The following is a 112,278-nucleotide window of genomic DNA, read 5'->3' as shown; positions in this document are numbered from 1 at the left end:
CCACCAGCAGTTCCTCCAGCCCCCGGATGACGTACCCGGGGCGCCACTTCGGCTCGCGGACCAGCCGCAGGCCGGGGGCGCGGCGGAGCAGGGCTCCGTAGGACTCGGCGAGTTCCATCCTGGCGAGCGGGGCGCCGAGGCAGAAGTGGATTCCGGCGCCGAAGGTGATGTGCGGGTTGTCGGCGCGGGCCAGATCGAGCCGGTCGGGGGCGGTGAAGCGGGCCGGGTCGTGGTTGGCGGAGCCGAAGAGGAGGGCGATCTCGGCGCCGCGCGGCACGGTGACGCCGCCGATCTCGATGTCGTCCAGCACCCAGCGCTCGAACATCTGGAGCGGAGTGTCGTAGCGCATCAGCTCCTCCACGGCGGTGGGCAGGAGTTCGTCCACCGAGGCGCGCAGCAGGGCGAGTTGGCCGGGGTTGCGGAAGAGCGCCCACCAGCCGTTGCCGGTGGTGCCGACCGTCGCCTCATGGCCCGCGTTGAGCAGCAGGACGCAGGTGGAGACCATCTCCTGCTCGGTGAGCGCGTCGGCGCCGTCGGCCGCCGTGACCAGGCCGCTGATCAGGTCGTCGCCGGGGGCGGCCCGCCGTTCGCGGATGAGTGCCCGCAGGTAGTCGGAGAACTCGGCGCTCGCCGTGACGGCCCGCCGGGCGGTCTCCGCCGACGGGTTCAGCTCGAACATCCCGGTGATGGCGGCCGACCAGGGCCGCAGCAGCCCCCGGTCGACCTCGGGCACGCCGAGCAGCTCGGCGATCACCGCGACGGGCAGCGGCTCGGCGACGGCGGCGATCAGGTCGCCGCCGCCCGCCGCGAGCAGCCCGTCGACGAGCTCCCCCGCCAGCCGGGCGACGGTCGGCCGCAGCGCCTCGACGGTGCGCGGGGTGAACGCCTTGGAGACCAGCCGCCGGATGCGGGTGTGGTCGGGCGCCTCCAGGTCGAGCAGCCCGTGGTCGTTGAGCGTGTGGAACGGCTCGTGGGCGGGGTCGGGCGCCGGGCGGCCGAACTCCTCGTGCGTGTAGCGGTGGGTGTACGTCCGCCCGAGCCGCCGGTCCCGCAGCAGCGCGCTGACGTCCTCGTGCCGGGAGACCAGCCACTGCCCGGTCGGCTCGTACCGCACCACGGGCGCGTGCTCCCGCAGCGCGGCGTACGCCTCGTACGGGTGCGCGACGAACGACGCCGACCACGGGTCGAAGCCCAGCAAGAGGATCACTCCCAACCACTCGGGGCCCGCCATCGTACGCGCGGGCCCCGCCCGGCTCACTCCCCGCTCACTCCCCGCTCACTCCCCCGCGATGATCCGCCGGACCAGCGCGGGCAGCGCGGTGCCGATCGGCTCCCGGACGACCTCCTCGGCGAGCGCGTCGTACGGCGTCGGGGAGGCGTTGACGACGACCAGGCGGGCGCCGCCCGCGACGGCGATGTCGACCAACCCGGCTGCGGGGTGCACCTGGAGGGTCGAGCCGACCGCGACGAACAGGTCGCAGGCGACCGCGACGGCCCTGGCCCGGTCGAGCACCACCGGGTCGAGCAGCTCGCCGAACATCACCGTGGCGGGCTTGAGCACGCCCCCGCAGACCAGGCAGGCGGGGTCAGGCTCGCCGGCGGCGACCCGGTCGAGGGCCTCCGCCATGCCGCTGCGCGCGTGGCAGCGCAGGTACTCCACCTGCTGTGCGGTGCCGTGGAGTTCGAACACCTTGCGCTCGGGCAGCCCGGCCTTCTGGTGCAGCCCGTCGACGTTCTGGGTGAGCACCCGCACGGGCAGCCCGCTGCGCTCCAGCTCGACCAGCGCCAGGTGCCCGGAGTTCGGCTCGGCACGCAGCGCCCCGGCATCGCGCCGCATCAGCCAGGCCCGGCGGCGGATCTCGGGTTCGGCCACGTAGTACTCGTAGGTGACCAGCTTCTGGGCCTCCGGATCGCGCTCCCAAAGGCCCTGCGGGCCACGGTAGTCGGAGATGCCCGAATCGGTGGAGATCCCGGCTCCGGTGAGGACGGCGATCAGGGGGCGGTGGCTGGTGGTACGGCTCATGCTCGCCGACGGTACGGGCCGGGCGGCGGGGAAGCGATCGGTTTGTCGCGCGTGGCGGGTTACGGTGGACGGGTGAACAGCGTGGATGCCCTGACTGCCTGGCTGATGACCCGTACCGCCGCACAGTTGACGGAGCTGCTGGAGCAGCGGCGGCTGCCGTACTCCGGCGGCCCCGGGCTGGAGCGGCCGGCGCGGCTGGCCGAGCAGTTGCTGAGTTCGGGTTCGGTGCTCGTCGGGATGGCTGCGCTGAATGTCGCCGAGCTCCAAGTACTCACCGCTGTCGCGCAGTTGGCGGAGCGGCTGCACGGGCCACTGCCGCTCGCGGCGGCGCGGTCGGGCCCGGCGGGGTTCGCCGGGGCGAGGGCCGCGTACCGGCAGGGGGAGCTCGCGGTGCGGGCGCCCGAGCCGGCCGGGCGGGCAGTGCCCCGGGCGGTGCTGCTGGCCGAGTTGGGCGCGGCGGCTGGGCTGGTGCTGGAGCGGTTGGAGCTGCGCGCGCTGCTGCTGCCACCGCACGGCGAGCTGCTGACGGTGCCTGCCGTGCTGCACCAACAGGCCGCCGAGATGCAGGGGTTGGGGCATCCGGTGGCGCTGCTGCTGTCGGCGGCGTACAAGTCCGCCGAGGTACGGCTGGTCGCCGGGACGCTGGGGCTGCCGAAGCTGGGGACGCGGGAGGAGACACAGGAGGCGGTCGTCGAGCGGCTGACGGACGCCGACGCGGTACGGCGGATGGTGGCGGACGCACCGCCGGAGGCCGTCGAGTTGCTGGCCGCGCTGGTGCCGGGCCCGCCGCTGCTGCGGACGCACTGCTTCGTGCCGGACACCGGCGCGTACTACGTCGGGGCGCACAGCAAGTTCCACTTCCGCCAGGGCGGTTCGGGCGATCCTGGCACGGACTGGCTGGCGGCGCGCGGCCTGCTCGTCCCCATCGGCCTCGATCTGGTGGAGCTGCCGCAGGAGGTCGGCGCCGCGCTGCGCGACCCGGACGGCACGCTGCCGTTCACGCCCGAGCCGCCGCCGGTCGGCGTACGGCCGCTGACCGCGCGGGCGGCGGGTGAGGCGCAGGCCGCCGCCACCATCGCCGCGACCCGGGTCGAGCTGCTGCTGCGCGCGACGGCCGCTGCGCCGCCGTCCGTCCGCAAGGCGGGCGGGCTGGCCGTCCGGGACACCCGGGCGCTGGCCAAGGCGGTCGGCGCGAGCGAGCCGCAGACCCGGCTCTGGGTGGACCTCGCGGCCAACGCCGGTCTGCTCGCCCCACTCCAGGGCCCCACCCGGACGGAGCTGGTGCCGACCACCCGTTACGACCGCTGGCTGGCCGCGACGCCCGCCGACCGGCTGGTGCCGCTGCTCGCTGCCTGGGCCGTCACCCCGGAGGTGTTCAGCCATTGGCCCGACCCGGAGCAGCCGCCCGTCGCCCTCGTCACCCCGCAGGACGCCGAGGCCGTGCCGCTGCGGCTCGCCGTGCTGGCGGTGCTGGCCGGTCTGCCCGCCGGGCAGGGCATCGGCCCGGCGGCGGCCCTCACCGAGGAACAGGTCGAGGAGCTGGCCGACGCCGTCGAGTGGCACGAGCCGACGCTCCAGGCCCTGGACCACGACATGGGGTACCTCACCGCGACGCTCGCCGAGGCTGAGCTGCTCGGGGTCGTCGCCGAGGGGGCGCTCACGCCCGCCGGGCGGGCGGTGCTGGCGCTCCTGCGAGCCGGCGCGGCGCGGTACTTCCCCGCCGTGCCGGGCGCCGGGCCCAGGCTGACCGGCCACCCCGAGCTGGCCGAGGCCGTCGCCGGGCTGCGGGCGGCCCTCGCCGAGCTGGTGCCCGCGCCGCTGACCACCGCCCGCTTCCAGGCCGACCTCACCGTCGTTGTCCCCGGCACACCGGCCCCCGAACTCGCCACCCTGATCGGCTCGTTGGCTGATCGCGAGTCGGACGGCCATGCCGTGGTCTGGCGGATCGGCCCGGCCTCCGTCCGCCGCGCGCTGGACGCGGGGGCGGACGCCGCCGAGCTGCTGGAGCGCCTCGCGGAGATCGCCCAGGGCGGGCTGCCGCAGACCCTGGAGTACCTCGTCAGGGACACCGCCCGCACGCACGGGCAGGTCCGGGTGGTGCGCTCCTCCTGCTGCCTGCGCTCGGACGACGAGGCGCTCGTCCTGGAGCTCTCCAAGGCCCGCGCCCTCACCAAGCTGGGCCTGCGCCGGATCGCCCCCACCGTGCTGATCAGCACCGCCTCCCCCGCCGACACCCTCGCCGCCCTCCGGCGGGCCGGCTACGCCCCCGTCCTGGAGGCCGAGACCGGCACCACCGTGGTCGAACGCGCTCCCGAGCAGCGCGCCCCCGCCACCATGCCCGCCCTCGACGCGGCCCGCCAGCACTACGGCCGCGGCCCCCGCACGGCGGCAGCCCTCGCCGAGGCGGTACTCGGCAACGCCGAGTGAGCCGAGACAGTCGGCCGAGCCGCAGCCGGTTCACAGCAGGCGCTTGATCTCCCCCCGCGCCCGGTAGAAGCCGCCGCGCTCCGAGGCGTGCAGCTCGGCGACGAGGTAGCGGGCACCGGGCACCCGGATGTCCTTGGGGAACTGCACGTGCCAGCCCGCGTCGTAGCCGGAAGAGACGACCCGGATCCGCGTCCGGCCGCCCTCCTGCACGCACTCCACCTCGATGCCGCCGAGCCTCCCGGCCCGCGCGGCGGCCACGCTGACGGTCTCCAACGCGGCCCCGGGTGCGACCCGCTCCCAGCCCGCCGCCTTGACGTCGGTGGTCTGCGGCAGCCGGCCGCCCTCGGCCTCCCGGACGGCCGTCTCGCTCGCGTCCAGGCAGGCCAGCGAGCCGTCGGTGGTGACGAGGTAGAGCCGCCCGTCCCGGTACTGCATGCTGTACGCCGACCCGCAGCCGGTGCCGAGCTTCCACAGCCGGGTGCCGTCGGCGGCGAAGCAGTAGACGGACGAGGAGTTGTCGCCCGCGAAGACGTACTTGCCGTCCGGCGAGGCCGCGCAGGAGAAGACGGCGGCGTCACAGCGGTACCGGGCCAGCGCGGCGCCGTCCGCCTTGGCCAGCCGGTACACCCATCCCCTGGCCGTCCCCGCGAAGACCTCCTCGCGCTCCTGCCAGCCGAAGAGCACCGCGCCCTCCGTCCGGGTGTGCCACAGCTCGTCGCCACTGCGCGCGCCGTACCGGGCGATACCGCCGGAGTGGCCGTGGTAGACGCCGTCCGCGTCGCAGCGCACCATCCAGCCGGAGCTGCCGGAGCCGGAGCGGCGCCACTGGAACTCGTCCTCGTGGTCGACGGTGGTGATACCGCCCTTGGCGTCCGAGACGCCGAGCACACCGTCGTGGATGTCCAGCCAGTAGATGTCGACGTCGGCGGCGATCTCGTACGCCACCCGGGGCACCTTGCCGCCGAGGTCGTACACCCGGCCGTCGTCGCACCCGGCGTAGATCCAGCAGTCGTCGGCGACGATGCACTTGACGCCGTCCGGCAGCCCGAACCGGCCGGTGACCTCACCGTCGTGGGTGAGCGTGAAGACGTCACCGGCCTCGTTGCCGACCCAGGCGTGCTCCTCCCCCACGAAGATCCCGAAGGCCGCCGCCCCCGACCGGAACCGCCACAGCACCGGCGCCTGACGGGCCGTCGAACGGGTGCTGACGATCTCCCGGCGCGTCACCGCCCGGCGCTGCCGCACCCCGCGCCGGGCCGGTGCGTACCCCTTGCGGACCTTCTCGCCGACCTTCTTCGCCGCCGCGGCGGCGGCCTTCTCCGCCGACGGGTAGGTCGTCGCCTTCGCCTGCCCGGCCTCGCCGATCCTGCCGTACGTGACGGTCAACTCCAGCCCGGTGAGCCGCACTTCGTAGAACTTGTGGGCGCTGCCCTGGTCCTCGGAAAGCTCGAGGTAGGTGATCTGGTCAGCAGACATCGCGGGCCCCTCCCGGGCATAGGGCGACATCGGGCGCTCACCGTTCAGCACCCGTCGACCCGCTCAAACTATCGACCCGCACTGACAGTGAAGCGTCCTCGCCGCCACCCCGTCACTGCTCCCCCGCGACGACCGCCCCGGCCTCGTACGCGAAGACCACCGCGTGCACCCTGTCCCGCAGGTGGAGCTTGCTCAGCACGTTGCTGACGTGCGTCTTCACGGTGTGCTCACTGACCGTCAGCTCGGCCGCGATCTCCGCGTTCGACAGGCCCCGGGCGAGCAGCCGCAGGGTCTCCTGCTCGCGGACGGTCAGCTGCTCCAACAGCCGGGAGGGCGCCCGCATCGCGGCCGACGGCCCGTTCGGGCGCCGGGCCGCGAACTCGCTGATCAGACGGCGCGTCACCGAGGGCGCCAGCAGCGCCTCGCCGGAGGCGACCATCCGGACGCCGTGCACCAGGTCGTCCCGGCGGACGTCCTTGAGCAGGAAGCCGCTGGCCCCCGCGTACAGCGCGTCGTAGACGTAGTCGTCGATGTCGAAGGTGGTCAGCATGATCACCTTCGTGTCGGGGTACGCCGCACAGACCTGCCGGGCCGCCTCCAGCCCGTCCATCACCGGCATCCGGACGTCCAGCAGCAGCACGTCCGGCCGGTGCTCGGCCACCGCCGCGAGGGCCTGCTCGCCGTCCGCCGCCTCGGCGACCACCTCGATGTCCGGCTGCGCCTCCAGGATCATGCCGAACCCGGCCCGCACCAGCTCCTGGTCGTCCGCGACCACCACCCGAATCGGCACCCGCCGCCCCCGCTCTCCGAAGAATCCCGTCACCCCAACGGCAGCCGGGCACTCACCAGGAAGCCCACGCCGTCCTCGCGCGGGCCCGCCCAGGCCCGGCCTCCGCAGGCGGCCGCCCGCTCCCGGATGCCGACCAGGCCGCGCCCGCCGGACCAGCCTTCGGCCCGCACCACGTCCGAGCCGCGCCCGTCGTCCGACACCGCGACCTCCAGCGCATCCCCCGTGAGAGCGAGCCGCACCACCGCCCGACCTGCGCCCGAGTGCTTCACCGTGTTGGTGAGCGCCTCCTGCACGATCCGGTACGCCGCCGTCTCCACGTCCGGTGGCATCGTACGCTGCCCCGGCAGCGCCGGGCCGGGCAGCTCCAGCCGCACCGCGATGCCCGCTCCGCGCACCCGCTCGACCACGGCCGCCAGCTCCGCCAGCTTCGGCTGCGGCGCCAGCACCGGGCCCGCGCCGTCCTCCTTCAGCACCCCGAGCACCCGGCGCAGCTGCACCATCGCGTCCCGCCCCGAGTCCGCGATGGTGTCGAAGGCGCGGATCGCCCGCTCCGGGTCGCTGCGCACCACCACCGGCCCGGCCTCCGCCTGGATGACCATCAGCGAGACGGCGTGCGCCAGGATGTCGTGCATCTCCCGGGCGATCCTGCTCCGCTCCTCGGCGACCGCGCGGGCCGCCTCACTGGCCGCCCGCAGGCCCAGGTCGTGGGCCCGCTCCCGCTCCAGCGCTGCCAGGCGCCGGCTCTGCCGTACCAGTGAGCCGAAGACGAAGCTGCCGACGGACATCATCACGCTGAAGAGCATGCCGTTGATCGAGTACGTGCCCAGGACGTTCGCCAGCACCAGGAAGACCAGCATCGACCAGCGCTGCCAGTCCCGGCCCCGGTCGGCGAGGGTGTAGATGCAGAGCACCATGTACACCTCGACCTGCGGCTGCGCCGAGTGCGCCACGACGGAGAGCACGGCCGCCGACAGCGAGCAGAGCAGCATCACCGTTCCGGGGCGGCGGCGCCGCCAGGGCAGCGGGAGGGCCGTGCTCACGGCGAGCAGGTAGACCCAGAGCGGCCAGCCCGGCTGGTCGTCGTGGTAGACGCCCCAGACCGAGACCGCCGCCGAGAACACCGCGAGCAGGCTGTCCGCCAGGTAGGGGTTCACCCGGCCCAGCCCGGCCCTCCCCCGCCCCGCGATCTCCCGCTGCCACCGCGCCACCCGTTCCACGTCCATCCCTCCCGGGCCGCGCGGCATGCCCGCCCCCGGGAGGAGATCCTGCCGTACGCCCGGTGCGGGCAGCGTCTCAGGCGCCGTCGACGGTGACATCACCGGTCTCCGTCGTCGCGGTGATGCTCCGTCCGGCGCCCGCCTGCTGACGGACCCCCACGTTCACGTTGCCGGTCTGCGCCTTCGCGTGCACCTCGTACGCGGCCGCGCCCTGCACGTGCAGCCGGACGTCGCCGGTCTGCGAGCCCGCGCGCACGTCGCTCGGGTCACCGGTGAAGGTCGCCTCGACCGATCCCGTCTCGGCCGTCAGCTGCGCCGTCGACGAGGCCAGCCCCGTCGCCCTGACCGAGCCCGTGCCGGTCTTCGCGCTCACCTCGGCGGCCAGCCCCTTGAGCTGCACCGAGCCGGTGTCCGTGACCACCCGGACGACCGTCCCGGCCGGGACCTGCACGTCGTACCCGATCGAGCAGCTGTGGTCCGGGCAGCGGTAGCCGAGCGTCAGCGTGCCGTCGGCGGCGGTGGCGTGGGTGGCCTCCGGCCGCTGGTCCTGGTACGAGCGGTGCTCGGTGACCTGCACCGCCGTGCCCCCGCCCGTCACTCTGATGTCACCGGTGTCGCTGTGCACCACCAGCGTCTTCACCGTCTCCCCGACGCCGTAGCTGACGTCCTCGGTCTGCTGGTCGAAACTGCCGAAACTGCCGAAGCAGCCGGACATCCCGAACATCACGGCGGCGGTGATGGCAGTGGCACCGAGCACCCGGTTCAGCTGGCGGTTCATGGTCGTCCCCCTCGTGCGGCGTCCGGTACTCCCCGGACCGACACCACAGATCCTGCCCGCCGACCCCCTCCTCCCGACTCCCCCTCCCGAGCGGTCTCCCCGGCTCCCCCGCAAGGGGGAGAGCAGTGCCCACACATGCAGAAGGCCCGGTAGACGATGTCTGCCGGGCCTTCTGTGCTACCTGAGTAGCGGGGACAGGATTTGAACCTGCGACCTCTGGGTTATGAGCCCAGCGAGCTACCGAGCTGCTCCACCCCGCGTCGGTAGACCTGACACTACGCGACATCCGCCGCAGGACCTAATGGGTTCCATCACCGCGCCGGAACGCCGCAGGGCGGCCACCCCGTGTGGGGTGACCGCCCTGCGGATCAGGCGGGGACTCAGCCGGTGTAGGGGCCGTAGTCGTAGTCGTCCAGCGGGACGGCCTGGCCGGAGCCGGTGCCGAAGGGCGACAGGTCGTAGTCGTCGTAGCCGACGGCCGAGTACATCGCGGCCTTGGCCTCCTCGGTCGGCTCGACCCGGATGTTGCGGTAGCGGGGCAGACCCGTACCGGCCGGGATGAGCTTACCGAGGATGACGTTCTCCTTGAGGCCAAGGAGCGGGTCGGACTTGGCGTGGATGGCCGCGTCCGTCAGCACTCGGGTCGTCTCCTGGAAGGAGGCGGCCGACAGCCAGGACTCGGTCGCCAGCGAGGCCTTGGTGATACCCATCAGCTGCGGACGGCCGGAGGCGGGGTGACCGCCCTCGGAGACCACGCGACGGTTCTCGGTCTCGAAGCGGCCGCGCTCGACGAGCTCGCCCGGGAGCAGCTCGGCGTCGCCCGACTCGATGATCGTCACGCGGCGGAGCATCTGCCGGATGATGATCTCGATGTGCTTGTCGTGGATCGACACACCCTGCGAGTTGTAGACCTTCTGGACTTCGGCCACCAGGTGGATCTGGACGGCACGCTGGCCCATGATGCGCAGGACGTCGTGCGGGTTGGTCGCACCCATGGTCAGCTTCTGGCCGACCTCGACCGCCTCGCCCTCGCTGACGAGCACCTTGATGCGCTTCGAGATCGGGTAGGCGATCTCGTCGGTGCCGTCGTCGGGGACGACGACCAGCTTGCGGGTCTTCTCGGTGTCGTCGATGCGAACGCGACCCTGGGCCTCCGAGATCGGGGCCACACCCTTGGGGGTACGGGCCTCGAAGAGCTCGACGACACGGGGCAGACCCTGCGTGATGTCGTCACCGGCCACACCACCGGTGTGGAAGGTACGCATGGTCAGCTGGGTACCGGGCTCACCGATGGACTGGGCGGCGATGATGCCGACCGCCTCACCGATGTCGACCAGCTTGCCGGTGGCCAGCGAGCGCCCGTAGCACATGGCGCAGGTGCCGACGGCCGACTCACAGGTCAGGATCGAGCGGGTCTTGACGGCGCTGATGCCGTGGCGGATCAGCTCGTCGATCAGCACGTCACCGAGGTCGGTGTTGGCGGTGGCAAGGAGCTTGCCGTCCACCGTGATGTCCTCGGCGAGCATGCGGGCGTAGACGCTGGTCTCGACGTCGTCCGTCTTGCGCAGGACGCCGTTCTCGACCGTGCCGATCGCCAGCTTCAGGCCGCGCTCGGTGCCGCAGTCCTCCTCGCGGATGATGACGTCCTGGGAGACGTCGACCAGACGACGGGTGAGGTAGCCGGAGTCCGCGGTACGAAGCGCGGTGTCGGCCAGACCCTTACGGGCACCGTGGGTGGAGATGAAGTACTCGAGGACGGTGAGGCCCTCACGGAACGACGCCTTGATGGGACGGGGAATCGTCTCGTTCTTGGCGTTGGACACCAGACCACGCATACCGGCGATCTGACGCATCTGCATCATGTTTCCGCGAGCACCGGAGTCGACCATCATGAAGATGGGGTTCGTCTTCGGGAAGTTCGCGTTCATGGCCTCGGCGACCTCGTTGGTCGCCTGGGTCCAGATGCCGATGAGCTCCTGCTTGCGCTCGTCGTTGGTGATCAGGCCGCGCTCGTACTGACGCTGGACCTTCTCCGCCTTCGCCTCGTAGCCCTCGAGGATCTGGGGCTTGCTCGGCGGGACGACGACGTCGGAGATCGAGACGGTGACGCCCGAGCGGGTCGCCCAGTGGAAACCGGACGCCTTCAGGTTGTCCAGGGTCGCCGCGACGACGACCTTGGGGTACCGCTCGGCCAGGTCGTTGACGATCGCGGAGAGCTGCTTCTTGCCCACCTCGTAGTCGACGAACGGGTAGTCCTCGGGCAGCAGCTCGTTGAAGAGCGCGCGGCCCAGGGTGGTCTTCAGGCGGAAGGACTCGCCCTCGAACCAAGCCGGCGTGCCGTCCTCGTCGACCGGCGGGGTCCAGCCACGGGGCGGGACGGTGCCGATCGGCAGGCGGACGTCGATGACGGCCTGGACGTCCAGCTCGCGGGCGTCGAAGGCCATGATCGCCTCGGCGGTGGAGGAGAAGGAACGGCCACCGCCCTTCACCTCCTCGCGGTCCGAGGTGAGGAAGAACAGACCGAGCACCATGTCCTGGGTCGGCATGGTGACGGGGCGACCGTCGGCCGGCTTCAGGATGTTGTTCGAGGACAGCATCAGGATGCGGGCCTCGGCCTGCGCCTCCGCGGAGAGCGGCAGGTGGACGGCCATCTGGTCACCGTCGAAGTCCGCGTTGAACGCGGTGCAGACGAGCGGGTGGATCTGGATGGCCTTGCCCTCGACCAGCTGGGGCTCGAAGGCCTGGATGCCGAGGCGGTGCAGGGTGGGCGCACGGTTCAGGAGAACCGGGTGCTCGGCGATGACCTCTTCGAGGACGTCCCACACGACCGGGCGGGCGCGCTCGACCATGCGCTTGGCCGACTTGATGTTCTGCGCGTGGTTCAGGTCGACCAGGCGCTTCATCACGAACGGCTTGAAGAGCTCCAGCGCCATGGCCTTCGGCAGACCGCACTGGTGCAGCTTGAGCTGCGGGCCGACGACGATGACCGAACGGGCCGAGTAGTCGACTCGCTTGCCGAGCAGGTTCTGACGGAAACGACCCTGCTTGCCCTTCAGCATGTCGCTGAGGGACTTCAGCGGGCGGTTACCCGGGCCGGTGACCGGACGGCCACGACGGCCGTTGTCGAACAGCGCGTCGACGGCCTCCTGGAGCATGCGCTTCTCGTTGTTCACGATGATCTCGGGGGCACCGAGGTCGAGAAGGCGCTTCAGGCGGTTGTTGCGGTTGATCACACGGCGGTACAGGTCGTTCAGGTCGGAGGTCGCGAAGCGGCCACCGTCCAGCTGCACCATCGGGCGGAGGTCCGGCGGGATGACCGGGACGCAGTCCAGCACCATGCCGTTGGGCTTGTTGGTGGTCTGCAGGAAGGCGGAGACGACCTTGAGGCGCTTGAGCGCGCGGGTCTTCTTCTGGCCCTTGCCGCTGCGGATGATCTCGCGCAGCCGCTCGGACTCCTCGGCCAGGTCGAACGTCTCCAGGCGGTCCTTGAGCGCCGCGGCGCCCATCGAGCCGGAGAAGTACGTGCCGAAGCGGTCGCGCAGCTCGCGGTAGAGCAGCTCGTCGCCCTCGAGGTCCTGGACCTTGAGGTTCTTGAAGCGGGCCCAGACCTCGTCCAGACGGTCCAGCTCGCGCTGCGCACGGTCGCGCAGCTGCTTCATCTCACGCTCGGCACCCTCGCGCACCTTGCGGCGCACGTCGGCCTTGGCGCCCTCGGCCTCGAGCTCGGCCAGGTCGGTCTCGGCCTTCTTGGCACGGGCCTCGAGGTCGGAGTCGCGGCGGTTCTCGATCTGCTGACGCTCGACCGAGACGTGCGCCTCAAGGGACGGGAGGTCGCGTGCGCGACGCTCGTCGTCCACCCAGGTGATCATGTAGGCGGCGAAGTAGATGACCTTCTCGAGGTCCTTCGGCGCCAGGTCGAGCAGGTAGCCGAGGCGGCTGGGGACACCCTTGAAGTACCAGATGTGGGTGACCGGCGCGGCCAGCTCGATGTGGCCCATCCGCTCACGACGCACCTTGGCGCGAGTGACCTCGACGCCGCAGCGCTCACAGATGATGCCCTTGAAGCGGACGCGCTTGTACTTGCCGCAGTAGCACTCCCAGTCCCGGGTCGGACCGAAGATCTTCTCGCAGAAGAGTCCGTCCTTTTCGGGCTTCAGGGTGCGGTAGTTGATGGTCTCCGGCTTCTTGACCTCGCCGTGGGACCACTGGCGGATGTCGTCGGCGGTCGCGAGGCCGATGCGGAGCTCGTCGAAGAAGTTGACGTCAAGCACTGGTCGTCAAGCCCTCTTTCGTAAGTCGAAAGGTGTTCATCTGGTCTGAGGGGGCCTGGGGGCGGGCCGGCTGCACCTTGGGGCAGCCGGCCCAACCTCCGTCAGACCTCTTCGACGCTGCTCGGCTCGCGCCGGGACAGGTCAATGCCGAGCTCCTCGGCGGCGCGGAAGACGTCCTCGTCGGAATCCCGCATCTCGATGGACGAGCCGTCCGAGGACAGCACCTCCACGTTGAGGCAGAGCGACTGCATTTCCTTGATGAGGACCTTGAAGGACTCAGGAATGCCGGGCTCGGGGATGTTCTCGCCCTTGACGATGGCCTCGTAGACCTTCACGCGGCCGAGCACGTCGTCGGACTTGATGGTGAGCAGCTCCTGGAGGGCGTAGGCAGCGCCGTACGCCTCGAGGGCCCACACCTCCATCTCACCGAATCGCTGACCACCGAACTGCGCCTTACCACCGAGCGGCTGCTGGGTGATCATCGAGTACGGACCGGTCGAACGGGCGTGGAGCTTGTCGTCGACCAGGTGGTGCAGCTTGAGGATGTACATGTAGCCGACCGAGACCGGCATCGGGAACGGCTCACCGGAGCGGCCGTCGAACAGCCGGGCCTTGCCGGTGGAGTTCACCAGGCGCTCACCGTCACGGGTGAGGGTGGTGTGGTCCAGCAGGCCCGTGATCTCGTCCTCGCGGGCGCCGTCGAAGACGGGGGTGGCGAGGTTGGTGCCACCCTCGACCGTGTCGGCGCCGATGACCTGCAGGCGCTTGGCCCACTCGTCGGCGAGACCGGAGACGTCCCAGCCCTGCTTGGCGAGCCACCCGAGGTGGATCTCCAGGACCTGTCCCGGGTTCATTCGGGACGGGACACCCAGCGGGTTCAGGATGATGTCGACCGGGGTGCCGTCCTCGAGGAACGGCATGTCCTCGACGGGGAGGATCTTGGAGATGACACCCTTGTTGCCGTGACGGCCGGCCAGCTTGTCACCGTTGGTGATCTTGCGCTTCTGGGCCACGTAGACCCGGACCAGCTGGTTGACGCCCGGCGGCAGCTCGTCGCCCTCTTCGCGGTCGAAGACGCGGACACCGATGATCTTGCCGGACTCACCGTGCGGCACCTTCAGCGAGGTGTCGCGGACCTCACGGGCCTTCTCACCGAAGATGGCGCGCAGCAGGCGCTCCTCCGGGGTCAGCTCGGTCTCGCCCTTGGGCGTGACCTTGCCGACCAGGATGTCACCGGTGGTGACATCGGCGCCGATGCGGATGATGCCGCGCTCGTCGAGGTCCGCGAGGACCTCCTCGGAGACGTTCGGGATGTCCCGGGTGATCTCCTCCGGGCCCAGCTTGGTGTCACGGGCGTCGACCTCGTGCTCCTCGATGTGGATCGAGGAGAGGACGTCGTCCTGCACGAGGCGCTGCGACAGGATGATCGCGTCCTCGTAGTTGTGACCCTCCCAGGACATGAACGCCACGAGGAGGTTCTTGCCGAGGGCCATCTCGCCCTCGTCGGTGCAGGGGCCGTCGGCGAGGACCTGGTGGACCTCGACCCGGGCGCCCTCGTCCACGAGCACCTTCTGGTTGAAGGCGGTGCCCTGGTTGGAGCGGGTGAACTTGGCGGCGCGGTACGTGGTGTACGTGCCGTCGTCGTTCGCCACGGTGACGTAGTCGGCGGAGACCTCCTGCACGACACCGGCCTTCTCGGCCACGATCACGTCGGCGGCGTCGACCGCACAGCGGTACTCCATGCCGGTGCCGACCAGCGGGGCCTCGCTCTTCAGCAGCGGCACCGCCTGACGCATCATGTTGGAGCCCATGAGCGCGCGGTTGGCGTCGTCGTGCTCCAGGAAGGGGATCATCGCGGTGGCGACGGACACCATCTGGCGCGGCGAGACGTCCATGTAGTCGATCTCGGTGCCGGGGATGTAGTCGATCTCCCCGCCACGGCGACGGACCAGGACACGCGGCTCGGCGAAGGTCAGCTCGTCGGTCAGCGGGGCGTTGGCCTGCGCGATGACGAAGCGGTCCTCCTCGTCGGCGGTGAGGTAGTCGACCTGCTCGGTCACGACACCGTCGACGACCTTGCGGTACGGGGTCTCGATGAAGCCGAAGGCGTTCACCCGGCCGTACGAGGCCAGCGAGCCGATCAGACCGATGTTCGGGCCTTCAGGGGTCTCGATGGGGCACATGCGGCCGTAGTGCGACGGGTGGACGTCACGGACCTCGAAGCCGGCGCGCTCGCGGGACAGACCACCGGGGCCCAGCGCGGACAGACGACGCTTGTGGGTCAGGCCCGACAGCGGGTTCGTCTGGTCCATGAACTGGGACAGCTGGCTGGTGCCGAAGAACTCCTTGATGGAGGCGACGACCGGCCGGATGTTGATCAGGGTCTGCGGCGTGATCGCCTCGACGTCCTGGGTGGTCATGCGCTCGCGCACGACGCGCTCCATGCGGGCGAGACCCGTACGGACCTGGTTCTGGATCAGCTCGCCGACGTTGCGCAGGCGACGGTTGCCGAAGTGGTCGATGTCATCGACCTCGACGACGATGTCGCGCTGCTCGTCGCGCCACTCGGTCTCGCCCGCGTGCAGCTTCACCAGGTACTTGATCGCACCGATGATGTCGGGCTCGGTGAGCACGCCGGAGTCCAGCGACTCGCCGTTGCCGAGCTTGCGGTTGACCTTGTAACGGCCGACCTTCGCGAGGTCGTAGCGCTTCGGGTTGAAGTAGAGGTTCTCCAACAGCGTCTGCGCGGCCTCGCGGGTCGGCGGCTCGCCAGGGCGCAGCTTGCGGTAGATGTCGAGCAGCGCGTCGTCCTGGCCCTGGGTGTGGTCCTTCTCCAGGGTGGCCCGCATCGACTCGTACTCGCCGAACTCCTCGAGAATCATCTCGTTGGTCCAGCCGAGGGCCTTGAGCAGCACGGTGACCGACTGCTTGCGCTTGCGGTCGATGCGGACACCGACCATGTCGCGCTTGTCGATCTCCATCTCCAGCCAGGCACCACGCGAGGGGATGACCTTGCAGGAGAAGATGTCCTTGTCGGACACCTTGTCCAGGGAGGAGTCGAAGTAGACACCGGGGGAACGGACGAGCTGCGAGACGACGACACGCTCGGTGCCGTTGATCACGAACGTGCCCTTGTGGGTCATGAGCGGGAAGTCGCCCATGAAGACCGTCTGAGACTTGATCTCACCGGTCTCGTTGTTGGTGAACTCGGCAGTGACGAAGAGCGGGGCCGCGAACGTGAAGTCGCGGTCCTTGCACTCGTCAATGGAATTCTTCGGCGGCTCGAAACGGTGGTCGCGGAAGGTCAGCGACATCGACCCGCTGAAGTCCTCGATCGGGGAGATCTCTTCGAAGATCTCCTCCAGACCGGACTTCGTGGGGACGTCCTGACCACTCTCCAGGGCCGCCTCGACCCGGGACTTCCAGGCCGCATTGCCGAGCAGCCAGTCAAAGCTCTCGGTCTGCAGGGCCAGGAGGTTCGGGACCTCGAGGGGCTCCTTGATCTTCGCGAAGGAGACGCGGAGCGGGGCGGTGGAATTAGCGTTGTTCGAGGCGTTGCGCGGCGCGGCCAAGAGGGGGGTCCTTCCGAGGGCTCGGAGCTCACTGCGCGCATACCGGCCGGCTCTTGTCGGGTTCGGTGCCACCCTCTGCTCGGTGGGTCTCAGCCGGGATGATCTCCCAGGTCAGAGCCGCTTCGCGGAGGTGGTGCCAGACCCCGTCAGGGCAACGCAGACTCCGGGCGACGAGTCACGGAGCAGCTAACAGGCAGCGCAAAGGGACAGTGTAGCCAAAAGGCACACTGCTGTCCAGTCCTGATTCGGAGACCGAATCGGACACTCCCTCCGGTAGCCACCCGGGCGGCCCGGCCCCTTGTCAAGAGCCGCTCCGCAGGGGTGGTCCCTGCCTTCGCACAACCATCGACCCGGGGAGCCCCGGGCCGCCGTACCTCACGTGGTGTCACTTCCCACCGGGGCCGCTGAATATGCATCCAGGGCCGCCTCGGTCGGCAGTGCAGTCCGCTGTGGGGCGCGCCTTGAGAATCGCGCGCCCCGTGCCGTTCGTCAAGGCCCTCGCCGGAGCGTGGACCTCGCACTGCCTATCGCCGCAGGCCCCCCGGGCGTTACAGAACCCATGGTGGGAGGCCTTCCGGCAACAGCGATCACCATACCCGGCAGCACCGACAGTGGCCGAGTGCACAATCGGCCAGACTGACGAAGTCCGGCCCCCGCACCCCTCGTCCGGGTACGCAAAAAGGCCGGGCCGACCACCCGCAGGGGTGATCGGCCCGGCCCAGCGCCCCCTCAGAGGGGGCAGCAAGTCACTTGACGGTGACCTTGGCGCCAGCGGCCTCGAGCGTGGCCTTGGCCTTCTCGGCAACGTCCTTGGCAACCTTCTCCAGAACCTTGGCACCAGCGGTGTCAACGAGGTCCTTGGCCTCCTTCAGGCCGAGGGAGGTCAGGGCGCGCACCTCCTTGATGACCTGGATCTTCTTGTCGCCCGCGCCATCGAGGATGACGTCGAACTCGTCCTGCTCCTCGACGGCCTCGGCGGCGGCGGCCGGACCGGCCGGGCCGGCGGCGACGGCGACGGCGGCGGTGACGTCGAACTTCTCCTCGAAGGCCTTCACGAACTCAGAGAGCTCGATGAGGGTCATCTCCTCGAACTGCGCGAGCAGGTCGTCCTGGGACAGCTTCGCCATGATGGCGTCCTTCCACTAAATCGGCAGGTGGTGCCGGATGTACGGATTGGCGGGCGTACGGGCCCGCAGCGAGGGCGTGATGCCCACCGACTACTCGGCGGCAGCGTCCTCGGCGGCGGGAGCCGGCGTACCGGCACCGCCCTGCTCGACCTTGTCGCGAAGCGCGTCCACGGTGCGGACGAGCTTCGAGGGCAGGGCCTGGAAGACCGCGGCAGCCTGCGAGGGCTTGGCCTTCAGGGCACCCGCCAGCTTGGCGAGCAGCACCTCGCGGGACTCGAGGTCCGCGAGCTTCTTGATGTCATCGGCGGACAGCGCCTTACCATCAAGGACACCGCCCTTGATGATCAGTGCGGGGTTCTCCTTGGCGAAGTCACGCAGAGCCTTCGCCGACTCCACCGGGTCACCGGTGACGAAGGCAACAGCCGTCGGACCCGCGAACAGGTCGTCCAGCTGGTTGATCCCGGCCTCGTTGGCCGCAATCTTGGTCAGCGTGTTCTTCACCACGGCGTAATCGGCGTTGTCACCGAGCGAGCGGCGAAGCGTCTTGAGCTGCTTCACCGTCAGACCGCGGTACTCGGTCAGCACGGCCGCGTTGGACGAACGGAACATCTCCGTCATCTCCGCGACAGCTGCAGCCTTGTCGGGCCTAGCCATAGGCGTACGCCTCCTTCCGTGATGTAGAAGTCGGGCCGACCGCGAGTGTCGACCATTCCCACCTCGGACGCGCCGGTCGAAGGAAGCCCCTGCAGAAACAGTGAGAGCCCCAGTGCGCAGGCGCACGGGGCTCTGAATGACCTCGACAGTCACACGGCGGACCGTGCGGACCGGAAGTCCAAGCTCCAAACACTCCTGCGCGGGCCATCTGCGACAAATCGCAGATCCTTCGGCCGCCCCGCACCCTCTCAGGCGTGGAACGACAACCAGCGGTCTTTGGCAGCCTTCACCGTACTCGACCCGGGGCGCTCCGGCCAAATCGTCCCCGGCACGAGGTTTGAGCCGGGCCTCAGCCGGTGACCTCGGGCAGGCTCCCCCGCCCGGCGTCGAAGGTGTCCGTCTCCCCCGGCGCCTGGACGGAGAGCGAGCTCCCCTCGACGTCGCTGTAGCGGACGGTGTCGTCCAGCTTGGCCGTGCCCGAGCCGCCGGTGCGGCGGAGCTGGACGAGCTCGTCCTTGTCCCCCAGCCAGAGGTCCAGCGTCAGCGTCGTCCGGCCGCCCTGCGCGAGGGCCGCGTGCAGTGCGTCCCGGCGCGGTCGGCTGAGCTGGGTCTGCGCGGCGACGTACGCGTCCACCGTGGTGACGACCCGGTAGTGCCGGCAGGTGGTGTCGCCGAGCTTCTCCTCCCCCACCAGCACCGGGCTGTCCGACGCGGCGGCGGCGGTCAGCGCCACCACCGGGTTGAGCCGGTCCACCAGCGCCGCGTACGGCACCTCACCGGTCGCCGTGACGTACTTCTCCCAGTGCCGGCCGCCGAGCCGGGCCGCCGTCGCCTGGTCGCCCCCCACGTACGCGGTGGTGTCAAGCACCATCAGCTGGTTGGTGGCGCCCGTCCGCTGGAGCTGGAGCACCGTCTTGGGCGCCCAGAAGAGCATCCCCGTCGCGCTGCTGCCGTCCAGCAGGTAGCTGAATCTGGCCCGCCGGGCGGTGTGCATCGCCAGCTGCCCCGAGAGCAGCACACCGTGCGGCGAGCGGTCGGTCGGGGTCGCCAGCGCCGAGGGCGAGGCGGAGGCCGACGGCGAGGGTGCGGGCGCCGGGGCCTGGGCGCTCGCGCAGGCCGTCGCCGCGAGCAGCAGCAGCCCGGCCGACGCCACGGCCCTGGGCCACCCTCGTACCACCGCCATCGACTTCCTCCTGCTGCTCGGCGCGGCCTCCCACCATGCCACGCCCCGCCCGCCCGTCAGCCGTCGGTGCCGGACTTGAGCATGTCGGCGAAGTCCATCACGTCCGAGGCGGCCGGGGCCTGCACCGAGCCCGCCGAGCCGAGCTTGCCGTAGCCGATCGTCACCGGCTCCTTGTTGCCGTTGCCGACGTTGCTGCTCTGCTGCTGGACGAGCTCGCCCCGGCCGTTGATCCAGAAGTCGGTGCTGACGGACGGGTTGTTCTTCTTCAGGGTGTCGGTGACCTGCTTGCGGAGCACGTCGCTCAGCCCCGGCATCGCGTTCACCAGGGCCTCGACCGGCAGCTCGCTGTGGAAGCGCACCGCGTCGGCCCCGCCGACCTGCTCGGTGCCGACCTTGCCGAGCTTCCCGGCCGCCGCGTTCGCGGCCAGCTGCACCGCCGGGTTGAGCGTCTGCAGCATGGTGGCCATCGACCCGGCGTCCTCGCTGCCCGGCGCGGCCTTGCCCTGCCCGGCGGCCACCGCCTTCGGGTCGATCCGCAGCCAGTGCTTGCCGCCGAAGCCCGCAGCCGTCTCCTCGTCCACCCCGATGTACATCGTGTCAGCGGTGACGAGCAGCTTCCCCGGGCCGTCGCCCGAGGCCATCGTCAGCTCGAAGGCGGCGGGCGCCTTCCAGCTGTACACGCCCGTGCCGTTGGCACCGGCACCGACGCCGCTCATCGTGAGCTGGGCGCTGCCCGCCTTCTCCATCACGGCGGCCGCGGCCAGCAGCGCGTCCTTCGGCGCGAGAGCGGCCACCTGCGCCGTCCCCCCGGCCGGGGCGGCGGCCCCCGCCGAGGAGGCCGCCGGCGCTCCCGTACCGGTGGCCGGAGCCGCCCCCGCGGCCGAACCCGAGGCCGTGGCCGTGCCCGACGGCGCCACCGGAGCGGCTCCCGGAGCCGAGCCCTTACCGCCGCTGCCGCAGGCCGTCAGGCCCCCCAGCAGCAGAGCCGAAGCGGCCACGGCCGACGCGATACGCACAGTACGCACAGCAAACCCCCCACGTTCTCTCATCGAGCTCCAGCGGACTCTAACCGAAACGACGGCGGGCCCGTACCCCCCGAAGTAGGGGGTACGGGCCCGCCGTGCGGACTGAGCTGCGCCCAGGACGCGGCTACCCGATCAGAGCTGTGAGGCTCAGAGGGAGGCCGGGTCCTCCTCGGTGAGGAGGTTGCGGGTGCGGTTCGGGTCGACCTGGATGCCGGGGCCGATCGTGGTGGAGATCGCGGTCTTCTTGATGTAGCGGCCCTTGGCGGCGGACGGCTTGGCCCGGAGGACCTCGTCCAGCGCGGCGGCGTAGTTCTCGACCAGCTGCTCGTCGGTGAAGGAGGCCTTACCGATGATGAAGTGCAGGTTCGAGTGCTTGTCGACGCGGAACTCGATCTTGCCGCCCTTGATCTCGTTCACTGCCTTGGCAGTGTCCGGGGTCACGGTGCCGGTCTTCGGGTTCGGCATCAGGCCACGGGGACCGAGCACGCGGCCCAGGCGGCCGACCTTGCCCATGAGGTCCGGGGTGGCGACGACGGCGTCGAAGTCGAGGCGGCCCTTGGCAACCTCGTCGATGAGCTCGTCCGAGCCGACGATGTCGGCGCCCGCAGCACGCGCGGCCTCGGCACGCTCGCCGGTCGCGAAGACCAGGACCCGAGCGGTCTTACCGGTGCCGTGCGGAAGGATCACGGTGCTGCGGACCATCTGGTCGGCCTTGCGCGGGTCGACGCCCAGACGCATGGCAACCTCGACGGTGCCGTCGAACTTGGAGGTGGAGGTCTCCTTCGCGAGGCGGATGGCCTCGAGGGGAGCGTAGAGACGGCTGCGGTCGACCTTGACGTCCGCGGCCTTCAGAGCCTTGCTGCGCTTCACTGCTTCTCCTGAAGGTGAATGGAGGAGTCGTGGTGTCTACGGGCCGCGCTGGGCCCTACCACGGAGATGACTGGGGGCTGTCAGCCCTCGACGGTGATGCCCATCGACCGAGCGGTGCCGGAGATGATCTTCTCCGCAGCCTCGATGTCGTTGGCGTTCAGGTCGGGCATCTTCAGCGTGGCGATCTCACGGACCTGAGCGGCGCTGAGCTTGGCCACCTTGGTCTTGTGCGGCTCCGGGGAGCCCTTCTCCACGCCGGCGGCCTTCAGGATGAGGCGCGCGGCCGGCGGCGTCTTCGTGATGAAGGTGAAGGAGCGGTCGTCGTAGACCGTGATCTCCACCGGCACGATCATGCCGCGCTGCGACTCGGTCGCAGCGTTGTAGGCCTTGCAGAACTCCATGATGTTGACGCCGTGCTGACCGAGCGCGGGGCCGACCGGCGGGGCGGGGTTGGCCGCGCCAGCCTTGATCTGGAGCTTGATAAGCCCAGTGATCTTCTTCTTCTTGGGAGGCATTTCTCTCCGGGTCCTTCTGAGAGGGGACTGTCGATGCGTGTACCGGCCGGAGCGACACCCGGCCGGGGGTACACACATCGGACCAGGCTAACGCGGATGCGCCGCTGGACCAAAACGAGTTGAGGGGGGCGAGGGCCGAAGCCCCGCCCCCCTCAGCCCGAAGGCTGATGGATCAGTTCTTCTGGATCTGGTCGAAGGAGAGCTCGACCGGGGTCTCGCGGCCGAAGATCTCGACCAGGCCCTTGACCTTCTTCGAGTCCGGGTTGATCTCGTTGATGGTCGCCTGCAGCGTCGCGAACGGACCGTCGGTGACGGTGACGGAGTCGCCGACCTCGAAGTCGAGCACCTGGATCTCGCTGGGCTTGACCGGCGAGGGCCGGCCCGCGTCCTTGGCCGCCTGGCGCTCCACGTCGGGGGCGAGCATCTTGACGACCTCGTCCAGCGTCAGCGGGTACGGGTCGTACGCGTTGCCGACGAAGCCGGTGACACCGGGGGTGTTGCGGACGACGCCCCAGGACTCCGGCGTGAGGTCCATGCGCACCAGGACGTAGCCGGGGAGCTTGTTCTGGCGGATGGTCTTGCGGTCGCCGTTCTTGATCTGGACGACCTCCTCCTGCGGCACCTCGGACTGGAAGATGTAGTCCTCGACGTTCAGGGAGACCGAGCGCTGCTCCAGGTTCTGCTTCACCCGGTTCTCGTAGCCCGCGTAGGTGTGGATGACGTACCACTCGCCCGGGGCGGTGCGGAGCTCCTCGCGGAACTTGGCGACCGGGTCGACCTCGACCTCGTCTTCTGCCTCGGCCTCGACCTCGGCCTCGACCTCGTCGGCCTGCTCCTCGGCGGTCTCGGCGTCGGCGGCAGCCTCGTCGTCGAGCTCGTCGGCCTCGCCGGCCTCGACGGTCTCGTCGCCGTCCAGCTCGTCCTCGGTCACCTCGTGCAGGGCCGCCGACTCGGCCGGCTCACCCGCCTCTGCCTCGTCCGCAGCCTCGACCTCGTCGAGGTCGGCGTCGGCCGCATCGAGGATCTGCTCCGCAGCCTCGGCGTCAGCAGCCTCAGCCGCGTCCAGCTCGGCGGCGACATCCGCCTCGCGGACGGTCTCGTCGGCGTCGTACAGGGGGGACTCAGACACTGTGGCTGCTTCTTTCCTGGGATGTAGATGGAACGGCTCCGAGGCACCCGAGGCCCTCACGGGCCCGCGTGGGCGCGACTCGGATGACTCAACAGTACCGAGTCAACGGTACTGGGCTCATCCGGACCGCGCAGACGGCTCGACCCGGGCTGCGCCAGAGGAGATCTGGGGCAACCCGGGTCGGGGGTGGTGCGAAGCTCTGTGCGAGAGGTCAGCCGAAGATCCACAGGCTGAGCTTGGAGAGGCCGTAGTCCATGCCGGCCACGACGCCCATGATCACGACGACGAAGACCACCACGACACTGGTGTACTGCAGGAGCTCGTTGCGCGTCGGCCAGACGACCTTGCGCAGCTCTGCGATGATCTGCCGGTAGAACAGCGCGGCTCGGGCGAAGATGCTCTTCTTCGCGCGCTTGCCGCCCTTCTTCTCACCGTCGCCACCGGCGGCCTTGTTCGCCCGCTTCCGGTCGCGTCGCGAGAGCGTCTCCTCGCCGTCGACGGGCGGGACCGCGTCGGCCACGCCGTCGGGGTTGCCGCTCTCAGGCGTTGCGGTGGAGCCCGTGGCTTCCGTCACTCGTCCTCACCTGAATCCGGGTCCTGCCGAGCGTCGCCTACGTGCCTGGTGGAGCACGAGCGATCCGGCGAAAGCAGTGCTTGGTTTTGGGCCCTCTCCGCATCAAGCCCGCTCGCTCTGTGGAGCGAACGGGCTAGGTACGGATCAAGCAGCAGGGCAAGAGGGACTTGAACCCCCAACCGCCGGTTTTGGAGACCGGTGCTCTACCAATTGAGCTATTGCCCTACGGTGCCTCGCGGCTCCGGAGATGACCACCAACCTACCGCATCCCGGCCTCGGCGTGATGTACGCGTCGGACGGAACCGCACTTCGGGAGCCATCGAGCAGTGAGTGTACGGGTTCTTGCGCGTTTGGTCGAACCCCATTCACCAAAGGCCCACCTGAAGGGGGTTGGGGGTACTGCCAAACGCACGCATCGTGGACCGACCGGTACATATGTTGAAACAGCCGTGCTCGGGCCGCGCCGGTTCTGCGACGATGCAGGTATGAGCGCTCCCACCCCCGCCCCCCGTCCCGCCGACCGCCGCGTCTCGGCCCGGATCGGCGCGATCGCCGAATCCGCGACCCTCGCCGTGGACGCCAAGGCCAAGGCCCTCAAGGCGGCCGGCCGTCCCGTGATCGGCTTCGGCGCGGGCGAGCCCGACTTCCCGACGCCGGGTTACATCGTCGAGGCCGCCGTCGCCGCCTGCCAGGACCCGAAGTACCACCGCTACACCCCGGCGGGCGGCCTGCCCGAGCTGAAGGCCGCGATCGCCGCCAAGACGCTGCGCGACTCCGGCTACCAGGTGGACGCCTCGCAGGTGCTCGTCACCAACGGCGGCAAGCAGGCCATCTACAACGCCTTCGCCGCGATCCTCGACCCGGGCGACGAGGTCATCGTCCCGGCGCCGTACTGGACCACCTACCCGGAGTCGATCCAGCTCGCGGGCGGTGTGCCGGTCGAGGTGATCTCCGACGAGACCACCGGTTACAAGGTCTCGGTGGAGCAGCTGGAGGCCGCGCGGACCGAGAACACCAAGGTCGTGCTCTTCGTCTCGCCCTCCAACCCGACCGGCGCGGTCTACACCGAGGCCGAGGCCGAGGCGATCGGCCGCTGGGCGCTGGAGCACGGCCTCTGGGTGCTCACGGACGAGATCTACGAGCACCTGGTCTACGGCGACGCGAAGTTCACCTCGCTGCCCGCGCTGCTGCCCGAGCTGGCCGACAAGTGCATCGTCGTCAACGGCGTGGCCAAGACCTACGCCATGACCGGCTGGCGGGTGGGCTGGATGATCGGTCCCAAGGACGTGGTGGCCGCCGCCGCGAACCTCCAGTCGCACGCGACCTCGAACGTCTCCAACATCGCGCAGGTCGCCGCGCTGGCCGCCGTCTCCGGTGACCTCTCGGCCGTCCACGAGATGCGGACCGCCTTCGACCGCCGCCGCAAGACCATCGTGCGGCTGCTCAACGAGATCGAGGGCGTCTTCTGCCCCGAGCCGCAGGGCGCGTTCTACGCCTACCCGTCCGTCAAGGGCCTGCTGGGCAAGGAGATCCGCGGCAAGCGCCCGCAGACCTCCGCCGAGCTGGCCGCGCTGATCCTGGACGAGGCCGAGGTCGCCGTCGTCCCCGGTGAGGCCTTCGGCACCCCCGGCTACCTGCGCCTGTCTTACGCGCTCGGCGACGCCGACCTGGCCGAGGGCGTCGGCCGGATGCAGAAGCTGCTCGGCGAGGCCCGCGCCTGACGGTCCTCCGACCGACGGCCTCCTGACCGACAGCCCGTGCCCCGGAACCGCCCTCGTCACCCTCACTCGAAAGAGGGACTTGATGGGGGCGGTTCTCTTTTGCGGCCCGGATGCGGCAGTATCGATAAATGGATCTCCCACGCGACGTCCGCGCCCTTCCGAAGGCCCATCTGCACCTGCACTTCACCGGCTCGATGCGGCCCGCAACGCTGCTGGAGCTGGCCGACAAGCACCGCGTCCGGCTCCCCGAGGCGCTCGCCTCCGGGCAGCCGCAGCAGCTCGACGCGACGGACGAACGCGGCTGGTTCCGCTTCCAGCGGCTCTACGACACCGCCCGCTCGGTGCTGCGGGACGAGTCCGACATCCGCCGCCTGGTGCAGGAGACCGCCGAGGACGAGCGCACCGACGGCTCCCGCTGGCTGGAGATCCAGGTCGACCCGACCTCGTACGCGCCCCGGCTCGGCGGGCTGATCCCCGCGCTGGAGCTCATCCTGGACGCTGTCCGGGAGGCCTCGGCGGCCACCGGGGTCGGGATGCGGGTGCTGGTCGCCGCGAACCGGATGAAGTCCGAGATGGACGCCCGGACGCTGGCCCGGCTCGCCGTCCGCTACACCGACCAGGGCGTGATCGGCTTCGGGCTATCCAACGACGAACGGCGGGGCCTGGCACGGGAGTTCGACCGGGCCTTCGCGATCGCCCGCAAGGGTGACCTGCTGGCCGCCCCGCACGGCGGGGAGCTGGCCGGGCCCGACTCCGTCCGGGCCTGCCTGGACGACCTGGGCGCCGGGCGGATCGGGCACGGCGTGCGAGCGGCGGAGGACCCGCGCCTGATGCAGCGGCTCGCGGACCGGCAGATCACCTGTGAGGTGTGCCCCGCCTCCAACGTCTCGCTCGGCGTCTACGAGAGCGCCGAGCAGGTCCCGCTGCGGACGCTCTTCGAGGCCGGGGTCCCGCTCGCGCTGGGCGCCGACGACCCCCTGCTCTTCGGCTCCCGGCTGGCCGAGCAGTACCACCTCGCCCGCGAGGTGCACGGCTTCACCGACGCCGAACTCGCCGAGCTGGCCCGGCAGTCCGTCCGCGCCACCCGCGCCCCGGAGGACGTCCAGAAGCAGCTGCTCGCCGACATCGACGCCTGGCTGTCCCCTACAGGCTGACGCCCACCGTCACCGGTTCGTTGACCAGCTCCACGCCGAAGGCGGCCCGCACGCCGTCCCGGATCTCCCGGGCCAGCGCCAGCAGGTCGGCCGTGGTGGCGGCGCCGCGGTTGGTGAGGGCGAGGGTGTGCTTGGTGGAGAGCGTCGCCGGGCCGGTGCCGTAGCCCTTGGTGAAGCCCGCCTGGTCGATCAGCCAGGCCGCCGAGGTCTTGGTGCAGCCGTCGGGGGCGGGGTAGGCGGGGGCGGTGCGGCCGTCCAGGCGGGTCCGGAAGGCGGCGTACTCGTCGGGGGTCAGCACGGGGTTGGTGAAGAACGAGCCGGCGGACCAGGTGTCGTGGTCGGCCGGGTCGAGGACCATGCCCTTGCCCGCCCGCAGCCGCAGCACGGTCTCGTACGCCTGCCGCAGGGCGACCCGCTCGCCCGCCTCGACGCCGAGCGTGCGGGCGACCTCGGCGTACCGGACCGGGGAGGAGAGGCCGCCCGCGTCCTCCAGGGCGAACCGCACCCTCAGCACCACGTACCGGTCCGGCGAGGCCTTGAAGCGGCTGTGCCGGTAGGAGAAGCCGCACTCGGCGCCGCTCAGCGTGACCGTCTCGCGGGCCTCGCGGTCGTACGCGACGACCTCGGTGACCGTGCTGGCCACCTCCTGGCCGTAGGCGCCGACGTTCTGCACCGGGGTCGCCCCGGCCGAGCCGGGGATGCCCGCGAGGAACTCGACACCGGCCAGCCCGGCGTCGACGGTGCGGGCGACCGCCTCGGACCAGACCTCGCCCGCCGCCAGCTCCAGCGTGCTGCCGTCCAGCTCGAAGCCGGTGCTGGCGACCCGCAGGACGGTGCCGTCGAAGCCGGCGTCCCCGATCACCAGGTTGGAGCCGCCGCCGATCACCAGCAGCGGCTCACCCGCCTCGTCGGCCGCCGCGACGGCGGCGACGATCTCGGCGTCGGTGACGGCCGTCACCAGTCGGCGGGCCGGGCCGCCGAGCCGCAGGGTGGTGAGCCGGGCGAGGGGGGCGTCCTGTTCTACATGCACGCGCCCCAGCGTAGCCGGGCGCGGCAGGCTGCCCCGAACGATCTGACGCACCAACAACGGGAGGGCCGTTCCCCTGGGTGGGGAACGGCCCTCCGTCGTAGCTGCGGCGCCTCAGGTGAGGCGCACGACCGCCCGGGACATGCCGAGCACCTTCTGGCCACCGGTGGTGGCCACCAGGTCGACCCGGACCTTGCGGTCGTCCAGCAGGGCGGCGACCTTGCCGGTGACCTCGATCACGGCGCCCGTACCGTCGTTGGGGACGGGGACGGGGCGGGTGAAGCGGACGCCGTACTCGACGACCGCGCCCGGGTCACCGACCCAGTCGGTGACGACGCGGGCGGCCTCGGCCATGGTGAACATGCCGTGGGCGATGACGTCCGGGAGGCCGACCTCCAGGGCGAACTTCTCGTTCCAGTGGATCGGGTTGAAGTCGCCCGAGGCGCCCGCGTACTGCACCAGCGTGGCGCGCGTCACGGGGAAGCTCTGCGCGGGCAGCTCGGTGCCGACCTCGACCTCGTCGTAGCTGATCGCCATGGGTCTACTCCCCCGCCTCGTCGGCGGCGCGGGCCACCAGGGTCATGATGGACGTCACCACGTGCTCGCCGGTGGCGTCGTGCACCTCGCCACGGACGGAGAGCACGTCGTTGCCCGCGAGCGACTTGATGGAGTCGATCGTCACACCGACCGAGAGCCGGTCACCGGCCCGCACCGGGCGGGTGTAGGCGAACTTCTGGTCGCCGTGCACCACCCGGGTGAAGTCCAGGCCGAGCTCCGGGTCGTTCACGACCTGGGCGGCGGCCTGATAGGTGATCACGAACGGGAAGGTCGGCGGGGCGATCACGTCCGGGTGGCCCAGCGCCTTGGCCGCCTCCGGGTCGGTGTACGCCGGGTTGGCGTCGCCGATCGCGACGGCGAACTCGCGGATCTTCTCGCGGCCCACCTCGTACGGTGCGGTGGGCGGGTACGTCCGGCCGACGAACGACTGGTCGAGCGGCATGGGCAACTCCTCCGGTCCTGCTGATACGGGAGCACTTCTGGAGACGGAAAAAGCTCCAGCCCGCGCCCCTGGCGGGGTGCGGGCTGGAGCCTAAGGCCTTGTCACACAGGCCCGTTGAAGCCCTTACGGGGTCAGCGGGTCTCGCGGTGCGCGGTGTGCGAGTTGCAGCGGGGGCAGTGCTTCTTCATCTCAAGACGGTCCGGGTCGTTACGCCGGTTCTTCTTGGTGATGTAGTTCCGCTCCTTGCACTCCACGCAGGCCAGCGTGATCTTCGGGCGGACGTCGGTGGCAGCCACGGGAGTGCCTTCCTGAACAAATGAATAAGAACACGACAAGAGTAGCCGATCGGGAGTTCGACTCCCGATCGACTACGCGGGGTAGCGGTGACCGGACTTGAACCGGTGACACAGCGATTATGAGCCGCTTGCTCTACCAACTGAGCTACACCGCTTTGATGATCAGCACCCACGCCGAGGCGTGAACCCTTCTCACCAGAGCCCCCATGCGGAATCGAACCGCAGACCTTCTCCTTACCATGGAGACGCTCTACCGACTGAGCTATAGGGGCGAACGAGGAAGAGATTACACGTTTCCGGGCCAGAGGTGAAATCCGTATCCGACGCGGAAGATCGCAGGCCAGCAGCCCGAACGAGCACGCCGATCGAGGACGCCAGTTCGACGCCGCCTGCGATGACGCGGGCGCACGCCTTTCGCGACGCGCGGCCGCCTTCCGGGCGACCCGCCCCTCCTCCCCCTAGGCTCGACCGGTCGGTCCTAGTGATCGTCCGGGCCCCGGGGCACGCCCTGGGCCCGCCGGAGAGCGAGGAGCCGGCCGATGACCGCTGACAGCGCACCAGCCGAGGACCCGCACCACGAGCCGGGCCAGGCCCCCAACCCACTCGGGCACGGGCCCGTCCTGCTGCTCACCGGTGCCAAGCTCGCCGACGGCCGGGTGGTCGACGTCCGGATCAGCGGCGACCGCATCCAGGCCGTCGGCACCGTCGGCAGCCTCGGCCCGCTGCCCGCCATGCCCGGCGCACCGACCACCACCACCGGCGCCCGGATCGACCTCGGCGGCTACCTGCTGCTCCCCGCCCCCGCCGAGCCGCACGCCCACTACGACGTCGCCTTCGCCGCCGCCCACCCCGCCCCGCCACCCGACACCCGGACCGACCTCGTCCGCCGGATCACCGAGGCCGCGCTCACCTCCCTCGGGTACGGCGCGACCGCCCAGCGCACCCACGTCCGGATCGGCGACGTGCACGGGCTGCGCCGCCTGGAGGCCGTCCTGACCGCCCGGCAGTCGCTGCGCGGGCTCGCCGAACTCCAGGCCGTCGCGATGCCCCGGCTGCTCACCGGCCTCGCCGGGGCCGACGGGCGGGCCCAGCTGCGGGACGCCCTCAAGCTCGGCGCGACGGCCGCCGGCGGCTGCCCCGACCTCGACCCCGACCCGGCCGGGTACGTGCAGGTGCTGCTCGAAGCCGCCCGCGAGGCCGACTGCCCCGTCGACCTGCACACCGCTGCCACCGACCCCACCACGCTGGCCCGGCTTGCCGCCGCCCTCGCCCCGCTCCGGCCACGCGTCACCCTCGGCCCCTGCTCCGCCCTCACCCCCGGCGGCGCGACCGTCCTCGCCACCGCCGGAATCCGGCTGGTGCTGCTCCCGCAGAACGGCAGCTGCACCGGCCTCGAAGGCCCGGCCATCGGCCTGCGCCCCACCCTCGTACGGGAGTTGGCCGCCGCCAGGGTGCCGTTCGCGGCGGGCAGCGGCGCCCTGCGCGACCTCTCCAACCCCGCCGGACGCCCCGACCCGCTGGAGGCCGCCTACCTGCTCGCCGCCGGGGGCGTGCTCACCGCCGACGCGGCGTACGAGAGCATCTCCGGCCAGGCCCGCGCCGCCCTCGGCCTGCCCGTCGTCCGGATCGACGCGGGCTTCCCCGCCGAGCTGCTCGCCGTCCGCGGCGACAGCCTCCCGGGCGCACTCGCCGGCGGCCACAGCAGGCTGGTGGTGCACAGCGGACGGATCGTCAGCCGCACCAGCGCGGTACGGGAGTTCGCCGACACCGTCGCCCTCGCACTGCCCCGGCAGGGCAGCCCCGGGTAGTCACCGGCACTCCTCCAGCTGGGGCCGGACGCCCGCGAGCAGGGGCGACCCGTCAGGCGTTCTCGGGGGCGGGGATGCGGTCGCGCTCCGACCGGGTGGTCGGCTCACCGCGGCGGACGGAGCCCGGGGCGCGGCGGGAGGGGTGGTCGGCGCGTCCGGCGGAGCTGAGCTGCCAGGGGACGCTGATCACCATCACGCCGGGGGTGAAGAGCAGGCGGCTCTTCAGCCAGAGCGCGGACTGGTTGTGCAGCAGGTTCTCCCACCAGCGGCCGACGACGTACTCGGGGATGAAGACCGCGACCGCGTCCCGGGGGCTGGTGCGGCGGATCGAGCGGACGTACCCGACGACCGGCTTGGTGATCTCGCGGTACGGCGAGTCGAGCACCTTGAGCGGCACCTGGATGCCGTGTTCGAGCCACTGCTCGCGCAGCGCGTCCGTGGCGTCCTGCTCGACGGCGACGCTGACGGCCTCCAGCTCGTCCGGGCGGAAGGCCTGGGCGTAGCCGAGCGCCCGCAGGGTGGGCTTGTGCAGCTTGGAGACGAGCACGATGCCGTGCACCCGGGAGGGGCGGACGGACTCGGCGTCCGCGTCCTCGACGGCGAGCTCCTCGGCGACGCGGTCGTAGTGGCGGCGGATGCCGCGCATCATCACCCAGAGGACGACGGCGGCGACGACGGCCAGCCAGGCGCCCTGGGTGAACTTGGTGAGCAGCACGATCACCAGCACCAGCGCCGTGACGAACGCGCCGAACCCGTTGATCACCCGGGAGCGCTGGGCCGAGGCCCGGACGGCGGGGTCGGTCTCGGTCGCCAGGGCGCGGTTCCAGTGCCGGACCATGCCGATCTGGGAGAGCGTGAAGGAGGTGAAGACGCCGAGGATGTAGAGGTGGATCAGGCTGGTGACGTCGGCGTCGTAGAGCCAGAGCAGGCCACCGGCCACCACGGCGAGCGCGATGATGCCGTTGGAGAAGGCCAGCCGGTCGCCGCGGGTGTGCATCTGCCGGGGCAGGTAGCGGTGTTCGGCGAGGATCGAGGCCAGCAGCGGGAAGCCGTTGAAGGCGGTGTTCGCCGCCAGGATCAGCACCAGCGCGGTGACGGCCTGGATGAAGTAGAAGAGGATGCTCCGGTCGCCACCGAAGATCGCGGCGGCGAGCTGGGCGATCACGGTCGGCTGCGCGAAGGTGGAGCAGTCGCCGGTGACGCCGGTGAGCCGGCAGGCGCTGTCGACGTAGTGGACCTTGGATATCAGGGCCAGCGCGGTGATGCCGATGAACATCACCACGGCGGTGATGCCCATGACGGACATCGTGCTCGCGGCGTTCTTCGCCTTCGGGGTGCGGAAGGCCGGCACGCCGTTGGAGATCGCCTCGACGCCGGTCAGCGCCGTGCAGCCGGAGGCGAAGGCCCGCAGCCCGAGCATCAGCAGGCCGAGACCGGCCAGGCTATCCTTGCCGTCGACCGGCAGGATGCCCATCCCGGCGCTGGAGGCGACGGGCGCGTCGCCGAACGCCAGCCGGACGAACCCGGTGACGACCATCAGCAGGATGCCGCCGATGAAGAGGTACGTCGGCGCCGCGAAGGCCTTCCCGGACTCCCGTACGCCACGCAGGTTCATCGCCGCGAGCAGCACCACGAAGCCGACCGACAGGACGACGCGGTAGCCCGCGATGCCCGGGAACGCCGAGATGATGTTGTCGACGCCGGAGGCGACGGAGACCGCGACGGTCATCACGTAGTCCACCAGCAGCGAGGCGGCCACCACGAGCCCCGAGTTCGCCCCGAGGTTCTTCGAGACCACCTCGTACGACCCGCCACCGCTCGGGTAGGCGTGCACGACCTGGCGGTAGGACATCACCACGACCGCCATCAGCGCGACGACGCCGGCGGCCACCCAGGGGCTCAGGTAGAGGAATGCGGAGCCACCGACGGTGAGCACCAGCAGGATCTCCTGGGTGGCGTAGGCCACCGAGGAGAGCGGGTCGGAAGCGAAGATCGGCAACGCCAGCCGCTTGGGCAGCAGCGTCTCGCCCAGCTCTTCGCTGCGCATGGCCTTACCGATCACTAGGCGCTTGAGCGCCTGGGGCACGTTGAACACATGGGCGAGCGTATGCCGCTGCGGCGGCGCGGAAATGGGCCGTCGCGGCGCGCTACGAAGGGCCGTTCCGCCCTTTAGGAGCACTGTTTCCGCAGGCCAGAGGAGGTAGGGCGATTCGGCGGCGCCCTCGCCGGGGCGCTGGACCGGGCCCCGTTAAGGGTCCGTCAAGATATCGAGTCACAATCGGTCATTACGGGCAATTGTCACGGAACGACGGATGTCTGTCTGCTAACGGCCCATCAGTTCTTCCTTGCTGCGTCCGGCCCCACCGCATCCGCTTGCTACATCCGCAGCCGGAGGCGGCAGACCACCGCGTCGGTGTGGCGGCGCAGCGCGCGGTCGATGACGGCACCGCGCTGGTTCTGCAGGGCCCGCTGCCAGAACCGGGCCGGCTCGACCTCGGCGATCAGCACGGTGATCCGGTCGTACGCGTGCTCGGCGGCGAGCGTCGACGTACGCGGTGATCGGCCGCCCGAGGCGCCGGTGCGCGTCCGGGATCTCGACCAGCGGCACGCCGGGCCACCACAGCTCCCAGTCCCGGCGGAGCGTCTCGGCGGCCTGCCGGTCCTCCGCGTCGGGGGCGGTGTGGACGACCGGCACCGCGAGCACCTCGTCGCCGAGCGAGACGGCGGCCGAGAGCGCGTCCCGGGTCAGCTGGGAGATCGCGGTGACGGGCACCACCACCAGCGAGCGCTGCCGCGTCACCGCCCCCGGGATGCGGCCCAAACCCGAGCCCGTAGCTCCCCGCGGCGGCCAGCACCAGCACCACCGCCTCCGGGCCGTAGGCGACGGAAGCCATCGCGTCGAGCGAGAGGGCCGCGAGGCCGCCGAAGGCGCTGAGGTGGTCCCGGGCCTCGGCGGTTGCCTGGTCCGGCTCTGTGGTGGTGGTCGTGCTGGTAGCGGTGGACATCGGTCAGAATTTCTTGCTCGTCGCCAGCCACTGGCGGGAAGGGAGTGGACGCGGACCCGGCGGCGGTGCCCGCCCAGCCGAGTTCGGCGTACCGCTGGACCACGAAGCCGTCCAGGAGAGCCAGGCCGCACCGCCGACCAGTGGCACGGCCGACGGAAGCGAGCGCACGCCGAGTGCCCCGCTCAACACGGCGTACGTGCCGAGCGCGAACCAACTCGGGTGCGCCTCACCGATCGAGGCGAGCAGCGCCGCCGACACCGCACCGTGGCGCAGGCTCGGACCGCAGGTGCCAGACGGCCCGCCGGTGGTACGACTCCAGCTCCCGCTGCAGCGCCGGCCTCGGCACCGCCAGCACCGGGCAGGCCGCGTGCCGCAGGCAGTACCGCGCCACCGACCGCCGGTACCAGCTCCCCCGCCCGGCCCCGAGCACCAACAGGTCGTCCGGCCGGTCCGCCGTCGCCACCAGCGCCGCACCGGCCTCCCCCCGGACCAACTGCGACGTCAGCCGCACCCCGGCGCCCGCCCCCGCGAACGCCTCCTCCAGCGCCGTACGCAACCGCCCGGCCGCCCCCTCCCGCACCGCCGCCAACAACGGCGGACACGGCGAACGCCGGTACCCGTGCTCACCCCCGGGCGGCAGCCACGCCAACACCGCGACCACCTCGGCCCCCGTCCGCCGCGCCTCCCCGACCGCCCGGTGCAACGCCGCCAGACTCCCCAGCGACCCGCCCACTCCCACCACGATCCGCCGCCCCGCCGACTCCCCAGCCCCAGCCCCGCCGCCGCTGCCCATCTCCACCCTCACTCCGCTCGACCCCCACCAGTCGAACAGCCCCCACCCCCCTGATCCCCCACCCTTGACGCCCCCCTGACGGCCACCCACCCGATCCGTACGCCACCCTGACGGCCGCAGCGGGGGGCCGTGGCGCTCACACGGCGGGTTCCGGCCCGGAACGCAAAACAGGACCGGCCCCGATCGGCGTTTCCGCTGATCAGGGCCGGTCCGTTATCCGGTGGCTGGTGAAGGGTTCGAACCTTCGTAGGCTACGCCGACAGATTTACAGACCGCTGACGGGACGGGGAGTGACCTCGCGCGACACGTCCAGCAGCCTCACACGGTCCGCCGCTGGTCCGGATCTTTCCTGTCGCTTCCGATGCCACACAACCAGCAGTAGCGGTTCGATACTCCGACACATCTGCCACGACACAGCCGCCCACAGTGCGTCACTGTCACCGTTACACACTGCACCCTCACCCAAACAGTGCCAACTTGCGCGCGCCTCAGAAGCCCCACGGGCTGCGTCAGGCTTTTCGGATCAATCAGTTTCGGTGATCTTCTGGCTGCCCTAACGTAGAGACCGAGGGCTTCAGGCCAGACTGGGCCGCTCCGAACCTGACAGGCGTCAGGCACAGCAACGTACCCAAGTCAACTCAAATGGGGCATTTGATCATCAGTTGCCTTGCATAGTCGAGGCAGAGGAGGGTACGGTTTTGACTGAACCCATCAAGCAAGACTGCCCAGACTGTGGACGCGTGGTGTACGAGCAGGGGGCACACCACATGATCGAAGCCGCGCGCATGACTGACGGCAGGTACCCGGCCGACGAGTACCTCAATAGTCTCCTTGCCTCAAATAAACCCGCTGAGCTCGACCGCCTTGCAAATCTTCTCATTCGACTTGAACACTATGCCCATCGCGGGACGCTTGAAATTCCCAGAGAGCTAAATGAGCTTCGCGATGGGATGTGGGAATTCAAAGCGGGAAGAGATCGGCTGCCTTTCTTCAATCTCGAAGAAAGCCCATCCGGGGCCCTGCGACTCACTCACGGATTCTACAAGAAGCAGCAGGAGACTCCTCACAAGGAAATCAATATGGCCCTAAAGGTTCGACGAGAGGACCTGGAGTCATGACTTCCCTCTATGAGCGCATGGCTAGCTCGCCCAGCGGCGCTCGAATGCTAGCGGGGGCGCGCTTGAAGCATGAAGCCTTGCGTTCGCTCCATCAAGCCCTTCTGGCGTCAGGAATGTCTCAAAGCGAGCTCGCCGAGAAGCTCGGCGTAGGCAAGTCAGCCGTAAACCAGACTCTGCGCGGAGACGGCAACGTAAGAATTAAAACCTTGGCAGAGTATCTACATGCTATGGGATTCGAATTGGATCTCACGATTGTAGATGCTGGCGAGCCTCGAAAAGCCCTCGTTGAAGGGCGCGAGGCAAGCCCAGCACTGCCAAGCGCGCCATCCCCTGAAACAGTCTCGCCCGCTCCGGATAATTCCCGCGAAGTTGTCCAGGTGATAAAGGCTGGTGAAACCAGGTCACTGCTCGTCGAGGTGATGATGCACAGCATCAACGACGCACAGTCGTCGTTCCACTTCGAAGGACAGGTGCACGTAGTGGACCTGTCCAACCCTACACCTGGGCTGACCAGGTCACCCAAATCCTTCCAGCCGCTAGGCACGCCAAAGGTGGTCGCATGACGACTCAGAGCACCGTGCGACAAGAACAGCTGGAAGAATTTGCGCAAGCCGTTGAACTGCAGAATGTTGCAACGCAGGAATGCAGCGCGTCGCGCCATTCGGACGAGAATCCTTCGAGGGTTAACATCTCACTTGAGTCCGGGGTGCTTCCGCTACCGGATGGGATCAACTACAGATTCAGCATCAAGTGCGATTTGGCAAGCGACTCTAACGATTCCGTGGCCAACCTGACCGCTTCGGTGATCGCCAAATTTTCGCTGCAGCCTGGAGTCGATCCGGATCCAACGGTTTTGAGCGCATTTGGCAATACCATCGGGATCATGGCGTCTTACCCGTACCTCCGGCAGATCATCCATGACATGGCGGCGCGGGTAGGGCTTCAAGGCCTCACCTTGGGTTTGCTCAAGCAAGGCTCAGAGACACCGATTGCGGTTTCCATGGCTCTACCCACTCCTCCGTCGGCATCCAACTGACAGGGGGGCGGAGCGGTTTTGGCCGGTGTCCTGTCTGGTCTGGGGCCGGGCATGATCGGGGGGCCGTAAGCTGTTGCGACTCGGTCAGGGCTTTTGGGCCTGACCGCAATTTGGCCGAGTGGCCCCCCGGTCTTGCTCGGCGCGGGTCCCGGTCCTGGCAGGTGGGTAAAACCGTGGAGCCGCCCGCCCCCAGCCACCCTGCTGCCCCGTTCTGGCGGTCGCGTCGGGACCGGGCGCCAGCCCGCACGCCCGGCGTCGGCCGCCGGGGACGGGTCAAGGGCGCGCTGCGCGCCCTTGACCCGGCCAACGGCCAACCGCTCACCAGCTGGGACGAAGCCCTCGACGACCTCGACCAGGACCCCGACGCCGAACCCCTGCACCTCGCCCGCTTCGGCACCCAGCTCGACGCACAGGGCGTCCTCATCGGGTCCCCACAGGCCGCCCGCTGCGTCCGGTATCTGACCAAGTACCTGACCAAGTCCGTGGCCGAGTGCCACACCCCCGCCGGCGCCCCCGAGCTCGACCACGTCGACCGCCTCGCCGCCGAGCTCCGCTGGGAACCCTGCGCACCGACCTGCGCCAACTGGCTGCTCTACGGCGTCCAGCCCAAGAACGCCCACCCCGAGCTCAACCCCGGCAACTGCCGCGCCCGCGCCCACAAGCGCGAACACCTCGGCTACGGCGGCCGCCGCGTCCTCGTCTCCCGCAAGTGGTCCGGCAAGACCCTCACCGACCACCGCGCCGAACGCCGCGCCTGGGTCCTGGACGTCCTCGGCGACACCGCCACCCGCCCCGACCCCACCCGCTACCTCTGGGCCCTCGTCCGCCCCGGCGACCCCGACGCCACACCCCTCGCCACCCGCCTCCTCCGAGCCGTCGCCGAACGCGTCCGCTGGCGCCAAGAACTCGACCAAGCCCTCGTCCTGGCCAACGGCCCCGACCACTCGACCGACCTCGAAAGGACGGCAGCATGACCACCACCGCAGCTGGCTTCCTCAAGCTCCCCGCCGTCCTGGAAGAGATCGGCATGAGCCGCGCCGCGTTCTACCGCATGCGGGCCCGGGGCAAGGCGCCGAAGTGCCGCAAGCTGCCCAACGGTCAGCTGCGCTTCAAGCGTGCTGACCTCGACACTTGGTGGGACGCGCAGGAGGAGACCCGGTGACCTCCTCGTACAAGGTGCAGTTCTGGGAGCACAGGGTGCGCACCGACCGGCGGAAGCCCTTCATGGTCCGGTGGACCGTGGCCGGTCTGGAGTTCTCCGAGTCGTTCCTGACCAAGACTCAGGCTGACGGCAGGAAGGCTCAGCTCATCCTCGCGGCTCGCTCACACGAGCCGTTCGACACCGAGACTGGCCTACCGCTCTCGGAGCTGCGGGAGGCGAACGACGTCAACTGGTACCAGCACGGCCGCAACTACGTCGAATCCCGATGGGATGGCGCCCCGGCCAAGACCCGGACGACGTGGGCCGACGCACTGGCGAGCGTCACCTTCGAGCTGGTCAAGAGCAAGGCTGGCATGCCCGACAAGCGTCTCGTCCGACGGGCCCTCTACAGCTGGGCCTTCAACATCAACAACTGGGCTGAGGAGCCCCCGCCCGAGATGGCCAAAGCGCTCGCCTGGGTGGCCAAGCACTCCGTCAAGGTGTCCGCCTTGGAAGAACCGAAGGTGGTCCGGCAACTGCTGGCCGCGCTCTCGGTGAAGCTCGACGGCACTCGGGCGGCGCCGTCGGTGATCCTCCGGAAGCGGCGGATCATGAACCACGTCCTGGGTCAGGCGGTGGAGGACGGCCTCCTGACCGCCAACCCGCTGCCGCTGGTCCAGTGGCAGCCCCCACAGGTGGAGGAGGAGGTCGACCCCGAGTACGTCATGAGCCCCGAGCAGGCGGCCGCGATGCTGGCTGCGGTCGACCGTCAGGGACGGCGGGGCCCGCGACTCGTGGCGTTCTTCGGGTGCATTTACTACGCGGGGATGCGCCCGGCGGAGGTCGTGCACCTGCGGAAAGACCGGTGCGTGCTGCCGGCGAAGGGGTGGGGAAGCTCAACCTCAATGGCAGCAGCCCCCGCGTCGGGTCCTCCTGGACGGACAACGGCACGTCCCACGACTCGCGGGGGCTGAAGCGGCGCCCGGAGAAGGCCACCCGGCCCGTGCCGATCCCGCCGGAGCTGGTGAAGCTGCTGCGGGATCACATCACCAAGCACGGCGTCGCGCCCGACGGCCGCCTCTTCCGAACCTTCCGGGACGGCATGGTGCAGGAGAGTGGCTACGGCGTCGTCTGGGCCAATGCGCGGGCTGAGGTGTTCAGCCCGGAGGAACAGGACTCCCCGCTCGCCAAGCGGCCGTACGACGGACGACACGCCGGGATCTCGCTCTGGCTGGACTCCGGCGTGCCCCCGGCCGAGTGCGCACGGCGGGCCGGAAACAGCATCGCCGTCCTGCTGCGCGTGTACGCGAAGTGCATCCGGGGTGGCGAAGACCACGCCAACCAGCTCATCGCGGAACGGCTTCGGCGCCCGCACTCGCCCGGGAGCCCGGCCGGCCCCTGAATCTGGTCCGTGCCTGGTCCGGAACTGCTGGTCAGAGCCGGGATTCCGGTGGGATGAAGTGAGACAAACCACCCAAAACAGCCACCTCAGCAGACTCGGGCGTTCGAGGCAACGAAAACGACCCCTGATCGGCGTTTCCGCTGATCAGGGGTCGTTCCATATCCGGTGGCTGGTGAAGGGTTCGAACCTTCGTAGGCTATGCCGACAGATTTACAGTCTGCTCCCTTTGGCCACTCGGGCAACCAGCCAGGGATGTGTCTTCCGGGGGGCTTGCCCCCGTTCGACTGGGTAAACGATACCTGATGGATGGGGGTGCTTCGCCACTCCATTGGTCACGTGCCGATCAAGAGGTGGGTGTGGCCGACGGGGGCGGGGTGGGGTCGCGCTGGATAGGCTGGGTCAGCCTCCGCTCCTTGCGGGCGGGGGGTGACAGTGACGCCAGAGCATCAAGGAGACCAACACCCATGGCCGACTCCAGTTTCGACATCGTCTCGAAGGTCGAGTGGCAGGAGGTCGACAACGCGATCAACCAGACCGCTCGCGAGATCGCCACCCGCTTCGACTTCAAGAACGTCGGCGGCGAGATCAAGCGCTCGGGCGAGAAGATCGAGATGAAGGCCAACGGCGAGGAGCGCGTCAAGGCGATCCTGGACGTGCTGAAGGACAAGTTCATCAAGCGTGGTCTGTCGCTGAAGGCGATGGAGGCGGGCGAGCCCCTGCTGTCCGGCAAGGAGTACAAGATCTCCGCGGACATCAAGGAGGGCATCACCCAGGACGACGCCAAGAAGGTCGCGAAGATCATCCGTGACGAGGGCCCCAAGGGCGTCAAGGCCCAGGTGCAGGGCGACGAGCTGCGCGTCAGCTCGAAGAGCCGTGACGACCTGCAGACCATCCAGACCCTGCTCAAGGGCAAGGACCTGGAGTTCGCGATCCAGTTCGTCAACTACCGCTAGCAGACCCCGCTGACCAGCGGAAACACTAGCTTTTCGGTCGGGGAGGGCACATTGAGGGCGCATTGCTGAAGACAGCATCGGTCGCCGCCCTCGTTGTGTCCTCCTCGTCCGGCCACAGGTGCGTGTAGGGGTTGAGCGTGATCGACGGCTTGGCATGGCCGAGCCACTTCTGCAGTCGGTCGACTGCGAGGAGCGCTGAGGCGACACCACCAAGTACGTGGCTGTCCGCAGCCGCACCTTCGGCTGCGATCGGGCCACCGCTATCTCCTGGTCCTGCCGACACCTTGGCCGACTCCTTCTGGAGGTCCGCGCCCGGACTGCGCTTATCAACACATCGGCGGGGCAGACGATGTGCGAAACGGACGCGAGGGAGCTGTACTGCGGTACGGCTTCTCCTACTGCTGATGGGTGCCATGACGCCGTGCGGGGTTCGTTCTGAGGATCCTCTCGGCTGAGCGGGATTTTCGTCGTCGTGATGGCCCTGCTCGGCTTCATCGCCCCGGGCACGAGCCCGGTGGGCAGCCGCGGCCGTTGGCAACGCTGGTGGCCGCAAGGCGGAACGAACGGGCTGCCTCAACGCTGCCTCACCAGTCACCTGATCGAGGAGGCATGGGCGCGATGACCGCAGACCATCCGAAGAGCTACGACCGGCGGCCGGGTGTCCCCCGGCGGCACCCGCGCCACGAGCGCAGGGGAGAGGCCCGACTGCCGGGGGTGATCGCCACCTTGGCCGCCGCGCTTCTCTATCTGGCACTGCCTGAACCCCTGCTCGTCGGTCCGCGCTATGTGCTGCCCGCACTGGAGGTCGTGCTTCTGATCCCGCTGATCGCCGTCAATCCGCGCCGCCTCACCCGGCAGAACCGCCTCTCCCGGACGCTGTCACTGACCTTGGTCGGCATCATCGGCATCAGCAACTTGATCGTGCTGGGCCTGCTCGTACAGGCCCTGGTGTCCACCGAGGTCAAGGACGGCGGGTCGTTGCTGCTCGCAGCGCTCCAGGTGTGGGCGACCGACGTCATCGTCTTCGGTCTCGCCTTCTGGGAGCTTGACCGGGGCGGGCCCGTCGTACGTACCCAGGCGCCCCGCTCCGAACTGCCTCTCGCCGACTTCCGCTTCTCCCAGGACGAGAACCACGATGCCGTCGAGGAGATCGCCGACGGGTCCAGCCGCTCCAGCGACTGGACCCCCGCCTTGATCGACTACCTGTACGTATCGGTGACCAACTCGACCGCGTTCAGCCCGACCGACACCATGCCGCTCACCAGCCGCGCGAAACTCCTGATGAGCATCGAGAGCATCGCAGCCCTGATCACCTCACTCCTCGTGATCGCCCGAGCCGTCAGTGCCCTGCACTGAACCAGCAGCCCGCTCCGACGTGCCGCCGCCGGGCACCGCCTCGTCGATCAGGAACACCTCGTCGGCGCCAGTGACCGCGAGGAGCCGGGCGGCCTGCGGCGGGAGGGCAGCCAGGCGCAGCTCTACGTCGGCTTCGAGGGCGATCAGCCGGGCATGGAGCATGGCGTTGAGCCCGGAGGAGTCGCAGAAGTGGACGTCGCTGCAGTCGATCACGACGGTGTCGACCCTGTCCTGCTCGATCGCGTGGAAGAGCTGGACGCGGAGCGCAGGTGCGGTGTCGCGGTCGAGGTCACCGGCCGGGCTGACGATCCGGAGCCCCGGTGAGGGGGCGTCGATTCCGGTGTGCGGCCCCGAAAACGGCCGTGGCGGTTCCGGCGTGGGGTTCTGGGCGGGATGCACGGTCGAATTCTGGGCGGCCGGCCGGCCCTCTCACGTCGGCACTGCGCCGTCCGGCGGGACGTAGTGTCCCGTGATCCTGGCGCGGGCGGTGCTCATGGCCGGCTGAGGAGGTCGAGGACGGCTTGTTCGGCGGCTGCGACACGGTGCTGAGCCGGACCCTCCTGGGCATGCTCGGGGCCCACCGCCGCGCGGGCGGGCACCGGGAGCGGGCTGGCTTCGAAGCTGGTGTCGGGCGGTGCGGGCCGGCCACTCGGCCCGCACCGCCCGACACCACCGGCTGGTCAGCCGCCCGGTGTGATGCGGCCCCGCCAGCCGCCTTCCTCGACGCCGCGATCCTCGATGAAGGACTTGAAGCGCCGCAGGTCGCCCTTGACCCTGCGGTCGACCATGCCCATGGCGTCGGCGGCCTTCTCGGCCACACCCTCGGGCTCGAAGTCGATGGCGAGGCGGACGCTGGTGTGCCGGTCGTCGAGGCGCTCGAAGGTGACGACTCCCATCTGCTGGACCTCGCCGCCGGTCGTACGCCAGGCGATCTTCTGGTCGGGCAGCTGGTCGACGATCTCGGTCTCGAACTCGCGCGTCACCCCGGCGACCTTGGTCGTCCAGTGGTTGTGGCGGTCGTCGAGTTGGGTGACCTGTTCGACACCCTCCATGAAGCGGGGGAAGTCCTCGAACTGCGTCCACTGGTTGTAGGCGGTGTGCAGCGGGACGTCCACGTCGATCTGTTCCTGCACCATGCTCATCGCGGAACCTCCGTGGTCTCGTGGTCGGACTGTCCGGGCGCCTGCCCAGCTTCCGCTCGGCCATGCGCTGCGAGCGCTATTGGGCGGGGGCGGGCCAGGGACGGCCGGTCAGGGCGGAGGCGACGTGGTGCAGGTTGGCGGCCATGGTGCGGCCGGTCGTGTGGGCCCAGGCGTGGCCCTTCTCGGCGTCGAGGTAGTCGGGGCCGGGCCCGGGGCCGAGGTGCCAGTAGGTCCACGCCTGGGCGGGGACCGTGTAGCCGATGTCGACGAGGCCGCCGCAGATCTCGCTGATGACGTGGTGAGCGCCGTCCTCGTTGCCGGTGACGACGACTCCGGCGACCTTCCCGCAGCCGACCGGTACGCCGTTTTCGTCGGTCTCGGAGATCATCGCGTCCATTCGCTCCAGCACGCGCTGGGCGATGGAGGACGGCCGTCCGACCCAGGTGGGGGAGGCGATGATCAGGATGTCGGCGGCGATGAGCTTGTCGTGGACCTGGGGCCACTGGTCACCGTCGCCCATGTCGGTCTTCACCCCCGGCCGCAGATCGAGGTCGACCGCGCGGACGGTCGCCACCTGGACCCCGCGGCTGGTGAGTTCACCGCCGACGACGGCGGCCAGTGCCTCGGTGTTGGACTTCTCGGGAGAGGCCTTGAGCGTGCAGTTGATGATGAGAGCTCGCATGCGCCGTCGGCTACCCCGGTTCCTGGCCGCCATGACCGGTGCCGACGAGTGCGTTTCTCGGTGGACGCCCCGTCACCGGCCGTCTCGAACGCCTTGAAGAGGGTTGAGCGGGGCGGTTGCCGCGTGGCCCCCGGCAGCGGGCCGGCCGAGCGAGCCCGCCGGACAGGCCACCCGCCTGGCCCCCGCCTACGTCTTCCTCGCCTCCCAGGAGGCTTCCTACATCACCGCCGAGATCCTCAACGCCACCGGCGGCACCCCGCTGCCCTGACCCACCCGATCGGGCACGCTCCCCGGTCGGGGCACGGCTGATCTCTCTGCACGCACCGGCCCCCGGGACCGGTCCGAGGAAGCCGCCTCTCCTGCCGCCGCGGACGGGCACACGTGTGACATGCTCGGTGCATGACGGACCTTGAGGATTCCGTTGTCCCGGGCCAAGGCCCTGACCGGGCATCGAGCGGCCACCTCACCGTGGCGGTGGCCCCGCAGGTCCTGGCCTGTCTTCCCGGCTCGGTCGCACTGCTCCGGCCCGAGTACGGGCAGAGAGGCGAGGTAGCGGACTTCCGCTTTGCCGCCGCCTCGCCCGAAGCAGTCGACATCGCCGGACGCCGAGGACCCGAACTCGTGGGGCGGAGCGTCCTGGAGATGTACCCGGCCGTCGCCGGCACCCCCTTGTGGCAGGGCTACCTCCGGGCACTGAACACCGGGGCCGGCTGGCAGGGCGAGCTGGAGTACGAGGAAGCCGCCGCCGGAATCCCCCACCTGTCCAGGTACAGCGTGCGGGCCGCGCCCTGCCAAGACGGGCTGGTGGTCTCCTGGAACCGCCTGGACACAGGCGAACGCGAGCAGCGCCGGCTGGCGCTCATGCAGCGTCAGGGCCGGATGGGCTGGGTGGACCGGGACCTGGTACGCGGCGAGATCACCTGGTCCGACGAGGTGTACTCGATCTTCGGCCGGGACCGGGCGCTGGGCCCGATGGCGCTGGAAGACCTGGCCGCTCATGCCGAGAACGACGACCGCGCCTCCCTGAACGACGCCGTCCGGCTCCTGCTGAAAACAGGCGAGCCGATCGACCACACCTTCCGCATCCAGCTGCCCCACGGACCGGTGCGGCATGTGCAGATGGTCGCCGAGACCGAAACTGACGCCAACGGCCACCCGGTCCACGTCCACGGCTTCTTCCAGGACATCACCACCGCCAAGCACGCCGAACAGCAACTGCTGGAACACGAGCAGAACGCACTCGCCCAGCAGAGCCTGCTGGCCGCCGAACGCGAACTCGCGCACCGCCTCCAAGAAACCTTGCTGCCGGTGCCCCAGCAACTGCTGCACCTGAACGGGCTCACCGTCGACGTCGCCTACCAGCCCGTCCAGGAAGGACTCAACCTCGGCGGCGACTGGTACAGCGCCATCGAACTGCCAGACGGCAACCCCTTACTCGTCGTGGGCGACGTCGCCGGCCACGGACTCGACGCAGTGGCCACCATGGCGCTGCTGCGCTTCACCGCCAAAGGCATGGCCATCACCGGTACACCCCTGCCCGCCGTCCTCGCCAGGCTCAACACGCTGCTGCTCCACACAACGGAGCGGACTTGCAACACGGCCACCATGATCATGGCCGTCTACCACCCCGCCACCTCCGACCTGACCTGGGTCCGGGCCGGCCACCCGCCGCCACTCCTGGTACGCGACGGCGAAGCCCGGTTCCTTCCCACCCCCGAAGGTGTCCTGCTGGGCGCCACCAGCACGCCCGTCTACCAAGAGGCCCGGCTCCACCTGCTCCCCGGAGACCACCTGTACCTCTACACGGACGGCCTGGTCGAGACCCCCGCCGAGCCCATCGACGACGGACTCGCCCGACTGGCACGGGCCGCCCTGGCCCACGCCGACGCTCACGCTCGCCTCGACGGGCTCGTCCGGGCGCTCACCGCCCCGGACACACGCCGCGACGACATCTGCGTCCTGCACATCAGCCGCTGACAGCTCCCCAAGCGGTGGTGCCCCCGCGATCGGGCCCAGGAGCTGGGAGACGTGCGGCGGCGGACCGCTCCCGGGACCAGGCGCGGACAGTGAACGGCTGGCACCAGGCCGTCAGCCTTCAGGTCCTCCCGTACGTGGCCGAGCCCGGCGGCGCGTCATCGGCCTTGTGAACGTGCATGGGGACGGCCGTGCCGGGCAGACGAGTTCGTGTCCGGAACGACCGACCGACTGTGGAGGTTGCTGACGATGGTTCCCCTTCTGCTCGTGCTGCTGCTCGCTCTGATCCTCTTCGGCGCCGGGTTCGCGCTGGAGGTCCTGTGGTGGGTGGCGATCGTCGTGCTGGTGGTCTGGCTGCTCGGGTTCGTGGCGCGAGGCACCAGCAGCGCGGGCAGCCGAGGCCGCTGGTACCGCTGGTAGCGGCACCGCGCGTGGCCGCCCGCGTTGTTTCAAGGAGGTGCGGGATGACCCTGCACATGCGGTACGCCGTCACACTGCCAGGCCCGGTCGGTGCGCACGCAGCGGCGACGCCTACCGCGCGGTCGGCGGCTTCCAACCAATCGCCGTCGGCGAGGACCAGGCCCTGGTCACCACGCTCGAAGTTGCGGGCTACCGCGTCGGACGCACCTCCCACAGCCCGGTGGCGACGTCCGCGCGCCGCGACCCCCCGCGCCAGCGGCGGGTTCGGTGACTATCTGCGCGGCGACTATCTGCGCGGCCTCGACGCCCTGACCGGCTGAAGTACCAGCGCGCCTTACAGGTCGCGCAGATAGGTGCGGGACGGCCCCGGCGGCAAAGCAGCCACAGGTCTTGGCGATCATGGAGTTGCGACGCTCTGCCAGACCTGCCGATTGGCGCCTGCGCGCGATCGAAGCCACCCCGCACTCCATCCCAGACGACCTGGCCACCGCACTGGCGACCGCAGAGGCGGACTGGCAGACCCTGCCCTGCCACGAACGCGCCCAAATGCTCCACCTGATCACCGAGGCCGCCGACACCGACGTCCGCGAGGGCCGCATCACCGCCGCCGTCGCCGCCGCCCGAGCCCGGAGCCCCAAGTGACCGCCCGCACCACAGAACGCCCCTCGGCGGCGGCCGGCCTTCCCGACCGGGGACAGGCTGCCGCCGAGGCCCGCGCCGACTGCCTACGATCCCGGGGTAGGGATAACCCCAAGCTGCTGCAGGAGGCCGAGGTTGTCCTTGTCCGCCCACTTCTCGGCGAGCCTGCCGTGCTCGATCCGGTGGATGGTGATCGATGTCATCCGCAGCTTCCGGCCCGTGGCGGGGATGCCGGGCAGGTCGCCCTCGTGCACGCCGTAGGAGGTGAGCCGGGTGACGACCTTGTCGCCCTCGGCGAGCTGGTCCTCGATCTGGTGGCGGCCGGGAGTCGCCTCCCAGAACAACCGGAACGCCTGCTTGAGGCCCTCGCGTCCGGGCGGGAAGGGGAACGGCGGCGGGGAGTGGTCAAGGTAGTCCTCGGCGACCAGCTCGTCCAACACCTCCAGATTGCCCTTGTCGATTTCCTCATAGAAGCGACGGACCAATGCCTTGTTCTCTTCGGTGGACATCGGCGTTCCCCTGCAGGTCTAGGTTGGTCCGCGCGGCTCTTCGCGGTGCTGTGACCAGTCGACCAGCGCGCCATGAGCGCCGCGCGCGGGGTTCCGCCGTCTGGACGTCAGGCGTCGGCGTGGGTGGACCAGTCATCTCCGGTGCGTCGCGGCGGGCCGGCAGCAGGTCCGGTTCGGCAGCTTCGGACAGCGGACACCTGTGGTGTCGCTCGTTGCCGGTGTACCGGACCGGCTTCGAAGCAGCAGCGTTGCTCGTGGCGACAGCGATGGCGACAGCCAGAAGGGTGAGCTCTCCCGTGTGTCGCCCGCCCTGCCCGCTCGCCTGCGGCAGGCTGGAAAGCCCGAGCTTGGAGCGAACCTTGTCTGTCGAGCAGTTGTTGGCAGAGTCGGGTCTGAAGCTTCCGCCGGCAGTGCAGGCCCCTCCGGGGCTGGAACTGCCGTTTGCCTGGGTCCGCCTCCACGGCAACCGTGCCTACGCCTCCGGACACGGGGCACTCGGGCTCGACGGAGCTCCAGTCGGTCCTTACGGGCGGGTGCCGAGCCAGGTCACGCTTGAGGAGGCGCAGGAGTCAGCCCGCCTGTCGACCCTGTCTCTGCTCGGCGATCTCCGCCGGGCGCTCGGCAACCTGGACCGGATCGCCGCCTGGCTCAGCATCAGCGGCTTCGTGAACGCGGACCCGGGCTTTCCGGGAACCACCCGTGTCCTCAACCCCTGCTCCGAACTGGTGTTGTCCCTCTTCGGCTCCGAAGTCGGCGCTCACGCCCGCACCGCGATCGGCGTGACCGTCCTGCCCCTCGACCTCCCGGTCATCATCGCCGCCGAGATCGAAATCACTGATTGAGCACGCCGCCAGCCGGAGACCGGGTCCACAGAAGCGGCCCCTGCTCTGGCAGTCGTTCCGATCTCCGCAGAGGACCAGGCCCGGCTGATCGCAGCTCTGGCCGCCGCTCAGCTCGCAGAGCTGCTCCGCCCCCGGCTCAACCGGGCGCCGACGGCGGCGACGAGCACCTCGCCCGCTGCTGGCTGACCTGCCGCTACAGTGGCCGCGCCCTCGGTGTACAGCACCGAAAACTGGTGCGAGTCGAGGCACATCCAGGGCACATGCGGGCGGAAAACGGCACTGACTCGCAGGGCAGCGCGGCGCTCGTGCAGTACGTCGACTACCGCTGAGCAGACGTGAGTGGGGCCCGGACCGTGCGCGGTCCGGGCCCCACTGTCGTTCGGTCGGCCGGTGACTCAGCCGGTGGCGAGGCTCGTCGCGGTGGCCGTGGTCGCCGCGACGGCGTCGGTCGAGAGCGGGCCGACGAGGTTCTTGACGGCGGCCGGGTCCGACTTGGCCGCCGTTGCGGCGGCGACCAGGTCGGCTGCGTCGTTCTTGAGCTTGGCCAGGGCGTCCGCCGGGCTCAGGACGGCGGGCACCGGGAGCGCGGGGGCGGGCACGGGCGCCGGGACGGGGAGCCCCGGCGCGGGGGCCGGGACCGGGACGGGGAGGCCCCCGGAGAGCGTGCGCGGCATGTCTCCCGGCAGGACCGGGGGGACGGAGGGCGCGCCCACGGATGGGGCTCCGGGGAGGGTGGGTGTCGTGGGGAGAGCCGGCGGGGCCGGGAGTTTGCCGAGAAGATCCTGCACGGCGGACTGGAGGTCGGCCAGCAGCTTCTGCAACGCCGCCGGGTCCGGCACGGGCAGCGCCGAGGTGGCCGTGGAGACCAGGCCCGTGACGAGTTTGAGGACTCCGCCGAGCGCACCGAGCACGTCGAGGGCCTGGGTGGGGTCGGGAACGGCGGGGACTCCGGCCGTGGGGAGGTGGGCGACGACCGGATGGTGGCCGACCCCTGGGTGCTGGGAAGCGGTGGCGGTACGGGTGATTGCGGTCGCGTTCGCGATGTCGGCAGCGCTGGCGACGTTGACGGACGCCGTGGTGACTGTGGTGAGGCCCAGAGCTGCAGTCAGCACGGCGGCCGTCCAGGTGGCACGCATGACTTGCGTTTCCTCTCAGTGAAGTTCAGGCAGTTGCCTGCACTTCACGTTGAGCCACCCGAGGACCCCCGGCCATTACTCATACGCCGAATGGTGCCGAGCCCGGACGGGGCGCGGGCCCGCCCCGGCGAGTCGCGTTCAGCGTGTCGGCCAGTCCGTCAGCTGACGGTGCCGCATGAGCCCGACGGCCTCGAACTCGTCGTGCCCATAGGACTTCTGAGCACCGATCCGGCTCAGCGCCAGCGAGATCGGGCCGTCCGCACGTGGGGCCGGGCCGACCCGGCTGGAGCTCACCGGGCCGAAGTCGATCTTCCCGTCCACCCAGACCGCCGCGTGCTGGCTGCCGACGCCACCGAAGTACTCGGCCTCGACGTAGGCGATCGGCCCGGCCTGCGACCAGGCGCCGAGGCGGTGGCCGAAGCCGCCGGGGAAGTACGTGAAGCCGGGCTCGCGCGGCCGTTCCGGGTCGTGCAGGGCGTCGTGCAGCCGGTCCGTCATCGGGATGAGTGCCAGGCCCTGCTTCAACTCGGCGATCTGCGCGGTCGGGACTTCGGCCGCCACCACCCTGAGCAGGTCGACAGCCGCGATCACGGCCCTCAGTTCGTATGACATTCAGTCATTCTGTGCCACGGCCAGGGGTGCAGTCCTGCGAATATTCGAACTAACTATGCATTCTCTGTGGATGTCGGTGGAAATTCGGCCCCGCCGCCCCGACACTCCGCCCGACCGGGGTCCGGCAGACTGGCCCCATGACCACTCCGCCCCGGCCCACCGCCGAACAGCTGGCCGCCGCGCAGGACGCACACATCCCCGACATCTCCGCCCCCGGGCTGCGCGTACTGTTCTGCGGCATCAACCCCGGCCTGTGGTCGGGCGCGACCGGCCACCACTTCGCCCGGCCCGGCAACCGCTTCTGGCCCGCACTGCACCGATCCGGCTTCACCCCACGGCAGTTCAGGCCGGACGAGCAGCAGGAGCTGCTCGCGCTCGGCCTCGGCATCACCAACGTCGTCGCCCGCACCACCGCCAAGGCGGACGAGCTGACGGCCGACGAGTACCGCGCCGGCGGCGCGGCCCTGACCGAACGGGTGACCCTGCTGCGCCCCAAGGCCCTTGCGGTGCTCGGCATCGGCGCGTACCGGACGGGCTTCGGCAGACCCCGCGCGGTGGTCGGCCGCCAGCCGGAGGGGATCGGCGGTACGCAGGTGTGGGTGCTGCCCAACCCCAGCGGCCTGAACGCCCACTACTCGCTGGACGCCATCGCGGCCGAGTTCCGCAAGCTCCGCGAGGAGGTCGACGCGGCCTAACTCGCCTGTGCGGCAAGGGAGTTACGGGCGGGGTCGGCGGAAGCGGGACGCGTAGGCCGAGGGCAGGACGCCGAGGTGGCGGAGGAAGGCACGGCGGAGCGTCTCGTCGCTGCCGAGGCCCGAGCGGCGGGCGGCGCCCGCGACGGACTCGCCGGCCTCCAGCAGCCCTCGGGCGGCCTCGACCCGGACGAGTTCCACGTACGCCGACGGGGTGGTGTCGAGCTCCGCCCTGAAGAGGCGGGCGAGTTGGCGGGTGCTGGTGCCCGCGCGGGCGGCGAGGGCAGCGGCCGAGTGGTCGCCCGCCGGGTCGCCGGCGACGGCGTCCAGGGCGGTGCGCAGCGCGTCGTGCCGGGGGCGCGGGGTGCGGGCCGGTACGGAGAACTGCGACTGGCCGCCCGGCCGTTGCATGAAGACGACCAGATCGCGGGCCACCTCGCGGGCGGTCGCCGGGCCGAGGTCGTCCTCGACCAGCGCGAGGGTGAGGTCGAGCCCGGCGCTGACGCCTGCGGAGGTGAGGACGTGCCCGTCGCGTACGTAGATGGCGTCCGGCTCGACGGTGATCCTCGGGTAGCGGCGGCCGAGGGTGGCCGCGTGCCGCCAGTGGGTGGTTGCCCGGCGGCCGTCGAGCAGGCCGGTCTCGGCGAGCAGGAAGGCGCCGGTGCAGACGGAGGTGACCCGGCTCGCCGAGGCGGCCAGGGCGGCGGCCGCCTCGACCAGGCTCGCGGGCGGCATCCCCTGCGGCAGGCCGGGCGAGCCGGGCACCACGACGGTGTCCGCGCGGACGGTGAAGGCGTCGGCGGTGACCGCCAGCCCCGTCCCGGTGGCGGCCGTGACGGGCTGCCCGCCCGGGGAGCAGAGCACGACCTCGTACGCACCGGTGGTGGCGAACACCTCCAGCGGCGCGGCGACGTCCAGCAACCTGACCCCGTCGTAGGCGAGCACGGCGACGCGGGGCTTCGGCGTCGGCTCCGGCTTGGTGGTCATCCTCCGAGGATAGGCCGTGCAGGTGTCCGGATCTGTGGGGAAGGCGTCTCCTCGGACATGGCGGCGGCCCGCGCGCGGCTGTCAGAGTCTGAGCAGCACAGAAGCGACGCTGAGTTACGGAGAACCATGAACAGCCAGAAGCCGCCCCTCCCGCCGTTCACCACGGAGACCGCCCTGCAGAAGGTCCAGGCCGCCGAGGACGCCTGGAACAGCCGCGACCCGGAGCGCGTCGCCCTCGCGTACACCGAGGACAGCGAGTGGCGGAACCGCGACGTCTTCCTGAGCGGCCGGGCGGAGATCACCGCCTTTCTGCGCGCGAAGTGGGACCGCGAGCTCGACTACCGGTTGCGGAAGGAGCTCTGGGCCCACACCGGCAACCGGATCTCCGTCCGCTTCGAGTACGAGTGGCATGACGCGGCGGGCCAGTGGTGGCGCAGCTACGGCAACGAGCAGTGGGAGTTCGCACCGGACGGCCTGATGGCCCGGCGTTACGCGAGCATCAACGACCTGGCGATCAGTGCGGCCGAGCGGCGGCTGCTGGGCTGACCGCTCCGGCGCCCAGCCGACCCACCGCCGTTGCGGCGAGGGAGAGTTCGACCAGGTGGCGGGGGTCGGCGAGGGTGCGGCCGGTGAGGCGTTCGAGGCGGCGGATGCGGTTGAGGACGGTGTTCCGGTGGCAGTAGAGGCGCCCCGCCGCCGCGGTGGCCGAGCCGCCCTCGGTCAGCCAGGCCGCCAGGGTCGTGAGCAGCGTCTCCCGTTCGGCGTAGGGGAGTTCGAGCACCGGACCGAGCACGACGACGCCGAGGCGGTGGGCGAGTTCGGGTTCGGCGGCGAGCAGGGCGGCGGGTAGGTGATCGTCGAGCAGGGCCGGACCGTCCCCGGCACAGGACCGCAGGGCGAGTTCGGCGAGCCAGCGGGCCCGGCCGAGCTCGGCGAGCGATCCGACGACGGGGCTGATTCCGGCTCGAAGGGCGAACTCCCTCACGGTGCGGGCGAGTTCGGTGAGGCTCTGGCCGCGCAGGGCGACCAGGGTCAGCTCCAGGTCGGCGCGCGGCCGCCGGAGCATCCGCAGACCGCCGTCGGAGGTGGCCGAGGCACCTGCGCCGGCGGGTGGTTGGGTGCCGCCGCGCACGGCGACGACCGCGTAGCGGCCGCGCTCGGGCAGGCCGAGCTGGGCCGCCGCCTCGGAGAGCAGGCCCGCGCCGACGCCCGACCCGTCGAGGAGGGCGTCCAGAAGTGCGTAGCGACGCTCGCGGTCGCGTTCGGCGCGGGCCGCGTCGGTCTCGCGGTAGGAGGCGGCGATGGCGTCGGCGGTCAGGTCGAGCACCTCCCAGAGATCGCCCGCGCCGGGCAGCAGCTCGGGCAGGCGGGCCGGATCGCGGGCGGAGACCACCTCGACCAGCGTCTCCCACATCAACCGCCCGCCACGCCGGTACGCGTACAGCAGGGAGGCCAACGGCAGCCCCTGGCCTGCCCGGTGGCGGCCGGTGGCGGCGGCGTCGGCGAGGTCGACGGGGTGGCCGGAGGCGTGTCGGAGCATGCCGTCGAGGGCCTGGTGCAGGTTGTGCCGGATGCGGCGGCGCAGCTCCTCCGGGCCGACCAGTTCGGCGTACGCGGCGTCCTGGCGCAGCACTTCCTCGGCCAGCTGCCGGGAGACGGCGGGCAGCCGGCTCTCCAGCTCCGTGCGGACTTCGGCGAGGAGCCCGGCGACACCGCTCACGCCCTGTCCTCCTCCCGCCGCCGACCGGGACAGGACAGGGTGGCACGGATCGGCGGACGGCAACAGCCTTCGTGCAGCGGGGTTGTGCGGCGAGCACAGCCGGGGCGGCCGGTGGTTAGGGGCCCGCAACGTGTTACCGCCGAGTACTGCCCCGGGCCGCCGGAGCGGTGCTGTGATACAGCCCGGCCCGGTACCGCCGGGCTCCCCCACCCCCATGGAGGACACCGCATGTCCGTCCGCACCCTCCTGCGGCGCGGCGGCGCCGCGCTCGCGACCGGCGCCCTGCTCGCCGCAGTGGCCGCCGCCCCCGCCGCCGCCTCGCCGTCAGCAGCCGCCGTCCCCTCGCCGTCCGCCACCGACCCGGCCGCCGCGGTCGCCGCCGCGCAGGCACTCCAGGCCACCGCCCTGCCGGGCGCCAACGACTGGGCGTGCAAGCCGAGTTCGGCCCACCCCCGGCCGATCGTGCTCGTCCACGGCACCTTCGTGGACGCCACCCTCAACTGGATCGAACTCGCACCGCTGCTCGCCTCCGAGGGCTACTGCGTCTATGCCCCCACCTACGGCCGGATGCCCGGCGTGCCGCTGCTGGCCGCCGTCGGCCCCGCCGCCGAATCGGCCGCCCAGCTGAAGACCTTCGTCGACGGCGTGCTGGCCGCGACCGGCGCCGCGAAGGTCGACATCGTCGGCCACTCGCAGGGCGGGCTGATGCCGCGCTACTACCTCAAGTACCTGGGCGGCGCCGCGCGGACCGGCCGGTTCGTCGCGCTCTCCCCGTCCAGCCACGGCACCACCCTCGACGGCCTGGCCACCCTCGCCAAGGGCATCCCCGGGGCGACGGACGCCCTGTTCGGCCGCTGGTGCAGGGCCTGCCTCGACCAGGTGCCCGGCTCGGACTTCCTCCGGCAGACCAACGCGGGCGGCGACACCGTGCCCGGCGTGGAGTACACCGTCCTGGCGACGCGGTACGACTTCGTCGTCACCCCGGTCTCCTCGCAGTTCCTGAGCGGCCCGAACGTACGCAACGTCCTTGTCCAGGACCTCTGCTGGGCCGATCTCGCCGAGCACGCCACCATGCAGGTGGACCCGGTCGTGCTGCACGAGGTGACCAACGTCCTCGACCCGGCCCACGCCACGCCGACGGGCTGCCGCCTGACGCCCTGACGTACCGACGTACCGACAGGCGGCCCGGACGGACGGCGGTCAGCGGCCGCCGAAGCGCTCGTCCGTGGGGACGACCTCGCGGCCGAGCGGCATCAGCGAGATCGGGATCATCTTCAGGTTCGCCCAGCCGAACGGGATGCCGATGATCGACAGGAACAGCGGGATGCTCGTCACCAGGTGGCAGATCGCCAGCCACCACCCCGCGAACACCAGCCAGATCACGTTGCCGACGCAGGACGGCGCGCCCGCGTCCGGCCGCTCGACCGTCGTCCGCCCGAACGGCCACAGGACATAGCCGGCGATGCGAAAGGACGCGATCGAAAATGGGATGGTGACGATCAGGACGAAACAGATGATCCCCGCAACGGCGTAGCCGATGGCCATCCAGATCCCGCAGAAGATCAGCCAGAGCACGTTGAGCACGAATTCAATCACCTTCATGGCCCCCAGCCTGCCACGGCCGGGCCCCGCAGTCGTGGAGATCGGCCACGGCAGGGTCGGCCAGGAACGCACCTGTTTCGGCCAGAATCGGTCCGTCATGTTCCGGTACGACCACTTTTGCCCCGGTCATGCCATCAGTGGCCCGACCAGCCCCCGGACACCCGAACGCCCGAGGTCAGGACGGAGACGGTGCACTCCGACCTGACCCCGGGCGCGCGGGCCCAGCTACTTGACGGCCTCGATCACCAGCCCCGCGACCGTGAGCAGCACCCCGGTGAGCTGCCAACCGTTCACCCGCGACCACCCGCGCAGTCGGGCCCAACGCCCCTGTCGTTCAACGCTCTTCACTGATCCAGGCCTCCTTCGGCACCCGGCCGGAATCCGACGCGGCCGTGCGGCCAGCCTGTTTGGATGCACCCACTTGCCGTAACCCTCACCGCGTTGCGGCTTCCAGCGAAACACCGGGAGGCCGTCGTGGGCTGCGACGACACCGACGACACCGACCCCTCGGCCGGGCCACTGCTGCCCGTGCCGCGGACGTCTCCGGACCGGCCGACGCGCCGCCGGATCATCTTCACCAGCGAGATCGACCCCGACCTGCCGGAGCCCGTCCGCGAACTGGCCGAGAGCCTGCGGATGCTGGCCCGCCGGCTGGACAACACGCTGATCGGCTACGCGGCCTCGATCAACTGGAACAAGGCGACGCTGTCGCGCTGGTTCAGCGGGCGGATGGTGCCCGGCGCCGCCTTCGTCGACCGGCTGATGGTCGACGTGGACCGCGACACCGGCACGCCGCTGACCGTCGAGGCGCGCGAGCGGATCAGGGGCCTCCACCGCGCCGCGCAACGGGCGGTCTCCCCCTCGGTGGCCGAGGTGCAGTCCCTGCGGGACAACGTCGTCAGCACCCGTCGCCGGCAGGACCAGGCCGAACAGACCGTCAGGCTGCTGGAGGAGGAGCTGCACCGGGTCACCGAGTGCGCTGATCAGGCGACGGTGGCCGCGCGGACGGCCGAGTTGGAACGGCAGGCCCAGGCCGCCCGGCACAGCGTCGTCCTGGACTCCGTGGAGGAGGAGAACCAGCAGCTCCGCGCCGAGTTGGAGAAGCTGCAACGGCGGGTGGGCCAGCTCAAGGAGGCGCTCGCCCGTGCCAAGCGCCGGGTGAACGAGGCCGGGCAGCAGCGCTCCCGCGCGGAGCACCGGTTGGAGCAGGCGGAGGAGCAGGGGCAGGAACAGGGCGAGGGGCAGGGCGAGTACGAGCAGGAGCAGGCCGAGTACGAGCAGCGGCTGAAGGAGTCGGACGCGGCCCGCGAGTACGCCGAGCAGGCGGCCAGGGTGAGCCAGGAGGAGCTGCGCCGGCTGCGGGCCGCCCTGGAGGAGCGGAGCAGCGCCGAGGCGCTGGCCAGTTGGGGCCGCGCCCTGCTGGACGCCGAGCGGTACACCGAGGCGATCGACGCCTTCCAGCGCGCTGCCGCCGAGTACCGGAAGCTACCGGACCGGTACGGCGAGGTCACCGCCCTGAGGGGGGTGGCCGACGCGCTGGCCCGGACCGGCCGCTTCCAGGAGGCCATCGCCTCGTACCGGAGCGCGGCGGACATGTACCGCGCCCTCGACGACCCGTACGGCGAGGCTTCGGTGTTGAACGCGGAAGGCAACGCGTTGCGTTCGGTGAGCGAGTTCGAGGAGGCCGTCCGGGCGCACCGGCGGGCGGCGACGACCTACGGGCGGCTGGACGACCGGTACGGCGAGGCGCTGTCGACGAACGACCTGGGCAACGCCCTGTACCGGCTGGCCCGGTTCGAGGAGGCGATCGCCGCCCACCTGCGGGCAGCGGAGGGTTTCCACCGCCTCAACAAGGTGCACAAGGAGGCCACCGCGCTGAAGGACCTCGGAGAGGCGCTGACCCAGCTGGGCCGCCACGTCGAGGCGGACGACGCCCGCCGGAAGGCCAGCGGGCTGTTCGGCGGGCTGGGCCCGGCGGGGGCCCAGGGCCTGTCCGACAGGCCGTAGGTCAGCTGCGGTAGCCGGCCATCCGCTCCAGCCGGGCGATCCGCTCGGCCATCGGGGGGTGGGTCGAGAAGAGCCGGGCGCCGGCCTCCCCGGGGCGGAAGGGGCTGGCGATCATCATGTGGCTGGCGGTCTGGAGCTGGGGCTCGGGGGGCAGCGGGAGCTGCTGGGTGCCGGTCTCCAGCTTGCGGAGGGCGCCGGCGAGGGCGAGCGGGTCGCCGGTGATCCTGGCACCGTCGGCGTCGGCCTGGTACTCGCGGGAGCGGCTGACGGCGAGCTGGATGAGGCCGGCGGCCAGCGGCCCGAGGATCATGATGGCGAGGATGCCGAAGAGCCCGGGGCCGTCGTCGTCGTCGCTGCGGCCGAACGGGATCAGCCAGGCGAAGTTGACCAGGAACATGATCACCGAGGCGAGCGCGCCCGCCACCGAGGAGATCAGGATGTCCCGGTTGTAGACGTGGCTCAGCTCGTGCCCGAGGACGCCCCGCAGCTCGCGCTCGTCCAGCAGCCGCAGGATGCCGTCGGTGCAGCAGACGGCGGCGTTGCGCGGGTTGCGGCCGGTCGCGAAGGCGTTCGGGGCCGCTGTCGGGGAGATGTAGAGGCGCGGCATCGGCTGGCGGGCGGCGGTGGAGAGCTCACGGACGATCCGGTACAGCACCGGCGCCTCGATCTCGCTCACCGGGCGGGCCCGCATGGCGCGCAGCGCGAGCTTGTCGCTGTTCCAGTACGCGTACGCGTTGGTGCCGAGTGCGACCAACAGGGCCAGCACGAAGCCGGTGCGGCCGAAGAAGCTGCCGATCACCAGGATCAGTGCCGACAGGCCGCCGATCAGCGCGGCCGTCCTCAACCCGTTGTGCTGGTGACGCACGGCAGGCCCTCTCCATGTGGTGCGGTGGGGAGCCTTCTCTGCTCGTCCCTCTGCTGGGATCAACGGAGGGACGAGCCGTCTTCGTTCCCTGGACGGTTCCCCTACGCACCACATCCGGTCAGAACAGTCCGCCGCTGACCACCCGGAGGACGAGCTGCGGGGCCACCGAGAGCACCACCGCGACGGAGGCCGTCAGGGCCAGCGTCGCCGTCAGGGCGGCGGGCTGGCGACGCTGCTCGACGGCTGTCCCCTCCGCCGGGGCGAAGAGCTTCGCCGTCCAGGTGAGGTAGTAGTACAGCGCGATGACGACGTTGACGGCCATGATCACGGCCAGCCAGCCGAGCCCGGCGTCGACGGCGGCGCGGAAGACCACGACCTTGCCGAAGAGGCCGATCACGCCCGGCGGCAGCCCGGCCAGGCAGAGCAGGAAGAAGGCCAGTGCGAGGGCCGTCCAGCGGCGCCGGGCGAACAGGCCCCGGTAGTCGTCCAGCCGGGCGGCCGGTGCGGTGCGGCTGACGGCGGCGACGACGCCGAAGGCGCCGAGGTTGACCACGCCGTAGATCAGCGCGTACGCGACCGTCGCGCCCAGCGAGTCGGCGCCCGCCGAGTACCCGGCGGCGGCGATCGGGACGAGGAGGTAGCCCGCCTGGCCGACGGAGGACCAGGCCAGCAGGCGGACGGCGCTGTGCCGGGTGTCGGAGCGCTGGCGCAGTGCGGCGACGTTGCCAGCCGTCATGGTGAGCGCGGCGAGGACGGCCAGCGCCAGGCCCCAGGTGTGGCCGTAGGGGCGGAAGGCGATGGTGGTGACGAGCGCCAGGCCGGAGAGGCCCGCCGCCTTTCCGACCACCGAGAGGTACCCGGCCACCGGCAGCGGAGCGCCGACGTAGGTGTCCGGCACCCAGAAGTGGAACGGCACGGCGGCCAGCTTGAACGCGAAACCGACCAGGGTGAGCGCGGCGCCCGCCTCGGCGAGCGGCTTGAGCTGGCCGGGCGCCTGGCGCAGGCCGTCGGCGACGGCGGTCAGGTGCAGGCTGCCGGTGGCGGCGTAGACGAAGCTGACGCCGAGCAGCATGACGGCCGTCGCGGTGACGGAGGAGAGGAAGAACTTGAGCGCGGCCTCCGCGCCCCGGCCGTCGCGGCGCAGGCCGACCAGGGCGAAGGCGGGCAGCGAGGCGACCTCCAGCGCGATGATCAGCGTCGCCAGGTCACGCGATGCGGGCAGCAGGGCGGCACCGGCGGCGCTGCTGAGCAGCAGGAACCAGTACTCGCCGCCGGGCAGCTTCTCGTCCTCCACGGTGTGGACGGAGAGCAGCGCGGCGATCAGCGCGCCGCCGAGGGCGATCAGCTGGAAGACCAGGGCGAAGTGGTCGGCGACGTACGAGCAGGCGGCGTTGTCGGTGGCGCCTGCTACGTTCCGTAGGCAGAACGTCGACCGGGTGTCACCGGAGGTGAGCGGGATGAGTGCGAGCAGGGCGAGGGCGAGCCCGCCCGCCGTGAGCCAGCCGAGGGCCTTCTTGCGGGCGGCCGGGAGGAGGAGGTCCGCGAGCAGGACGGCGAGGGCGGCCAGGGCCGCGATCAGCGGCGGCGCGATGGCCACCCAGTCGACGGACTGGATCAGGCCGCCCGGGTCGGCGACGGCGAGCTCACTGACGGCGTGCGGTGTCATGGCGGGCTGCCCCAGTAGCTCGTGCGGACCGAATGCGGAGCTGTAGCTGTAGCTGTACATGTCTCAGCCACCCCCGAGGAGGTGCTTGACGGCCGGGTCGGAGAGCCCGAGGAGCAGCGCGGGCCAGAGCCCGGCGAGCAGGGTGAGCGCGGCGAGCGGCGTCCAGCTGACGGCCTCGTACGGGCGGATGTCCGGGAGGTCGGTGGCGGTGCCGGGCTGCTTCGGATCGCCCATGCAGACGCGCCTGACGACGACCAGCAGGTAGGCGGCGGTGAGGAGGGTGCCCAGACCGGCGATCACCATGTACGTCACGAAGGCCGGCCGGGAGAGGCCGGCGGCCGGGTCGAAGGCGCCGAACATCGCGAGCAGCTCGCCCCAGAAGCCGGCCAGGCCGGGCAGGCCGAGGCTGGCGACGGCGGCGAAGGCGAGCAGCGCGCCGATGCGCGGTGCGCGGCCGTAGAGGGCTGCGCCGGTGGCACCCGCGAGGGTGTCCAGATCCGCCGTGCCGTACCGGTCCTTGAGAGCGCCGACGAGGAAGAAGAGCAGGCCGGTGATCAGGCCGTGGGCGATGTTGGCGAACAGCGCGCCGTTGACGCCGGTCGGCGTGAGGGAGGCGATGCCGAGCAGCACGAAGCCCATGTGGCCGACGGAGGAGTAGGCGATCAGGCGCTTGAGGTCGCCCTTGGCGCCGGGCCGCGCGAGGGCGAGGCAGGCGAGCGAGCCGTAGACGATGCCGACGGCGGCGAGCGCCCCGAGGTAGGGGGCGAAGGTCTGGACGCCGCCCGGCACGATCGGGAGGAGCACCCGGACGAGACCGTACGTGCCCATCTTCAGCATCACACCGGCGAGCAGTACGGAGCCGACGGTGGGGGCCGCCGTGTGCGCGTCCGGGAGCCAGCTGTGCAGCGGCCAGGCGGGGGCCTTCACGGCGAGGCCGACCACGATCGCGAGGGCGGCGACGACCTGGGTGGTGTGGCTGAGCCCGCTGCCGTGGGCGGCGGCGAGCCGGGTCATGTCGAACGTCCCGGCGGAGGTGCCGATCAGCAGGAAGCCGAGCAGCATCACGGCGGAGCCGAGCAGGGTGTAGAGGATGAACCGGTTGGCTGCGGGCGCCTTGCGGCCGCTGCCCCAGCGGGCGATCAGGAAGTACATCGGGATCAGCACGATCTCGAAGGACAGGAAGAAGAGCAGCAGGTCGAGCACCGCGAAGGTGGCGAGCATGCCGACTTCGAGCAGCAGCAGCAGCCCGACGAACGCCCGCGCGCCGGGGACGCCCTCGCCGCTCGGCAGCCGCTTGGTGGAGTAGAGCGCGCAGAGGAAGGTGAGCAGCGCGGTGAGCACCAGCAGCGGCAGCGAGATGCCGTCCACGCCGAGGTGCAGCCGGACGCCGATCGCCGGGATCCAGCTGACGTCGGTGACGGCCTGCATCCGGCTCGGCCGGTCGTGGTCGAAGCCGGCCGCGAGCGCGACGGTGAGCAGCAGGGTGAGGCCGGTGACGGCGGTGCCGAGGCGCAGCGCGCGCCGGTCGTCGGCGGCCCGGTCGGCCCCGGCGGGCAGCAGGGTGAGGGCGGCGCCGGCCAGCGGCAGCAGCAGGAGGGCGATGAGGACTGCGTTCATCGGGGGCTCCAAGGTGCGGCGGTCGGCGGGACGAGGCGGGGGGAGGTCATGAGCCGACCGCCACCAGGACGGTGAGCACGACGACCCCGGCGAGCAGGGCGCTCAGGTAGAGCTGCGCGTTGCCGTTCTGCGCCCGGCGGACGGCCCAGCCGAGCAGGTTGGCCCCGGCGCCGCTGCCCCGGACGTACGTCTCGACGACCTCGCGGTCGAGGAAGCGGACGAGCTGGGCGGCGGCGGCCACCGGCCGGACGAAGAGCGCGCTGTAGAGGCGGTCGACGAAGAAGCCGTGCTGGGCGGGCCGGAAGAGCGGCCCGAGCAGGGTGCGGCCCGGGTCCGCCTCGGCCGTGGCGGAGCGGGCGGCGGCGGAGCGCCAGGCGGCGTACGCGATCAGCACGCCCGCCACGGCGAGCCCGGTGCCGATCACGGCCGTCCCGGCGGAGGGACGCAGCGAGCCGCCGTCCAGCAGCGCGGGCAGCCAGTCGGTGCGCAGGCCCCAGACGCCGAGGCCGATGCTCGGGACGGCGAGCACCCAGAGCGGCCAGCGCATCGCTGCGGGCTCGGCGTGCGCCGGGTCGACCTCGTCGATCTCGGGCGAGTACGGCGCGTCCGGTGCAGCGGCTGTGGTGGCCGCAGGGGCTGCGGTGGCCCGGCCGTGGAAGGCGATCAGCCAGAGGCGGGTCGCGTACGCGGCGGTGAGCAGGGCGGTGGTTGCGGCGGAGACCAGGACGATCCACCCGGCGGCCGCAGGCACGGCCGAGGCGGGGCCGAGGCCGTTGGTGAGCGCCTCGCCGTTGGCGGCGTGCTCGGCGGCGGTGAGCACCGCCTCCTTGCTGAAGAACCCGGCGAACGGCGGGAGGCCGACCAGGGCGATCAGGCCGATGCCCATCGTCCAGTAGGCGTCCGGGACGCGCTTTCGCAGGTCCGGCATCCGGGACATCGCGGAGAGCGAGTTGGTGTGCGCGGCGTGGATGATCACACCGGCGGTGAGGAAGAGCAGCGCCTTGAACGCACCGTGGCTGACCAGGTGGAAGACGGCCGCCTCGCGGTCGCCGCTGGCCAGTGCGCCGGCCATGTAGCCCAGCTGGCCGACGGTCGAGTAGGCGAGCACCCGCTTGAGGTCGTCCTGGGCGAGCGCGCAGAGCGACGAGCCGACCATCGTCACGGCGGCCATCACCGAGAGCACCACCAGCGCGGCGCCGGAGAGCAGGAAGACCGGCAGCAGCCGGGCGACGAGGTAGATGCCGGCCGCGACCATGGTGGCCGCGTGGATCAGCGCGGAGACCGGCGTCGGGCCGGCCATCGCGTCGGGGAGCCAGGTGTGCAGCGGGAACTGCGCGCTCTTCCCGGCCACACCGGCGAGCAGCAGCAGCGCGATCAGCGTCGGGTGGCCGAGCCGCCCGTCGGTGGCGGCGGTCAGCACGTCGGTGATCCGGAAGCTCTTGGCGTCGGCGCCGAGCAGGAAGATGCCGAAGAGGAACGGCACGTCGCCGAGCTTGGTGACGAGGAAGGCCTTGAGCGAGGCGGAGCGGGCGTCGGCCGTCTCCCAGTGGTGCCCGATCAGGAAGTACGAGCAGATGCCCATGATCTCCCAGCCGGTCAGCAGCACGATCAGGTCGCCCGAGTAGACGACCAGGAACATCGCGGCCGTGAAGAGCGAGACCAGCGCCGCGTACGAGGGGTAGCGCGGGTCGTCCTTGAGATAGGCCGTGGAGTAGACCTGCACGCAGGTGGCGACCAGGCCGACCAGGACGGAGATCAGCGAGCTGAAGCCGTCCAGGTGGATGGCGAGCGAGATGTCGGGGCCGCCGGTCGGGGTGAGCCGGGTGGCGGCGTCCAGGGCCTGGCCGGTGCCGAGCTGGAGGGCGACGACCAGGGCGAGCACGGCAGAGGCCGCGACCGGGAGGATCGCCAGCGGCCGGGCCAGCCGTGGGGCCCGCCTGCCGGTGGCGAGGGTGGCCGCCGCGCCGAGCGCGGGCAGGGCGGGGACGAGTGCGGGGAGGGCGAGGTTCATGCGACGGCCTCTTCGGTCGTGGCGGCGTCCTCGTCGGCCTCGGCCGGGTCACCGAGCGCCGTGATGCGGTCGATGTCGGCCGTGCCCCTGGTCCGGAAGACCAGCAGCACGATGGCCAGCCCGAGGCCGATCTCGGCGGCGGCGACGGTGATGGTGAAGAGGGTGAGCGCCTGTCCGGCGTGCAGCGAATCGCGCAGCCAGGCGTCGAAGGCGACGAGGTTGAGGTTGACGGCGTTGAGCATCAGCTCGACGGACATCAGCACCAGGACGACGTTGCGCCGGGCGAGCACGCCGTACACGCCGATGCTGAACAGCAGCGCGGCGAGGACGGTCGGGTAGGCGAGGTGCATCGGCGTCAGCTCTCCTGCGGCGGGGTCGCGGTGCCGGCGCTCACCGGCTGGGAGGCGGTGCCGACCGGCTTGCCGACGCGCAGCTTGCCGGGCCGGGGCTTCGAGGGGCGCTCGCCCTTCGTCCGGGTGAGCACGATCGCCCCGACCAGGGCGGCCAGCAGCAGGACGGAGAGCGCCTCGAAGGGCAGCACCCAGTGCCGGAAGAGGTACTGGCCGGTCACGGCGGCGCTGCCACCGCCCGCACCGAGGTCGATCCAGGAGGTGCGGAAGGCGTCCACGACGAGGGTGACGAGGGTCGCGGCGGCGGCCAGTGCCACCCCGAGCGCGACCCAGCGGTTGCCGGAGTCGGCATCCGGTGAGCGGCCGATCGGCGCCTTGGTGAGCATCAGCCCGAAGAGCACCAGGACGACCACCGAGCCGAGGTAGATCAGCACCTGCACCCAGGCGATGAACTCGGCGGTGAGCAGCAGGAACTCGACGGCCAGCCCGCCGAGCGCGACGACCAGCCAGAGCGCGGCGTGCACCAGTTGCTTGGTGCTCACGGCGATCAGCGCGGAGCCGAGCACTGCGAGGCCGACCAGCACGAAGATGATCTCCGCCCCGGTCGGGGAGAGGAAGGAGCGGGCCGCCGGGTCGAGCGAGCCGGCCGCGAGCAGGGCGGGGTTCACTGGGCGTCCCCCTCAGGTGCCGGAGCAGCGGCCGCCGCGATGAGCTTCTCCGCTGCCTTGCGGGCGGCGGCGATCTCCTTGGGCTCCTCGGCCCCCGGGTCGAGCGCGGGCGGCGCGGGCACCGTCCACATCCACTCGCGGAGCTTGTCGCGCTCGTGCGTGAGCTCCAGGATGTCGGTCTCCGCGTACTCGAACTCGGGTGACCAGAACAGCGCGTCGAAGGGGCACACCTCGATGCAGATCCCGCAGTACATGCAGAGCGAGAAGTCGATGGCGAAGCGGTCCAGCACGTTACGGGTGCGGGCGCGGGCGTTCGGGTCGGCGGCGGGCAGCGTCTCCTTGTGGGAGTCGATGTAGATGCACCAGTCCGGGCACTCGCGGGCGCAGAGCATGCAGACGGTGCAGTTCTCCTCCAGCAGCGCGATCACGCCGCGCGTACGCGGAGGCAGGTGCGGCTGCACATCGGGGTACTGCGCGGTGACGGTCTTCTTCACCATCGTCCGCAGCGTGACGGCGAGGCCCTTGGCCAGGCCGGAACCGGGGATGTTCAGGGGTGCCATTAGGAGATCGCCACCTTGACGATGCCGGTGAGGGCGAGCTGGAGGAGCGAGAGCGGGATCAGGCCCGTCCACGCGAAGCGCATCAGCTGGTCCTCGCGCAGCCGGGGGTAGGTGACCCGGAGCCAGATCACCACGAAGGCAAGTGCGAAGGTCTTGACGATCGTCCACAGCCAGCCGAGCTGGTCGTGGAAGGGCCCGTGCCAGCCGCCGAGGAAGAGCACCGCCGTCAGCGCGGAGACCACCAGGATGCCCGCGTACTCGGAGAGCAGGAAGAACGCGAAGCGCAGGCCGCTGTACTCGGTGTACGCGCCGAAGATGATCTCCGAGTCGGCGATCGGCATGTCGAACGGCGGCCGCTGCAGCTCGGCCAGCCCGGCCGTGAAGAACACGAACGCGCCGATCGCCTGCCACGGGATCCACCACCAGTGGAACGAGTCCACGATGCCGGGCAGCGAGAGGGTGCCCGCCGCCATCGCCACCGAAGCCGCGGAGAGCAGCATCGGCAGCTCGTACGACATCAGCTGGGCGGCCGTCCGCAGACCGCCGAGCAGCGAGAACTTGTTGGCGGAGGCCCACCCGGCCATCAGCGAGCCGAGCACGCCGATGCCCATCACGGCCAGCACGAAGAAGATCCCCGCGTCCACGGCCTGCCCGACGAACCCGCCGGGCCCGATCGGGATCGCGATCAGCACGATCAGGTACGGCAGGAGGGCGACCACCGGGGCCAGCCGGAAGACCTTGCGGTCCGCGTCGGCCGGGACGATCTCCTCCTTCTGCACGAACTTCACACCGTCGGCGACGAGCTGCGCCCACCCGTGGAAGCCGCCCGCGTACATCGGGCCGAGGCGGCCCTGCATGTGGGCCATCACCTTGTGCTCGGTCTGACCGATGATCAGCGGGAAGGTGAGGAAGACGACCAGTGCGCCGACGCAGCGCAGCAGCGTGTCCAGCAGGTTCACGCGCCGTCTCCGTTCTCGACGTTCTGCGGGTTCTCGACCGGGGTGTCAGCAGCGGGCTCGACCGGGCCGGCCGGGGTGGGGTTGTGCCAGGGGGCGTCCGTGGACTGCGTCCGCGCCGGGGCCGGGCGGGGCTCGGCCGGGGCCTGGCTGACCGAGCCGTCCTCGATGCTGCGGGTGCGGCGCGGGCGCGGTGCGGCGCCCTCGGTTGCGGGCGCTGCTGCGGGTCCGGCCCCGGCGGCTGCCGCGCCGGGCGCGGCTGCGCGCGGGGTACGGGCTGCGCGGGCGGGGCGTTCGGCGACCGGCGGGAGGGTGCCCTTGAGCGGGCCCCACTCGTTCGGGTCGGGCACTCCGGGCGGCTGCATCTTGCGCCGGGCGGGGCCGCCGCCGTCGTGGCTCTCGCCGGGCTCCTTGGCGCCGGGCCAGTCCTTGGCGACTCGGGCGGCCAGCACGAACTCCTTGCGCAGCGGGTGGCCCTCGAAGCCGTCCGGCAGCAGCAGGGTGATCAGGTGCGGGTGCCCGGTGAAGTCGATGCCGAACATCTCGTGCGTCTCGCGCTCGTGCCAGCCCGCTCCGGCGTACACGCCGACGGCGCTCGCCAGGGCGGCCTTCTCTCGCGGGACTCGGGTGCGCAGCAGCAGGTGCCGCACCCCGGGGGCGCGGAGCTCGGCGAGGTGGGCCGCGACGGAGAAGCCGTCGGCCAGCTCGTCGACCGCGCTCAGCCAGTCGAAGTAGCGCAGGCCGAGGGCGTCCCGGGCGGTGGTGAGCGCCTCGACCCAGTGCTCGGCGGGCACGTCGACGGTGAGCAGCTCGTACGCCTCGGCGGCGGTGGCCCACTCGCCGATCGCGGCGGCGGTCTCCTCTGGGGTCACTTGGCTCTCCCCTCGGGGCCGGCGACCAGCGGGCGGCGCAGGGCGGAGGCGGGTGCGGCGTAGCGGGCGGGCAGCGACTCGGTCGCGATCTTCTCCTGGAGCTTGAGGATGCCCTGGAGCAGCGCCTCGGGCCGGGGCGGGCAGCCGGGCACGTAGACGTCGACGGGGATGATCTGGTCGACGCCCTTGGTGACGGAGTACGAGTCCCAGTAGGGCCCGCCGGAGTTGGAGCAGGCGCCGAAGGAGATCACGTACTTCGGCTCGGGCATCTGCTCGTAGAGCCGCTTGACGGCCGGGGCCATCTTGTCGGTCACGGTGCCCGAGACGATCATCAGGTCGGCCTGGCGGGGGCCCGGGGCGAACGGGATGACACCCATCCGGATGAAGTCGTGCTTGGCCATCGACGCGGCGATGAACTCGATCGCGCAGCAGGCGAGGCCGAAGTTGAAGCACCAGAGGCTGTAGCGGCGCCCCCAGTTGAGGACGACCTTCACCGGGTCGGGCGTGAGGCGGGCGAGCGGGCCGATCCGGCTGGTTCCGACCTCGGCACCGGGGCGTCCCGGGTCCGGGATCCCGAGGGAGACCGGTCCGCCGGAGCCGTGCGAGTGTGTCACGTCCATTCCAGAACGCCCTTCTTCCAGGCGTAGAGCAGCCCGACCGCGAGGAAGCCGATGAAGATGAACATCTCCACCAGCGTGGCCATCCCGAACCCGGCGGCGGCGAAGACCGTCGCCCACGGGAAGAGGTAGATCGCGTCCACCGCGAAGATCACGTAGAGGAAGGCGTAGACGTAGTAGCGGACCTGGGTGTGCGCCCAGCCCTCGCCCACCGGGTCGACGCCGCACTCGTAGGTGAGCAGCTTCTCGGGGGAGTACACCACCGGCCTGAGCAGGCGGTTCGCGGTGAACGACACCACGATGAAGAGCACGCCGACGACGAGCAGCAGGCCCACCGCCGCATACGCGTCGAAGTAGCCACTGCCCACTGCGGGGTCGGCAGCGGCCAACTGCCTCTCCAATGCCTTCGCCTCCACATCGCGGTACGTCGGACGACCAGGTCCCACCCCGTCGGGTGGGTTTCAGTGCGTTTCTTTACACATCCATAACCATGGCTCAGGCGTGAGTCTAAGTGCAGCGCTGAAGTCCGCCTGCACCCTGTTCGGCCCGCAAGACAGTCCGTGGACACCGCGCCCCGGAAGCCGCTCCGGCCTCAGTGCCCACGGTGAGGTGGGGATAACCCCCCTCCCAAGACACGTATCACCACCATGGCCGGTCACCCCGGGCACCGGGGATGCTTGGGCACAACAAGGACACAGATCGTCAGGTTCGTTTCGGTTCGGTTCGGGAGACAGCGGGGTGCAGGCGATGGAGACGGCGCACGGTACGAAGGACGGAGCAGGCCCGGCCCGGCCTCCCCTCTACGGGGCACGGCTCTGGCGTCAGGTGCAGCACCTGCTGGTCAACCTGCCGGTCGGCATCGTCGGGTTCGTCTTCGCCGTCACCCTGCTGAGCATCGGCCTCGCGCTCTCGGTGACGGTGGTCGGGCTGCCGCTGCTCGCCGCCGGGCTGGCCGGCTGCCGGGCCTTCGGGGGGCTGGCCCGGCGCCGCGCCCGGGTCGGGCTGGGCATCGAGGTGGCCGAGCCCGGCCCGGTGGCCCCGAATCGGCCGGGGGTCGCCGGGTGGGTGATCGCCGGGCTGACGGACGGGTTGAGCTGGCGGTCGGTGCTCTACTGCGTGGTGATGCTGCCGTGGGGCATCCTCAGCTTCGTACTGACGCTGGTGCTGCTGATAGTCGGCTGGCCGGTCCTGCCGTGGGCGGTGGGCTTCCTGGCCACCCTCGACCGGATGCTGGTGGCGAGCCTGGTCTGCCCGACGGCGCTCGCCGAGCGGGTCCGGGAGCTGGAGGACGACCGGGGTGCGGTGGTCGACACCGCCGCCGCCGACCTGCGGCGGATCGAGCGGGATCTGCACGACGGCGCGCAGGCCCGGCTGGTCGCCCTCTCGATGGATCTCGGGCTGGCGAAGGAGCGGCTCAACGAGAACCAGTCCCCCGAGAGCGTCGAGGTCGCGGCCAAGATGGTGGGCGCCGCCCACGGCGAGGTGAAGCTCGCCCTCCAGGAGCTGCGCGATCTGGCCCGGGGCATCCACCCAGCCGTCCTGACGGACCGCGGGCTCGACGCGGCGCTCTCGGCGGTCGCCGCCCGCTGCACGGTGCCGGGCGGCGTGCAGGTGCAGGTCGAGCTGACCGGGCCGGGCGGCGTCGTGGAGCGGCCCGACTCGGCGGTGGAGGGCATCGCGTACTTCACCGTCAGCGAGCTGCTGACGAATGTGTCCAAGCACTCCGGCGCTCGCAGTGCCGTGGTGGAGGCCTGGCGGGCGTCGGACCGGCTGATGCTGTTGGTCCGCGACGACGGCCGGGGCGGCGCCGCCGCCTACCCGGGCAGCGGCCTGGCCGGGCTGGCCGAGCGGGTCGGCGCGGTGGACGGCGTCCTCCTGGTCGACAGCCCGGAGGGCGGCCCGACCACCGTCACCGTCGAGCTGCCCTGGCGCACCCGCACCGCCCGAAGGTAGCCCGGCGCTCCCGACCGGCTCATGGCCGGGCCCGGCGGCCCGCTGTCCTTGCGCGGTGGGGCCGCCGGGCCCGGGGTCTCAGATGTCGTGCTCTTGGGGGTCGTGCTCGCGGGGGTCGTGCTCTCGGGGCGGTGCGCCGCTGCTGCCTACAGCGTGCCGAGGGTGACGTCGGCGGTCTGGGTCTGGCCGTCGCGCTGGTAGGTGACGGTGACCTTGCTGCCCGGCTGGAGGGCCGCGAGTGCGGTGGTGAGCGAGCTGAGGGTGGTGATCTGGGTGTCGCCCAGCTTGGTGATCACGTCGCCGGCCTGCAGGCCCGCCGAGGCCGCCGCGCCGCCGGAGGTGACGCTCACGATGACGGCGCCCGAGGGCTGGAAGTCGGAGCTGAAGTACGTGCGGCCGGTGATGCCGAGTGCCGCCCGGCCCGAGTTGCTGACCTTGCCGTCCTTGATCAGCTGGTCGGCGATGCTGGTGATGGTCGCGGCGGGGATGGCGAAGCCGATCCCGGGTGCGGCGCTGCCGTTCATGTCCTGGTCGACGGCGGCGAGGGTGTTGATGCCGATCACCTGGTTGGAGAGGTTGACGAGGGCGCCGCCGCTGTTACCGGGGTTGATCGCGGCGGAGGTCTGCACCATGTTGCCGATGGTGGCGCCCGGCGAGTCGCCGCCCTTGGGCTCGGAGACCGTCCGGCCGGTGGCCGAGACGATGCCCTGGGTCACGCTGGAGGAGAGCCCGAGCGGGCTTCCCATCGCCAGCGTGATCTGCCCGACGGCGACTCTGTTGCTGTCGCCGAAGGCGGCCGGCTTGAGGCCGCTCGGCGGGCTGCTGAGCCGGATCACCGCGAGGTCCGACTCCGGGTAGCTGCCGACCAGGGTGGCGTCCAGCGGCTTGGCGCTGTTGGCCAGCGTGACGGTGAAGTTGGTGGCACTGCCGACGACGTGGGCGTTGGTGACGATGTTGCCCTTGGTGTCGTAGACGATGCCCGAGCCGAGCCCGGAGGCCGTGGTGATCTGCACCACCGACGGCAGGACGTTGGCGATCACCCGCTCGTAGTCGTCCTGCAGCTGGTTGCTGCTGCTCGGCGCAGCCGCCGAGCTTGCCGAGGCGGACGAGGCGGACGAGGACGAGGACGCGGAGGAGGACGCGGAGGAGGACGCGGAGGAGCTGGCCGCCGAGGAGGAGGACGAGGACGAGTTGCTGGTGCAGCCGGTCACCACCAGCCCGGCCAGGGCGAGCACCAGTCCGGTGACCAGCAGCCTGGGGCCGGTCGGCCGGGGGCCGGCGGGGATCGGGCGGGTGGGTTCCTTCTTGGGGTGCACCTGGGCTGCCTCCGGTTCCGTGCTGCGCGGCGGTCCGGCCCGAGGGGATGGTGCCTCAAAGCGAGGCAGGGGGCCGGACTTTGTCAGCATTTCACCTTTATGTCCGATTTTGCAGCCCGACACGCAGTCGCCCGACCCCAGCGGCTGCAACCCCAGCGGCGGCACCCGCAAGGGCTACGCGTCGAGCAGGTCGAACAGCTCCTCCCAGCGCGCCGTCACCCGCTCCGGCGAGAAGCGGCCGATCGCCTGGCGCCCGCGCTCCCCCATCGCCTCCCGCAGCTCCTGGTCGTCCATCAGCCGCCCGAGCCGCTGGGCCAGCGCCGTCGTGCTGCCGGTCGGCGCGAGCAGCCCGTCCACCCCGTCCCGGATGATCTCCCGGACTCCCGGAGCGCAGTCGAAGGCCACGCACGGCACGCCGCAGGCCATCGCCTCCATCAGCGAGATCGGGAAGCCCTCGCCGCGCGAGGAGAGCGCGAAGACCGCCGCCCCGGCGAGCGCCCCCGGCACGTCGTCCGTGCGGCCCGCGAACTCCACCGAGTCGTCCAGCCCGAGCGCCGTGCACTGCGCCCGCAGCGCCGCCTCCTCCTCGCCGAGCCCGAAGATCCGCAGCCGCCACCCCGGCCGCCGGTCGACCGCCTCGGCCCACGACTCCAGCAGCAGGTCGTAGCCCTTCTCCTGGGCCAGCCGCCCGATGCTGACCACCGTCCGGTCGGCGGGGGCCGCCGCCGGGAGCACCTCGAAGGGCAGCGGGTTCGGGATGCCGCAGGTGCTGTTCATCCCCTCCCGGATCCAGGCGTCGGCGTCCTCGTCGGTGAGCACGACGAGCCGGTCGACGTCCGCGTAGTGGCGCTTGACCCGGCCGAAGCGCGAGGAGGCCCGGCAGGTCTCGAAGGACTCGTGGCTCATCCCGATCACCTGGAGCCCCTTCAGGTCGGCCAGCGCCACCCACTCCATCGCCCAGACCTGGGTGACGATCACCACCGCCCCCGGCCGAGCGGCCCGGAACAGCTCGCTCATCCGCCCGGCCGCCGCCCGCGCGTCCGCGAGCCGCGCCGCCTCGCGCCGCCGGGCCCGGCCGTCCAGCCGCTGCCAGGGCAGCTTCGGCGTCCAGGCCTGCGCCGGGTGCCCGTCGTAGAGGGTCGTCATGCCGTACGGCAGGTCGTCGCCGAAGTCGCGGTGCAGCACGGCCGGCGTGATGCCGATCAGCTGCACCCGGTGGCCCCGGCCGGTCAGCAGCCCGGCCATCCGGTGCGACCAGCTGGAGACGCCGCCCAGCTCGTCCACGCTGTTGCTGACGATGAAGATGTCGCGGTTCACTGCCCGAGCTCCCTGTCACCGAACATCAGATCGGCGATCCGCGCCGCCGCGTCCCCCCGGTCGTACTCGCCGTACTCCGCGACGAACCGGCGCCGCTGCTCCGCGTACTCCTTGCCGACGCCGTCCAGGTCCTCCAGCGCCGCGAACAGCTCGTCGGCCTGCCGCAGCACCGGCCCGGGGGCCTCCGCCAGCAGGTCGAAGTAGGTGCCCCGGGTCGATTCGGCGTACTCCTCCCAGTCGTAGGCGAAGAAGAGCATCGGCCGGTCCAGCAGGGCGTAGTCGAACATCAGGGAGGAGTAGTCGGTGACCAGCGCGTCCGCCAGCAGGTAGAGCGGCGTGACCTCCTGCACCTCCGAGACGTCGACCACCCGGCCGCGCACCGAGGGCGGCAGCACGACCTTGTCGAGGTAGTGGCAGCGCACCAGCAGCGTGAGCCGGTCACCGAACCGCTCGGCGAACCGCTCCACGTCGAAGGGCAGCTCGAACGGCTGCACCGAACCGCCCGCGTCGGAGCGGAAGGTCGGCGCGTAGAGCACCACGGGCCTGTCCAGGTCGATGCCGAGCTCGCCCGCGAGCTGACGGTCCTTCACCGCCCCCTCCCGCACCAGCACGTCGTTGCGCGGGTACCCGGTGCGCAGCAGCTGCCGCTCCTCGATCCGGTACGCCGGGGCGAGCGTGCGGACGTCGTGCTCGGAGCGGACGACGAAGTGGTCGAAGCGGTCCAGCCCGGCCTGGTACTCGGCCTGCTGCGCCGGGCTCTGCCGCTTGAGCGAGGCCAGGTCGTAGCCCATCTTCTTGAGCGCCGAGCCGTGCCAGGTCTGGATGTACGTCGTCTCGGGCCGCTTGCGCAGCCGGTACGGGTACCCCTGGTTGTCGACCCAGTACTCGGCCTGGGCGAGCGCCCGCAGGTACTCCCAGGACCAGCGCTTCACCAGGGTGGCGCCGGAGGGGAAGCCCTCGGAGCTGCCCGCGTGCGACCAGACGGCCTTCATCGGCGCGCCGCGCCGCACCAGCTCCTCGTACACGGCCCGGGGGTTGTCGCTGTACTGCTTGCCCTGGTGGCTCTCGAAGACGACCTGCCCCTTGATCACCGGCAGTTTCTGGAGCGCCTGGTGATACACCTTCAGCTTGGTGTCCCCGCCGGCCAGCTGCCGCTTCAGCTTGAGCGCGCCGCGCACCGTGCGGCGGGCCCGCTCGGCGGCGGCGTTGGCGACGGCACCGGCCTCGCCCCGGACGGCGCGCTCGATCAGGTCGCTGCCCCGGCGGGCGGGGGCGCCCTCGGCGGCGAGCTCGAAGGTGAGGTGGTCGCGGTCGGAGCGCGCCGGGCGGAGGCGGTCGCCGGTGAGCCGGGTGAGCCGGGGCCGGACGGGCGAGGCGGTGGCGCCGGAGAGGTCGTACCCGCCGACGGTCAGCCGGCTGACTGTCCGCATCCCGTCGGCGGTGAGCACCAGCCGAACGTCCCACACCCCGTCGACCACTCCCAGCGGGCGCAGTCTGCGCGCGAGGTCGGCCCGGCCGCGCCAGCGGATGCCGTCGCCGTCGTGCCGCACCTCGGCGACGGGGAAGGTGAAGGTCTGCAGCCCGCCCCGGCGGGCGGTGAACTCCAGCTTGGCGGCGAGCTTCGCGCCCGCCGGGATGCGGCCCAGCGGGTTGACCACCCGGCCCGAGAGCTCGACCCCGTACGGGCCGAGGGCGTAGCCGGTGAGCTGGTTGCGGAGGAACAGCTTTCCGAGCGCCTTCGCGTGGTACCCGGCGTCGGTGACGTCGAGGACGCGGCGGCCCTCCGGGTCGTCGAGGTGCTGCTCGCACCAGTAGACCCGGCCGTCCCGCTCGGTCAGCGGGCTGGCGAGCTTGTCCCGGTTGATCAGGGTGTCGATCGCGGGCAGCAGGTGCGCCCAGTCGTCCCGGGCCAGCAGGTAGGCGCAGATCCGCTGGATCGCCGGCGTCTCGGCGACCGCCTCCGGGTCGAGCCCGGCCAGGTAGGCGCGGGCGTGCCCGGCGAACTCGGCGCGGAAGTCCTCGGGGAGGAACGGCAGGTCGCGCAGGTGCAGCACCAGGTCGTGCTTGAGGAACTTCACGTCCTTGCAGTACTTCAGCTCGACCATGCCCCGGTCGGCCAGCATCGCGTCGATCCGGCGGTGGATCTCCAGCCGGTCGGTGAAGTTCCGGATCTCGTGCCGCCGGTTGCTCAGCGAGCGCTCGCCCTTGGCGGGCGGGGCGACGTCCCACCAGTAGACCCGGTTCGGGATCAGCGTGATCCGCTCGGCTGCCAGGTACGCCTGGGAGGAGAAGAGCAGGTCCTCGTAGAGGATGCCGACGGGAAACTGCAGCCCGCTGCGGGTCAGGAACTCCCGCCGGTACGCCTTGTTGGTCGAGAGGGTGTCCCAGACCAGCAGGTCTGGCAGCTCGGTGATCGAGTCGAGGGTGCGGGTCCGCCGGTAGATCCACGGGTACCAGGCGTCGGTCTTGCCGTGCCTGCTGCCCAGGTGCCGCCGCACGCTCAGCCCCGACACCAGCTCGGCGCCCGTCCGCTGCCCGGCCTCGTAGAGGTTGCGGCAGGCGTGGCCGTCCAGCTCGTCGTCGCTGTCCAGGAACATCACGTACTCGCCCCGGGCCTCGGCGATCCCGTGGTTGCGGGGCGCACCGCAGCCGCCGCTGTTCTCCGGCAGGCGCAACGCCCGGACCCGGTCGGGGTGTTCGGCGGCGAGCCGCTGCGCGACGGCGAAGCTGTCGTCCGTACTGCAGTCGTCGACGATCAGGATCTCGACCCCGCGCAGCGACTGCCCGAGCACCGAGCTGACCGCCCTGGGCAGCCGGGCCGCGTCGTTGTAGACGATGACGATGACGCTGACCAGCGGAGTCTGCTGGCTGGAGGGCATGGAGCGAGGGTCCTTGCTGTCGACCGGGCAATCTACGAGATTCTGCCACCTATCGGGGTGAACACACGTAATCCGCCGGTCACGGGGGGTGCGGCTCAGCGCCTGGCGACGGCGCGCCGCAGGCGGGCACGGACGACCTCCCAGCCGCCCCGGATGCCGTCGGCGACCCGGAGGCCGAGTTCGCCGTTGTTGGTCTCGTAGGACTGGACGAGGGCGAAGCGGGCCGGGGGGCGGAAGACGACGGAGTGGTGCTTGCCGGGGGCGGGGGCGCGCAGGGCGGTCGTGGCGCGGGTGCCGTCCGGGTAGCCGAGGGTGAGGCGGAGGGCCCAGGAGGTCATCTCGCCGACGTCGCGGAGTTCGAAGGCGTCGACGGTGGCGGCGGCCGTCCAGCCGCTCTCGGGGTGCGGGGCGAGGGTGACGGCGCGGTGGATGCCGAGCGGCGGGCCGACCCGGGTGCGCAGCTCCAGCTGGGCGTTGATCGGCCCGGCGGCGGAGACCAGCCCGTACGGGTCGTGCAGCCGCAGGCTGATGCGGCAGAACCGGCCGAGCCGGACGGCGCCGTCGGCGGCGAGCGGCAGCCGGGCGGGCGGCAGCTCGGTGAGCCCGGACAGCGGCACGCCCTCGGCGAGGGTCGGGCGGCCCTCGGCGTCGGTGGTGTACGGCGGGGCGAGCCGGGGCGGGTTGGCGGCGAGTTCGCCGAGCCGGGCGAGTTCGCGGCCCCGGACGGCCTCGGGGCGGGCCAGCAGCAGGTCGGCGACCCAGCGCCCGGCGGGGGTCGCGGCGGCGAACGCGGCGGGCTCGAAGCCGGCCAGGTGGGCGCGGGCGATCGGCCACCACTCGGCCCGGTAGGCGGCGGGCTTGTGGCGCAGTTCACGGACGTACATCCGCAGGTCGTGGTCGACGAACTTGGCCTGCGCGGCGGTGGCCAGGCCGGGCTCCCCCGCCTCGGCGAGCAGCCGGACGACCTCGGCGTGCGCGTCGACCCGGTCCTGCCAGTTGCGGATCTCGTCCCGGCGCAGCGAGATCGACTGTCTGCCGGCCTCGCGGCGGACGTGCCAGAGGTAGACCGTCTCGCCGATCGCGACCAGGGTGGGCCGGGCCGCGTAGAGGCGGGCGGTGAAGACGAAGTCCTCGTAGTGCACCGCGCCCTCGGCGAAGCGGACCTGGTGCCGGTCGAGGAAGGCCCGGTCGTAGAGCTTGTTGACGCTGAGGGTGTCGCGCAGGAAGGCGGGGCAGCCCCGGATGCCCTCGTACCGGCGCGGCGGCGCACCGGCGGCGGGGAAGAGGTCGCGCTGCCAGGGGGTGTCCGTCCCGGCGGGGAGTTCGCGGCGGACGCAGACCCCGGCGACCACGTCGGCCCGCTCGGCGAGGGCCGTCTCCAGCAGGCTGCGGACGGCCTCCGGCGGCAGCACGTCGTCGCTGTCGAGGAGCATCACGTACGGGGTTCGGGCGGCGGCGAGGCCCTCGTTGCGGGGGGTGCCGCAGCCGCCGCTGTTCTCGGTGCGGGTGATCACCCGGACGCGGTCGTCCTCGGCGGCGAGGCGGGCCAGCCGCTCGGGGGTGGCGTCCGTGGAGGCGTCGTCGACGACGATCACCTCACCGACGACGTCGCCCTGGCCGAGGGCCGAGCGGACCGCCTGGGTGATCAGCCGCTCGTCGTTGTGGACGATCACCACGACGCTGACCTGCGCCGACGCACTGGGGGTACCGAGGGTGCTGCCGGTCATCCGTTGACCCTGCCCCCTCATTCCATCCGTGCTACCGCCAGGCTGAAGGCCCGGCAAGCCGTCTGCGATCGTACCGGACCGGAATTGCCGGGCGCCCGATAACCACCCTTCGTCTCACCTGTCCGATTATCGGGCGTTTCAGCCGGGTGGCTCGGGCCTGCCTCCCACCGGCCGCTACGTGGGCACCGCCGTGCCGTAGAACGCGTCCAACGCGTACACACAGCGGTCCTTGCTGCCCACGAAGACCCGGCCGCCCACCGCGACCGGGGAACCGGTCAGCTCGCCCTTGGTGCCCAGCTCCCAGCGCAGGCGGCCGGTGGTCAGGTCGAGGGTGTGCAGCGAGTGGTCGCGGCTGCCCAGGTGCACCAGGCCGTCGCCGACCGCCGGCGAGCCGACGATCTCGCCCCGGGCGGTGTAGCGCCAGCGCTCACGGCCGGAGACGGTGTCGAAGGCGTGCAGCGTGTCGCCCGCCGCCACCAGTGCGGCGCCGCCGGCGACGATCACCGGCTCGGCGCCCTGGCGGCTGCCGGTGCGGCCGCGCCAGCGGTCCCGGCCGGTGGCGGCGTCCAGGGCGTAGACGGTGCCGAGGTAGTCGGCGACGTAGACCGCCGTACCGTCCAGCGCGGGCGGAGTGAAGAGCACCACCGCCGCCTCGAAGCGCCAGCGCTCGGTGCCCGTCGCCGCGTCCAGCGCGTAGACCCGGTGGCCGGCCGTGACGAACAGCACGCCCGCCCGCTCGACCGGGCGGGACGGCACGTCCTCGCCGACGGCGAAGGTCCAGCGCAGCCCGCCGCCGCGCGGGTCGACGCAGCGCAGCCGCCCGCCGCCGTAGTAGTACGCCGCCCCCGCCACCAGGGCCGGGCCGGACTGCGGGTTCTCGTAGTCCTGCTGGGCGTCGTCGGCCCGCCACAGCTCGGCGCCGCTGGCGGCCGAGCGCAGCTGGACGCCGCCGCCCCGGGTGCCGCAGCAGAGCACCCCCTCGGCGGCGTCCAGGGCGTACACCCAGCCGTCGAGGGAGGTCCGCCAGCGCTCGGTGCCGTCGGCGACGTCCACGGTGTAGAGATGCGGGCCGTCGGCGGCGTGCACCCGGCCGGAGTCGACGGCCAGGGCCCAGGCGACGTCCCGGGTCTTGTACCGGCGCTGGCCGGAGCCGATGTCGAGGGCGTGCACCTCGAAGCTGGAGACGAAGAGCGTGCCGTCGGCGACCACGGGGGTGCCCCAGACGTCGTTCGACATCCGGAACCGCCAGGGCCGCCAACGCTGGGCCGGTGCCGGGGTGACCCTGCGCACCCAGTCGGTGGCCGCCGGGGCCGCGTCCGGGCCGCCCGTGAGCTCGGCCCGGGGCCCCGGCCCTATCCGGACCGGGCCGGGCAGCCGCACCTCCGCCGCGCTCGGCTCGGGCACCTGCCGACGGCCGGCCAGCTTCTCGGTCGCCGCCTCGGCGTCGAGCGCCCCGCCGTGCTCGGGCCTGGGCGGCGCCGCCACCGGCCGTGGGGCGGGCGCGGGCGCCGGTACGGGCACAGCCGCCGGGGCGGGAGCGGGTGCCGGGGGCTGGGGCAGCAGCGGGCGGCGGGCCCGTCTGCGCTCGATCAGGTCCAGCGCGCTGGGCGGCAGCCAGTCCCCCGCCTCGCCGGAGGCGTCGTCCCGGGAGAAGAGGTGCGGCGCCAGCTCGGACTGGATCTGAGCGGGCGTCGGCCGGTGCTCGGGCGCGGGCCGCATGCAGGCCCGGACGAGGTCGACCAGCTCCACCGGCAGCCCGGAGAGGTCGGGCTGGTCCCGCAGCAGCTGAAAGACCGTCTCGACCGGGTTCGCCCCGTGGTACGGCGCGTGGCCGGTGGCGCAGAAGACCAGCAGCGAGCCGAGCGAGAAGACGTCGCTGGCGCCGGTGACGCTGCGACTGTCCTTGGCCTGCTCGGGCGACATGTAGGCGGGGGTGCCGACCGCGACGTTGGTCATCGTCAGCCGGGAGCTGGAGACCCCGGCGGCGATCCCGAAGTCGATCACGCGCGGACCGTCCTCCACCACCAGCACGTTGGAGGGCTTGAGGTCACGGTGCACCAGCCCCGCCGCGTGGATGGACTGCAGGGCCTCGGCGATCCCGGCGATCAGCCAGCGCACCGCCCCGGCGGGCAGCGGCCCGCACTCGGTGACGAGGTCCTCCAGCGAGGGCGCGGGCACGTACGCCGTCGCCAGCCAGGGCACCCGGGCGTCGGCGTCGGCGTCCACCACGGCCGCGGTGTAGAACCCGCCGACCGTCTTGGCCGCGGCGATCTCCCGGGCGAAGCGGACGCGGAACAGCTCGTCCTCGGCCAGCTCCCCCCGGACGGTCTTGATCGCCACCCGGCGGCCGGAGGCCGACCTCGCCAGGTAGACCAGCCCCATCCCGCCCGCGCCGAGCCGCCCCAGCACCTCGAAGGGCCCGATCCTGCGCGGATCGTGCGCCGTCAGCTGGTCCACTCCGCTGCCACCTCCCCGTCGCGCCGCCGTCTTCCGGGCGGAGCCGCCACCCTGAGCGGGTGTGGCCGCCCCGATTCTCCAATGCCCGCCCCGCCGTAGCCAATCTCCCCCGCCGCCACCGCTCCGTGCGGTACGTCCGGACTCCCGCCGCACACCCGCCGGAGCTCACCGCGCGGCTCCCTGACGATCACTCTGCGCCACCCGACCGCCCCTCAGCCGACCCGTCGTCACGCTGTGGGTTCATCAGCACACGGGGGGGCTTCGAAACCATCGGCGGCCGCGCCCGGAATTCCGTGTGCACGCCGTCTTAGCACCCCCCGGGCGGCGTAATAGTCGCATCACCGAATCGCGGCAAGATCGTGCCACGGTAAGCTGACGGCATGACAGGACAAGTTCGCACCGTCGACGGTCGCGTCGCCGGGCGACGCGGACAGGAGACGCGGCAGAAGCTGCTCGACTGCCTCCGCGAGATGCTCAGCACGTCGCCGTATCGGGACGTCAAGGTCATCGACGTCGCCCGTATGGCAGGTACCTCCCCCGCGACCTTCTACCAGTACTTCCCCGATGTCGAGGGCGCAGTCCTCGAGATCGCCGAGGAAATGGCCGAGGACAGCGGCGGGCTCAAAGAGCTCGTCGATGGAAAGTCCTGGGCGGGAAAGACCGGCTTCGCCACTTCGGAAGAACTGGTGGACGGATTCCTCGCCTTCTGGCGCAAGAACGACGCCATTCTCCGAGTGGTCACTCTCGGTGCAGCCGAAGGGGACAAGCGGTTCTTCAAGATCCGCATGAAGGTCCTCAACTCGGTGGTCGCACCGTTGACCGAGGCGGTCAAGGGCAATCAGGCCAAGACCGACAAGTCGGTCGATCCCGCCGCCATCGCCGGGTCGCTGGCCTCGCTGCTCGCCTCCGCGGCCGAGCACTCGAAGGCGTTCACCTCCTGGGGCGTCAAGGTCAAGGACCTGAAGCCCAACCTGGCGCTCCAGGTCTACCTGGGCGTCACAGGGAAGAAGCCGCCCAAGTAACCACCACCCCCACCGCACCCACCCACCAGCACGCAGCCCCGGCCTCCTGTCCGGGGTGAGCCGGACGGCGGCCGTGTCTCCTCGGGGGAGGTCCGCCGACGCCCGGCAGCGTGCCCAGCGCAACTCAGCCACGTACCGACCAGGGGCAACACCCTGATCCGTACGTGGCTGAGTCGTGTGGCGGTGGCTCCGGCTGCGCTACGGGCAGCGGATGACCTGGCCGGCGTAGGCGAGACCGCCGCCGAAGCCGAAGAGCAGCACCGGGTCGCCCGAGCTGAGCTCGCCGCGTTCGACCAGCTTGCTGAGGGCGAGCGGGATTGAGGCGGCCGAGGTGTTGCCGGATTCGATCACGTCGCGGGCGATCACCGCGTTCGGTGCGCCGAGCTTGTTGGCGATCGCGTCGATGATCCGCAGGTTGGCCTGGTGGGCGACGAAGCCCTTGAGGTCGGCCGGGTCGATCCCGGCCTTGAAGCAGGTCTCCCGGGCCAGCGGGGCGATCTTCGTGGTGGCCCAGCGGAAGACCGTCTGGCCGACCTGGCTGATCGTCGGGTCCCAGCCCGTGATGACCACGGCGTCGCCCTTCTCGGGCTCCGAACCCCAGACCACCGGGCCGATGCCGGCCTGCTCGTCGGGGACGGCCTCGACCACGGCGGCCCCGGCTCCGTCGCCGAAGATCACGCAGGTGGAGCGGTCCGTCCAGTCGATGGTGTCGGACATCCGCTCGGCGCCGATCACCAGGGCGCGGGTCGCCGCACCGGCGCGGATCGCGTGGTCGGCGGTGGCCAGCGCGTAGGAGAAGCCGGAGCAGACGGTGTTGATGTCGTAGGCGGCCGGGCTGGGGACACCGAGCCGGGCCGCCACTGCGGCGGCCGTGTTGGGGCTGCGCTCGATCGCGGTGCAGGTGGCGACCACGACCAGGTCGATCTCCTGGGCGTGGCGGCCGCTGTGGGCCAACGCTTTCTGCGCGGCCTCGGTGGCGAGGTCGACCAGGGTCTCGTCGACCGCGATGTGCCGGGTACGGATGCCGACCCGACTGCGAATCCACTCGTCGTCGGTGTCGACCAGCTTCGCCAGGTCGTCATTGGTGAGGACCTTGGGCGGCTGGTAGTGGCCGAGCGCCACGATGCGGGAGGCGGTCATACTGCCACTCAACCCGGTTACCGGTCAGTCCAGGGGTAACGCCCTGGCACAAGGTAACGGCCCGGATGCTGTAGGGAGAGGACAACAGGCCATGCCGCACACGGGTCGTCCGTTGTGGGGTGGGTGGGGTTCAGGCGGCCAGTGAGGCGGCGTCGCCCATCGCGATCATCGGATGGGCTGCCGGGTCGAGCTGCTTGATCAGCTCGATCATGTGGTCCTCGGTCAGCGAGACGCACCCGTGGGTCGGCCCGCCGTGGTCGACGTGCAGCCAGATCCCGCCGCCCTTGGCGGCGCCCTCGGGGAAGCGGGTGTCCAGCGGGGAACTGCCCACCACCCGGTTGTAGTTGATCGCCACCACGTAGTCGAAGGACCCGGCCAGCGGCTCGCCGTTGAAGCCCGTGCCGCCCATCACGAAGGACGAGTCCTGGTCGTACGGGAGCTTTCCGCCCGGGTCGGCCTTGCGGCCGCCCGCGTCGGTGAGCGAGAACAGGCCGATCGGGCTGCGGAGGTCACCCGAGGCGTGCGAGGTCGTCCAGCCCTTGTACGCGTTGTGGGCCGGCCAGCTGGTGCCTGCCGTCCAGCCGCCCTCGGCCGTCCTGGTCCAGAGGGTGACGGTGGTGTCGGAGGCGTCCTTGCCCACGCCCGAGGCGACCAGCACCTGGCGGGTCTCGGCCGGGATCTTCGCGACGAAGTCCGGGCCGAGCCCGGCTATCGCGTTCAGGGTGCCCGCCGCGCGGGTCGAGCGGTCGGCGGGCGGCGCCACCGTGTGGGCGGCGTCCGGCTGCCCGGTCGCGCCCTGGCCGGGCGCCCCCTGCTCGGTCGCCGCCTGGTCGGGCGTGCGGTCCGGCGCACCGGCGGTGGTGACGGCGGGGAAGCTCCGGCCCGGCCCGACGGTGAACCAGCCCGCGGCGGCGGCCAGCAGCATGGCCGTGCTCGTCATCAACTTGCGGGCGCGGCGCTTCGGGGGCTTGCGGCGTCGACGGCCGCCACGGTGTCCTGCGGGGCTGACAGGCGCAGCGGCCTGGCGGCGGCGCGGGTTGCTGGCGCGGCGGGTACCGGACATGGGTCGATCCTTCCAAGCCACCGGCGGAAGGGGAACCCGTGGCGTGTGGTGAGCCTGTGAGCATACGCGTCCCGTCTCATGAACACTGCTCCGTTGAACACCTGCTCCGTCCCCAAGGACGTCCGGGGCCCCCGGCCCGGTTGTGTGGCACTGCCCACAGGCCGAGAGCCCCGGACGTGACGTCCGGGGCTCTCGGCGTACTGCAGGGCCGTGCTGCCCTCGTCGTGGCTCAGAGGCGCATGGCCTGCGGCGTCTCGCGCCGGTTCAGCTCCGGGCCGTCGTACTCGCGGATGATCTCGTAGCGGGTGTTGCGCTCGACCGGGCGGAAGCCGGCGTCGCGGATCAGGCCGAGGAGGTCGTCGCGGCCGAGCTTGTTCGGGGTGCCGAAGTTGTCGGCGTCGTGGGTGATCTTGTACTCGACGACCGAGCCGTCCATGTCGTCCGCGCCGTGGCTGAGCGCCAGCTGGGCGGTGGTGACGCCGTGCATCACCCAGAAGACCTTGACGTGCGGCACGTTGTCGAAGAGCAGCCGGGAGACCGCGAAGGTCTTCAGCGCCTCCGCGCCCGTCGCCATCTCGGTACGGGCCATCAGCTTGTTGCGGACGATGCCGTCCTTGGAGTCGTGGAAGTCGTGCTGGTAGCGCAGCGGGATGAAGACCTGGAAGCCGCCGGTCTCGTCCTGCAGCTCACGCAGCCGCAGCACGTGGTCGACCCGGTGGCGGGGCTCCTCGATGTGGCCGTAGAGCATCGTCGAGGGGGTCTTGAGGCCCTTCTCGTGCGCCAGGCGGTGGATCCGCGACCAGTCCTCCCAGTGGGTCTCGTGGTCGACGATGTGCTGGCGGACCTCCCAGTCGAAGATCTCCGCGCCGCCGCCGGTCAGCGACTCCAGACCGGCGTCGATCAGCTCGTCCAGGATCTCGGAGGCGCTCAGGCCGCTGATCTTCTCGAACCAGTGGATCTCGGTGGCGGTGAACGCCTTCAGCGAGACGTTCGGCAGCGCGGCCTTCAGCTCGCGCAGCGAGCGCGGGTAGTAGCGCCAGGGCAGCGTCGGGTGCAGGCCGTTGACGATGTGCAGCTCGGTGAGCGACTCGCTCTCCATCGTCTTCGCGAGGCGGACGGCCTCCTCGATCCGCATGGTGTACGCGTCCTTCTCGCCCGGCTTGCGCTGGAACGAGCAGTACGCGCAGGAGGCCGCGCAGACGTTGGTCATGTTGAGGTGGCGGTTGACGTTGAAGTGGACGACGTCGCCGTTCTTCACCGTCCGGACGTGGTGCGCCAGGCCACCGAGCCAGGCCAGGTCGTCGCTCTCGTAGAGCGCGATCCCGTCCTCGCGGGTGAGCCGCTCGCCCGCGTAGACCTTCGCCTCCAGCTCGCGCTTGAGCCCTGCGTCCATGCGGTGACCCGCCTCCTCGTGCCTGGGATGTTGACCGGACCGAGCCTACGCCTACGATCGGAGCAACTCCGCCAGCAGCTCCGGTTCGAGGTTGCCGCCGCTGACGACCGCGGCGAAGACCCGGCCCTCCAGCTCCTCGGCCCGGTGGAAGTACGCCGCCGCGGCGACCGCCCCGGAGGGTTCGGCGACCAGTCGGCCGCGCCGGGCCAGCAACGCGACGGTCTCGCGGATCTCCTGCTCGGAGACGGTCACGATGTCGTCCACGTACGCGAGCAGGTGCTCGAAGGGCAGCTCGCCGACGCTGGTGGTGCGCAGCCCGTCCGCGATCGTCCGGTAGGTGTCGGCGGCGGGCCAGCTGACCCGGCGGCCGGTGCGCAGGCTCTCCTGGGCGTCGGCGGCCAGCTCCGGCTCGACACCGATGACGCGGACCCCGGGGCAGGTCAGCTTGAGGGCGGCCGCGGTGCCGGAGATCAGCCCGCCGCCGCTGACCGGCACCAGCACGGTGTCCAGCTCGTCGGGGGCGTCCTCGCCGATCTCCAGGCCGACGGTGCCCTGGCCGGCGATCACGTACGGGTCGTCGTAGGGCGGCACCCAGACGTACCCCTGCTCGGCGGCCAGCTGCGCGGGCAGCGTGTCGCGCTCGTCCGGGGCGACGAGGATCACCTCGGCGCCGTAGCCACGGGTCGCCGCGACCTTCATCGCCGGGGAGGTGTCCGGCATCACCACGACGGCCTTGATGCCGAGCAGCCCGGCGGCGTACGCCACCGCCTGCGCGTGGTTGCCGCTGGACTGGGCGACCACGCCGCGTGCCCGCTCGGCCTCCGACAGCGCGGCCAGCCGGTTGTAGGCGCCGCGCAGCTTGAACGCCCCGGTCGGTTGCAGGCTCTCCGGCTTGAGCCAGAGGGCCCGGGTGCCGGTCGCCGCCCACGGGCAGGGCAGCAGCGGCGTACGGACGACGACCCCGGCGATCCGCCGCTGGGCCGCGCGCAACTCGTCGACACCGACCAGGGGCATCGTCACTCCCCTTCGGCCAGCGGCAGGTCACTCACCCGGTTCTCCCACTTCGTGGAGAGGACGACCGTCGTCCTCGTCCGGGCGACCCCCTTGGTGCCGGAGAGCCGCTTCACCACCGACTCCAGGCCCTCGACGTTCGAGACCCGCACCTTGAGCATGTACGAGTCGTCGCCCGCGATGAACCAGCAGTCCTCGACCTCACCCAGCTCCTTGAGCCGGTGCGCGACGTCCTCGTGGTCGGCCGCGTCGGTGAGCTGAAGGCCGATCAGAGCGGTGACGCCGAAGCCCAGCGAGGCCGGATTGACCGTCGCGCGGTAGCCGGTGATCACCCCGGCCTGCTCCAGGCGGTTGATCCGGTCCGTCACGCTCGGGCCCGACAGACCCACGAGACGGCCGAGTTCGGCGTACGAAGCGCGCCCGTTCTCCCGGAGCGCCTGGATGAGCTGTCTGTCCACCGTGTCCATATACGCCCGCGTCCTTCCGAACCTCTCCAGACCCACAGATCAGTATCCGGATTCAAAGGCGCCATGCGCGGATCGACCCGGATATCACAGAGAACATACTCTCCCGTAACCGTCCGGCTTACGCGACCTTGCCACCTGTGCCCAACTCCCCCTCCCAGCGCCGGTACAGCTCGTGCGGCACGCCGACCGCGTCCAGCACCCGGCCGGCCACGAAGTCCACCATTTCCCGGGCCGTCGAACCCCCCGCGTAGAAGCCGGGCGAGGCGGGCAGCACGACGGCTCCCTGCGTGTCCAGCTCCACCAGGTGCTTCAGCGTCACCCCATTGAGGGGGGTCTCCCGGACGCACACGACCAGCGGACGCCGCTCCTTGAGCGTCACGCTCGCCACCCGCTGCAACAGGTCCTTGCTCAGCCCGAGCGCCACCCCCGCCACCGCCCCGGTGCTCGCCGGGACGATCAACATGCCCTTCGCCGGGTACGAGCCGCTGGACGGACCCGCCGCGAAGTCACCCGCCGCCCAGTAGCGGACGCCCCCGGTGTCGACTCCCGTCCACTCCGTCAGGTCCTGCTCCCAGTGGGCGTCCCGGAAGGAGATGCCGGTCTCGTCCAGGATGGTCAGCCGCGCCGCCCGGCTCACCACCAGGTCCACCGCCTCACCCGCCGCCACCAGCGCACGGATCACGGCTGCGGCGTACGGCGTGCCGGAGGCCCCGGACACCCCGACCACCCAGGGCTGACGTACCTGCTTCTCGGTGCTCATGGGGTCCATCTTTCGCTACTTCGGCCATGCAGGACCCCAGGGGCGAGAGGATGGGCCCCATGGCGTCGACGTTGATCGATCTCACTCATCCCGTGACCACCGGCATGCCCGTCTACCCGGGCGATCCGGAGGTGGTGCTGCGGCCCGCGCTGACCACCGCCACCGCCGGGGTCAACGTGCTCGGGCTGCACCTCGGTTCGCAGTCCGGCACGCACGTGGACGCGCCGTACCACGTGGACGTCACCTGGCCGACGCTGGACGGGCTGCCGCTGGAGCTCTTCACCGGCCCGGCCGTCGTCGCCGACCTGCGCGGGCTCGCACCCCGGGCCGCCGTGACCCCCGATCAGCTCGCCGACGCGCTGGCCCTCGTCACCCCCGGCGCCGTGCTGCTGCTCGCCACCGGCTGGCCCCGGCACTGGGGCACCGACCACTACCTCGCCCACCCCTGGCTGACCCCCGAGGCCGCCGAGGCCATCGCCGCCGCCGGGGTCCGGACGCTCGGCGTGGACGCGCTCAGCATCGACCCCACCCCCGACCCGGGCCCCGCCGACCCGGCCGTCGCCGCGCTGCTCGCCGACCTGGCCGACGAGCACGACCCGGTCGCCGAGGCGGCCGGCCTGGCCGCGCACCGGGTGCTGCTCGGCACCCCCGGCGGTGCGGTCGTCGCCGAGAACCTCACCGACCTGACGCCCCTGCTGGACGCCCAGGCGGCCGGGCTGGCGGTCTCCGTCTCGCTCTTCCCGCTGCGGCTGGTCGCGGCCGACGGCGCCCCCGTCCGGGCCGTCGCCCGGGTGGGGTGACGGGCCTGCCCGCGCGGCAGTAGGTCTAGACCAAGTTCGGCGGCCGCAGCTACCCTCACTGCATGGCAGAGATCATCGGGGTGGTCGAACGGCTCTGGCGCTACCCGGTCAAATCCACCTGCGGCGAGCGGCTCGACTCGGTGGAGGTCGACGAGCGCGGGCTCGCCGGGGACCGGCTCTACGCCGTCCGCGACGGCCAGGGGAAGTTCGGCTCGGGCAAGAACACCCGGCGCTTCCGCCGGATGGACGGCCTGCTGCGGCTCGGCTCCCGCCTCGGCCACCGGATCGACGCCCCCGTCCTGCTCGACCCGCTCGGCAGCCCCGTCGCCGACCCCACCTCCTTCCTGCGCGCCTACCTCGGCCGGGACGACGTCGAACTCGCCCGCGAGGACGCCGTCTCGCACTTCGACCAACTGCCCGTCAGCGTCCTCACCACCGCGACCCTCGACTGGGTCCGCCACACCGTCCCCACCGCTGTCGTCGACGAACGCCGCTTCCGCCCCAACATCCTGCTCCGCACCCCGCCCGGCACACCCCCCTTCGTCGAGGACACCTGGTTCGGCCACCAGGCCCGCGTCCGGGGCGGCCTGCAGCTGGCCTTCGTCCGGGCCAGCGAACGCTGCGTCATGACCGGCGTCGCCCAGCCCGGCCTGCCGCACGCCCCCGAGATCCTCAAGGCCATCGCCCAGCACCACGACAACCGCCTCGACGCCCTCGCCGAAGTCACCCACCCGGGCCCGCTGCGCGTCGGCGACACCCTGTCACTGACGGGCTGAACCACCGAGCCCGGCCGCCCGCTCCAGCAACAGCGCCCGCTCCCGTCCGTTGCGGGTCAGGGCGGCCGCCCGTTCGAACTCGGCCCGCGCCTCGGCCGGGCGGCCCAGCCGGGCGAGGAGATCGCCCCGGACACTCGGCAGGAGGTGGTAGTCCCTCAGCGCCGGCTCGCCGAGCAGCGTGTCCACCAGCGCCAGTCCGGCGGCCGGGCCCTCGGCCTTCGAGACGGCCACCGCGCGGTTGAGCTCGACCACGGGGGACGGCGCGACAGCCGCGAGACGGCCGTAGAGGGCGGCGATGGTCGGCCAGTCGGTGTCCTCGTAGCGGACGGCGCGCGCGTGGCAGGCCGCGACGGCGGCCTGGAGGGCGTACGGGCCGAGCGGCTCGCCCAGGTCGTTCGCGCGGGCCAGGGCGGCGTACCCACGCCCGATCAGCAGCCGGTCCCAGCGGGTCCGGTTCTGGTCGGCGAGCAGCACCGGCTCGCCGTCGGGGCCCGTCCGGGCGGCCGTCCGGGAGGCCTGAATCTCCAGCAGCGCGACCAGCCCGTGCACCTCCGGCTCCTTCGGCATCAGGCCCGCCAGCACCCGGCCGAGCCGCAGGGCGTCCTCGCACAGGCCCGGCCGCAGCCAGTCGTCGCCCGCCGTCGCCGAGTACCCCTCGTTGAAGATCAGGTAGATGACCTCCAGCACCGAGGCGAGCCGGGCCGCCCGCTCCGCGCCGTACGGCACCTCGAACGGGACGTCGGCCTTGGCGAGCGCCCGCTTGGCCCGGACGATCCGCTGCGCCACCGTCGGTTCGGTGGCCAGGCAGGCGCGGGCGACCTCCTCCGTCGTCAGGCCGCCCAGCAGCCGCAGGGTGAGCGCGATCCGGGCCTCGGTGGAGAGCACGGGGTGACAGGCGGTGAAGATCAGCCGCAGCAGGTCGTCGTCGATGTCGTCCACCTCCGGCGGCTCGGGCGGCGGTACGTCCTCCAGCCTGCGGCCGACCTCGGCGAGCTTGCGGGCGTACGTCTCCTTGCGGCGGACGAGATCGACGGCCCGGTGCTTGGCGGTGGCCATCAGCCAGGCGGCGGGCCGGTCCGGGACGCCCTGCTCGGGCCACTGCTCCAACGCGGCGACCAGGGCGTCCTGGGCCAGCTCCTCGGCGATCCCGACATCCCGCACGATCCGGGTCACGACGGCGATGATCCGCGCCGACTCGATCCGGAACACCGCTTCAACCGCTGCGCTGGCTGTTGTCACAGGCCCATTGTTCACGCAAGCAGCGGGCCCCGTCGGTGACCTCAGCCGGCGGCCTCAGCCTTCGGCGATCTCGCGGACCTCGGAGGTGATGGTCCAGTGGCCGGGGTGGATCTCCAGGAAGCGGCGGGTCCATTCGAGGGCCTCGGCCTTGTCCTTGGCCTGGATGATGGCGTAGCCCCCGACGACCTCCTTGGCCTCGGTGAAGGGGCCGTCGGTGACCGAGATCCGGCCGTCGGACCAGGTGAGGCGGGTGCCCTCGGAGGTCGGGGTCAGGCCGGCCGTGTCGAGCATGACTCCGGCCTTGGTGATCTCTTCCAGCAGGGCGCCCATCCGCTGCTCGAACTCGGGCGGGAAGCCCTCGGTGGGGAGGTTCTGCTCGTCGATACGGATCATCGACAGGTAGCGCGGCATGGTGACTCCTCGGTCGGTAGGCAGGGCCGTTCCCCGCTTCTCACCCGTATGTCGAACGGGAGACGGCTGGATCGACAGGCTCGGCCGGAAATTTCAGCGGGACTTCTCCGGAGCCGCCGCGACCAGGCAGAACGGATGCCCGGCCGGGTCGAGGTAGACCCGGAAGCCGGCCTGGGCGTCCCTGCGGACGGCGCCCAGCGCGACCACCTCGGCCTCCGCCGCGTCGAGGTCGTCGACCTCGACGTCGAGGTGTAGCTGCTGGGGGTGCGCCGGGTCGGGCCACTCCGGCGGGCGGAAGTCCTCGACGCGCTGGAAGGCGAGGACGAAGCCGTCGGGGGCGTGCACGGTCGACCACTCCGGGTCCAGCGACCACCGGGGGTCGGGCCGGTCCACCTCACCGCCGAGCAGGGCGGCGTAGAAGTGCGCCAGCCCCGCCGGGTAGTGACAGTCGAGCACCACGCACTGAAGTCTGCCGATCACCGCAGCCACCTCCTGCTCAGCAGGATAGGCAGCCGAGCCCGTCGAACGGCCGTCACACGCCCGAGGACACCCGACGGGCGGTACGGCGGAAGGTACGGCTGGTGAGCAGCCGCTGGCAGGGTTTCTCCACGAACTCGTGCAGGGCGAAGGCCCCCACCAGCGCGACCGAGAAGACCGCGACCAGGTTCGGCACGGTGGCGACGGGCGGGTGGTGCTTCATGACCTGGTTGCCGGTGAACATCACCAGCTCGTGCACCAGGTAGAAGGCGAAGGAGGCCTCGCCGAGGTAGACCATGTGCCGTTGCCGGAAGGCCGAGCGGGTGCCGCGCAGATCGGCGCGGGCGGCGGCCGCGACCAGCATGGTGTACGGGACGATCGTGCAGGCCGAGTAGTGCATGGCCTCGGGGACCAGGTGCACGCCCCAGATCAGGGCGGCCAGGGCGAGCGCGGAGCTGACGGTGATGCCGGGGCCGCGCCAGTGGCCCTCCTTGACCAGGAGGGCGAGCGCGACGCCGATCACGAACTCGACCAGCCGGGTGGCCGGGAGCATGTAGACGGGGTAGCTCGGCTTGATCGCCGGCAGCAGACCCAGCCAACCCAGCACCAGCGGGAACAGGACGACGAAGACGTTGCCGCCGAGCACCACGCCCCAGCGGCCCCGGGGCGAAAGCCGACGGACCAGCGCGACGGCGAACGGGAAGCAGAGGTAGAAGAACGCCTCGCAGCTGAGCGACCAGGAGACGCCGTTGAAGCCGAACCAGTACTCCCGGGAATTCGGCACCCACGCCTGGGTGAGCGTCAGGTTGGCAGCTGCGACCGGGAGCCGCAGCTGCCCGCCGATCCAGACTGTGAACGCGACCGCGAGCAGGAAGGTGGCGAGGTGGCTCGGGTAGATCTTGGCGAACCGCCGCCACCAGAACCGGGCCTTGCCGGCCCCCGGCCGGGCCGACCAGGCGAGGACGAAACCGGAGAGCAGGTAGAAGAACGAGACCGCCGATATCCCGCCGTAGGTGAGGTGCCAGACCTGGTCCCGGCTCCGGGTGGTGCCGAAGAAGGTGTCCTCGACCCCGAAGTGGTAGAAGAAGATCAGCAGCGCCGCGAACATCCGGAGCCCGGTGAGCGAGTCGAGTCGGGGGCCCTTCCCCGCCGACGCCGGCGGCCCGGCCTCGGTGGGCCGGGCAGCGGGTACGCCTGCGGGTATCGCCGCTGGTATCGCTGCGGACCGGTCGGATGTCTGGGCGGTGTGCACGTGCTTCCCCCACGTCGGCGGCCCGACCGACGCGTCGGAGCAGCCCGGCCAGGTCCGTCCAAGATCCTAGGATCTCCTTACACGGACGGCCTGACCGGGTGTCACACGCCGAGGCCCCGGATCACCAGGTCGAGCAGGGCGAAGACGAAGAGCGAGACGCCGACGAACCCGTTGGTGGTGAAGAAGGCCCGGTTGAGCCGGGAGAGGTCGGTGGGCTTGATGATCGAGTGCTCGTAGACGAACGCGCAGGCGACCACGGCCAGCCCGACCCAGAACGCCGCCCCGGCGTGGGTGAGCACCGCGTACCAGGCGAGCAGCCCCGTGGTGACGACGTGACAGGCACGGGCGCCGTAGAGCGCCCCGGCGACGCCGAAGCGGGCGGGGACGGACCGGACGCCGTCGGCGCGGTCGGCCGCGACGTCCTGGCAGCCGAAGATCAGGTCGAAGCCGCCGATCCAGACGCCGACGGCCAGGCCGAGCACGACCGCGTCCCAGGACCAGGTGCCGGTGACGGCCAGCCAGGCGCCGATCGGGCCCATCGCCTGGGCGAGGCCGAGGATGGCATGCGGGAAGTCGGTGAACCGCTTGCCGTACGGGTAGACCACCATCGGCACCACGGCGACCGGCGCCAGGTAGAGGCAGAGCGGGTTGAGCAGCGCGGCGGCCCCGAGGAAGACCAGCAGCGCGATCGCCGAGCCGGTGTAGGCGGTGCGCAGCGAGACGGCGCCGGTGACGAGCTCGCGGCTGGCGGTGCGCGGGTTCCGGGCGTCGATCTCGCGGTCGATGATCCGGTTGGCGGCCATCGCGAAGGTCCGCAGGCCGACCATGCAGACGGTGACGACGAAGAGCTGGCCCCAGTGCACCTCGCCGTCGGCCAGGAACATCGCGGTGAGTGCGGCGATGTAGGCGAAGGGGAGGGCGAAGACCGAGTGCTCGATCAGGACGAGGCGCAGGAAGGACCTGGCCGGCCCGGGGGTGACGGCAGCAGCGGTGCTACTCACAGTCCGTATTCCTTCCAGCGACGGTCGACGAGGGCGGCGGTGGCCGGGTCGGAGGCGACCATCTCGGGCCAGCCGCCGTCGCGGGTGTAGCCCTCCTCGGGGAGCTTGCGGGTGGCGTCGATGCCGGCCTTGCCGCCCCAGAACTGCTGGTACGAGGCGTGGTCGAGGTGGTCGACCGGGCCCTCGACGACGCTGAGGTCGCGGCTGTAGTCGGTGTTGCCGAGCGCCCGCCAGGCGACCTCCTGGTAGTCGTGGACGTCGCAGTCGGCGTCCACCACGATGATCAGCTTGGTCAGCGACATCATGTGGGCGCCCCAGATCGCGTGCATGACCTTCTGGGCGTGCTTGGGGTACTTCTTGTCGATCGAGACGATCACGCAGTTGTGGAAGCCGCCGGCCTCGGGGAGGTCGTAGTCCACGATGTCCGGGATGATGATCTTGAGCAGCGGCAGGAAGAACCGCTCGGTGAACTTGCCCAGCGGCCCGTCCTCGGTCGGCGGGCGGCCGACCACGATGGACTGCAGGATGGGCCGCTTCCGCATGGTGACGCAGTCGATCGTCAGCGCGGGGAACGGCTCCTGCGGCGTGTAGAAGCCGGTGTGGTCGCCGAACGGCCCCTCCGGCAGCATCTCGCCCGGCTCCAGCCAGCCCTCCAGGACGACCTCGGCATCGGCCGGTACCTGCAACGGCACGGTCTTGCAGTCGACCATCCGGACGCGCTCACCCGCGACGAACCCGGCGAACAGGTACTCGTCGATGTCCCCCGGCAGCGGCGCGGTCGCCGCGTACGTGACGACCGGCGGGCAGCCGAAGGCGATCGCGACCGGCAGGCGCTCGCCGCGCTTGGCGGCCACCGCGTAGTGGTTGCGGCTGTCCTTGTGGATCTGCCAGTGCATGCCGATGGTCCGCTTGTCGTGCCGCTGGAGGCGGTACAGACCGAGGTTGCGGATGCCGGAGTCCGGGTCCTTGGTGTGGGTCAGGCCCAGGTTGAAGAAGGAGCCGCCGTCCAGCGGCCAGGTGAAGAGTGCGGGCAGGTCGTCCAGGTCGACGTCGTCGCCGGTGAGCACGACCTCCTGCACGGGGGCGTCGGCAGCCTTCACGTTCTTCGGCGGCACGTGGGCCATCGAGGCGAGCTTGCCGAAGGCGTCCCGGAAGCCGGTGAAGCCCTGCGGCAGCTCGGGCTTCAGCAGCCCGGCGATCTTCTCCGCGATGTCGTCGGGCGACTTCAGGCCGAGCGACTTCGCGAGCCGGCGCTCCGTACCGAAGACGTTCATCGCGAGCGGCACCGAGCAGCCCTTGACGTTCTCGAAGAGCAGGGCCGGACCCTTGGCCTTCTGGACGCGGTCGACGATCTCGCCGATCTCCAGATGGGGGTCGACCTCGGCCTTGATGCGCCTGAGGTCACCCTCGCGCTCCAGGGCCCGGAGAAACGAGCGGAGATCGTCGTATGCCATGCGTATCAGTATCCGACACGGACTAACCTGGCCCCGCCAAGAGGGCCCCACCTAATCGTCTCCGGGGGAGATCGCCGCCGTGCTGAGGATGCTGCCGTTCCTGCTTGTACTCGCCCTGTGGATCTGGGCGTTCATCGACTGCCTGACCACGCCGGAGGAGGAGGTGAAGCACCTCCCCAAGGTGGTGTGGATCATCATCATCCTGCTCTTCGGTGAGGTGCTGCTCGGCCCGATCGCCTGGCTGGCGGCCGGCAAGCAGCGCGGCGGCGCCCGCTCGCGCAACGTCCCCTGGCCGTCCGGCCAGACCGCCGGGTACCCCGAGTACGAGCGCCCGCGCAGCCGCTCCGGGGCGCCCGACGACGACCCCGAGTTCCTGGCCTCCCTCAAGAAGGACAACCAGAAGCACGAGGACATGCTCAAGCAGTGGGAGGCCGACCTCCGCCGTCGCGAGGAGCAGCTACGCGACAAGGACGAGCCCGAGAAGCCCTGAGGACCGAACGCGGCAGGAAGCTGACAGCCCGGCCCGGCCGGACGGACCCTCGTTTGGCGCATCCCTACGAGACCGCGCAGAAACGTCACCTTCTGCCAACCGCCGCCGACCGGCCGCGCACACCCGTGCGCGAGCCCGTCGCGCGCCCCCTCCGACCCCGTTCGCGACCATTGTGACCTGCGGATACAGCGAAACGGCCGGTAATCTGCAAGGCAAATGTGCATAGCCGGAACGGGCTCGGAAACGGCTCGTGGGAGAGCTCCGTTTCTGTATGCCTCTCACATGTTCTGGGGCCCGACCTTGTACGGAATCGACGCCGAAATCCGGGTGTGATCCCTCGTAGTGTCATAGGTGAAGAAGTGTTCGCAGCAGCAGCCGCCGCCACAGCAGGCCGGCTGTCGGACAGTTCCCTCACACTTGGAGTGGTTCGAGATGACGGTTCTGCACGACGCGCCGGTCGGCGACGAGATCCCCGAGATCCCGGCCGACGCGCACGGGCGGGTCGCCGAGCTGCGGGACCTTCGGGACAAGGTCCGACGCGGCCCGAGCGAGAAGGCGACCGAGGCGCAGCACGCCAAGGGCAAGCTGACGGCGCGTGAGCGGATCGACCTGCTCCTCGACGAGGGCTCCTTCCGCGAGATCGAGCCGCTGCGCCGCCACCGTGCCACCGGCTTCGGCCTGGAGGCCAAGAAGCCGCACACCGACGGTGTGATCGTCGGCTGGGGCACCGTGCACGGGCGCACCGTCTTCACCTACGCACACGACTTCCGGATCTTCGGCGGCGCACTGGGCGAGGCCCACGCGCAGAAGATCCACAAGATCATGGACATGGCCATCGCGGCCGGTGCTCCGCTGGTCTCCCTGAACGACGGCGCCGGCGCCCGCATCCAGGAGGGCGTCACCGCGCTCGCCGGGTACGGCGGCATCTTCCAGCGCAACACCCGCGCCTCCGGCGTCATCCCGCAGATCTCGGTGATGCTCGGCCCGTGCGCCGGTGGCGCCGCCTACTCCCCCGCGCTGACCGACTTCATCTTCATGGTCCGCGAGACCTCGCAGATGTTCATCACCGGCCCGGACGTCGTGCAGGCCGTCACCGGCGAGAAGATCAGCCAGAACGGCCTCGGCGGCGCCGACGTGCACTCCGGCGTCTCCGGCGTCTCGCACTTCGCCTACGACGACGAGCAGTCCTGCATCGAGGAGGTCCGCTACCTCCTCTCGCTGCTCCCGCAGAACAACCGCGAGATGCCCCCGGCCGTCCCCTCCGACGACCCGGTCGAGCGCCGCAACGACGTACTGCTCGACCTCGTCCCGGCCGACGGCAACCGCCCGTACGACATGCGCAAGGTGATCGAGGAGATCGTCGACCACGGCGAGTACCTGGAGATCCACGAGCGCTGGGCGACCAACGTGCTGTGCGTGCTGGCCCGGATCGACGGCCACGTCACCGGCATCATTGCCAACCAGCCGCAGTCGCTGGCCGGCGTCCTCGACATCAACGCCTCCGAGAAGGCCGCGCGCTTCGTCCAGATGTGCGACGCCTTCAACATCCCGCTCGTGACCATGCTCGACGTCCCCGGCTTCCTGCCCGGCGTCGACCAGGAGCACGACGGCATCATCCGGCACGGCGCCAAGCTGCTGTACGCGTACTGCAACGCCACCGTGCCGCGCATCCAGCTGATCCTGCGCAAGGCCTACGGCGGCGCCTACATCGTCATGGACTCGCGCTCGATCGGCGCCGACCTCTCCTTCGCCTGGCCGACCAACGAGATCGCCGTGATGGGCGCCGAGGGCGCGGCCAACGTCATCTTCCGCCGTGACATCGCCGGGTCCGAGGACCCGGAGGCCACTCGCGCGCAGAAGATCAAGGAGTACAAGAGCGAGCTGATGCACCCGTACTACGCGGCCGAGCGCGGCCTCGTGGACGACGTCATCGACCCGGCCGAGACCCGCGCGGTGCTCGCCTCCTCGCTCGCGATGCTCCGCACCAAGCACGCCGACCTGCCCAGCCGTAAGCACGGCAACCCGCCGATGTAGTCGGGGCTCCACCCAGCAGCACCAGGCACCACCTGTCGCAGCCGTCACCCCGGGGGAGAAACCCACACCATGAGCGCTTCAGCCGACATCCGCATCACTCGCGGCACCCTCTCCGACGAGGAACTCGCCGCCCTCACCGCCGTCCTGATGGCCCGTGCGACCGCCGCCCAGTGCGCCGCCGCCACGGCAGTCGAGCCCATCGCCCGCTGGCAGCGCCTGGAGCGCCGCCCGGCCTACTACTCCCCCGTCAGCTGGCAGCAGGCGGCGTAACGGCCGGACCGGCACACGCGGGGAACCGCTCGCCCGGCATTCGACGTCCTCGTCCTCGGACGGGGAGGCGAGCGGGAGTCGTGGGGGCGACATGGTCGAGGGGATTCTTGCGGTCCTGATCCCGGTGGGCCTGCTGGCCCTTGCCGGCGTCGGCTACTGGTTCTGGGCCGAGCACGGCACGGAAGAGCCGATCGAACACCACAGCAGCATGCCCCACGAGCACAAGTGGCCCGAGGGCTAGCCCACAGGGCCCCTACGCGGCCGTCAGGGCCGCCGAGCGGCCCTCGTGCATGGCGTGCAGGTTGGCCGCCAGCCGCTGCGGGTCCTGGCTGAGCCAGAGCCGGACGGCGGCGGCCAGGACGGCCGTGGCGGAGCCGAGGCGGACGCCGGTGGCCTGCGCGACGCGCGCAGCGGCGAGCACCAGGAGGTCGCTGAGGGCGGCCGGCAGCCAGACGGTCTGAGCACACGGCGCCGGGGGCGTCAGGGCCGCCAGGAAGCGGTAGGCGTCGGCCGTGCTCAGCAGCGTCGGCAACACGTCCAGCAGCCCGTCGGCGACCACCTCGGACACGTCGCTGCGGTGCCCCTGCGCGAGGCTGCGCAGCAGCGCCCGCTCACGCGCGGTGATCCTGACGGTCAGCATGACCTCGTCGCACTCCATGGCGCGGCCCTCCTCGCGGCTTCTCGACCTTCGGCACACCAGTGCTCGCTGTGGCACGTCCCGAAACCCCCGGTCCCGGGACTGTGCCACCTCATCACCCGGACGGTCAGCCGACGCCCGCGTACGAGTGCTTGCCGGTGACGAAGATGTTGACGCCGTAGTAGTTGAACAGGAAGCAGGCGAAGGCCAGCAGAGCCAGGTAGGCGGCCTTGCGGCCCTTCCAACCGGCCGTGGCACGGGCGTGCAGGTAGCAGGCGTAGACGACCCAGGTGATGAACGACCAGGTCTCCTTCGGGTCCCACTCCCAGTACTTGCCCCAGGCGGCCTCGGCCCAGATCGCGCCCGCGATGATGGTGAACGTCCACAGCGGGAAGACCAGCGCGTTGATCCGGTACGAGAGCTTGTCGAGCGTCGACGCGGCGGGGAGCCGCTGCCAGATCGAGGCCGGGGTGCCGAACGGGCCGGTGGTCATGCCTTCGGCGATCCGGCGGTCGTACCAGCCCTTGCCCAGGTAGAGCGCGGTGGCCGCGAAGCCGGCGTAGAAGGCGCCACCGCAGATGATCGCGGCGGAGACGTGGATGGCCAGCCAGTACGAGTGCAGGGCCGGGACGAGCTGCTCGGACTCGGTGTACAGCACGCTGACAGCGAGGCCCAGCGTCAGCACCACGGCGACCGTGACCGGCAGGCCGAGCCAGCGGACGTTCTTCTTGGCGACCAGCAGACCCAGGTACGCCAGCACCGTGGTCAGCGCGAAGGCGCAGGAGAACTCGTACATGTTGCCCCACGGCCAGCGGGTGACCGAGAGGCCGCGGGTGATCACGCCGGCGATGTGCAGCAGCGCGCCCAGGACGGTCAGCGAGATGGCGATCCGGCCCGCCAGGTCGCCCTTCTCGCTGCTGCCCGCCGCGCCCGGACCGTCCACCTCGTCGTTGTCGCCGCGGCCGCTGGTGACCACCGTCGCCCCGGCGTCGGCGAGGGCGGTACGGGTCAGCGTGGTGGTGCCGCCACCGGCGGAGGCGACGGTGACCGTCACCTTCTTGACCACCTCGGGGGCCTTGGCGGCGGCCACCGTCTCGGCGAGCGTCGCCTGCTCGGTGGAGCGGACGGCGACGGCGCCCTTGCTGCCGAAGGTCCACTCGAAGATGTGGGCGAACATGGCGAGCAGGTACACGGCCATCGCCGCGTAGATCAGCTTGTTGGAGAGGTCGGCCAGCTGGGGGTCGACCCCTGATGCGATCAGCACCGTCTACTCCTTGGAGTCCGGGTCAGCGGGTTGGTCTTCGTCTGTGGGGCCGTCGTCGAGGGCTGGGGCTTCGTCCTGGAGGTCGACGGCGAGTTCGGCCAGCTCCTCGGCGATCTTCGCCGACTCGCTGCGGGCCAGTCCGGCGACCTCGACCAGGGTGCGGCCGTCCGGCGTCGCCACGGCCCGGACCCAGATCCGGCGACGCTGCACGAAGAGCGAGCCGATCAGGCCGAGGATCGCGCAGACGGCGCCGGTGAGGGCCACGGCATTGCCCGGCCGGTGCGAGACGGTGAAGCTGGCCCACTGCTCGTAGCCGTCGAAGGTGACGGTGCCGTAGCCGTCCGGGAGGGTCCAGCCCTGACCCGGCTTCAGCTTCACGATCGCGGGCTGGCCGTTCACCAGGAGCCGGGTCATGCCCTTGGTGTCCAGCTGGTAGACGTTGGATGGGAGCCCCGAGTTGCTGCGCAGGTCGCCCGCGTAGGCGTTGAGCACCAGCACCGGATCGGCGGTGTCCGGGAAGAGCGAGATCGGGCCGGTGTGGGTGAAGTCGGCGGCGGCCGTCGGCAGGAAGAAGCCGCTCAGGCCCAGCTGGGTGTCCTTGCCGTCCTTCTGGCCGTAGTCGTTGACCTTGACCACGCCGGTCGAAGTCAGGTTGGCGTCCTGCGGCAGGAAGGGCGTCGGGCCGGTGTAGACCTTCTCGCCCTTGGCGTTCTTCACAGTGACGACCGGGGCGTAGCCGTGGCCGATCAGGAAGACCTTGCTGCCGCCGATCTCCAGCGGGTGGTTGACCTGGATGTCGCCCTTGGTCAGCCGGGTGTCGTCGCTGCCGGTCCAGTACCGGATGTGCGCGGTGAACTCGCGGGCGCTGCCGATCTGGTCGCCGCTGGTCTGGTAGCGGGCGGTGAAGCCGTCCAGCTTGAAGCCGAAGGCGTCCAGGTCCTCGGAGCCGTAGAAGGCCGAGCCGGTGAAGTCGTCCAGCTGCGTCGTGGTGTTCGAGTAACCCTGACCCTCGATCACCAGCTTGCCGCCCTGGCCGCTCGCCAGGCTCGCCCAGCCGAAGCCGGCCAGCAGCGCGAAGAGCGAGAGGTGGAAGAGCAGGTTGCCGACCTCGCGCAGGTACCCCTTCTCGGCGGCGACCGCGCCGCCACCGAGGTGGCTGCGGAAGCCGCGCCGCTTGAGGTGCTGGTACGCGGCGGTGTTGACCGTCTTGGCGTCGGCCGAGGTGTGCCAGGCCGCGTACACCGGCATCCGGGTCAGGTTGCCGGGCGCGGCCGGGGGCTGGGCCCGCAGCACGCCGACGAACTGCCAGGTGCGGGGGATGATGCAGCCCGCGAGCGAGATGAAGAGCAGCAGGTAGATCGCCGAGAACCAGACCGAGCTGTAGACGTCGAACAGCTGGAGCTTCTGGTAGATCGGCGTGACGCCCTTGTGGGCGGCCTGCCAGTTCTGCACCTTGAAGGAGTTCTGGCTGTTCTGCGGGATCAGCGAGCCCGGGATGGCCGCCAGCGAGAGCATGAAGAGCAGGATCAGCGCGACCCGCATCGAGGTCAGCTGACGCCACGTCCAGCGCAGCCAGCCGAAGACCCCTATGCCGGAGGGGCCGTCGGACTCGAGGGGCTGACTGCTGAGGCGCCCGGCCGAGAGCTCGTCAGCCTCCGGGAGGCCGTCCGGGGTGTCCTCCGGGATGTCCTCCGGGGGGCGGGTACGGGTGTCGCTCACGGTCAGATTCCGATCGAGAAGTCGGCGAAGGCGTTGCGAAGCTGGCCGACCAGGTCGTCCCAGGCCCCGGTGAGGAGCAGCAGACCGACCGCGACCAGCATGCCGCCGCCGATCCGCATCACCCACTGGTAGTGCTGCTTGATCCAGCCGAACGCGGTGAGCGCCCGGCGGAAGGCCAGCGCGGCCACGATGAACGGTACGCCGAGGCCCAGGCAGTACACGACAGCGAGGACCGAGCCGCGCCAGGGGTTGGCCTCGTTCATCGCCAGGGTGTTGATCGCGGAGTAGGTGGGCCCGAGACAGGGCGACCAGCCGAGCCCGAACACGATGCCGAGCAGCGGCGCTCCGGCCAGGCCGACCGCCGGGCGGCGGTGCGTGCGCAGCTCGCGCATGCTGAAGCCGGGCAGCAACCCCATGAAGGCCAGGCCCATCAGCACCGTCACTATGCCCATCACGATGTTGATGATGTGTCGGTAATGCGCGAGGGTGTCCCCGAAGAAGCCGAACAGGGCGCCGCCGGAGACGAAGACGGCGGAGAAGCCGAGGACGAACAGCGCCGAGCCGAGCACCATCCGCCCCCGCTTGGCGCCCTTGGCGTCAGCGAGGTCGACGGCGGAGAAGCCGGTGACGTAGCTGAGGTAGCCGGGGACGAGCGGCAGCACGCAGGGCGAGAAGAACGAGACCAGCCCGGCGAGCAGTGCCACCGGGATGGCGAGCAGGATCGCGCCGTCGAACACCGTCTGGTTGACGGCTGCCTCGGCGATCAGGGCAGTGCTCACTGGGACTTCTCGGCGACGATCGGCTTCAACAGGCTCTCCAGGTCCTCCGCCGAGAGGGCGCGCAGTGAGCGGGCGGCGAGCTTGCCGTCGCGGTCGACCACGATGGTGGAGGGGATGGCCTGCGGGTTGAGGCTGCCCTTGGGGAACTTGAGGATCTGGGTGCCGTCCGGGTCGTACAGGCTGGGGTAGGTGATCCCGAAGTTCTTCTCGAAGGCGATGGCGTTGGTCGGGTCCGGGTCCCGGGTGTTGAGGCCGAGGAACTGCACGTCCTGGCCCTTGAACTTGTCGGCGACCTCCTGGAGGCCCTTCGCCTCGGCGCGGCACGGGTTGCACCAGGAGCCCCAGACGTTCAGGACGACGACCTTGCCCCGGTAGTCGGCAAGGGCGGCCTTGCCGCCGTCGAGCAGGGTGCCGGAGATGGCGGGGGCGTCCTTGCGGTGGCCGGCCGTGGCGGTGTCCAGACCGCCCTTTCCGGCGATGAAGCCGGTCTGGCCGCCACCGCCGGAGGCGCCTGACGAGCAGGCGGTGAGTGCCAGCGATGCGGTTGCCGCGAGCAGGGCGGCCAGGCGGATGCGGCGGCGGTTCGTCCCAGACATGTGAAAAGTTTCGCATGGGACTTCAGGGCGTTTTAGGGGGGTCCGACCTTGCGTGTCGGACCCCACCTGACCTGCGGTTCTTATACTTATGATCCACTTATTTGGGGCGCGCCCCGACGGTGGCTGCTCACGCCCCGAAACTCTTCCCCACGGGCTTGTCCTTGCCGCCCTTGGAGACCAGGTGCGCGGGGAGCAGATCGCGGGCCGGCTCGCTGTAGCCGATCGAGACGATCCGGTCGTCCTCGTACGTGAAGCTGGTCAGCGAGGCCAGCGAGCACTGCCGGTTGCGCGGGTCGTGCCAGAGCCGGCGGCGCTCGGCGAAGGAGCGGACGATCCAGATCGGCAGCTGGTGGCTGACGCAGACCGCCTCGTGCCCGCGCGCCGCGTCCCGGGCCGCCGCGAGGGCGCCCATCATCCGGACGACCTGCTCGATGTACGGCTCGCCCCAGGACGGCTTGAACGGGTTGGTCAGGTACTTCCAGTACCCCGGGTTGCGCAGCGAACCGTCGCCGACGCCGAAGGTCTTGCCCTGGAAGATGTTGTCCGCCTCGATCAGCCGATCGTCGGAGGCGATCTCCAGGCCGTGCGCCTTGCCGATCGGCGCGGCGGTCTCCTGCGCGCGCTCCAGCGGCGAGGCGACCACGTACGTGATGTCACGGTCCGCCAGGTGGTCGGCGACGCGGTCGGCCATCTCCCGGCCGAGCTCGGAGAGGCGGTAGCCGGGCAGGCGTCCGTAGAGGATGCCCTCCGGGTTGTGCACCTCGCCGTGCCGCATCAGGTGGACGACGGTGGTCTCGCTCACTTGGACTCCTCGGTGGCCTGGGCGGCGGCCTGGGCGGCGGCGGGCAGGGCGGCGGCGATCCGCTCGATCGCGCGGGCGTCGTGCGAGGCCGAGACGAACCAGGACTCGAAGGCGGACGGCGGCAGGTAGACGCCCTGCGCGAGCATGCTGTGGAAGAAGGCGTTGAAGCGGTACGCCTCCTGGGTCTTCGCCTCGTCGTAGTTGGTGACGGGCGCGTCAGTGAAGAAGACCGAGAACATGTTGCCCGCCGTCTGGAGGCGGTGCGTCACGCCCTCCTTGGTCAGCGCGGCGCCGACCAGGCCGGAGATCTCGGCGGAGACGCGGTCGACCGTCGCGTACACCTCGTCGGTGCAGCCGCGCAGCTGGGCGAGCCCGGCGGCGGTGGCGATCGGGTTACCGGAGAGGGTGCCCGCCTGGTAGACCGGGCCGGCCGGGGCGAGGTACGCCATCACGTCGGCTCGGCCGCCGAAGGCCGCGGCCGGGAAGCCGCCGCCCATCACCTTGCCGAAGGTGAGCAGATCGGGCGCCCAGCCCTCGTGCGCCGCCTCCAGGCCGTACCAGCCGGCCTTGGACACGCGGAAGCCCGTCATCACCTCGTCCGAGATGAACAGCGCGCCGTCGGCCTTGCAGAGCTCGGCGAGGCCCTTGTTGAAGCCGGGCAGCGGCGGGACGACGCCCATGTTGCCGGGCGAGGCCTCGGTGATCACGCAGGCGATCTGGCCGGGGTGCTTCCGGAACGCCTCGCGGACGGCCGCGAGGTCGTTGTACGGGAGCACGATGGTGTCGCCCGCCTGGGCGCCGGTGACGCCGGGGGTGTCGGGCAGGCCGAAGGTCGCGACGCCCGAGCCGGCGGCGGCGAGCAGCGCGTCCACGTGGCCGTGGTAGCAGCCGGCGAACTTGACGATCTTCGCCCGGCCGGTGAAGCCACGGGCCAGCCGGATCGCGGACATCGTCGCCTCGGTGCCGCTGGACACCAGGCGCACCTGCTCGACCGGGGCGACCCGGGCCACGATCTCCTCCGCCAGCTCAACCTCGCCCTGGCCGGGCGTGCCGAAGGAGGTGCCCTTCACGACCGCCTGCCGGACGGCGTCGATCACGGCCGGGTGCGCGTGGCCGAGGATCATCGGACCCCAGGAGCACACCAGGTCGACGTACTCACGGCCGTCGGCGTCGGTCAGGTAGGGGCCGGTGCCGGACACCATGAAGCGCGGGGTGCCGCCGACGGCGCGGAAGGCGCGCACCGGTGAGTTCACGCCGCCGGGGGTCACGACCGAGGCTCGGTCGAACAGCGACTGGGACTGAGGGGCCTCGTACGGGTAGGTCATCGGATTCGTCACCCGCACATGGTCTCAAATCGTGTCCTTGACCTCCGCATGTCGGACCCGATCATCTGGAACGATGATCCGTGTGCCGCTGTGTCTTACCGCACTGCCTTCCTGCGGTCAGGCCCTCGCGTTCTCATCCGCTTGACGGATCAGTCAGACTGTGGGGAGCTGTCGACGGCGAAGCTGCGGCACGGCAGCTGGGCAGGTGTGCCGGGCACACGTGTTACAGCGGCGCAAAGACGGGGTAATGGGCACGTTCGGAGGGACACCGAGCGTGCGGGGGTCTGTCGATTCCGGCGAATTCCGGTGAGGATGGTCCGAGTGTCCGAGGCGCAGGACGGCTCCGAGGAGACCGCGGGTACTTCCCGACGGCCCTCGCGGGCCGCGGGCGGGGGAACGGGAGCGGGCAGGGGAAGGCGGGGTGAAGGGCGCGTGGGAGTCACCTACAAGTACTTCGGCGCACCCGACCGGGCCACCGCTGCCAGAGTGCCCACCGCGTTGGGCCCCGGCGGCCTCGGCCTCGACGCAGGCGAGCTCGGCACCCTCGGGCGCCTCGGCGACCTGATGGAGACCAGCGGCTCCCTCGGCGGCCACCTCTCCACCAAGATCAAGCCCGAGACGATGAGCGCCATGGTCCTCACCGGCATCAAGGGCGTCCCCCTCCACCAGGTCCCGCCCCTGGAGCTCGTCGTCCTCCACCCCGACTACGCCGTCGTGCAGCTCCCGCACACCGTCGTCGAACCCCTCCGCAAGGCCGACGAGACCGAACTCGGCGCCGCCGCCTTCATCTGGTCCACCGTCCCCGACCGCCGGGGCCCGCGCGACGCCTTCGTGATCTACACCATGCTCCACGAGTGGCAGGACTTCGCGAACCGGCTGCACGACGCGGGGCATCAGCTGTACTGCCTGGTCTGGCCCTGACCCACAGGGCACATTGAGGGCGCATCACCTCAGAACCGATCTCCGCCACGCACCGACCTCGGCGGTATGACGCGCGTCACGGGAACCCTCCGGGGCGTCGTACCAGAGAGATGACGTGGACTATTCGGATCCAGAAGTACGGGCGCGGGTGCGGGCCGGTGACCGGGACGCGTTCGGGCGGCTCTTCGACGCGTACGCGCGGTCGGTGTACAACCACGCGTACCGGCTCACCGGGGACTGGTCGGCGGCGGAGGACGTGATGTCGCTGACCTTCCTGGAGGCCTGGCGACAGCACGGCCGGGTCGGTGCGGAGGGCGGGTCGCTGCGGCCGTGGCTGCTGGGCATCGCCACCAACCTGGTCAGCAACCAGCGCCGGGCCGCCCGGCGGCACCGGCAGGTCGTGGCCCAACTGCCGCCGCCGCCCGAGGGCGTGCCCGACTTCGCCGAGGAGGCGGCCGGGCGGATCGACGACGCAGCGCGGATCGCCGCCGTGCAGAAGGCGTTGGCACGGCTGCGGCGGCCGGACCGCGAGGTGCTGGCGCTGTGCGTGTGGGCCGGCCTGGACTACCAGGAGGCGGCCGAGGCGCTCGGCGTGCCGGTGGGCACCGTCCGTTCCCGGCTCTCCCGCGCCCGTGCCAAGCTGCACCGCCTCACCGAGGCGGCCGCCCGTCGCGGCCCGCAGAAGAACCCGCAGAAAAAAGCGGAACTCGCCCGCACCGCACACCAGATGAAGGGTGGGCCCGCGACCGCGGGTCTGTCCCCCAAGGAGGCACACCAGTGAACGCCGACCAGCGGCCGGAACCGGTCGAGCGCGACCTCCCGCCGGGACGTCACGCCCTACATCGGGAGCTCCTGATGCGCCAGATCGACCTCGACAACCCTGCCACCCCCGCCCGACGGCCCGCCCGACCGCGTCTGCGGCGACGGCTGGCCTTCACGCTGGTCGGCGCCCTCGCCGCGGGTGCGGCCGTGGCGGGCGTGACGCTGTACGACCGGTTGACCAACGTCCCGATGAACTCCTCCGTGCTCGCCACCTGGACGGTCAACCCGACCCACATGGACACCTCGTCCGGCCAGGGTGCCAAGACGCTGAAGTGGTGCCTGGACGGGATGCCGGGCACCGGCGAGCCCACCAGGATCACCAACGCGGACCTCCGCGGCAAGGTCACCTCGATGGTCATCAACCGTGGCGGCACCACGGTGCTCTGCTACGTCGCCTCGGGCAGCGGCGGCTTCACGATGTCGGTCAGCGACACGGGGAACCCCGCGCACGATGCGATCGCCGTCGACACCGGCGGTTCCCACGGCGACGGCCCGGACACCTTCAACTACGCCGCCGGCTTCGTCGGTTCCGACGTCAAGGCGATCTCCCTGACGGCCCACGGCCGCACCTTCGAGGTCACCGTGGAGGGTGGCCGCTGGACCGCCTGGTGGCCGGGCTCCAGCGGGGACAGGAGCGACATCATCGACTCCGCCACCCTCACCCTCACCGACGGCACCACCCGCACCGTCCCCAGGGCCTCCCTCTACTCCTGGTAGGCAGGCACCACCGGCCGGGGGCCTGCCGCGCTCCGGCGGCCCCCGCTTGCCGGAAAAGGACTGGGGGTACGGCGGCCGGGCTGGTAGCTTTCAGTCGACCGTGACACCGCCCGAGGAGGTGAGACCCATGAACGCTGTATCGATGTGGGTGCTCCCCCTTGCCGTCACGGCCGGGCGATTGACGTAGCTGTCGCCGGGAGCGCCTCGACAACCAGGCACTCCCGAAGGGCAACACCCATGCATTCTCTGCAGTTCACCGCCGAGTCGTCCTCGAACGGCATGCTCGAGCGCGACTTCCTCGTCGGCGACGTACCCGGCGTCCTCTGGTCGCCGGCCTCCGGCCCCGACCGGGCGCCCCTGGTGCTGATGGGCCACGGCGGCGGCAACCACAAGAAGCACCCGGCGATGGCCGGCCGCGCGCAGCGGCTCGTGACCGGCTGCGGCTTCCACGTCGCCGTCATCGACGCGCCCGGTCACGGCGACCGGCCGCGCACAGCGTACGACGAGCAGGTGAGCGCCGCGCTGGCCGAGGCGAGGGCGGCGGGCGAACCGGTGGGCCCGATCGTCAAGCGTCACAACGCGCACACGGCGGAGCTCAACGTGCCCGAGTGGCGGGCGGTGCTGGACGCGCTCCAGCAGCTCCCGGAGATCGGCGCCGACGGGCCGGTCGGCTACTTCGGCGTCAAAATGGGCACCGCCGTCGGCGTGCCGCTCGTGGCGGTCGAACCCAGGATCACGGCCGCGGTCTTCGGGCTGCACTGGCCCGACGACCTGGCCGAACTGGCGAAGCAGATCACCGTCCCGATCGAGTTCGACCTGCAGTGGGACGACGAGCACATCCCGCGCGAGGCCGGTCTCGCGCTGTTCGACGCCTTCGCCTCGAAGGAGAAGACGCTGCACGCCAACGCGGGCAGGCAGGGCGAGCTGCCCCGCTTCGAGGCTGACAGCGCGGTCCGGTTCTTCGCCCGGCACTTCGGCCGGGCGGTGACCTCGCAGACCTGATCCGTGCGGCCGGTGGTCGACCCCACGCAATCCGGGGCCGACCGCCGGTCCGCTTCCGGCCGGGCCGTCCCGGGATCACGCCGACTCGATGAACTCTCAACGATCTGAGAGCCTTTCGAATCGCGCGTCCGTAGGATCGGCGTCCTGGAGCCGGTGGCCGACGACGGTGACGGGGGCGGCGGATGGAAGACCCGGAGCACGGCAGAGCATCGGCCGAGCCCCTGAGCAGCGATGCCCGTGCGGTCTACCGGTACATCGTCGCCCGGCCGGTCGGCACCGCCTCGGAGACCGTGCGCTCGGCGGTCGAGCTGACGGAGGGACGGCTGGCGGGTGCCGTGCGGCAGCTCCTCGCGCTGCGGATGCTGGGCCGGTCGGCGTTCGAGCACGGGGTGCTGGAGGCCGTCCCGCCGGACACCGCGCGGGCGCAGCTGCTCGGGCCGGCGCTGCGCGAACTCGACCGGCGGCAGAGCGAGATCGACGTGACGCGGGCGGCGTACTCCGAGCTGACGGCGGTGTACGAGGGCAGTGTGCTGCAGCTGACGCAGGCCAACACGGTCGAGGTGATCAGCGACCTCCAGTCGGTCCGGGACACCATCACCGAGCTCGCCGCCAAGACGCAGTCCGAGGTGGTCACGGCGCAGCCGGGCGGGGCCCGCAACGAGGAGGTGCTGCGGGAGTCGCTGACCCGGACGGACGAGCTGCTGGCCCGGGGTGTCCGGATGCGGACGCTGTACCAGCACACAGCGAGGTTCAGCCCGCCGACGGTGAAGTACGTGGAGCACGTGACCCGGCAGGGGGCCGAAGTCCGCACCCGTAGCGACGGGTTCATGCGGCTGATGGTCTTCGACCGGAGCGTGGCCGTCATCGCGCTGCGCGACAGCCAGACCGGCGCCGTGATCGTCCACGAGCGGAACATGGTGGACTTCGTGTTCGCCGCCTTCGAGCGGGCCTGGAGCCAGGCCACCGACTTCCAGCCGACCTACGACCCCGCCGTGGTCGAGCTGACCTCGAACGACGTGAAGATCGCGATCACCCATCTGCTGGTGGACGGCGTGGAGGACAAGATCATCGCCCGCCAACTGGGCATGTCGCTGCGCACCTGCCAGCGCCACATCTCGGAGATCATGCGACTGCTCGGCGCCCGCAACCGCATCCACGCCGGCTATCTGATCCACCGGCTGGACCTGCTGAACCGTCAGACCTTCCCGGCCCGGGACGAGACGGAGCCCGCAGAGCTCGGGTGACGGCCCGTCGGCGTGATGGGCCTGACCGACGGAACCGACCAGTCTGTCGGCTTTAGCCTTGCCTGCCCCCCTCGCATCTGCGCCATGCGCAGATACGACACCCGGTGGCTATACCCCCTGGTGCGTGGCCGGGGCACGCTTGCAGCGCACCAACCACCTTGTCGGCACTGCCCAATTCTCATGGAAACACCGATGAATCCTGTAGCTCGACTTCTCGTCGGGGTCGCCGCAGCCGTGACACTCGTCGCCGCTTCCGCCACCGGCCTACATTCTGCGGCGCCCTCGGCGCGCGCCTCGGCACCCGCCCTCGCCCTGTCCGGCGATCTCGGCTGGGGCTGACCCGAATCACCAATCGCACTGCCTTCGTTACCCCACTCGCATCCGAAGGTGATCGATGATATTTCGCTATGCCCATGAGATGGTCCTCGACGATCTGTTCCTGGATCTGCACGGATTCATCGAAGGCGTGGATCTCGCTCTGAAGATCGAGGGCCTCAACCCGGCGGGGTCCATCAAACTCAAGGCCGCAGTCGGCCTGTTGGACGACGCCGAAAGACGCGGCCTGCTCAAACCCGGCGGGCGGGTGATCGAATCCTCCTCCGGGAATCTCGGAATCGCCCTGAGCTCCGTCTGCGCGGCCCGTGGGTACCGGTTCACCTGCGTGGCCGACCCGAACACCGCCAGCGCCAGCGTCGCGCTGATCAAGGCGTTCGGCGGGCAGGTCGTCATCGTGGACCAGCGCGATGCGAACGGGGGCTTCCTGCAGTCCCGGGTCGACTACATCCAGGCCAGGCTCCGGGACGAGCCCGACCTGCTCTGGCCCAACCAGTACGCCAACCAGGCCAATCCGCGCGTGCACTACGAGCACACGGCGGCGTCCATCTACAAGCAGTACCTCAACGTCGACCAGCTGTTCGTCGGGGCCGGGACGACCGGCACCCTGATGGGCTGCGTCGAGTACTTCCGCCGGCACTCGCCCGGGACGCGGATCGTCGCGGTGGACACGGTCGGGTCGGTCACCTTCGGCTTTCCGCCGGGCCGCCGTTACATCCCGGGGCTGGGCACCAGCCGTCGGCCGGAGATCTTCCGACCCGGGGTGGTGGACGAGGTCGTGATGGTCCCGGAGGCGCAGGCGGTGCAGATGTGCCGTCGGCTGGCGGGTGAGCGGGGAATTCTGATGGGCGGTTCGACCGGCTCCGTCCTGGCGGCCGTCGAGCAGCGGAAGGCCGAAATCCCCGCGCACGCCACCGTGGTGGCCATCGGCCCGGACAGCGGCGAGCGCTATCTGAACACCCTCTACGACGACGACTGGGTCCGCGGCCACTTCGGTTTCGTGCCCGACCCGCTCACCGCACAACAACCCGCCTGAACACCAAAGGGCTGAACACCGAAGCCTGAGCGTCTATCAGAAAGTTTCCCGCATGTTCGAGTTCAGCGTCGTCGGTGGACGAGTCGCCGGCGAGATCATCCAGAACAACCGGAGCCGGGTCGTCCAGGAGGTCCGGGAGACCTATCTGGCACACCAGGCCGGTCGGTCCGTCAATCCGGACAGCTACTTCCTGCGCTTCCCCGACAAGCCGGACAGCCGCATCATCGCCCTGCCCGCCTACCTGGGCGGCAGCCACGAGGTCGCCGGGATCAAGTGGATCGCGAGCTTCCCCGGCAACATCGAGCAGGGCATCCCGCGCGCCTCCGCGACGCTGGTCCTCAACGACTACGCGACGGGCTACCCCTTCGCACTGCTGGAGGCCTCGCAGATCAGCGCGGCCCGTACCGCCGCGTCCGCCGTCCTGGCCGCCGAGGTGCTCACCGGCCGGCGCTCCGCGCGCCGTCTGACGGTCGTCGGCGCCGGGATCATCGCCCGGAACATCCTGGAGTTCTTCCACGCCCAGGGCTGGGCGGTCGAGGAGCTGGTGGTCCACGACCTGCACCCGCAGTACGGCCAGGCCCTGGCCGGGTTCGCCGCCGACCGGCTGGGTTACCCGGCGGCCTTCTCCGACAGCCTGCCGGACGCGCTGGCCGGTGCGGATCTGGTGGTCTTCGCCACCACCGCCGGTGAGCCGTACGTGCTCGACGCCGGGACGTTCGCCCCGGGCCAGGTCGTCCTGAACATCTCGCTGCGGGATCTCGGCCCCGAGCTGATCGTCGGCGCCTACAACGTGCTGGACGACGTCGAGCACTGCCTGAAGGCCAACACCTCGCCGCACCTGGCCGAACAGAAGTACGGCAACCGGGACTTCGTGACCGGCACGCTCGCCGAGGTGATCGAAGGCTCGGTCACCGTCGGCACGGACCGGCCGGTGATCTTCTCCCCGTTCGGCCTCGGCGTGCTCGACCTGGCCGTCGGCACCCTCGTCCACCGCATCGCCACCGAGACCGGCCAGGCCGTCCCGATCGACGGCTTCTTCGGCGAGACCGAGCGGTGGGGCTCATGACCGCTGACACCACCGCCGGCACCGCTGAAACCGACGCCACCGACGCCGCGGCGACCGCACGCAGGCTGCGCCTGGAGCGGACGGCGATGCCGCTGGGCGCCCTCGGCGTCCTGGCGTTCAGCCTGACCCTCCCCGCCACCCGGGCCGCCGACGCGGCCTTCGGCGGCTGGACGGTCGCGTTCGGCCGCGCCGTCCCGGCCGCGCTGCTCGGCCTGCTGGTGCTGGCGCTCAAGCGCCAGCCGCTGATGCCGCCCAAGGAGGCGCGGAACGGCCTGCTCCAGATCGCGGCCTGCGTAGTGGTCGGCTTCCCGCTGCTCACCTCGCTCGCCCTGACCACCGTCGGCAGCGCCCACGGCGGCGTCGTCACCGGCCTCATCCCGGCGGCCACGGCGGGCTTCGGCGTGCTCCTGGTCGGCGAGCGTCCTCGCCCGTCCTACTGGGTCGCCCTGGTCGTCGGGCTCGGGGGCGTGCTGAGCCTGCCGCTCATGCACGGGGCGGACCAGTTCGGGGCGGGTGACGTGCTGCTGCTGGCCGCCGTCGTCGTGGTCGGCTTCGGCTACGCCCGGGGTGGCGCGATGGCGCGGGTCTACGGCGGCTGGCGGGTGATCTGCTGGGCGCTCGTCCTGTCGCTGCCGGTCGCGCTGCCGATCACCGTCGTCTCGGTCGTCCTCCAGCCGCCGCACGACGTGACGCCCTCGGTGCTGACCGGCTTCGCCTACCTGTCCGTGGTCAGCATGTGCCTCGGCTTCTTCGCCTGGTACGAGGGCCTGGCCCGGGGCGGGGTGGCCCGGGTCGGGCGGCTGCAACTGGCCCAGCCCGTCCTGACCCTGGGCTGGTCGGCGCTGCTGCTCGGCGAGCACCTGACCCTCGGCACGCTGATCGCGGCGGTGGTCGTCCTGGGCGCGGTCGCGGTCGGCCGCAACGCCCGTCAGGAGCCTGCCGCACCAGCACCGGCACCAGCACCAGCCGCTGCAGCACCCGCCGAGCTCTCCGGAGGGCGCGAGTGACCACCCGCCCGTCGGTCCTCGTCACCCGTCGGCTCGCACCCGGGGTGTCCGAGCGGCTCGCCCCGTACGCGGATCTCACCGTGCACGACGACGACCAGGTGATGCCGAGGGAGCAGCTGCTGTCGGCCGTGCGCGGTCGGACGGCGGTGATCACCACCCTCGGCGACCGGGTGGACGAGGAGTTCCTGGCCGCCGCCGGAGACTCGCTGCGGATCGTCGCGAACCACGCCGTCGGCACCCACAACATCGACGTCGCCGCCTGCGAGCGGCGCGGCGTCCTGGTCTCGAACACCCCCGGCGTGCTCACCGAGGCCACCGCGGACTTCACCTGGGCCCTGCTGCTCGGCGCCGCCCGTCGGGTGGGCGAGGGCGAGCGGGTGGTGCGCTCCGGCCGACCCTGGGCCTGGGCACCCGACTTCATGCTCGGCATGGAGCTCTCCGGAGCCACCCTCGGCATCCTCGGCCTGGGCAGCATCGGGCGTGCCGTGGCACGCCGGGCCGAGGGCTTCGGGATGCGCGTCCGCTACCACAATCGCACCCCGCTGCCGGCCGGGCAGACCCACGGCGCCGAGTGGCGGCCACTGGCGCAGCTGCTCGCCGAGTCCTCCGTGCTGGTGGTCAGCTGCCCGCTGACCGAGCAGACCCGGGCCCTGATCGACGCGCAGCGGCTGGCCCTGCTGCCGCAGGGAGCCGTGGTGGTGAGCATCACCGCGGGCGTGGTGGACGAGGCCGCACTCGCCGCCGCGCTCGCCTCCGGACACCTGCTCGGCGCGGCGGTGGACAACCACGCCGCCGAACCGGCCGTCCACCCCGAGCTGCTCGTGCAGGAACGAGCGCTGCTGTCACCGCACTTGGGGAGTGCGACCGTCCAGACCCGCCAGGCGATGGGTCAACTCGCCGTCGACAACGTCATCACCGTGCTCACCGGCCGACTCCCCGTCAGCCCGGTCGGCCCGGTACCACAGGATTGGAACCACGCGTGACCGACTTCGTGACGCTGCCTTCGCAGAAGGCGATCAAGCAGCAGGAGCCCTCGTCCCTGGCCGCCGGCAAGCTCAAGCCGCTGCCCGAGGAGACCGCCCGCCTGTACGACCATTACTGGCCCCCGGTGGAGACCTTCGAGGGCTTCGACCCGGAGCTGACCAAGTTCCTCGCCGCCGATCCGGCCGAGCAGCGCGCCGTACTGGCCGCGCTCCGCGACGACCCCGCGGCGCACGGCGAGTTCCTGCACCGGCACCTCGCGGCCATCTACGCGACCTGGTTCGGCTACCGGGACGGCGCGTACACCCGCAGCACCGACGACGCGGCGGAGATAGCCCAGTACACGGCGAAGATCACCCTTGAACGCGAGCTGTTCGACCACTGGGTCACCCCCGCGCCGCTGCCGGAGATCACCGACCAGTTCGAGGCCGCCGACTACCTCGACGTCGTCGCCGCGACCAACCCGGGTGTCGGTCACCCGCTCTTCGGCTTCATCCGCGAGGAGGCCTCCAAGGCGCAGATCGAGCGCTTCCTCCAGTGCGAGCTGATCCGCAACGAGGTCGTCGACGACGAGGTCGCGCTGCTGGTCGTGGGTCTCCAGGGGATGCAGAAGGCGGTGGCCGCAGCCAACCTCTGGGACGAGTGCGGCCGGGGCAAGCTGGAGAACTTCCACACCTTCTGGCTGCGCCGCCTGCTGGAGGCGAGCGACGGCTGGGAGAGCCTGTACGACT

At 71.1% G+C, this 112,278-nt stretch carries 106 protein-coding genes, 5 tRNA genes and 2 pseudogenes (2 of these 113 running past the window's edge); 40 read left to right on the top strand and 73 right to left on the bottom strand.

The features are described 5' to 3' along the window. Together ACR68M_RS20810 and ACR68M_RS20805 are read right to left on the bottom strand one after the other, a co-directional pair. Positions 1-1,207: the 5' portion of a cytochrome P450 gene (locus tag ACR68M_RS20810; RefSeq protein WP_441245620.1), read on the bottom strand. The gene continues 8 nt to the left of window position 1, outside the view; only the first 1,207 of its 1,215 coding nucleotides appear in the window; it begins with the start codon at positions 1,205-1,207; its stop codon lies beyond the left edge, outside the window. Between the two features lie 69 nt (positions 1,208-1,276). After that, the gene (locus tag ACR68M_RS20805) at positions 1,277-2,023 is read right to left on the bottom strand and encodes an SIR2 family NAD-dependent protein deacylase (protein WP_441245619.1); all 747 of its coding nucleotides are present in this window, start codon (positions 2,021-2,023) and stop codon (positions 1,277-1,279) included. A 72-nt stretch (positions 2,024-2,095) separates the two neighbouring features. Between ACR68M_RS20805 and ACR68M_RS20800 the strand changes: the two genes are divergently transcribed. Continuing rightward, the gene (locus ACR68M_RS20800; RefSeq protein ID WP_441245618.1) at positions 2,096-4,450 is read left to right on the top strand and encodes a helicase-associated domain-containing protein; all 2,355 of its coding nucleotides are present in this window, start codon (positions 2,096-2,098) and stop codon (positions 4,448-4,450) included. A 30-nt stretch (positions 4,451-4,480) separates the two neighbouring features. Here ACR68M_RS20800 and ACR68M_RS20795 read toward each other — a convergent pair whose 3' ends face one another. From ACR68M_RS20795 to ACR68M_RS20720, 16 genes are all read right to left on the bottom strand, one after another. After that, positions 4,481-5,926, bottom strand: coding sequence for a WGR domain-containing protein (locus tag ACR68M_RS20795; protein ID WP_441245617.1), 1,446 nt, complete (start codon positions 5,924-5,926; stop codon positions 4,481-4,483). Positions 5,927-6,038: 112 nt separating this feature from the next. Next, positions 6,039-6,716: a response regulator gene (locus ACR68M_RS20790; protein ID WP_441245616.1), complete on the bottom strand. Its 678-nt coding sequence runs from the start codon at positions 6,714-6,716 to the stop codon at positions 6,039-6,041. Positions 6,717-6,745: 29 nt separating this feature from the next. Beyond that, complete coding sequence (locus tag ACR68M_RS20785; protein WP_441245615.1) at positions 6,746-8,032, bottom strand: sensor histidine kinase; 1,287 nt, start codon at positions 8,030-8,032, stop codon at positions 6,746-6,748. Continuing rightward, entirely contained in the window at positions 8,010-8,711 is a 702-nt protein-coding gene (locus tag ACR68M_RS20780; protein WP_441245614.1) for a DUF4097 family beta strand repeat-containing protein, read from the bottom strand. The genes ACR68M_RS20785 and ACR68M_RS20780 overlap by 23 nt, the downstream gene beginning before the upstream one ends. Positions 8,712-8,897: 186 nt before the next feature. Next, positions 8,898-8,971 (bottom strand) — tRNA-Met (locus tag ACR68M_RS20775). 120 nt (positions 8,972-9,091) lie between these two features. Next, a complete protein-coding gene (locus tag ACR68M_RS20770) occupies positions 9,092-12,982 on the bottom strand; it encodes a DNA-directed RNA polymerase subunit beta' (protein ID WP_441245613.1) in 3,891 nt (1,296 codons plus the stop codon). A gap of 101 nt (positions 12,983-13,083) precedes the next feature. Then, the gene (gene rpoB, locus ACR68M_RS20765; protein ID WP_441245612.1) at positions 13,084-16,554 is read right to left on the bottom strand and encodes a DNA-directed RNA polymerase subunit beta; all 3,471 of its coding nucleotides are present in this window, start codon (positions 16,552-16,554) and stop codon (positions 13,084-13,086) included. Between the two features lie 746 nt (positions 16,555-17,300). Further along, the gene (gene rplL / locus ACR68M_RS20760) at positions 17,301-17,681 is read right to left on the bottom strand and encodes a 50S ribosomal protein L7/L12 (RefSeq protein ID WP_441245611.1); all 381 of its coding nucleotides are present in this window, start codon (positions 17,679-17,681) and stop codon (positions 17,301-17,303) included. 90 nt (positions 17,682-17,771) lie between these two features. Continuing rightward, positions 17,772-18,335: a 50S ribosomal protein L10 gene (rplJ, locus tag ACR68M_RS20755; RefSeq protein ID WP_441245610.1), complete on the bottom strand. Its 564-nt coding sequence runs from the start codon at positions 18,333-18,335 to the stop codon at positions 17,772-17,774. A gap of 349 nt (positions 18,336-18,684) precedes the next feature. Beyond that, positions 18,685-19,518 (bottom strand): hypothetical protein, encoded by an 834-nt coding sequence (locus ACR68M_RS20750; protein ID WP_441245609.1) that lies wholly within the window; start codon positions 19,516-19,518, stop codon positions 18,685-18,687. A 56-nt stretch (positions 19,519-19,574) separates the two neighbouring features. Next, positions 19,575-20,516 (bottom strand): hypothetical protein, encoded by a 942-nt coding sequence (locus ACR68M_RS20745; protein ID WP_441245608.1) that lies wholly within the window; start codon positions 20,514-20,516, stop codon positions 19,575-19,577. A gap of 174 nt (positions 20,517-20,690) precedes the next feature. After that, positions 20,691-21,413 (bottom strand): 50S ribosomal protein L1, encoded by a 723-nt coding sequence (rplA, locus tag ACR68M_RS20740; RefSeq protein WP_441245607.1) that lies wholly within the window; start codon positions 21,411-21,413, stop codon positions 20,691-20,693. Between the two features lie 80 nt (positions 21,414-21,493). Continuing rightward, a complete protein-coding gene (gene rplK, locus ACR68M_RS20735) occupies positions 21,494-21,928 on the bottom strand; it encodes a 50S ribosomal protein L11 (RefSeq protein ID WP_441245606.1) in 435 nt (144 codons plus the stop codon). Positions 21,929-22,100: 172 nt separating this feature from the next. Further along, complete coding sequence (gene nusG / locus ACR68M_RS20730) at positions 22,101-23,057, bottom strand: transcription termination/antitermination protein NusG (protein WP_441245605.1); 957 nt, start codon at positions 23,055-23,057, stop codon at positions 22,101-22,103. Between the two features lie 211 nt (positions 23,058-23,268). Beyond that, the gene (gene secE / locus ACR68M_RS20725; RefSeq protein ID WP_441245604.1) at positions 23,269-23,631 is read right to left on the bottom strand and encodes a preprotein translocase subunit SecE; all 363 of its coding nucleotides are present in this window, start codon (positions 23,629-23,631) and stop codon (positions 23,269-23,271) included. Between the two features lie 152 nt (positions 23,632-23,783). Then, positions 23,784-23,856: transfer RNA gene (locus tag ACR68M_RS20720), tRNA-Trp, on the bottom strand. A 260-nt stretch (positions 23,857-24,116) separates the two neighbouring features. Here ACR68M_RS20720 and ACR68M_RS20715 point away from each other — a divergent pair. Together ACR68M_RS20715 and ACR68M_RS20710 are read left to right on the top strand one after the other, a co-directional pair. Then, a complete protein-coding gene (locus ACR68M_RS20715) occupies positions 24,117-25,352 on the top strand; it encodes a pyridoxal phosphate-dependent aminotransferase (RefSeq protein WP_441245603.1) in 1,236 nt (411 codons plus the stop codon). Positions 25,353-25,480: 128 nt separating this feature from the next. Beyond that, positions 25,481-26,506 (top strand): adenosine deaminase, encoded by a 1,026-nt coding sequence (locus tag ACR68M_RS20710; protein WP_441245602.1) that lies wholly within the window; start codon positions 25,481-25,483, stop codon positions 26,504-26,506. Here ACR68M_RS20710 and ACR68M_RS20705 read toward each other — a convergent pair. From ACR68M_RS20705 to ACR68M_RS20680, 6 genes are all read right to left on the bottom strand, one after another. Next, positions 26,496-27,536, bottom strand: coding sequence for a UDP-N-acetylmuramate dehydrogenase (locus ACR68M_RS20705; RefSeq protein ID WP_441245601.1), 1,041 nt, complete (start codon positions 27,534-27,536; stop codon positions 26,496-26,498). The genes ACR68M_RS20710 and ACR68M_RS20705 overlap by 11 nt on opposite strands. A gap of 111 nt (positions 27,537-27,647) precedes the next feature. Next, complete coding sequence (locus ACR68M_RS20700) at positions 27,648-28,070, bottom strand: MaoC family dehydratase (protein WP_441245600.1); 423 nt, start codon at positions 28,068-28,070, stop codon at positions 27,648-27,650. A 4-nt stretch (positions 28,071-28,074) separates the two neighbouring features. Further along, a complete protein-coding gene (locus ACR68M_RS20695; protein WP_441245599.1) occupies positions 28,075-28,533 on the bottom strand; it encodes an FAS1-like dehydratase domain-containing protein in 459 nt (152 codons plus the stop codon). Between the two features lie 131 nt (positions 28,534-28,664). After that, complete coding sequence (gene rpmG / locus ACR68M_RS20690; protein WP_006604855.1) at positions 28,665-28,829, bottom strand: 50S ribosomal protein L33; 165 nt, start codon at positions 28,827-28,829, stop codon at positions 28,665-28,667. Positions 28,830-28,911: 82 nt separating this feature from the next. Then, positions 28,912-28,984, bottom strand: a tRNA-Met gene (locus ACR68M_RS20685). 44 nt (positions 28,985-29,028) lie between these two features. Further along, positions 29,029-29,101 (bottom strand) — tRNA-Thr (locus ACR68M_RS20680). Between the two features lie 267 nt (positions 29,102-29,368). Here ACR68M_RS20680 and ACR68M_RS20675 point away from each other — a divergent pair. After that, positions 29,369-30,637 (top strand): hydrolase, encoded by a 1,269-nt coding sequence (locus ACR68M_RS20675; protein ID WP_441245598.1) that lies wholly within the window; start codon positions 29,369-29,371, stop codon positions 30,635-30,637. Between the two features lie 52 nt (positions 30,638-30,689). Here ACR68M_RS20675 and ACR68M_RS20670 read toward each other — a convergent pair whose 3' ends face one another. The 3 genes and pseudogenes from ACR68M_RS20670 to ACR68M_RS20660 form a co-directional block, all read right to left on the bottom strand. Then, complete coding sequence (locus tag ACR68M_RS20670; protein ID WP_441251666.1) at positions 30,690-32,684, bottom strand: APC family permease; 1,995 nt, start codon at positions 32,682-32,684, stop codon at positions 30,690-30,692. A 329-nt stretch (positions 32,685-33,013) separates the two neighbouring features. After that, a pseudogene (locus ACR68M_RS20665) lies at positions 33,014-33,461 on the bottom strand (amino acid permease); the annotation flags it as partial. A gap of 407 nt (positions 33,462-33,868) precedes the next feature. Next, positions 33,869-34,435, bottom strand: coding sequence for a universal stress protein (locus ACR68M_RS20660; protein ID WP_441251665.1), 567 nt, complete (start codon positions 34,433-34,435; stop codon positions 33,869-33,871). A 740-nt stretch (positions 34,436-35,175) separates the two neighbouring features. Here ACR68M_RS20660 and ACR68M_RS20655 point away from each other — a divergent pair. From ACR68M_RS20655 to ACR68M_RS20625, 7 genes are all read left to right on the top strand, one after another. Further along, on the top strand, positions 35,176-35,553 hold the full coding sequence (locus ACR68M_RS20655) for a type II toxin-antitoxin system RelE/ParE family toxin (protein ID WP_441245597.1): 378 nt from the start codon (positions 35,176-35,178) through the stop codon (positions 35,551-35,553). Beyond that, positions 35,550-36,116, top strand: a complete 567-nt coding sequence (locus tag ACR68M_RS20650; protein WP_441245596.1) for a helix-turn-helix domain-containing protein — start codon at positions 35,550-35,552, stop codon at positions 36,114-36,116. Before ACR68M_RS20655 ends, ACR68M_RS20650 begins: the two co-directional genes overlap by 4 nt. Further along, positions 36,113-36,589, top strand: coding sequence for a hypothetical protein (locus ACR68M_RS20645; protein WP_441245595.1), 477 nt, complete (start codon positions 36,113-36,115; stop codon positions 36,587-36,589). Before ACR68M_RS20650 ends, ACR68M_RS20645 begins: the two co-directional genes overlap by 4 nt. A 173-nt stretch (positions 36,590-36,762) precedes the next feature. Then, positions 36,763-37,563 (top strand): replication initiator, encoded by an 801-nt coding sequence (locus ACR68M_RS20640; RefSeq protein WP_441245594.1) that lies wholly within the window; start codon positions 36,763-36,765, stop codon positions 37,561-37,563. Then, on the top strand, positions 37,560-37,751 hold the full coding sequence (locus tag ACR68M_RS20635; RefSeq protein WP_441245593.1) for a helix-turn-helix transcriptional regulator: 192 nt from the start codon (positions 37,560-37,562) through the stop codon (positions 37,749-37,751). The genes ACR68M_RS20640 and ACR68M_RS20635 overlap by 4 nt, the downstream gene beginning before the upstream one ends. After that, positions 37,748-38,704, top strand: coding sequence for a hypothetical protein (locus ACR68M_RS20630; protein ID WP_441245592.1), 957 nt, complete (start codon positions 37,748-37,750; stop codon positions 38,702-38,704). Before ACR68M_RS20635 ends, ACR68M_RS20630 begins: the two co-directional genes overlap by 4 nt. Before the next feature lie 29 nt (positions 38,705-38,733). Further along, on the top strand, positions 38,734-39,132 hold the full coding sequence (locus tag ACR68M_RS20625; protein ID WP_441245591.1) for a hypothetical protein: 399 nt from the start codon (positions 38,734-38,736) through the stop codon (positions 39,130-39,132). Positions 39,133-39,298: 166 nt separating this feature from the next. Here ACR68M_RS20625 and ACR68M_RS20620 read toward each other — a convergent pair. Then, positions 39,299-39,380: transfer RNA gene (locus ACR68M_RS20620), tRNA-Tyr, on the bottom strand. A 216-nt stretch (positions 39,381-39,596) separates the two neighbouring features. Between ACR68M_RS20620 and ACR68M_RS20615 the strand changes: the two genes are divergently transcribed. Together ACR68M_RS20615 and ACR68M_RS20610 are read left to right on the top strand one after the other, a co-directional pair. Continuing rightward, positions 39,597-40,085: a YajQ family cyclic di-GMP-binding protein gene (locus ACR68M_RS20615; RefSeq protein WP_441245590.1), complete on the top strand. Its 489-nt coding sequence runs from the start codon at positions 39,597-39,599 to the stop codon at positions 40,083-40,085. 618 nt (positions 40,086-40,703) lie between these two features. Continuing rightward, positions 40,704-41,441, top strand: coding sequence for a hypothetical protein (locus ACR68M_RS20610; RefSeq protein ID WP_441245589.1), 738 nt, complete (start codon positions 40,704-40,706; stop codon positions 41,439-41,441). On the opposite strand, the gene ACR68M_RS20605 is transcribed toward ACR68M_RS20610, so the two are convergent. From ACR68M_RS20605 to ACR68M_RS20595, 3 genes are all read right to left on the bottom strand, one after another. Then, complete coding sequence (locus tag ACR68M_RS20605) at positions 41,400-41,840, bottom strand: STAS domain-containing protein (protein ID WP_441245588.1); 441 nt, start codon at positions 41,838-41,840, stop codon at positions 41,400-41,402. The two genes, ACR68M_RS20610 and ACR68M_RS20605, sit on opposite strands and share 42 nt — an antisense overlap. 281 nt (positions 41,841-42,121) lie before the next feature. Continuing rightward, on the bottom strand, positions 42,122-42,583 hold the full coding sequence (locus ACR68M_RS20600) for an SRPBCC family protein (RefSeq protein ID WP_441245587.1): 462 nt from the start codon (positions 42,581-42,583) through the stop codon (positions 42,122-42,124). Positions 42,584-42,659: 76 nt separating this feature from the next. After that, positions 42,660-43,265 carry a flavodoxin family protein gene (locus ACR68M_RS20595; RefSeq protein ID WP_441245586.1) on the bottom strand — a complete coding sequence of 202 codons (606 nt, stop codon included), beginning with the start codon at positions 43,263-43,265 and terminating at the stop codon, positions 42,660-42,662. A 139-nt stretch (positions 43,266-43,404) separates the two neighbouring features. Between ACR68M_RS20595 and ACR68M_RS20590 the strand changes: the two are divergent. The 4 genes and pseudogenes from ACR68M_RS20590 to ACR68M_RS20575 form a co-directional block, all read left to right on the top strand. Next, a pseudogene (locus ACR68M_RS20590) lies at positions 43,405-43,533 on the top strand (NAD(P)-dependent dehydrogenase); the annotation flags it as partial. A 131-nt stretch (positions 43,534-43,664) separates the two neighbouring features. Further along, positions 43,665-45,242, top strand: a complete 1,578-nt coding sequence (locus ACR68M_RS20585) for a SpoIIE family protein phosphatase (protein ID WP_441245585.1) — start codon at positions 43,665-43,667, stop codon at positions 45,240-45,242. 246 nt (positions 45,243-45,488) lie between these two features. Further along, positions 45,489-45,659: a hydrophobic protein gene (locus ACR68M_RS20580; RefSeq protein ID WP_441245584.1), complete on the top strand. Its 171-nt coding sequence runs from the start codon at positions 45,489-45,491 to the stop codon at positions 45,657-45,659. 399 nt (positions 45,660-46,058) lie between these two features. Next, positions 46,059-46,301, top strand: a complete 243-nt coding sequence (locus ACR68M_RS20575) for a hypothetical protein (RefSeq protein ID WP_441245583.1) — start codon at positions 46,059-46,061, stop codon at positions 46,299-46,301. Positions 46,302-46,384: 83 nt separating this feature from the next. On the opposite strand, the gene ACR68M_RS20570 is transcribed toward ACR68M_RS20575, so the two are convergent. Beyond that, the gene (locus ACR68M_RS20570) at positions 46,385-46,807 is read right to left on the bottom strand and encodes an ester cyclase (RefSeq protein ID WP_441245582.1); all 423 of its coding nucleotides are present in this window, start codon (positions 46,805-46,807) and stop codon (positions 46,385-46,387) included. Positions 46,808-47,166: 359 nt separating this feature from the next. Between ACR68M_RS20570 and ACR68M_RS20565 the strand changes: the two genes are divergently transcribed. Continuing rightward, positions 47,167-47,649, top strand: coding sequence for a RidA family protein (locus tag ACR68M_RS20565; protein WP_441245581.1), 483 nt, complete (start codon positions 47,167-47,169; stop codon positions 47,647-47,649). 395 nt (positions 47,650-48,044) lie between these two features. Here the strand turns inward: ACR68M_RS20565 and ACR68M_RS20560 are convergent, their stop codons facing one another. Beyond that, positions 48,045-48,785: a hypothetical protein gene (locus ACR68M_RS20560; RefSeq protein WP_441245580.1), complete on the bottom strand. Its 741-nt coding sequence runs from the start codon at positions 48,783-48,785 to the stop codon at positions 48,045-48,047. Positions 48,786-48,923: 138 nt separating this feature from the next. After that, a complete protein-coding gene (locus ACR68M_RS20555) occupies positions 48,924-49,397 on the bottom strand; it encodes a hypothetical protein (protein ID WP_441245579.1) in 474 nt (157 codons plus the stop codon). A gap of 137 nt (positions 49,398-49,534) precedes the next feature. On the opposite strand from ACR68M_RS20555, the gene mug reads away from it, so the two are divergent. After that, a complete protein-coding gene (gene mug, locus ACR68M_RS20550; RefSeq protein ID WP_441245578.1) occupies positions 49,535-50,092 on the top strand; it encodes a G/U mismatch-specific DNA glycosylase in 558 nt (185 codons plus the stop codon). Between the two features lie 21 nt (positions 50,093-50,113). Here the strand turns inward: mug and ACR68M_RS20545 are convergent, their stop codons facing one another. Next, positions 50,114-51,076: a GlxA family transcriptional regulator gene (locus ACR68M_RS20545; RefSeq protein WP_441245577.1), complete on the bottom strand. Its 963-nt coding sequence runs from the start codon at positions 51,074-51,076 to the stop codon at positions 50,114-50,116. A gap of 126 nt (positions 51,077-51,202) precedes the next feature. On the opposite strand from ACR68M_RS20545, the gene ACR68M_RS20540 reads away from it, so the two are divergent. After that, the gene (locus tag ACR68M_RS20540) at positions 51,203-51,622 is read left to right on the top strand and encodes a nuclear transport factor 2 family protein (RefSeq protein WP_441245576.1); all 420 of its coding nucleotides are present in this window, start codon (positions 51,203-51,205) and stop codon (positions 51,620-51,622) included. On the opposite strand, the gene ACR68M_RS20535 is transcribed toward ACR68M_RS20540, so the two are convergent. Then, complete coding sequence (locus ACR68M_RS20535) at positions 51,591-52,796, bottom strand: PucR family transcriptional regulator (protein WP_441245575.1); 1,206 nt, start codon at positions 52,794-52,796, stop codon at positions 51,591-51,593. The genes ACR68M_RS20540 and ACR68M_RS20535 overlap by 32 nt on opposite strands. Positions 52,797-53,024: 228 nt before the next feature. On the opposite strand from ACR68M_RS20535, the gene ACR68M_RS20530 reads away from it, so the two are divergent. Next, on the top strand, positions 53,025-53,957 hold the full coding sequence (locus ACR68M_RS20530) for an esterase/lipase family protein (protein ID WP_441245574.1): 933 nt from the start codon (positions 53,025-53,027) through the stop codon (positions 53,955-53,957). Between the two features lie 39 nt (positions 53,958-53,996). Here ACR68M_RS20530 and ACR68M_RS20525 read toward each other — a convergent pair whose 3' ends face one another. After that, positions 53,997-54,398: a YccF domain-containing protein gene (locus tag ACR68M_RS20525; protein ID WP_441251664.1), complete on the bottom strand. Its 402-nt coding sequence runs from the start codon at positions 54,396-54,398 to the stop codon at positions 53,997-53,999. A 225-nt stretch (positions 54,399-54,623) separates the two neighbouring features. Next, positions 54,624-54,746: a hypothetical protein gene (locus ACR68M_RS20520; RefSeq protein WP_441245573.1), complete on the bottom strand. Its 123-nt coding sequence runs from the start codon at positions 54,744-54,746 to the stop codon at positions 54,624-54,626. Between the two features lie 126 nt (positions 54,747-54,872). Here ACR68M_RS20520 and ACR68M_RS20515 point away from each other — a divergent pair, with 126 nt between their 5' ends. Next, on the top strand, positions 54,873-56,405 hold the full coding sequence (locus ACR68M_RS20515; protein WP_441245572.1) for a tetratricopeptide repeat protein: 1,533 nt from the start codon (positions 54,873-54,875) through the stop codon (positions 56,403-56,405). A 1-nt stretch (position 56,406) separates the two neighbouring features. Here ACR68M_RS20515 and htpX read toward each other — a convergent pair whose 3' ends face one another. The 11 genes from htpX to ACR68M_RS20460 all read right to left on the bottom strand — a co-directional run bounded on the left by htpX (position 56,407) and on the right by ACR68M_RS20460 (position 66,976). Then, positions 56,407-57,270 (bottom strand): zinc metalloprotease HtpX, encoded by an 864-nt coding sequence (htpX, locus tag ACR68M_RS20510; protein ID WP_441245571.1) that lies wholly within the window; start codon positions 57,268-57,270, stop codon positions 56,407-56,409. A 118-nt stretch (positions 57,271-57,388) separates the two neighbouring features. Continuing rightward, positions 57,389-58,936 carry an NADH-quinone oxidoreductase subunit N gene (locus tag ACR68M_RS20505; RefSeq protein WP_441251663.1) on the bottom strand — a complete coding sequence of 516 codons (1,548 nt, stop codon included), beginning with the start codon at positions 58,934-58,936 and terminating at the stop codon, positions 57,389-57,391. A gap of 63 nt (positions 58,937-58,999) precedes the next feature. After that, the gene (locus ACR68M_RS20500) at positions 59,000-60,553 is read right to left on the bottom strand and encodes a complex I subunit 4 family protein (RefSeq protein WP_441245570.1); all 1,554 of its coding nucleotides are present in this window, start codon (positions 60,551-60,553) and stop codon (positions 59,000-59,002) included. 46 nt (positions 60,554-60,599) lie between these two features. Further along, positions 60,600-62,564 carry an NADH-quinone oxidoreductase subunit 5 family protein gene (locus ACR68M_RS20495; protein WP_441245569.1) on the bottom strand — a complete coding sequence of 655 codons (1,965 nt, stop codon included), beginning with the start codon at positions 62,562-62,564 and terminating at the stop codon, positions 60,600-60,602. After that, positions 62,561-62,914 carry an NADH-quinone oxidoreductase subunit NuoK gene (nuoK, locus tag ACR68M_RS20490; protein WP_441245568.1) on the bottom strand — a complete coding sequence of 118 codons (354 nt, stop codon included), beginning with the start codon at positions 62,912-62,914 and terminating at the stop codon, positions 62,561-62,563. Before nuoK ends, ACR68M_RS20495 begins: the two co-directional genes overlap by 4 nt. A 5-nt stretch (positions 62,915-62,919) precedes the next feature. Continuing rightward, positions 62,920-63,582 carry an NADH-quinone oxidoreductase subunit J family protein gene (locus tag ACR68M_RS20485; protein WP_441245567.1) on the bottom strand — a complete coding sequence of 221 codons (663 nt, stop codon included), beginning with the start codon at positions 63,580-63,582 and terminating at the stop codon, positions 62,920-62,922. Further along, positions 63,579-64,142: a NuoI/complex I 23 kDa subunit family protein gene (locus tag ACR68M_RS20480; RefSeq protein WP_441245566.1), complete on the bottom strand. Its 564-nt coding sequence runs from the start codon at positions 64,140-64,142 to the stop codon at positions 63,579-63,581. The genes ACR68M_RS20485 and ACR68M_RS20480 overlap by 4 nt, the downstream gene beginning before the upstream one ends. Then, on the bottom strand, positions 64,142-65,095 hold the full coding sequence (gene nuoH / locus ACR68M_RS20475; protein ID WP_441251662.1) for an NADH-quinone oxidoreductase subunit NuoH: 954 nt from the start codon (positions 65,093-65,095) through the stop codon (positions 64,142-64,144). The genes ACR68M_RS20480 and nuoH overlap by 1 nt, the downstream gene beginning before the upstream one ends. A 2-nt stretch (positions 65,096-65,097) precedes the next feature. Next, positions 65,098-65,970, bottom strand: a complete 873-nt coding sequence (locus ACR68M_RS20470) for an NADH-quinone oxidoreductase subunit C (protein WP_441245565.1) — start codon at positions 65,968-65,970, stop codon at positions 65,098-65,100. After that, complete coding sequence (locus ACR68M_RS20465) at positions 65,967-66,590, bottom strand: NADH-quinone oxidoreductase subunit B (RefSeq protein ID WP_441245564.1); 624 nt, start codon at positions 66,588-66,590, stop codon at positions 65,967-65,969. The genes ACR68M_RS20470 and ACR68M_RS20465 overlap by 4 nt, the downstream gene beginning before the upstream one ends. Continuing rightward, positions 66,581-66,976: an NADH-quinone oxidoreductase subunit A gene (locus ACR68M_RS20460; RefSeq protein ID WP_441245563.1), complete on the bottom strand. Its 396-nt coding sequence runs from the start codon at positions 66,974-66,976 to the stop codon at positions 66,581-66,583. The genes ACR68M_RS20465 and ACR68M_RS20460 overlap by 10 nt, the downstream gene beginning before the upstream one ends. Before the next feature lie 358 nt (positions 66,977-67,334). Here ACR68M_RS20460 and ACR68M_RS20455 point away from each other — a divergent pair, with 358 nt between their 5' ends. Further along, on the top strand, positions 67,335-68,540 hold the full coding sequence (locus tag ACR68M_RS20455; RefSeq protein ID WP_441245562.1) for a sensor histidine kinase: 1,206 nt from the start codon (positions 67,335-67,337) through the stop codon (positions 68,538-68,540). Positions 68,541-68,686: 146 nt separating this feature from the next. On the opposite strand, the gene ACR68M_RS20450 is transcribed toward ACR68M_RS20455, so the two are convergent. From ACR68M_RS20450 to ACR68M_RS20430, 5 genes are all read right to left on the bottom strand, one after another. Next, complete coding sequence (locus ACR68M_RS20450; protein WP_441251661.1) at positions 68,687-69,757, bottom strand: S1C family serine protease; 1,071 nt, start codon at positions 69,755-69,757, stop codon at positions 68,687-68,689. Between the two features lie 273 nt (positions 69,758-70,030). Further along, positions 70,031-71,173: a glycosyltransferase gene (locus tag ACR68M_RS20445; RefSeq protein WP_441245561.1), complete on the bottom strand. Its 1,143-nt coding sequence runs from the start codon at positions 71,171-71,173 to the stop codon at positions 70,031-70,033. Then, the gene (locus tag ACR68M_RS20440) at positions 71,170-74,052 is read right to left on the bottom strand and encodes a bifunctional glycosyltransferase/CDP-glycerol:glycerophosphate glycerophosphotransferase (RefSeq protein ID WP_441245560.1); all 2,883 of its coding nucleotides are present in this window, start codon (positions 74,050-74,052) and stop codon (positions 71,170-71,172) included. Before ACR68M_RS20440 ends, ACR68M_RS20445 begins: the two co-directional genes overlap by 4 nt. A gap of 95 nt (positions 74,053-74,147) precedes the next feature. Continuing rightward, positions 74,148-75,779: a glycosyltransferase gene (locus tag ACR68M_RS20435; RefSeq protein ID WP_441245559.1), complete on the bottom strand. Its 1,632-nt coding sequence runs from the start codon at positions 75,777-75,779 to the stop codon at positions 74,148-74,150. A gap of 174 nt (positions 75,780-75,953) precedes the next feature. Beyond that, on the bottom strand, positions 75,954-78,236 hold the full coding sequence (locus ACR68M_RS20430) for a serine/threonine-protein kinase (protein ID WP_441245558.1): 2,283 nt from the start codon (positions 78,234-78,236) through the stop codon (positions 75,954-75,956). Positions 78,237-78,616: 380 nt separating this feature from the next. On the opposite strand from ACR68M_RS20430, the gene ACR68M_RS20425 reads away from it, so the two are divergent. Further along, on the top strand, positions 78,617-79,258 hold the full coding sequence (locus ACR68M_RS20425; RefSeq protein WP_441245557.1) for a TetR family transcriptional regulator: 642 nt from the start codon (positions 78,617-78,619) through the stop codon (positions 79,256-79,258). Between the two features lie 198 nt (positions 79,259-79,456). On the opposite strand, the gene ACR68M_RS20420 is transcribed toward ACR68M_RS20425, so the two are convergent. The 6 genes from ACR68M_RS20420 to ACR68M_RS20395 form a co-directional block, all read right to left on the bottom strand. After that, positions 79,457-80,398 (bottom strand): beta-ketoacyl-ACP synthase III, encoded by a 942-nt coding sequence (locus ACR68M_RS20420; RefSeq protein WP_441245556.1) that lies wholly within the window; start codon positions 80,396-80,398, stop codon positions 79,457-79,459. 130 nt (positions 80,399-80,528) lie between these two features. Beyond that, on the bottom strand, positions 80,529-81,461 hold the full coding sequence (locus ACR68M_RS20415; RefSeq protein WP_441245555.1) for a L,D-transpeptidase family protein: 933 nt from the start codon (positions 81,459-81,461) through the stop codon (positions 80,529-80,531). Positions 81,462-81,690: 229 nt separating this feature from the next. Further along, the gene (gene mqnE / locus ACR68M_RS20410; RefSeq protein WP_441245554.1) at positions 81,691-82,854 is read right to left on the bottom strand and encodes an aminofutalosine synthase MqnE; all 1,164 of its coding nucleotides are present in this window, start codon (positions 82,852-82,854) and stop codon (positions 81,691-81,693) included. 51 nt (positions 82,855-82,905) lie between these two features. After that, a complete protein-coding gene (locus tag ACR68M_RS20405; protein WP_441245553.1) occupies positions 82,906-83,868 on the bottom strand; it encodes a threonine ammonia-lyase in 963 nt (320 codons plus the stop codon). 2 nt (positions 83,869-83,870) lie between these two features. After that, the gene (locus ACR68M_RS20400) at positions 83,871-84,332 is read right to left on the bottom strand and encodes an Lrp/AsnC family transcriptional regulator (protein ID WP_280717885.1); all 462 of its coding nucleotides are present in this window, start codon (positions 84,330-84,332) and stop codon (positions 83,871-83,873) included. Between the two features lie 118 nt (positions 84,333-84,450). Continuing rightward, the gene (locus ACR68M_RS20395) at positions 84,451-85,092 is read right to left on the bottom strand and encodes a UbiX family flavin prenyltransferase (RefSeq protein ID WP_441245552.1); all 642 of its coding nucleotides are present in this window, start codon (positions 85,090-85,092) and stop codon (positions 84,451-84,453) included. Between the two features lie 59 nt (positions 85,093-85,151). Here ACR68M_RS20395 and ACR68M_RS20390 point away from each other — a divergent pair, with 59 nt between their 5' ends. Continuing rightward, the gene (locus ACR68M_RS20390) at positions 85,152-85,892 is read left to right on the top strand and encodes a cyclase family protein (protein WP_441245551.1); all 741 of its coding nucleotides are present in this window, start codon (positions 85,152-85,154) and stop codon (positions 85,890-85,892) included. 62 nt (positions 85,893-85,954) lie between these two features. Beyond that, complete coding sequence (locus ACR68M_RS20385) at positions 85,955-86,668, top strand: MOSC domain-containing protein (RefSeq protein ID WP_441245550.1); 714 nt, start codon at positions 85,955-85,957, stop codon at positions 86,666-86,668. Here ACR68M_RS20385 and ACR68M_RS20380 read toward each other — a convergent pair. From ACR68M_RS20380 to ACR68M_RS20355, 6 genes are all read right to left on the bottom strand, one after another. After that, positions 86,654-87,907 carry an RNA polymerase sigma factor gene (locus ACR68M_RS20380; RefSeq protein WP_441245549.1) on the bottom strand — a complete coding sequence of 418 codons (1,254 nt, stop codon included), beginning with the start codon at positions 87,905-87,907 and terminating at the stop codon, positions 86,654-86,656. The genes ACR68M_RS20385 and ACR68M_RS20380 overlap by 15 nt on opposite strands. 54 nt (positions 87,908-87,961) lie before the next feature. Continuing rightward, positions 87,962-88,318, bottom strand: a complete 357-nt coding sequence (locus ACR68M_RS20375; RefSeq protein WP_441245548.1) for a YciI family protein — start codon at positions 88,316-88,318, stop codon at positions 87,962-87,964. A gap of 93 nt (positions 88,319-88,411) precedes the next feature. Next, on the bottom strand, positions 88,412-88,798 hold the full coding sequence (locus tag ACR68M_RS20370; protein ID WP_441245547.1) for a VOC family protein: 387 nt from the start codon (positions 88,796-88,798) through the stop codon (positions 88,412-88,414). 52 nt (positions 88,799-88,850) lie between these two features. Continuing rightward, a complete protein-coding gene (locus ACR68M_RS20365) occupies positions 88,851-90,047 on the bottom strand; it encodes an acyltransferase family protein (protein ID WP_441245546.1) in 1,197 nt (398 codons plus the stop codon). Positions 90,048-90,148: 101 nt separating this feature from the next. After that, positions 90,149-91,048: a menaquinone biosynthesis prenyltransferase MqnP gene (mqnP, locus tag ACR68M_RS20360; RefSeq protein WP_441245545.1), complete on the bottom strand. Its 900-nt coding sequence runs from the start codon at positions 91,046-91,048 to the stop codon at positions 90,149-90,151. Further along, positions 91,045-92,502 (bottom strand): menaquinone biosynthesis decarboxylase, encoded by a 1,458-nt coding sequence (locus ACR68M_RS20355; protein ID WP_441245544.1) that lies wholly within the window; start codon positions 92,500-92,502, stop codon positions 91,045-91,047. Before ACR68M_RS20355 ends, mqnP begins: the two co-directional genes overlap by 4 nt. A gap of 79 nt (positions 92,503-92,581) precedes the next feature. On the opposite strand from ACR68M_RS20355, the gene ACR68M_RS20350 reads away from it, so the two are divergent. From ACR68M_RS20350 to ACR68M_RS20335, 4 genes are all read left to right on the top strand, one after another. Further along, on the top strand, positions 92,582-92,992 hold the full coding sequence (locus ACR68M_RS20350) for a PLD nuclease N-terminal domain-containing protein (protein ID WP_441245543.1): 411 nt from the start codon (positions 92,582-92,584) through the stop codon (positions 92,990-92,992). A 432-nt stretch (positions 92,993-93,424) separates the two neighbouring features. Beyond that, a complete protein-coding gene (locus ACR68M_RS20345) occupies positions 93,425-95,026 on the top strand; it encodes an acyl-CoA carboxylase subunit beta (protein ID WP_441245542.1) in 1,602 nt (533 codons plus the stop codon). Positions 95,027-95,095: 69 nt separating this feature from the next. Beyond that, on the top strand, positions 95,096-95,296 hold the full coding sequence (locus tag ACR68M_RS20340; RefSeq protein WP_441245541.1) for an acyl-CoA carboxylase subunit epsilon: 201 nt from the start codon (positions 95,096-95,098) through the stop codon (positions 95,294-95,296). A gap of 91 nt (positions 95,297-95,387) precedes the next feature. Further along, positions 95,388-95,537, top strand: coding sequence for a hypothetical protein (locus tag ACR68M_RS20335; protein WP_441245540.1), 150 nt, complete (start codon positions 95,388-95,390; stop codon positions 95,535-95,537). Between the two features lie 12 nt (positions 95,538-95,549). Here ACR68M_RS20335 and ACR68M_RS20330 read toward each other — a convergent pair whose 3' ends face one another. The 7 genes from ACR68M_RS20330 to hemL all read right to left on the bottom strand — a co-directional run bounded on the left by ACR68M_RS20330 (position 95,550) and on the right by hemL (position 102,418). After that, positions 95,550-95,954 carry a hypothetical protein gene (locus ACR68M_RS20330; RefSeq protein ID WP_441245539.1) on the bottom strand — a complete coding sequence of 135 codons (405 nt, stop codon included), beginning with the start codon at positions 95,952-95,954 and terminating at the stop codon, positions 95,550-95,552. 106 nt (positions 95,955-96,060) lie between these two features. Further along, the gene (ccsB, locus tag ACR68M_RS20325; RefSeq protein ID WP_441245538.1) at positions 96,061-97,197 is read right to left on the bottom strand and encodes a c-type cytochrome biogenesis protein CcsB; all 1,137 of its coding nucleotides are present in this window, start codon (positions 97,195-97,197) and stop codon (positions 96,061-96,063) included. A 3-nt stretch (positions 97,198-97,200) separates the two neighbouring features. Beyond that, positions 97,201-98,916, bottom strand: coding sequence for a cytochrome c biogenesis protein ResB (resB, locus tag ACR68M_RS20320; RefSeq protein WP_441245537.1), 1,716 nt, complete (start codon positions 98,914-98,916; stop codon positions 97,201-97,203). 2 nt (positions 98,917-98,918) lie between these two features. Continuing rightward, the gene (locus tag ACR68M_RS20315; protein ID WP_441245536.1) at positions 98,919-99,695 is read right to left on the bottom strand and encodes a cytochrome c biogenesis CcdA family protein; all 777 of its coding nucleotides are present in this window, start codon (positions 99,693-99,695) and stop codon (positions 98,919-98,921) included. After that, a complete protein-coding gene (locus ACR68M_RS20310) occupies positions 99,692-100,291 on the bottom strand; it encodes a TlpA family protein disulfide reductase (protein ID WP_441245535.1) in 600 nt (199 codons plus the stop codon). The genes ACR68M_RS20315 and ACR68M_RS20310 overlap by 4 nt, the downstream gene beginning before the upstream one ends. A gap of 127 nt (positions 100,292-100,418) precedes the next feature. Next, entirely contained in the window at positions 100,419-101,066 is a 648-nt protein-coding gene (locus ACR68M_RS20305) for a histidine phosphatase family protein (protein ID WP_441251660.1), read from the bottom strand. Positions 101,067-101,089: 23 nt separating this feature from the next. After that, the gene (hemL, locus tag ACR68M_RS20300) at positions 101,090-102,418 is read right to left on the bottom strand and encodes a glutamate-1-semialdehyde 2,1-aminomutase (RefSeq protein WP_441251659.1); all 1,329 of its coding nucleotides are present in this window, start codon (positions 102,416-102,418) and stop codon (positions 101,090-101,092) included. A gap of 432 nt (positions 102,419-102,850) precedes the next feature. Here hemL and ACR68M_RS20295 point away from each other — a divergent pair, with 432 nt between their 5' ends. From ACR68M_RS20295 to ACR68M_RS20250, 10 genes are all read left to right on the top strand, one after another. Continuing rightward, entirely contained in the window at positions 102,851-103,339 is a 489-nt protein-coding gene (locus tag ACR68M_RS20295; RefSeq protein WP_441245534.1) for a hypothetical protein, read from the top strand. Positions 103,340-103,454: 115 nt separating this feature from the next. Further along, positions 103,455-104,120, top strand: a complete 666-nt coding sequence (locus ACR68M_RS20290) for an RNA polymerase sigma factor (RefSeq protein ID WP_441245533.1) — start codon at positions 103,455-103,457, stop codon at positions 104,118-104,120. A 74-nt stretch (positions 104,121-104,194) separates the two neighbouring features. Continuing rightward, a complete protein-coding gene (locus ACR68M_RS20285; protein ID WP_441245532.1) occupies positions 104,195-104,878 on the top strand; it encodes a hypothetical protein in 684 nt (227 codons plus the stop codon). A 237-nt stretch (positions 104,879-105,115) separates the two neighbouring features. Continuing rightward, positions 105,116-105,880 (top strand): alpha/beta hydrolase family protein, encoded by a 765-nt coding sequence (locus ACR68M_RS20280; protein WP_441245531.1) that lies wholly within the window; start codon positions 105,116-105,118, stop codon positions 105,878-105,880. A gap of 182 nt (positions 105,881-106,062) precedes the next feature. After that, on the top strand, positions 106,063-107,124 hold the full coding sequence (locus tag ACR68M_RS20275) for a LuxR C-terminal-related transcriptional regulator (protein WP_441245530.1): 1,062 nt from the start codon (positions 106,063-106,065) through the stop codon (positions 107,122-107,124). A 418-nt stretch (positions 107,125-107,542) separates the two neighbouring features. Then, positions 107,543-108,493: a 2,3-diaminopropionate biosynthesis protein SbnA gene (sbnA, locus tag ACR68M_RS20270; protein WP_441245529.1), complete on the top strand. Its 951-nt coding sequence runs from the start codon at positions 107,543-107,545 to the stop codon at positions 108,491-108,493. Between the two features lie 52 nt (positions 108,494-108,545). Next, on the top strand, positions 108,546-109,559 hold the full coding sequence (gene sbnB, locus ACR68M_RS20265) for a 2,3-diaminopropionate biosynthesis protein SbnB (RefSeq protein ID WP_441245528.1): 1,014 nt from the start codon (positions 108,546-108,548) through the stop codon (positions 109,557-109,559). Further along, on the top strand, positions 109,556-110,566 hold the full coding sequence (locus tag ACR68M_RS20260) for a DMT family transporter (RefSeq protein ID WP_441245527.1): 1,011 nt from the start codon (positions 109,556-109,558) through the stop codon (positions 110,564-110,566). The genes sbnB and ACR68M_RS20260 overlap by 4 nt, the downstream gene beginning before the upstream one ends. Then, positions 110,563-111,549, top strand: a complete 987-nt coding sequence (locus ACR68M_RS20255) for a 2-hydroxyacid dehydrogenase (RefSeq protein WP_441245526.1) — start codon at positions 110,563-110,565, stop codon at positions 111,547-111,549. Before ACR68M_RS20260 ends, ACR68M_RS20255 begins: the two co-directional genes overlap by 4 nt. Next, a protein-coding gene (locus ACR68M_RS20250; RefSeq protein WP_441245525.1) for an iron-containing redox enzyme family protein crosses the window boundary here: on the top strand, positions 111,546-112,278 show its 5' portion. 386 nt of this gene lie beyond the right edge of the window; only the first 733 of its 1,119 coding nucleotides appear in the window; its start codon is at positions 111,546-111,548; its stop codon lies beyond the right edge, outside the window. The genes ACR68M_RS20255 and ACR68M_RS20250 overlap by 4 nt, the downstream gene beginning before the upstream one ends.

The organism is Kitasatospora sp. McL0602 (assembly GCF_052076145.1).
GTDB lineage: Bacteria > Actinomycetota > Actinomycetes > Streptomycetales > Streptomycetaceae > Kitasatospora.
Note: the sequence above shows the minus strand (reverse complement) of the source record. Positions and strands in the feature narration are given on the sequence as shown.

Excerpts from the sequence above, each read along its gene's own strand:
- ACR68M_RS20390 (WP_441245551.1), top strand. The coding sequence starts at position 85,152 with ATGGCGTCGACGTTGATCGATCTCACTCATCCCGTGACCACCGGCATG.
- sbnB (WP_441245528.1), top strand. The coding sequence starts at position 108,546 with ATGTTCGAGTTCAGCGTCGTCGGTGGACGAGTCGCCGGCGAGATCATC.
- ACR68M_RS20780 (WP_441245614.1), bottom strand. The coding sequence starts at position 8,711 with ATGAACCGCCAGCTGAACCGGGTGCTCGGTGCCACTGCCATCACCGCC.
- ACR68M_RS20385 (WP_441245550.1), top strand. The coding sequence starts at position 85,955 with ATGGCAGAGATCATCGGGGTGGTCGAACGGCTCTGGCGCTACCCGGTC.
- ACR68M_RS20595 (WP_441245586.1), bottom strand. The coding sequence starts at position 43,265 with ATGCGAGCTCTCATCATCAACTGCACGCTCAAGGCCTCTCCCGAGAAG.
- ACR68M_RS20540 (WP_441245576.1), top strand. The coding sequence starts at position 51,203 with ATGAACAGCCAGAAGCCGCCCCTCCCGCCGTTCACCACGGAGACCGCC.
- ACR68M_RS20670 (WP_441251666.1), bottom strand. The coding sequence starts at position 32,684 with ATGCGCAGCGAAGAGCTGGGCGAGACGCTGCTGCCCAAGCGGCTGGCG.
- rplJ (WP_441245610.1), bottom strand. The coding sequence starts at position 18,335 with ATGGCTAGGCCCGACAAGGCTGCAGCTGTCGCGGAGATGACGGAGATG.
- ACR68M_RS20440 (WP_441245560.1), bottom strand. The coding sequence starts at position 74,052 with ATGCCCTCCAGCCAGCAGACTCCGCTGGTCAGCGTCATCGTCATCGTC.
- ACR68M_RS20480 (WP_441245566.1), bottom strand. The coding sequence starts at position 64,142 with ATGGCACCCCTGAACATCCCCGGTTCCGGCCTGGCCAAGGGCCTCGCC.
- ACR68M_RS20285 (WP_441245532.1), top strand. The coding sequence starts at position 104,195 with ATGCGCCAGATCGACCTCGACAACCCTGCCACCCCCGCCCGACGGCCC.
- ACR68M_RS20635 (WP_441245593.1), top strand. The coding sequence starts at position 37,560 with ATGACCACCACCGCAGCTGGCTTCCTCAAGCTCCCCGCCGTCCTGGAA.
- ACR68M_RS20715 (WP_441245603.1), top strand. The coding sequence starts at position 24,117 with ATGAGCGCTCCCACCCCCGCCCCCCGTCCCGCCGACCGCCGCGTCTCG.
- ACR68M_RS20580 (WP_441245584.1), top strand. The coding sequence starts at position 45,489 with ATGGTTCCCCTTCTGCTCGTGCTGCTGCTCGCTCTGATCCTCTTCGGC.
- ACR68M_RS20600 (WP_441245587.1), bottom strand. The coding sequence starts at position 42,583 with ATGAGCATGGTGCAGGAACAGATCGACGTGGACGTCCCGCTGCACACC.
- sbnA (WP_441245529.1), top strand. The coding sequence starts at position 107,543 with ATGGTCCTCGACGATCTGTTCCTGGATCTGCACGGATTCATCGAAGGC.
- ACR68M_RS20425 (WP_441245557.1), top strand. The coding sequence starts at position 78,617 with ATGACAGGACAAGTTCGCACCGTCGACGGTCGCGTCGCCGGGCGACGC.
- ACR68M_RS20750 (WP_441245609.1), bottom strand. The coding sequence starts at position 19,518 with ATGGCGGTGGTACGAGGGTGGCCCAGGGCCGTGGCGTCGGCCGGGCTG.
- ACR68M_RS20395 (WP_441245552.1), bottom strand. The coding sequence starts at position 85,092 with ATGAGCACCGAGAAGCAGGTACGTCAGCCCTGGGTGGTCGGGGTGTCC.
- mug (WP_441245578.1), top strand. The coding sequence starts at position 49,535 with ATGACCACTCCGCCCCGGCCCACCGCCGAACAGCTGGCCGCCGCGCAG.
- ACR68M_RS20260 (WP_441245527.1), top strand. The coding sequence starts at position 109,556 with ATGACCGCTGACACCACCGCCGGCACCGCTGAAACCGACGCCACCGAC.
- ACR68M_RS20335 (WP_441245540.1), top strand. The coding sequence starts at position 95,388 with ATGGTCGAGGGGATTCTTGCGGTCCTGATCCCGGTGGGCCTGCTGGCC.
- ACR68M_RS20675 (WP_441245598.1), top strand. The coding sequence starts at position 29,369 with ATGACCGCTGACAGCGCACCAGCCGAGGACCCGCACCACGAGCCGGGC.
- ACR68M_RS20650 (WP_441245596.1), top strand. The coding sequence starts at position 35,550 with ATGACTTCCCTCTATGAGCGCATGGCTAGCTCGCCCAGCGGCGCTCGA.
- ACR68M_RS20375 (WP_441245548.1), bottom strand. The coding sequence starts at position 88,318 with ATGCCGCGCTACCTGTCGATGATCCGTATCGACGAGCAGAACCTCCCC.
- rplL (WP_441245611.1), bottom strand. The coding sequence starts at position 17,681 with ATGGCGAAGCTGTCCCAGGACGACCTGCTCGCGCAGTTCGAGGAGATG.
- nuoK (WP_441245568.1), bottom strand. The coding sequence starts at position 62,914 with ATGCACCTCGCCTACCCGACCGTCCTCGCCGCGCTGCTGTTCAGCATC.
- ACR68M_RS20710 (WP_441245602.1), top strand. The coding sequence starts at position 25,481 with ATGGATCTCCCACGCGACGTCCGCGCCCTTCCGAAGGCCCATCTGCAC.
- ACR68M_RS20585 (WP_441245585.1), top strand. The coding sequence starts at position 43,665 with ATGACGGACCTTGAGGATTCCGTTGTCCCGGGCCAAGGCCCTGACCGG.
- ACR68M_RS20465 (WP_441245564.1), bottom strand. The coding sequence starts at position 66,590 with ATGGACGTGACACACTCGCACGGCTCCGGCGGACCGGTCTCCCTCGGG.
- ACR68M_RS20555 (WP_441245579.1), bottom strand. The coding sequence starts at position 49,397 with ATGTCATACGAACTGAGGGCCGTGATCGCGGCTGTCGACCTGCTCAGG.
- hemL (WP_441251659.1), bottom strand. The coding sequence starts at position 102,418 with ATGACCTACCCGTACGAGGCCCCTCAGTCCCAGTCGCTGTTCGACCGA.
- ACR68M_RS20615 (WP_441245590.1), top strand. The coding sequence starts at position 39,597 with ATGGCCGACTCCAGTTTCGACATCGTCTCGAAGGTCGAGTGGCAGGAG.
- ACR68M_RS20695 (WP_441245599.1), bottom strand. The coding sequence starts at position 28,533 with ATGCCGCTCGACCAGTCGTTCGTCGGCCGGACGTACCCGCCCACCGCA.
- ACR68M_RS20420 (WP_441245556.1), bottom strand. The coding sequence starts at position 80,398 with ATGACCGCCTCCCGCATCGTGGCGCTCGGCCACTACCAGCCGCCCAAG.
- ACR68M_RS20500 (WP_441245570.1), bottom strand. The coding sequence starts at position 60,553 with ATGAACGCAGTCCTCATCGCCCTCCTGCTGCTGCCGCTGGCCGGCGCC.
- ACR68M_RS20405 (WP_441245553.1), bottom strand. The coding sequence starts at position 83,868 with ATGCCCCTGGTCGGTGTCGACGAGTTGCGCGCGGCCCAGCGGCGGATC.
- mqnE (WP_441245554.1), bottom strand. The coding sequence starts at position 82,854 with ATGGACGCAGGGCTCAAGCGCGAGCTGGAGGCGAAGGTCTACGCGGGC.
- ACR68M_RS20805 (WP_441245619.1), bottom strand. The coding sequence starts at position 2,023 with ATGAGCCGTACCACCAGCCACCGCCCCCTGATCGCCGTCCTCACCGGA.
- ACR68M_RS20570 (WP_441245582.1), bottom strand. The coding sequence starts at position 46,807 with ATGTCCACCGAAGAGAACAAGGCATTGGTCCGTCGCTTCTATGAGGAA.
- ACR68M_RS20310 (WP_441245535.1), bottom strand. The coding sequence starts at position 100,291 with ATGTCTGGGACGAACCGCCGCCGCATCCGCCTGGCCGCCCTGCTCGCG.
- ACR68M_RS20275 (WP_441245530.1), top strand. The coding sequence starts at position 106,063 with ATGGAAGACCCGGAGCACGGCAGAGCATCGGCCGAGCCCCTGAGCAGC.
- ACR68M_RS20495 (WP_441245569.1), bottom strand. The coding sequence starts at position 62,564 with ATGAACCTCGCCCTCCCCGCACTCGTCCCCGCCCTGCCCGCGCTCGGC.
- ACR68M_RS20305 (WP_441251660.1), bottom strand. The coding sequence starts at position 101,066 with ATGCGGCACGGCGAGGTGCACAACCCGGAGGGCATCCTCTACGGACGC.
- ACR68M_RS20505 (WP_441251663.1), bottom strand. The coding sequence starts at position 58,936 with ATGACACCGCACGCCGTCAGTGAGCTCGCCGTCGCCGACCCGGGCGGC.
- ACR68M_RS20575 (WP_441245583.1), top strand. The coding sequence starts at position 46,059 with ATGGAGTTGCGACGCTCTGCCAGACCTGCCGATTGGCGCCTGCGCGCG.
- ACR68M_RS20660 (WP_441251665.1), bottom strand. The coding sequence starts at position 34,435 with ATGGGCAGCGGCGGCGGGGCTGGGGCTGGGGAGTCGGCGGGGCGGCGG.
- ACR68M_RS20355 (WP_441245544.1), bottom strand. The coding sequence starts at position 92,502 with ATGGCATACGACGATCTCCGCTCGTTTCTCCGGGCCCTGGAGCGCGAG.
- ACR68M_RS20645 (WP_441245595.1), top strand. The coding sequence starts at position 36,113 with ATGACGACTCAGAGCACCGTGCGACAAGAACAGCTGGAAGAATTTGCG.
- ACR68M_RS20345 (WP_441245542.1), top strand. The coding sequence starts at position 93,425 with ATGACGGTTCTGCACGACGCGCCGGTCGGCGACGAGATCCCCGAGATC.
- ACR68M_RS20560 (WP_441245580.1), bottom strand. The coding sequence starts at position 48,785 with ATGCGTGCCACCTGGACGGCCGCCGTGCTGACTGCAGCTCTGGGCCTC.
- ACR68M_RS20415 (WP_441245555.1), bottom strand. The coding sequence starts at position 81,461 with ATGTCCGGTACCCGCCGCGCCAGCAACCCGCGCCGCCGCCAGGCCGCT.
- ACR68M_RS20330 (WP_441245539.1), bottom strand. The coding sequence starts at position 95,954 with ATGGAGTGCGACGAGGTCATGCTGACCGTCAGGATCACCGCGCGTGAG.
- rplK (WP_441245606.1), bottom strand. The coding sequence starts at position 21,928 with ATGCCTCCCAAGAAGAAGAAGATCACTGGGCTTATCAAGCTCCAGATC.
- ACR68M_RS20400 (WP_280717885.1), bottom strand. The coding sequence starts at position 84,332 with ATGGACACGGTGGACAGACAGCTCATCCAGGCGCTCCGGGAGAACGGG.
- ACR68M_RS20545 (WP_441245577.1), bottom strand. The coding sequence starts at position 51,076 with ATGACCACCAAGCCGGAGCCGACGCCGAAGCCCCGCGTCGCCGTGCTC.
- ACR68M_RS20700 (WP_441245600.1), bottom strand. The coding sequence starts at position 28,070 with ATGGCGATCAGCTACGACGAGGTCGAGGTCGGCACCGAGCTGCCCGCG.
- ACR68M_RS20530 (WP_441245574.1), top strand. The coding sequence starts at position 53,025 with ATGTCCGTCCGCACCCTCCTGCGGCGCGGCGGCGCCGCGCTCGCGACC.
- ACR68M_RS20435 (WP_441245559.1), bottom strand. The coding sequence starts at position 75,779 with ATGACCGGCAGCACCCTCGGTACCCCCAGTGCGTCGGCGCAGGTCAGC.
- ACR68M_RS20525 (WP_441251664.1), bottom strand. The coding sequence starts at position 54,398 with ATGAAGGTGATTGAATTCGTGCTCAACGTGCTCTGGCTGATCTTCTGC.
- ACR68M_RS20795 (WP_441245617.1), bottom strand. The coding sequence starts at position 5,926 with ATGTCTGCTGACCAGATCACCTACCTCGAGCTTTCCGAGGACCAGGGC.
- ACR68M_RS20280 (WP_441245531.1), top strand. The coding sequence starts at position 105,116 with ATGCATTCTCTGCAGTTCACCGCCGAGTCGTCCTCGAACGGCATGCTC.
- ACR68M_RS20785 (WP_441245615.1), bottom strand. The coding sequence starts at position 8,032 with ATGTCACCGTCGACGGCGCCTGAGACGCTGCCCGCACCGGGCGTACGG.
- ACR68M_RS20340 (WP_441245541.1), top strand. The coding sequence starts at position 95,096 with ATGAGCGCTTCAGCCGACATCCGCATCACTCGCGGCACCCTCTCCGAC.
- ACR68M_RS20455 (WP_441245562.1), top strand. The coding sequence starts at position 67,335 with ATGGAGACGGCGCACGGTACGAAGGACGGAGCAGGCCCGGCCCGGCCT.
- ACR68M_RS20610 (WP_441245589.1), top strand. The coding sequence starts at position 40,704 with ATGACCGCAGACCATCCGAAGAGCTACGACCGGCGGCCGGGTGTCCCC.